The organism is Paenibacillus sp. MY03 (assembly GCF_002165585.1).
Lineage (GTDB): Bacteria > Bacillota > Bacilli > Paenibacillales > Paenibacillaceae > Pristimantibacillus > Pristimantibacillus agaridevorans.
Window position 1 is genome coordinate 1 of the sequence record NZ_MXQD01000021.1, and the last position, 115,343, is coordinate 115,343.

Genomic DNA, 115,343 nt, shown 5'->3' on the forward strand with positions numbered 1-115,343 from the left:
CAATCTGTTAACTCTCTTGCTCTTCAACCGCATTAATTGAACACTCCCCTCAAATTTGTGAACCTTGGACAAGCCAATGACGCACCTGCTGCCTCGCTTCCACCCCCCTATGTAACCGCTTACTCGGCTAGTGTACTTGAACAGTCTCCCCCCTTGAAATGACCGGTATTTACGATTGGGTATCTGGATTTAAAATATTAAGAATAGCATATGCATCTTGCCTTGAGCCAAGCGGTTACATAGGCGCTTGATCCCCACTCCTTCTTATGCGCTAGTCCCATTTCAGCTTCACTTCGTTGCCGCTGCGCGAGGATTCATAGATCGCATCCATAATGACATTATTTATCCAGCCTGTTCGAGCCGATGTCAGCGGCTGCTTGCCTTCTGCGATACATTCCAGGAAATGACGGCAGAACCGGATTCGCTCTCCTTCATCGTCCTCGGGCACACGCAGCGGCAACTCGCTCGGCTGATCAAACTTTTCCGTAAGCAGCTTGCCATAATCCTGCCTGTAGCTTGCTCCGCCTTCAGTTCCCATCAGATGGATAAACGGCGTGTTGTCGGTATCCATATGAACCGCCCAGCTCACTTCAAGGGAAAGCGTGCTCCCGTCTTCCATCCGGATCAATGCGGTTGCGAAGTCTTCCACATCGTATATGCCTTTCCAGTTCGGAATTCCCCAGTCGCCAATACCTTTGCGCCTCGGTCCGAATTCCGCATATGTCGCTCCATACACGGATACCGGCTTTGGATTCCCCATCAGGTATAAGGCGAGATCCAGCATATGTACGCCGATGTCGATTAGCGGCCCGCCTCCGGATAGCTCGCTGCGGGTAAACCACGTTCCCCAGCCCGGAATCCCTTTGCGCCTGAACAGCCCTGTCTTGGCTGAATAAATACGGCCCAGTTCACCGCGGTCGATCTGCTCCTTAATCTGCATGGCAATAGACTCCCACCGCCTCTGATGACCGATCATCACGATGCGATCATACGCTTCGCTTGCTTTCAAGATTTGGCGCGCCGCTTCGCCATTAATGCCCATCGGCTTCTCCATTACGATATGTTTGCCCGCCTCCATGGCTTGAAGCGCAAGCGGCGCGTGGAATTGATTTGGAACGCAGATTACGATTGCATCCACATCGTCGCGAGCGATGAGCTCTTCTGTCGTCGCTATCGCATGTTTGATCCCATACTGCCTGGCCCTCTCCTGCGCAAGGGACAGCTTCGTATCTGTAATCGCTGTAATCTCGCATTGCTCCGGAAATTGCAAGAAACCTTTAATATGCTCGTTAGCTATATTGCCTGCGCCGATAATGCCGATATTCACCTTTCGAGACAACATTGCGCTCCCCTCCCTCGACTCGCTTCAGAAGCGAGTTGTTGTACACTCTTCTAAACCGCATTCCACATCTTTCGAGCGTTCTCCAATCCAATCGAAGTCCCATTCAAACAATCTTCGGCCCCTTCAAACTCAACAGAAAGGAAGCCGTCATAATCCGATTGCTTAATAATGCGCAGCACTTCCCGCATTTCGATATCCCCATTCCCGAGAATAGCCCCCCTGAGATAATCGCCGGTACGAGTCTTGAACCAGCCTTGACCCTGATCGCGATGGGAAGGGCGCCAATAAAAGTCTTTCAGATGAATCATCGAAGCATAAGGAACTGCGCGTCTAACAGCCGCAACCGAATTTTCGTCCGCGCACATAAAATTTCCAATATCCATGGTCAGTCGAAAGTTGGGACGGTCCACCTCATGAATAAGCCGCAGCACACGTTCGCTCGACTGTACATGGAAGCCATGATTCTCAATACTGGTCGTTATGCCTAACGGTGCTGCATAATCGGCAATGCGTCTGCATGCTTCCGCAATTCGGTCGATATCCGCTTCGAAATGAGCGGGGGTCGTCTCTTCCCGGACTCTCCAGGCAGCGTCATGACGCATACGCGATACGCCCAACCGAAAAGCGATGTCCACCTCGCGGAATGCCTGCTCGATCTGGCGCTCCAGATTCTCCTTATCCCCTTCGATGAAATTGCCGCCGACAGCATAATTGGACACAACCAGCCCTAATTGTGCCGCGTGGTCGCGAATACGTTCCGGAAGTCCGGGTTCCTCCATATCGATGTAATCCCCTGGCGCAATTTCAACGTGTACGCCCCCTTGAGCGGCAATCCAATCCATTACCTGGAAGATATTCATTTGATTCGCTCGCAATAGTCTGGCCATGCTGTATGAGGTGACTCCCAGTTTCATCTATTTCCTTCCTCTCTGTTTGTTCAGTGCAAGACAAGATACGGGGGAACGCGATTCTCATCGTCCGTTCCCCCGTATCAAAGAATCCATTACAACAAGACAATCGGCTGACCGCTAAGCGCCGATTCATTCGCGGCTAACGTGACATCTACGGTTTTTAACGCATCGTCATACGTAGAGAGGATCAAGCTGCGGTCGCCGGTGCGAATGGCTTCGATGAAGGCGTCGTCCTGCGTTTTGTGGGCGCTCCCGGACACGCTCCCATAAGTGGTCGTCTCCTCGCCTTCCAGAATCGTCAGCTTGCGGCCCGCTAAAGTCAGCTTGAAATCCCGTCCCAATACTTCGATAGCACTGCTCCAATCCGACTGAATGCAAGAAGTGTCGATATGGCCCACCGCTCCAGATTCAAAGTCCAGACAGACCGTAGCTACCGATGGAATGGTTGTGCCGGGTTTATGCTCAAGCAACCCGAATTTCATGCGGGCGTATACAGACTTCACATCTCCGGCCAAATAACGAGTTATATCCACCGTATGGGTCGCTTGTTCTACCAATTGGCCGCCCGACTTCGCCATGTCGCGCCACCAAGGCGTTTCCACGAACCCGCTCAAGTAATGAGCGCGAACCATTCCGATCTCCTTGTTGCTCAAATAATGTCTGGCTTGCTGAGCTACATCTAGATAACGCAGGCAATACCCTGTTGCGACCAATACTCCTGCTTGACGAATCGTGTCCGCTTTGGAGCGAATGACCTCTCTATCCAGGCCCAGCGGTTTCTCCACCAGCAAGTGGATACCTCTGCCAGCGGCCTTCTCCTCAAGGTCGGCATGAGCGAACGGCGGTACGCAGATGAACAATGCATCCGGCTTCTCCCGATCGAGCATAAGATCAACATCGCTATATGCCTTCAGCCCATACGTCTCTGCGGCTCTCTCCGCACGTTCCGGCACGACATCGCAAGCCGCCACGACTTCGGCATGCTCATTGTCGCTCAGCGCCTTCAGATGTGTCTCCGCAATCCCGCCTACACCCACAAATGCTACACGCACTGCCATTTTTTTCTCCCCCTGCGCTATACTTTTGTCCAATGTTTTATCAGCGAGGCTCTCCGTGGATCAACACATCCAGATGGCGCGCCGTATCGTACACCGCTTGCAGCGGATAAGCCGAATAAGCTCCGATCTCTGCGGTGATTGTATCTGTATATCCAATATCCCTTAGCGCATTCATTACAAGCGGCCACTTCACATCCCCGGCCAGCAACGGCACAAAACCTTGCCCCGTTCCGACGGATCTTCGGAAGTCCTTGGCATGGACCTTTCTTATGCGCGACCCGAGTATCCGAATCCACTGCTCCGGATGACCGTACAACATGACATTGCCAATATCAAAATAAGCACCAATGGCATTCGATCCGAATCCATCAATGAACGCAGCCATCTCGGTAGGCGTCAATAGAAACTTGCTCCATACATTCTCAACAGCGATCGCAACGCCTAGTCGCTCCGCATGCGGCAATAAATAACCGAACGTCTCCACGCTCCGCTGTTCCAACAGCTCGTACGATGAAGCATCATCCGTACAATAACCGGCTACGGTGAGAATCGTATCCATCTCCAGCGCATGCGCTGTCTCCAGTTGCTTCAAGACAATATCTTGTCCTCTTCGGCGAGCCTCAGGCTGCGGAGCCGACAACGAATGATCCCACATGAGGCCGCAGGAGAGACTGCGCAATCGGATTCCGCTGGCATCAGCCAGTCGCCTTATCGTTGCCAGATCCGCCGGCGTCGAAGCCAGGTGCGGGCCAATCGCGCCATCAGGACCCAGGTTCAATTCAATCGCGTCATACCCGGCAAGACGAGCATGCTCGAATACGGACTCCATCTGCATATCTTTGGGGAAAGCCCAATGATTTATTGATTTCAACATCGCTTCTACTCCTTCAATGATCCAATCATTACGCCTTTAACAAAATACTTCTGAAGGAACGGATAGAGGATCAATATCGGCACCGTCGCAACCATGATCGTCGCGTATTTTATCGTTTGCGCCACCTGATGTCTGGAATCAGAAGGTACGCCGGTCAGCCATTCTTCCATATTGGTCGTCAGCAACACTTCCCGGAGCACAAGCTGCAGCGGGAATTTGCTTGCATCAGTCAAATAAATTAAAGCGCCGAAGTATGAATTCCAATGACCCACCGCGTAAAACAATGTCATTACGGCCAATACCGGCAACGAGAGCGGAATAATGACGCGGAACAAAATCGTGAAGTCGTTCGCCCCGTCGATTCGAGCCGATTCCTCCAGACTATAAGGTACGCCCTGGAAGGATGTCCGCATGACGATCAGGTTCCAGGTACTGATCGCTCCGGGAATAATAAGCGCCGCTCGAGTGTTATAGAGACCCAGATCATTAATTAATAGGTAGGTGGGTATTAGACCGCCGCCGAAAAACATCGTTATTACAATCATGATCATAATCTGCTTCTTAAGCATGACATTCCGTCTCGACAGGACGTACGCCCCCAAGCTTGTCATAAGCAGATTAAACGCCGAACCTACAACTACATAAAAAATCGTATTTCGATATCCGCTGATAATGCTGTCGTTCGATAACACAGTCTTATAGGCTTCAAGCGAAAACCCCTGCGGCATCCACATGATTCCGCGATGCCGCATCAGTTCCACCGCATCGCTGAGCGAAGCGAACAATACATATGCGAACGGATACAAGGTAGTGGCGATCAGCGCCAGCATGATTGCCGTATTCAATACATCGAAGGATAGTTCTCCCGCGCTGCGCTTTTTTCTCATTGAAATCTCCTCTTCACCACAGACTCGTCTCGGATACTCGCCTGCTGATATTGTTCGCCAGGATCAACAGCGCAAAGTTGATAACGGAGTTGAACAAAGATACCGCTGTGCTGAAACTGTAGTTGGCCTCCAGAATTCCCTTGCGGAATACATAAGTCGAGATTACGTCTGCCGTCTCGTAGGTGATCGGGTTGTATAACAGAATGATCTTCTCATGCCCCACGCTCATCATATAACCCATCTGCAAGATCAACATAATAATTACGATCGGCACGATACCTGGAATTGTAATATGCAGCGCTTGTCGGAAGCGCCCTGCGCCATCTACCGTCGCGGCTTCATATAATGTAGGGTCGATATTCGAGATCGCTGCAAGATATATAATCGTCGACCAGCCCAGTCCCTGCCAGATGCCGGAGCCGACATAAATCGTTCGGAACCATTCCGCCTTCTGCAAGAACGGAATCGCGTCTCCGCCGAGCAGCGTAATAAATTGATTGATTAGGCCGTCGCGCGCAACAAAGTCGGTTATCATGCCCGCAATAATGACTACTGAAATAAAATGTGGCAAATACGAAATCGTTTGAACTGTCCGTTTGAACCAGGATCTACGAATTTCATTCAGCAGCAATGCGAATAGAATCGGCATCGGGAAGCCGAATATCAATTCGTAGAAATTGATCATGACCGTATTTTTAATCAATCTCCAGAAGTAATAACTGTCAAAAAAATTCAGGAAATGCTTCAGCCCTACGAATGGGCTGTTAAGAAAACCAGCGCTTGGACTATAATCGCGGAATGCAATTTGTATTCCGTATATAGGAAAGTATTGAAAAATAATATAATAGGCAACGACGGGCAGCGCCATCAGATAAATATATTTGTTGCGCCGCAAATCGCGATGCAGTTGTCTCCAGTAAGGAGGCTGGGCGGCAATGCCGCCCGTCCCTCCTGAAGTTTCGATATTGTTCCGTTTGGATAGTTGCATAGTCTGTCTCCAATTCGAAGTGATATTAACGTTTCAGATAACGGTCATATGCTGCTTGTTGAATCGCGATCGCACGTTCTATTCCCATATCCTTCATCGTGGCGACAAATGCATCGAATTTGTCCAATGGTTCTATGCCCATAATGAATTTGTCAACCTTTTCGTTTACGAAAGTATTGATGTCATTCATGACGGAAGCATACTCGCTGCTTTCATCCGGAGTAAGCGTCAGTCTCGGCATGTGTTTCTTGTTCTCCGGCTTCATCCATGTTTCCAAGGAATGCAGACCATTGATGTTGGACGCCGATTTTTGTTCCATAATGCGCTTGTCCTGGACGAATGGACCGTAAGCTCCGGACAAGGTTGCTCTTCCCATAAGTTGCGCATCGGTCAATACGGCTTCGTTAAACGTTGGTACACCGTTAACCATTTCATAGGTCATGCCTTCAATCCCGAAGTTGAACAGCGTGCTGCCTTCCGGACCGTAGTTGAAGTCAAGCCATTGCACAATGGCAGGAACATTCTTGGCGGATGTCGTAATCGCCGCGCCATTGCCTGTGTAATACGGATCTTGATGACCGATGATCGGCCGTGTTCCTTTGGTAACTACAGGATAAGGAGCCGCTTTTATCTCGAACGTAGGATGCGAATCCTTCATTAGCGCATTGTACTTGCCTACCGTATACTGGACGAAGGTTCCGAGCTGGTCGCCTGTCAGCTTGGCGTCGCGCAGCTTGTTGTCGGTTGTCAGATAGTCCTGATCGATAAGTCCCTCGGAATACCACTTGTTCAACAACGTAATATAGTCCTTGAATTGCGGCGTGTACCAGCTGTGTTTCACGACTCCGTCTTCCTGAATAAACCCATTTGTAATGCCATAAGCCGACTGGAAACCTAATTGGCTCCATTTGTAGAAGAGCGGAATCTCATCCGGTTTCCCGTTCTGGTTCGGATCGTCGTTCTTGAATGCCGTCAATACGGTATGCCATTCATCCAGCGTCTCCGGCATCTCCAGCTTCAGATTGTTCAGCCAGTCCTGACGAAGCGTAATGCCCATGAACGTCAGCAAGTACGGATCTCCCCGATAAAACGGGAAGGCATAGATCGTACCGTCGTCCGTGCTAATATTTTTGCGCATCTCCGGGTTATCCGCCAGCAGCTTCGACAAGTTCGGAGCGTAGTCCTCAATATATTCGTTCAAACGAATAATTTTTCCATCCTCAATAACCTTGTCCGGTCCGCCAGTCAACGCTATCCAGCCCGTCTCTATAACATCCGGCAAGTCGTTCGAGGCCATCATAAGTCTGAAGGACTCGTCGGCCTGCGGATGAATAAACTCCACCTTCACCCCGGTCAGCTCTTCTTTCTTTTTGTAAGCCTCATGTTCGCCCAGGTTTTTGATCGATGCCGCCGCTTGACTGTTCAGATAAACCCAATAGGACAGCTTATCCAGCTTCTCTACTGGTGGAGTTGCGGTTTGAACCGGCTCCGATGGTTTGGCCGACGAGCTGGCACTCGGCGATGCGGTTGACGAGCCCCCTCCGTTTGTACTGCTGCAGCCTATTAGGGCTGCGGTTAATAGAAGTGCTACCCCTGTGCGCATGCTGTATTTCATGCTGACCTTCCCTTTCATGTTTCGTCCTCCTTCATCCTTCAGCATATTGTAGGGAGCCGATTGTGCTGCGCTTCCCTCGACATCATCATGCCTTATCGCTTGTCAGTTGAATATGCTCCATCCTTCCGATTCATAGGTCGGATTTCACTTGAGGATGTTCTACATTTAAGCCCCAATCCTAATCCTTCATATATTCACGATATTTCCCCGGAGTGACGCCCATATATTTCTTGAAGATGCGGATTAGTCCAGCATCCTTGGCATAACCGACCAATTCGGCTATCCGGTTCAGACTGAGCGATGGATCCTGCAGCAAGCGCTTCGCTTGCTCCACTCGAATCCGTGCCATGTAGTCGGCCAGGTTAATGCCCTTGTGTTTCTTGAAGAAGCTGGACAGGTACTGCGGACTTAAGTTGAATCGTTCGGCAATCATATTCAGGCTCAGGGAATTATCCGAGTAATGTTCATCGATGAATGCCGAGATTTGATCGACCAGCACGGCGCCTGGATCACGTTGACCTGCTATTACGCTGTCGCAGATTTCCTGATAGATAACCCGGATCTGCTCTTGCATCTCGACAAGCGTCGAACAATCGGTCAGCCTGCGCAGCGGATCGAAGTCATCCACTAGAAAATGCTGCACACGCTCTGAAGTATCATTCCAAATCTTGATCATCGTGCTCATCATATCGAAGTAAAGCAGCTTGCCCATCTCCAGAGAGATGTGCTTGGATTGGAAATTCATCTGCTCGATATGTTTCATTAATCGATCTGCTTGTTCAAAGTCCCCTGAACGAATCGCATTCGCCAGTTGCATCTCTATCTCCATCGGATAATAATACCTTGCTTGATCGCGCATTTGATCAATTTCCTGATAATAAGTCACGCTGCTCTTGCCTTTGACGATTCGGTATTCAAGCGCTTCCAACGCTTCCGCATAACAGGAGGCTATCTCCCGATAATGCTGCCGAATTCCGCTGATGCCGATACTTAATACAATGTTGAATCTGCTCTCAATGACATTCTTTAATTCATCAATAACGGTCTCCATGTATTTCAATCCTTCTTGCTCTTCCTCCACATGCAGATTAACGAGCAGAACAAGTCTGCTGAGCTCCGTCTCTACGGCATGAGCCACGCCTCTGCGACCCAATAATTCCTGACTGATGTTGGATATAATGAACCTAATCATAGCCCATTGCTGCTCGGCATTAGCAAGCTTGATCTGTCGGAAGTCATCTACATTAATAATGACGACGGAAAACCACTCCGATTCGAACCGGAATCCCATGAAACGAAGCGATTCCTCGTTCAACGTTCCCGTATCGACGATGCCATTGAGCAATCGATTCAGAAAGTTGGATTGAATTAACGGAACCTGCTGATCCACAACGACCTTCAGCGCTTCCTCCGACCTCCATGATTGGGACAATGTTTCTTCAATCAGGGAAAATTCCGGTTTAATCTTGTTGCGATCATCGCTGTCCCGCTTCAGAATCGAAGAGACCAAATTATGAATCGGACTGTACAATCGCTTGGCCAGTAGATAAGCCCCTAACAATCCGAATAATATGCATATACCCAGCAACGTTAAAGCCCAGATCTCGGCGCGATTGACCTTGGCCATCATCACGGAATGAGGAACTAACGATATATATTGCCACCCCGTCTCCTTCGAAACGTATTTCGTCGCCATTAAACGCTCGCCGCCCACGCTGTCCGGATATTCCATAAATTTACCTTCAACTAACTTGTCCAGATCCAAATCAGCTTCATTGATGTGTTCGTCCTCACCGGAGCGTACCAGCAGCCGTCCTTCTTTGTCGGCGACAAAAATTCTGGCTTTATTCGCGCTTTCCAGATTGGACAACATCATTCGAATCTGTTCGGCGTCGATCAGAATAACAACCGCCCCTTCAGATGGTCTCTGGGTTCCGATCGGAATCGAATGGCGATAGGTAATTAACCGCCCGTTTCCTCCAGTCGATTTTCCCGCGACGTTCATTGCCGGCAGAAACTCGGCTTGATCGCTGCTGCTTCTAAGAAACGTCAGCCAGTCCTCCTCGCTTAACTCTTCATATTTATAATAGAATTGATAGAAGTCGCTGGCATCGCTTCTCACGTACGGCGTAACGACAGTATCTTGTTTATTGAAATATACATATCGATCCTGAATGAAGCCATTGGTTATGAAATGAAAAGACAATGTGTCCATGATCTCCTTGTACTGGAATACAGAGAGCGCTCCTGACGTCTCATTGCGCGAGAACATATGAATGATCTTCGGATGGAAGGAGATTTGAATAGCCAACTGTTCAACCTCATGCAGCCGACTGTCGATCATGAGACTTATTTGCCTCAACATCGCATTGCTCGAATTCTGCACATCCTCTTTGATTACCGCGTTCATGTTGTGATACAACACGGTCGTCAGCGCTGTCGGAAACATCAACATTAGAAGAAAAGCCAAAAACATCGTTAAAAAAAAATTCGTTTTTCTACTCATGCTTATCCCCCTCTTACATTTGCATCCTGTATCTCAATCATACTTCCGACAATCGCAGAGTCGGAATGTTGAATATTTAAGATGGGTGCTCTAATATTAATTTGGCGCGGCCGGAATGAAAAAAAGCCCGCCTCTGGTAGAGACAAGCTTAAAGTTTAATGCCGCTTGCCGCCCCCAGCCTGTGACCGGCGAGCAAGTAACGTTTTGCGCTCCGTTGCAGTTCAGTCGACTCCGGGTACGCCGAATAATCGGAGAGCGTCTCCTGAAATATACGTTCCTCGGCTTGACGCGAATCAGGATTATGCTTATAAATCGAGAACTGGCGCTGAAACTGCAACAGGTTGGAATCGCTCTTCAAAATATCTTGAAGCCTCGGCTCCAATATCCAGCTATGGCATACAAACACGGGTTCCATTCCTCGGAAGAAACGACGGGCAAGCTCGAACGACGCTTCAACCTTATCAGCGGCAAGCGGCTCGCCTGCGGGGATGTGAACATTCAACACGATCTGATTCTCGTATATTTTCTTCCCTTCAACAACAACATCTGACTTCATCGCATAGGGGTGAAATTGCAGCCTTCCCAGTCGGAAGAGTCTCAGACGCAAGTGCTCCTTAAACCATCGATATTCCTGCAAGCCATATTCTCCGTATTGCCTCTTGCACTCCATGCACCAAATGCGTAGATCCGAGAAGGTATCATAATAAATGGTATCGTCGATCTCTCTTCTCTTATACTCTTCATACAGATCAACCGCAAAGCGGATGAACAGATAGAGAAAGCGGGCCCTGAAACCCGGACGGTTCTCCTCTTCTTCAAAAAAAGACATATAGTCGCTGCCAAAATGCCGCTTGGCGTTCTCATAGAGGGTCGCATCCATCTCGTATTCAAGCACCTGCCGCACAACGTGGGAGGGAAGCTGAATGCCATTGCATAATCGTTCGATATTCATTGAAAGGCTCTCCTTGTACCGACTTCTCGCTTTTTGTTGGATTATACCACTGTAGCAGACCTAATGAATATGCCCTATAGTTAAGAAGTGTGATCCGAAATCAACAATTGGATTGATGCGCCTTCTGGCTTTAAAAGCTAAAGTTGTCTATAATTAAGCACGACAATGTATGAGTGATCATGTATTGGAGGTCGATATATGCGCATCAAAAAGAAGCTGTTTTTGACCTTGTTTATGTCCTTCACTCTGGTGCTGTTGTTTCCCATTCTGGCCGAGACGGCGTTGTATCACGGCATGCAGTCGATGATCAGAGAAGATGCCGATCGTTCCAATCAGGCGATGCTGCATCAGATTCAATTAATGGTCGACGGAAAGCTGCGCGAGGCCGAGCAGCTAGCCACACAACTATCATTGCATCCAAGAGTCCAGCTTATGGTCAAGCGTATGCATGATCAGGCGGCGCCTACTGTCTATGAATACAAACAATTGCTGGATACGCTCAACCTCTATAAACCGTCCACCGATTTCATATTGGATTACTATATCTACCTCCGCGAGCAGGATACCGTGGTATCGCCGTACACCAAAGCTGATTCGGCGACATTCTACGCCAACTATTACAAATACGAAACCGCAACGGAACAAGATTGGCTGAACAACTTGCAGAAGGGCGGCTCCGATCATTATTATATGCCCGCTCTGCCGGTTATTCAGAAACCAACGTTAGCCTCCGAACAGTTAATTACGTATATTCGCCCTCTCCCAGTCGGCGAAAGCGGCGAGGCGAGCGGCGCGTTGGTCCTGTTGATCAAGGAACAACGTATCAAGGAGATGTTGGAGGATCCCGATGATGTGCAGCAAACGAGTTTTCTAATCACTGATCATAGCGGCCAGATCATCGCCTCGACAGTTGCCGGATCGCTGGTTGACGAAACATTGCGCAAGCTCGATACGATTGACAGCAAGAAGAAACTCTCCTTTAAGATTCAGGAAGACACGATGCGGGTCGCAGCGATCCAGTCGGAGCAATCCGGCTGGCGTTATATCTCTTTGTCGCCCGAATCGGTATTCATGCAACGGGTGACCACCGTACAAACCTGGGCATTGTGGTTGCTCTTGTTTTGTCTTGTGTTTGGACTGATAGGTTCATTCCTGTTCGCTAAGCATTATTACTCCCCGTTGAAGAGATTGCTCCTGTCAATTTCTTCGAATCGGAGTATAGAGCCAAGATCCGCTGACGGCGAGTATCGATTTATTGAAGACACGCTGCAGCAATCCTGGCATTCGGAGAAACAGATAAAAGATATCCTTGTTAAACAAAAGCCTGCCATTCAATCCAACTTTCTTCATCAATTTATTAAAGGGCTGACAGCCGCGGACGCGATCCATCAGGATTCGCTGGCAAGTATGGGTATACATTTCGAATCAGATGTCTTTACAGTCATCCTGATAGAGGTGGATGATCCCGGCAAGTTCTCGCATGTCGAGGGAGAACGTCAGCGTTCTGCTGTTCGTTTCGTCGTCGCCAATGTAAACCGGGAGCTCATTGCGCGACATCATCTTATGTATGACGTGGAGCTCGACAGAAACAGGCTGGCGCTCTTGGTCAACGTACATCCGAATCGACTGTTGCATGCGTTCTCCGATATTAAAGCGGCCGTTGAGCAATCAAAAAGCTTTATCGAAGAATCATACGGGATATGCACCAGCATCGGCATCGGAGATATTCATTCCGGCGATGTTGGAGCCAGTTATGCGGAAGCGCTGCTGGCTCTCGATTTCCGCCTTGTCAAGGGGAGACGACGCATCACTCACTTTAGAGAAATCCCTTACAATGAGCAGCAATATTATTATCCTATAGAGATTGAGCTGCAGATCATGAACGCTGTCAAGACCGGGAATTTTAGTAGTGTCTCTCAACTGCTGGATCACATTTATGATATGAACTTCGAATCAAAGCCTCTATCGCTTCAGATGGGCAAGTTTCTAGCCTTTAATATGATGAGCACGTTAATGAAAATTTGGAATGCTTCGCCCGAACGTTTCGAGAACGTATTCGGGAACCAGTTCAATCCGCTCGGAAGTCTTGTGAATTGCGGTTCGCTTATGGAGTTGCATGAACAGGTCAAAGACATATACCAAACGATCTGCGAAGCCGTGCTGGCGGATAAACAAGATCCCGGTGTTATCCTGGTGGACAAAATTATAGAGTACATCGAGCTCCATTATTCCAATAATTCATTAGGACTGAATACGATTGCAGACTACTTTAAGCTGACTCCCCCCTACCTGTCGGGATTGTTCAAGAAACACCAGGGACACAACGTGTCCGACTTTATTATGCGCCTGCGCGTGGACAAGGCCAGGGAACTTCTGCTCGGCGATCAACTGATGCTTCATGAGGTGGCGCATCGTGTCGGCTATGCCAACGCCGCGGGTTTCATTCGGGTGTTCAAAAAATACATGGGCGTTACGCCGGGCAAATATCGGGAGCATATGACACAAACAGCACAACAGAATGCTGCGGTTGAATCTTAGAAACGAGGAGACATGTGTATGGCTTTGAGTCGCGGTCTGACAAAGATAGCAGGTTTGGCAACCCTGATTGCGCTAGCTGTAACGCTCGCTTCATGCAGAAGCGGTGAATACGACTATCAAAATTATGGTATCGACGCGTTTGAAACCGCTCCCCTGAAATCGTTAACCTACTACACTTTCCTCAATTCAAAAACGGCAGCCTCATTGAAAAACTTGGGAGATCACGAAGCGTACAAAAAGAAACAAGAACTTACCGGAGTCGATGTACAATTCATTCATCCGGAGCATGATTATTCCTTTCAGTTATTATTAACATCCCATGATCTGCCGGATATCATCGAAGCCGGATGGATATCCCTTCCAGGCGGCCCCGAGAAATATCTGTCCGACGGCAAGATCATTCGGCTGAATGAATATATTAATCAGTACGCGCCCAACTTCAGCAAGCTGCTGAATGATCATCCCGAATACAGAAAGCTGATATCGACGGATGACGGCAGCATCTATGCTTTCCCCTTCCTGCGCGGCGACCCTTTCCTGCAGACTTTCAGAGGTTTGGCCATCCGCAAGGATTGGCTTGACAACTTAAGCATGAACATACCCGAGACTATTGATGAATGGCATGCTGTGCTGACGGCCTTCAAGGAACAGGATCCGAACCGTAACGGCAAGGCCGATGAAATTCCATTGTCAATCAGATGGGAAGATCTCGGTTTTTTATCCGCATGGGGAATTAAACGAGATTTTTATCAAGTGGATGGAGGAGTCAAATACGGATTAATTGAACCGGAATTCAGGCAATATATCGCCACATTAAAGCTATGGTATGACGAAGGTCTTATTGATCCCGAATTTATGGTAACGGACAACAGGCTTAGAGCCGTGAAGTTGACGGCCGATACTCTTGGCTCTCAATACTCTTATACGATCGGGAGAGAAAATGAATCAATGAAAGGGATTCATCCCACCTTCGAGATGATTGCCGCGCCAAATCCTGTATTGAACAAAGGCGATAAGCCGTTGATCGGACAACAGGACCCGATGTATACAGGCTACGGCGCGGCAATTACAACCTCGGCAGACGATATTCCCGGACTTGTGCGGTGGATGGATTTCAATTACGGGGAGGAGGGCGGACTACTGTTCAACTTCGGCGTCGAAGGCGAAAGCTACACAATGATGGACGGCTACCCGACGTTCAAGCAGACCATCTGGGAGGATGCCGCAGAACTTGATCGTTATATATTATCCTCCTCCTACGGACCGTTTGTTCAAGACAAACGCTGGATGGAACAGAAAGCAGACCGATTGAAGAATGGAAGAAACTCTCTGGAAACCTGGATGAACGCGGACAACAACCGCCATCTGCCTCCATTGTCGCCAAACGAGAAGGAGCGTTCGGAATTGGATACGATTATGAGCGACATCAACCTGTATGCTGCGGAGGCGCTCAATAAATTTATTCTGGGCGTGGAGCCATTGGAACATTACGACCAATTCTTGATCACGCTGAAACAGATGGGGATTGAGCGAGCAATTGCCATTCAACAAGCTGCATTAGATCGGTTTCACAACAGGTAGCGAGCTTGCTGCACGTTACCTCTCTTCCCGTTCCCGGCTTCGGTGATGCTTCCGATACTGCGACGGCGTACAACCAATCCAACGTTTGAACTGCTCGGCGAAATGGGAAGCGATCGGCCAGCCAACCCTAGCACCCACCTCGGCTATTGACAACCGGTTGTCTAGAAGCAAGCGGCATGCCTCCTTGCTCCGCAGCGCCATCACATACTCCGTTACCGTCCGTCCCGTCTCCGATTTGAATAGACGAGAGATATAATATTTCGATAGATGCAGTTCCTCCGACAGTCGCTCCAGCTCAAAGGCGTCCGTGTAATGCTCCTCGATCCACTGCAGAATCGTCTCGGCATGCGATAATTTCATCGGCGCGGCCGTATCGATTGAGATCGCGCGTTGCCCGATTTCCATTTGCAAATATTGCAGAAGCTGAGCGACAAGGCTCGCGTAACGTTCAGCTTTCGTACGCAAGTCGCTGCTCAGATGCTCGTTGTAGAATCGGACATTCGCTTCAATCGGATAACGGGCGATCATATCCGGGAACGCCTGCTCCTGCAGATCGCCTTTCCATATATACGTCAGCGTCTGCGCCAGATGCTTGTAAGGTTTCAGATAAGGGAGCAGCGCGGACGGATCAAATTCCAGCAAGGATCGGACATAGGGCTGATTCTCCGAAGGAAGCGCACGCACATGATGCAATTGATGGGGTTGAAAGATAAACACGGAGCCGGGCCGAATCGGATACACATGCTTGGGCAGAATCACGGAGCCCTGCCCTTCGTGAATGATTAAAATTTCGATACCGGAGTGACTATGGAAGAAGCCTCGGTAATCCGGCTCTGCCTCCGCCAGAAAACGCCCATGGAACGGATTGGATTGAAAGTCGATCGTCGCCAGCCGATTCATCGTTTCACCTCACTTCGTGTGCGAGTTCAAACGCCTAGAAGGCAATATACCTGTATTTTCGAACAATTGGACTGTACTCCGCCGCACTTTGCTTTGGTACGCTAACAAGGAAGAAATCAACTACATCAAGCAAAGAGGTGCGCTATGTGGAACCTTGCAATGGAAGACGCCGTTGCGAAAACTCGCAGCAATATTGGGCGGTTTGGCCCCTTATTCCCCCATGTAAGCAATAATGATGTGTATGCCCTCAATGATAACCGCGCATGGACTGCCGGCTTCTGGCCCGGCATGTTGTGGCTGTGTTACGAGTATACGAAGGATGAGACGTTCCTGACTGCCGCTCGCAATACGACGGAAAGCTTCCGCGATCGGCTCGCGCAAAGAAAGGCGCTTAATACCCATGATATTGGGTTCCTGTACACCTTATCCGCGAAGGCGCATTGGATCGTCCTGGAGGACGAATTCGCGAAACAGATGACGATTGACGCAGCCGATCTCCTGCTCGCGCGTTTTCGTCCGCAGACAGGGATCATCCAGGCCTGGGGATCCGAAGGGGACGAAGAGTACGGCGGCAGAATGATTATCGATTGTATGATGAATCTTCCTTTGCTCTATTGGGCCAGCGAGATCACCGGAGATCGCCGATACAGCGATGCGGCCGTCCAGCACGCCGACAAGAGCCGCCGCTTCCTCATTCGCGGCGACGATTCCTCCTATCACACCTTCTACTTCAATCGGGAAACCGGGGACGCCATCCGGGGCGGCACTCACCAGGGATATGCAGACGGCTCCACCTGGACTCGCGGACAAGCATGGGGCATATACGGCTTCGCCCTGTCTTATCGTTACACCCGGAATCCGCTCTATCTCGAAACCTCGCTGAGAATGGCCCGTTATTTCCTCGAACGTCTGCCTGAGGACTTTGTCGCCTACTGGGACTTCGACGCTCCCGTTAACGCCGATACAAAACGCGACAGCTCGGCGTCGGCCATTACAGTCTGCGGCATATTGGAGCTGCTTGGGCATCTTCCGATCGATCACGCCGAGCGCGATTTCCTTGAGGATGGCGTACATTGCTCAATGACGGGACTGATTCGGCATTATTCAACCATCGGTAAGCCTGACGCGCAAGGCTTGCTGGAGCGGGGCTCCTACAGTGTAAGAGGCGGAGCTTCGCCGGATGATTATATGATCTGGGGCGACTATTATTATATGGAAGCCCTCATGCGTCTGGAGCAAGGACATCCGGCTTATTGGTAATTGCCGCGCCCAGCAATTAGGAGACTATATCATTCTCAAACAGCGTTCCTGCAAAAATCGAGTAAGCTGCTGTAATGGGCATATTGGTGCAAAGAACCGTTCCTCCCGGGAGACGGTTCTTTGTGCGTGCGGCTGCCTGGAGGTCTTCTCCGACTCAGCCCTTATAGCGGGACACTCCTTGAGAAATCGTTTCTCTCACACGAAACCAGTTCGATTCCTCGGAATCGTAGAGAATAAAGTCCGCCGGCGCTCCCGGCGTCAGAGAACCTGCGCCATCCTGCGCCAATCCGAGCAAGTCGGCCGCATGCGTGGAAGCCATCTCGATCGCCTCGCCGATGGAGCCGATCCCGAATCTTGCAATATTGGCCACGCCTTCGTTCAACGCAAGCGCGGACCCGGCGAATATATCGGGCGTTGCCGCCAGAAACAGCCTTCCGTTCTCATCCTTAATAACTTCGTTGACGCCATATTGATAAATGCCCGGAGAGGCTCCCTCCAGCATATTGGTATCGCTGACGAGAATCGCCTTCTCCCCTTTTGCCCGAATCATCGATTTGAGCGTGGACGGCGGCAAGTGGAAGCCATCCGCAATCAACCCCGCCCATAATCGGTCCTCCGCCATCTGCGCCCATATATAGTTCGGGTGCCTCTTCAACACGGGATGGGCTCCGTTCCCGAGATGGGTCGACATCGTAGCTCCCGCCTCAACAGCCATTCCAATCTGTTCTTCCGTCGCGGCCGTGTGGCCGATTGCAGCAATGATGCCGCGCTCCGTCAACTTGCGAATAAACTCGATCGCGCCTTTGCGCTCCGGCGCCACCGTCACCTTGCGCAGACGGCCTTTGGCAGCGGCCTCCCACGCCAGGAATTCGTTCCAATCCGGATCTCTCATTACTTTGGCGGCATGCATCCCCCTTGGTCCGTCCTCAGTGGACAGATACGGACCTTCCATATGAATGCCGACTATCGCATAGTCGGTCATCGCATCCGCTTCGCAAGCCTGCACCAATCTGGCAACACGAGACAAGGCCTCTTCCTGCGAGCAAGACGTAACGGTCGGGAGAAACCTGGCCACTCCGCATGTATGCAAATAACGCACGCTCTCCATAATCGCCTCGACCGTTGTAATGGATCCATTGTAATTGACGCCATGAATGCCGTTCACTTGCAAATCCATTAGCGCCGGCGCTATCCATACGTCAGCATGCTCCCCTGCCGTCTCTTCGACGGCAAGAATGCGTCCAGATTCCACGCGAAGCTCAACCGCCTTGCCTGTTTTCCAATGTTTCCCGATCCAGCTTTGCATCGAGCCCTCTCCTTCCGTTCCTTGAAGCCATCCCTCTAGCTCCGTTCAATCTCGGACGATGATTCCTTATCCAGGAACAAGGACCAGCTCTCGTGTTTCTTCAGAATGGAGGCCGGAATGTCCGGCGTCACGGCAGGCTCAAGCGCTAACCGGATAGCGCCGGCTTTCACCCGATGCGGTACGCAGGAAATAATATGCTTGGCCTTCAAAATTTGACGCACCGACATGGAGATCGCTTGATTCGGAACATCGTCGAGGGAGGCAAACCAGCCTTCTCCAACCTGCTGTCGCTTGCAATTGTCATCCAGATTGACGATCAAATACGGATCCGTCGTCTCAAAATCGGCTGGCGGATCGTTAAAGGCGATGTGCGCATTTTCACCGATGCCGATCAGCGCCAGATCAATGCTCTCCTTCGTTATCTCTTCCGACAGCTGCCGAATATGCGCTTCCGGTTCCAATTCGCCGCTCACGTAATGCACCTTGCCAAGAGCCGAGCCGACACGTTCAACGAATCGTTCCTGCAAATACTTTCTGAAGCTTGCCGCGTGAGAAATAGGCAGCCCGATATATTCATCCAGATGAAACATCTCCACCTTGGACCAATCGATAGACTGCCGCACAAAGGATTCAAAAAACTGGAATTGGGATGCGCCTGTCGATAATACGATTCTGACCTTTCCTTTCTCTTTTATTTTCTCATTCATAATGTTGGCAGCTTCTATAGCAGCCGCCTCGCCTAGCTCATCTGCGGAATTAAAGATTCGAATATTCAAATTGTCACATTCCTCTCTTGTTTTCATTAACGTTCGTGCGGTCATCGTTATTGAAGCCTGCTCCACCTTCTCAGATCGGGAAGGTCAAAGTATCGCAGCATACCCGGCAATACAATGCTCAGAATATCCCTGGAGTCATAATGCGGGTTCTCCACCCACGAGGAGATGCTGTCCATCGAGCCCTCCCATTCCCAAGCGGGGAAATCCGATCTTATTGCGGAAGCCAATTGAACATATAAGCCATGTCTTCCCGATGCGTAAAGCTGAATGTGCTGGCCGTCGATTCCCGGCAGCGTCCCTACAGCTTCCAGCGCCCGAAGTACGTCATACGTACGCAAGGCGGCAAGACTGTCTCCAAGCCAGAAGGAGTCGATAGACAGCTTATGCATAATTTCGTAGAAATCCAACGGATCTTTATTATCGATCAAATGCGGCTCCAACGGTCCCGATCCCGTCGTATCCAGTACAATGACGTTCCTGCCGGATCGGCATGTTCTCGCGATCCAATCCCAATGCCGCTGAAGCTGATGCGTGCCTCCATCCCATACGGCAATCGTAGCAGGTACTCTCTCTTCCCCCCGTCCTTGCTTCTTAAAAACAAACCCGTGGTTGAATATTCCCTCTTGCGACCACCAGAGAGCATTATAAAACTCCAGTTCTTCAACCGAATCGCGATGCATAAAACATCTGGGTCGGAACGGCACGGGTCTCCTGTTGGCGCAAACCTTCCCTTCCAGCCATCGCAAGCCGATTTCCCTCATAGATACGGCAGACTCTCTCTTCTTGCGAATCGCTTTCGACCTGTCGGCAATTTCGTCATGCACGCTTCTTGCCGGCGCTTCGAAGCGAGACTCGTTCATCACTTGTCCCGAGTCCGTACATAACAGCTTCGAGGCGTCCACGCTCGCATTCAAAGGAGGATCTGCGGCTGCCAGTCGTCTTCCGCCAAGATGATGCAGAAAAAAATTCGCGGCTGCTTCCCCCAAGGCCGGCGTATACGCATGAACAGAGTCGTCCACGTACAGCTGCATTTGGTCCAGCTTGCCGTACTTCTCCCAGAACCGCTTCACCCTATCAAATGTGCGGAGCGTTCCCTCAATAGGGAAAAAATCGTAAGAAACGGCCAATACAAGCAACGGCTTGGGAGCAATCGCCAGCAATATATCCTCGTGATCGAACCCCATGGCCGTGAAGCCCGGCCAGATTTGCTCCGCATCCTGACATCTTCCCGCATACATAAACGATTGGCGGCTCATAATGAATGTGGCTGGAGCCGCGGCCGCGATGCGCGAATCCGCCATCATCACCATGGCCGTCTGCGTTCCGCCGCCCGAATTGCCGGTGACTCCGATACGCCCCGCATCCACATCGGATCTCGTGATCAGATAATCAATAGCCCGCATCGCATCGTGGACAAAATATCGCGCCAGGCTGTCCCCCAGCGGAAGGCATTGGCTGCCCAAATAATCATGTTCCCTTACGCCGATTCCGATTAAGGAACCTCCCTTGCCGTCGGCATGCTGCACGCGTTCGCCTTGTCCGACAGGATCCATGGCGAGAACAACAAGTCCTGCATGAACCAGTTGCCGGCATACAGACTGATATTCCTCCGCATGTTTCGCTTCTTCGTGATGCCCGCATAGAAATAATACTGCCGGTCCCGGCTCGACGCGCCCGTCCGGGACATACACATTGCATGTAACCCATATGCCGGGACGCGACTGAAAAACAACCTTTTCAATCCGAAATCCTTGTTGCTGCAGAATGCCGCATTCCTTGGGCAATAGTGGTGAATCGGATGACGGCAGTCCACCGATGCATTGCAGAAACCCGGCGCGTATGGCAGCTTGCCTGGCTATTAATTGCTCCTCCGTCTCAACGAGATCCCTTTGATCCTCCCCGGCACGGAAAGCATGCTCCGATCGTTCATACACATGGCGTTTCCACTGTTCCTTGACCTGGTATATCCTCAGTCGATACGATTCCAGCTCGGAGATCAACACGGTCCGTCCACCACCAGAAGCTCGCCGATTCGAACGTGACGATTGTTCGAGATGGACAGGTTCGCCGCAACTCCCACAGCTAACGACATTGCTCCTGCCCGGGAATCCGCCTGTTGCCCCAAGGGATCGGGCTGGTCCGGCACGAACATCATACGCTGAAGCTTGACGTCGCTGCCGCCATGTCCGCCCTCCAGCTTCTTGATTCGGTGAATCTCGACATTGCCTCTATGGTCGTAGACATGAAGCTGCTGGAACGGCTTGCCCGCGCGTTCGCCGCTTGTATACACCTCGGCCTCCATTCGCCCCTTCGTCCCGTGAATCACCGCGCGCCAACCTTCGTACGGGCTGTAGGCAATCAACGAATAATTTAAGGTGACGGCGTCCTCGTACCTCACATTCAACGACATCGAATCGTAGATCGTGATGTCATCCCCGAACACGCATTGGTCACGGACATAACCGTCCTCCTGCTCCGCCCCCAAATAATAGGAGTTGGCAAATTGGTCGCTTTCCATATCGTAATAAAACTCGCAGGTAGATTGGTAAGCGCAAGTCAAGCAACGTTCGCCCCGCTCCTCTCTCGTCGCTCCATAGAACGCCCTGCGGCCGTAAGCGAATACCTCCTCCGGCTCCTTGCCAAGCCACCAGTTAATCAAGTCGAAGTGATGCGTTGATTTATGAACCAGCAGCCCCCCGCTGTTCTCCATCCTTCTATGCCATCTGCGGAAATAATCGGCCCCATGGCTATGATCCAGATTCCACTCGAAGTGGATATGCGTAACGTCTCCGATAGCGCCTTTGTTCAGCAACTCCTTTATTCGGGCGGTGTAAGGATTGAAACGCGCGTTAAAGGTGACGCGAACCTTCTTCCCCGTTCTGCGTTCAGCCTCCAGAATGGCGCGGCACTTCTCCGCATCGATCGTCATCGGTTTCTCGGTAATGCAGTCGAAGCCAGATTCGAGCGCACGAATAATATATTCATGATGACTGCTGTCGACGGTAGCGACAATGACGACATCCGGTCTGGAGCCTGACAGCATCGCGTCGAACGAATCATATACAGGTATCCCTCCGCATTCCTGACTCAACAAATTCGCTCTGGCGGGGTTGATATCGTAAATCCCGACCAACCTTGCCGTCGCATGCCACTGGAAAGCAATCGGCTTGGCAAACATATAACGGGCTCTTGCCCCGGCGCCTACGATCGCATAACTTTTCATAGCTGTCCTCCCTCTTTCCGTTTTCACTCTTTAAGCGAACCGATCATGACTCCTTGCACGAAGTACTTCTGCAGAAAGGGATAGACACTCACAATCGGCAGTACGGTAACAATAATCATTGCGTATTTAATCTGAATGGAATGCAACGTCCGGTCATAGGAATCAATCATGCCTTCCACCATCACTTCTTGACCCTGGACCAATATCTTCATCAGATACAACGATAAAGGCTGCAGTGACGGATTGGGCAAATACATAAGCGCAGGGAAAAAGCTGTTCCAATGATTGACTGCATAAAACAACGTTAGCACGGCCAGTATCGGTTTGGATAAAGGCAACACGATTGTGGTCAAAATCGTAATATCGTTAGCTCCATCCAATTTCGCAGATTCATGCAAGCTCTCCGGTATCGTTTGAAAAAATGTGCGCGCAATAATGATCAAGAACGCGCTTGCTGCTGTCGGAAGCAGAATCGCCCATCTTGTATTGTAGATACCGAGATCCTGCATCAAGATGAACATCGGAATAATCCCGCCGCCGAAAAACATCGTGACAACAATAAACATCATCATATATTTTCTCAGAAAAAAACCTTTTCTCGACAGCGGGTAAGCTGCCAGCGACGTCATGATCACATTAAGCATCATCCCTGCAACCGTGTAGAAAAAGGTATTCGAATACGATGTCCAAACTTCCGGACTATCGAATATACGGTCATACGCCGAGAACGACAACCCTTTCGGGAATAACCAGACCGACTGCTCCACGACGTGAATCGGCTTGCTGATCGACATACTCAGTACATACAGAAACGGATACAACGTGATGCAAATAATAAACAACATGACTGCATACACGAGAACGTCCGCCGCCCGTTCACTGGCTGATTGACGAATTTTCACCGCTCGCGTTCCTCCTACCATAACGATGTCTCCGAAACTTTGCGGCTGATCCTGTTGACACTGACCAACAAAATAATATTAATGACGTTATTAAACAAGTTGACCGCCGCTGCGAAGCTGAAATCGGAATTCAGAATGCCCCGTCGATAAACAAAAGTCCCAATGACGTCCGCCGTTTCGTAAGTCGCTGGATTATAGAGCAGAAGCACCTTCTCGAAACCTACATCCATCAGATTGCCTACATTAAGAATTAACAAAATAATGATGGTCGGAATAATACTTGGCAACGTAATATGCATCACTTTTTTCCACCGGTTGGCTCCGTCAATCTCCGCCGCCTCATATAGTTGGGGATTTATGCCCGCTATAGCGGCCAAATAAATAATGGAGCCCCATCCGAAGGTTTGCCAAATGCCGGATGAAACGAAGATTGTCCTGAACCAATCCGGGTCATTAAGAAACCCGATAGGGGCGAAACCCAGCTTGACTAGCGCGAGATTGATTATGCCGTCCAACGGATTCGTAAACGTAACAATCATGCCCGCGATCACAACAATCGAAATAAAATGGGGCAAATAGCTGATTGTTTGTACCATCCGTTTGAAATAGCGGTTCTTCAACTCGTTCAGCAGCAGAGCGAATATAATAGGAGCCGGAAAGCCCCAGAATAAAGAATATATGCTGATCAGCAGCGTATTTTTCAACAATCTCCAGAAATAGATAGAATCAAAAAACAATTGAAAGTTCTGAACGCCAGCCCAACTGCTGCCCAGAATGCCGTCCAATGGCCGGAATTGCTTGAAAGCAATAATGATCCCGTACATCGGCACATAGTGGAAGATAACAAAATAGATCAGTACCGGCATAGTCAGCACAAGCAAAAACTTGTCACGGTTCAAAGCCTTAATCGCTTGATAAAACATCGGCGCACACCTCTTTACAGAGTTATGAAGCAATGGAAAGGCCGGTTCTCAGACAGAGAGTGGAATGTCGCATTATCCCGGGAACCGGCCGACATGGAATTATTGATTTAAGTAACGTTCGTATTTCTGTTGTTTAATTTCCAATATACGATCCATGCCCAACGCTTTCGTTGTGCTCACGAACTTCTCCCAATCGATCGGCGTTTGTCCCGTTACAAATTTTAGCAGCGTCTCAGATACATACGTTTCGACTTCGGAATTTAACCGAGCCAGTTCCTCAGCCTCCTCAGGCGTATCCAGAATAACGGGATTGGAAGGTACAAGATACTCCTTCACCTTGCTCACTTGCGCAGATAAAGCTGGATCCTTATCCAGAATCGCTTGCGGTTGCAGCGAGAACGGACCGTCCATCATTCGCAGCCATGGCATGTTCGGCATCGCACCGAGCGATCTTAACGCCTCGTTAAAGGACAACCCGTCGGGATGCTTGGAGGTCCAATCGGTAAATTGCGGTTTTCCGTCCTTCATTTCATAGCTGACGCCTTCGATTCCGAATGTCACAAGTCGATTGCCGGCTTCGCTGGCATAAATATAATCCAGCCATTTCATCGCCAGTACCGGATCCTTCGCATCCTTCGATATCGCCCATCCGGAGCCCAGAGGAGCTCCAAGCTCATAGAAGGGCTCGTGACCGGGACCGCTTGGCGGGTTCGTAATGACCCAATCGGCTGCTACTCCAGCGTCCTTCTGCATTCCATTAAATCGGTTAACATTGTTGACGAAATGTACGGTAGTGCCGATTAAATCTCTCGAAATGCCGGAATCGATCTGTTCATAGCTGTTATTCATGAAATTCGGATCGATCAGACCTTCGCTGTAAAGCTTGTTCAGCCACTCGATAAATGTTTTTGCTTCATCCTTGATCCAATGATATTCAATCACTTCCGACTTATTAGGATAATAACCGTCGCTGTATACGAATAAATGGAGTCCCATCGCGCTGCCGAATAATCCTAGCCCCTTCAGCGAATATTCCGGGGAGATCGGTATTTCATCAGGCTTGCCGTTTTTATTCGGATCTCCCGTTTTGAACGCCTTCAATACCTCGTACCATTGGTCCAGCGTTTCCGGTTCTTTCAGCCCAAGCTCGTCAAGCCAGTCCTTGCGGATCAATATGCCGAAGGGATCCGCCATATAGGCTCCAGCCGAATTGGAATGAATCGAATAAATATTGCCGTCAGGGGCGGTCATCATTCGCTCCATATCGGGATTGTCCTTGAACAGTTGCTGAATATTAGGAGCATGTTCGGCAATTAAATCGTTAAGCGGCATAATAAGTCCGTCACTGGCCGTCTTGACGGGGCTGTCGACCAAGCGGAATATGTCTGGCAAATTTCTAGCCGCAGCCAATCGCACGCCCATGGACTCCACATATTGAGAATTCGGAAACACTTCCCATTCAATCTTGACGCCGGTCAGCTTCTCGAATTCATCCCAAACGGCCGTGCCTTGCGCGTAACTATTCGGCGCATACAGATTATCGCCGCTTGCCACTCTCAAAGTCGCAGTCCCTGGTTCCACGAATGGCAGCTTATAAGGCTCCGATTGACTTCCTTCCGTTACCTTGCTTGGCTCCTTCGTTGCGACCGCGTCACTTGAGCCTGCTTTGTTGCTGCATGCCAGCAGCATGCTGAACGCTGTACAAACGACAATACCGGATACCCATTTTCTGTTTAACAACATGACTCTACCTCCCTTTGATGGTGGACCTGCATTGGTGAATCGTTGCAAAGAGGATACTCTGTATTAAATCCGGTAAAACTCGGCATCACCTCCCGAAAAGAAATAAACAGAAAACGTTTTCTGTCACTTGAAAAAAAGAAGCGATAGATTCTATCGCAATGAAATGGATTGTGTAGATTGGCGAAGAACAAGCTTGGGCTGAAGCATAATTTCCTGAATGTTGCCGGCATCGCCCTCCAGCACCTGGAAAAGCATATTGCAAGCAAACTTTCCCATCTCAGCCTTGGGATGTTCAATGGTAGTCAGAGGAGGGGCCGTCATAATGGACAGATCCACATTATCGAATCCCATGACCGACATATCGTCCGGAACGCGTACGCCTTGCTCGCGAAGTTCATACATGACGCCCATCGCAGTGGAATCATTGCAGGCCAAGATCGCGGTCGGACGTTTATCCGGCGATAGCTCCAACAATTGTTTTGCCAGTTTTTTGCCGTTATTAAATTCATATTTGCCATCATAATAGCGGCCCTCTTGTTTATCCGCTACGCGCACCAACTCTTCTGAAACATTAGCCTCGTATTCTCTCATGGCATCCTGATATCCCTTATAAATCCCGAGACGGCTGGGACGATCAAGCGGAGCGGTCACGTATGCGATTCGGCGATGGCCCAGTTCAAGCAAGTGTTGAACAGCCATATAGCCGCCTCTTCTGTAGTCATAGTTAACTTGAAACACGGTTGGGTTTTCTTGCGCCTGATCGATGGAAATAACGCAGCCGCCTTTTTCGCTATACTCGGTCAGCACGCCGGTCTCTTGGGAAATCGATGATATAATAACCCCTCTCACCTGATTTTCCAGCAGGGTTTTAAAATAGTTTTTCTCCAGCTCGATATCCTGATGCGAGTTGCATAACAGGACGTGGTAACCCTTCTGTCGAGCTATCTCCTCCATTCCCAGAACGACTTCGGAATAAAAGGGATTGCTTATCGAAGGAACGATTATGCCGATTGTCATGGAGGTATTTGTTTTCAACTGGCGTCCTACCAGATTAGGCGTATAATTCAGCTGCTTGGCAGCTTTCTTGATCTTCTCTCGCATCGCTTCGCTGACGGGGTAGTCGCTTCCGCTAAGAACACGCGAGACTGTTGCCGGCGAAGCCTCGACCAATTTGGCAACGTCGAGAATTGTGACCGTTTTCAATAACCTTCCCCTCGCATTCAGCGACATCGAATCATAGATCGTATACTTTCCCCTTTGTACGCTCTTGTATCTTTAGTATGCTAGTTTCACAAGTAGATTTAACATGCTCCATTCTTACGAAGTATCACCTGGATTTAAGAATCGCATAGTCTATATTTAAACAGGATGTGATGTAAGGGATAGTGTATAGGAAGTAGGTAAAAGCGAAGGCTTAATGAGGTGGCGCAACGGGTAGGTTTGCTACGATAAGGAGGAGTTCACTCTGGCTATGAAACGCGATCTGACAAGGGGATTGTTAATTCAAGATCCGGTGGATACCGGTTACGACGCGACGATCAAGCAATACGATCTATAATTACCCTGCCACCAGTTCGGCGGCTCCCCTTATTTCCCACTCGATCGGCTCAAGCACGCGGAACGCTCTGGGGTAAACAACTTTGACGATCAGGACGACGCCGGGCTTACGCAGGACGGCTTCGAATTGATGTTCATCATTGCGGTAGACATACGGAAACGTTTGGTCTCCGTTAACAATATCGAATACGAGCACTTCAATCGGCTCACGCAGTATGGAAGTGTTCAAGGGCACGCCCTCGCCGTCCACCAGCAGGTTGCCGCCTAAATAATTCATGGCCGTCTCGGCGGCAGTCTGCGGATCGATGCGAAGCTCGCCATTGCCGAGCGCTTCCTTGTCAAGCTGCTGAGCAGCGGCATGCGCTGCCCGATTGATCGCCCGTTTGCTTTGGGACAATGTTTTCATCGCTAATTCCTCTTCAACCCCCATGAGATGAACCGCCATCCAGACGGCCATCATCATCATGATCAGCAGCAGCTTGTACAAGGCGGCTTCCTCCTTTCATTCACTGGTAGAGCCAAATACAATAGTATTGCCAAATTCACTGACAGCGCCAATTAAAGCACTTGCCGGGTTACGGCACGTACTCGCTCATTTTCATCCCGAAAGCCCGCATCCGCGTTTCCGGCGCTATGGGGGACAGGCCGATCAGCGCATCGATCATAAACAAGTTCTCGAACGGATAGCTGATCGCGAGCGTTATGCCCGTCCCCCTTGGCACGGGCGAGCCTGGGTTGGCGGCGGACACGCCGCTGGTCGTCTCAGCGGTGTATTCGATCGCGTCGCGTTCCAGTCCCAGGCGTTCCAGCCGGTCGGCCGACTGCTGCAGCATCGCGGCGCTAATATAGCCGTATGTACCGCTCGCGCCAACCTCCAGCAAATAATCGAGCTCTTGCTGCAGCACCGCTTGCCGAACAATGACGACATGCTTGTAGATTGGCGAGAACATCATCCAGCACAGCATCGCCGCGAACAGCACGAAGAGCAGCAATTGCTTCACGGACTCATCCCCCTTATATAATCGCTGATGGATGCGCCCGCTTCATTTGTCTGCGACCTCATGCCGTCCTCTCCTTCGGCAACCGCCGAATAGACCAGCAATACGGTCACAAGCAATAACATGGATAATAACAATGCGCGCATGGATTGCACCTCCCAAGGTGAAACGGCTGTCGCCATCCACTGGCGTCGCGGCATGTTTCATTCCGGGAATGAACAAACAGAGACGGCTTCTTTATGCGGAACCGCCTCCTTCTCAAACCCGGCCAGACCCGATAGTCATTTAAGGAAGCAACTGGCTGATTCTTGTATTCGCGGCGTTGCCTTGCGATTGCACTTGGCTTCTCGTGCCCGTCGTATCTTGAGCGATGATCGAGTTGAACAATACGATTACGACTACGAGCATCATGACCGTCATCAGAATATTGCGCATTCATTCTCACCTCCTTCATTATTTGCCGTTCTCCGCTCTAGCCAAGAGATTCGAACAGCTTCTGTCCTTCCTTGACCCATGGAAATATAAAAACCTGGAACGTATAAAGAATCGGAATGCCTGCCAGCAGAAACAACACGTACGAGGTGGATTCCTTGCGTCCTTCCTTGGCAAGCTCCAGCTTGTCCTTGTAATCCTCGATCCTTACGCGGAGCAGCTCGTAATATTCGCGGCTCTCATGCAGCCGCAGCGCATCCAGCGTCTCCACGAAGCTCATCCCGTCATCCGTTCCGAGCCTGGTCTTAAATCGCTGAAGAGCCGAAGCCGGATCATGATACCACTCCGCCAGCAGCCGCTCCATATCGCCGCGCATCGTCTTTGTGAAAGGAATGCAGCGAGTCAGCTTGGCATGGATATGAAGCGACGAATCGGCCAAATACAGAAGCTGATTGCTTATCGTGTAGATCTCCTTCGTCATCTGAAGCGAACGCAGCTTGCCGATCGTTCTAAGCCACATTCGGTCCAACGCGAGCAAACCGACAAGCAATGCCGGAATTCCGACAGCCAGTTGGACTGCAGGCGACATCACATTTACGCCCAGCATGGCTGCTGACGCGAGCGTCGCCACGATCAAGATCCCGCTGCCGGCGAAGCGCGCAAGCATATACCAAGCGGGATCGACCGTCACGCCGCATGAGGCAAGCAGCAGCTCCCGCTCTCTAAATGCGTGGGAGTCCCTGCTGATCAGCAACAATCTCAGCCAGCCGGCCGGTGGCGGGGCTGCTCTCCAGGACAGAAACGCCAGCCTGCTCCAGCGAGGAGCCTTTCTCGGCAGCAATGACAACAGCGCGTATATGGCAACGGCCGCGAATAACAGCTGTCCCGTTATCAGGGCCAGCCGAATTCCCTGCTCCGCTTGCTCGAACATGGGGAGCCCTCCTTCCCTCTTACATCTTTTTGCGAGATAACCATAGTCCCATCAGGAACGACGCGAAGATCAGCAGCAGCGCGTTCAGCAGCATATCCTTCCCCTGCGGATCGAACAAATAGTAATAATAGGCGTTCTCCGGGTTGTACTTGATGTTGATGCCGACGAACAAAGCCAGGAACAACACCGGCGTGAAGTTGGCGATTCTAATCTCCAGCAGCCGATGACGCTCCTGCTCGTTGGAACGCCGCGCCTTGCGCATGTCGCCCAGCAGCTCGCGCAAACCGTCCGTCACCGTCACGCCTTCCGTCAAAGCGACCCGCATAATGTTTGCGAAGTAATCCGCCCACACATGTCCCAGCGATCCCGCCAAAAGCCGCAGCGACCTCTCGTCGTCTCCCCGCACGGACAGATTCCGGTACAGCTGCTCGAACACCGCCTGCATGGGACCGAGCAGCCGCTTCTCTTCGATCGCGCGCTGCAGCGCCGTCCGGACATGACGTTCTCCCGTGACAAGATAACATTGATAGAACAGCTCCACGGCTGGCAGGAAGTCCAGCTGCGCCTGCATCCGGCGGTGGATAAGCAGTCCCCGGAGCAAGGCGTAAGGCGCGACGCCGACAAGAACCCCGAAGAGCAGCGTGCCCTTCAAACTTTGGAAAAACATGCCTCCAAGCGAGACCCCCATCAGCAGCAGAATAAACGAAGCCCCCAGAAACAGATCAGCCGTCATCTTTAGCCGCAGCGTCTCCAGCAACAGGGCACAATGCTCCCGCAGCCGCACATATAGGGTAAACTCCCGCATGAGCAGCCGGCGCAGGCTTCGGGGCGATTCGTAAGTCAGACGATTTCGCAATCTACGCCTGTCATGAACGATATCGAGCAGATTGCCTATGATATAAGAAAACAGCAAGAACAGAGCGGCAGCGGCTGCCGTCATTGTCAGATGGTTCATAACGTGGACATCACCTCCCTTCTCAACCCTTACATGTCCCATTGCTCGTAAGCAAGTGTCATGTGCAATACCCCGCCGCCGCCAGTTTCGCTGCCTTCCTCTCGGACGGCTCCGCTTCGAATCGCCAATCATCCTGCAGCTCGTCGTACACCGCCCAGTCCTGGACGAAGGCTTCTCCGCCCCGCCAGCCCAGCTCTCCAATGCGCGCAACAATTCGGCGGCCTGCCACGATCTTCATCTGGATCCCTACCTCCGTCACATATTCGGCTATCCGCTTCGAAAGCCGCTCCGCGTTCATCGCCCTGCCATCCAGCATGCACATATCGGTAATCGCCTCCGGCACGTCTTCCAGCTCGTTCGCATGAACCGTCGTCATGCTGCCGCTATGCCCTCTCGTGCATGCGCGAACGTAGATGTTGGCGTCCTCGTCGCGGATTTCGGCATGAACGATCCGCTGCGGCGATTGCCTTAGCGCCAGCTTAAATGCCTGTGCGGAAGAGTGGCCGCCATCCTCTTCTGACGATTCGTATTCGACGATATTTTTGTCCGGGAAGTCGCGCCCGAGCATCATCTCGAATCGGCCTTCAATCGTAATGATTCGCTCTTCGTCGGGAAGCTCCGCAATGAGCGCCTTCAGCAAATTCGTCTTGCCGGAGTTTGTTGCGCCGATGACGACGATATTGAATCTCGCATGAAGGATGGCCCTGAGCAGCCCCGCCACCCTTGCATTCATCGTTCTGTAAGGATAGTCCGCCAGCGCTGTCAGACTGAACGTGCGCATCGTATAGAACCGAATGGTCAGCGTAGGACTTGCCGTAAAACCAAAGCCCGTCATGGTGACGCGCGAGCCGTCGCGCAGCATCACTTCCGCCCAGCGCTTGCGCGGCGTTATCCGGTCGTTGTTGAACAACACCAAATTTTGCTGGATGCGTTCCACATCTCTCAGCTCTTCGAATGCGAACCTAGACAGCGTCCCGAATCCGCTCCTTACTTCGTAGATTCGCGTTCCTACGACCTGAATTTCCTCCAGTCCTTCCCGATCCGCAAGCACCAGCTCCAGCACATGGAGTCCCACCACCTCTGCAAACAGCGCTTCCGCCAATGTCGCGTAAGGATGCCGCCAACCTTCCACCCGCTGGATGCGCAAACGGATGAGACGCTCCTCGATAATCGCGAGCACTTGCTCCCGCTCCTGCGGGAAACCCAGCACGGCACGATTAAGCGTTTCGCCATAAGCTCTGCGCTCTTCCTCCGTGAGCCCTCTCGGCGCGCTTAAGTAGGAGCGTATGTCATCCACCAGTTGGCTCTGCTCCTCTGCCGGCGATTGGCTCTCCTCCAGCTTCCCTAATGCTTCCGAGGTCTCTGGCACGGATTGCTTGTCGGGATTCCGTCCTCCCGTCCTGGCCGCGAATTCCGCGGGAGAGAACTTTGCCCGATCCCGACTCATGCCGACCCCGTCCTTTCTCTCGCGCCCATTCGCTTGAACGGCCATGCGAGAAGCTTGGCGCGAGTCACGGGCATCCCCAGCCCGTAACGGGAAACGATCCTTCCCGCTTGTCCCGACATCGCCGCCCTTCCCGCCTTATCTTCCTTCAGCCACAGGTGAAACGCACCTTGATCCAGGCTGGCGAACAACGTCTGCGACAAACGGAGCTCGCTGATTCCTGCTGAGCCAAGCTCTCTTCCGATCTGCGCGGCACTGTATGCGTCACGTCCCCAAGGCGCACGAATGACAAGGCATTCGTATTGCTCCGGGCGCACCTTGAACAGCGGGGATACGTCGCCAATCCATCGTTTGCCGTCCTCCTGGAAGTGAGACAGAGCTCCTGTCGTCACTACGACCCGCACGTTAGCACGCTGAATCGCGCATACCGTCGCCGCGTTATCCCAGTACGCCCCGACGTCTAGCACGACGCAGGCGAACGTCCGCTCCGCCACATCGAGCAAATGCTGAATTTCCCTATCGGTAAAATATTCCGACTGCTCCCTGTTCAAACTTCCGAACAACACCCGGAGATTACGCTGCCCCGGCAGCTCGAACATCGCGCGTTGCAGCATGGCCGGCGTCAATGCCGCCGACCGAAGCTCGGGCTGCAGCTTGTCAAGCGTCGTTTCGGGTTCGTCCACGCCGAGGAACCGGTGCAGCTTGGCGCTCTTGAGATGCAGGCACAAATAGCCGACCGGCTTGTCTGTCGCTTCCGCAAGCCTCATCGCCGAAGCGAATGCAGCCGTTGTCGTACCTATATTCGGCGTCGTGCCGACAAAAACGATCATCGTCCCTTGCTTTCCGCTCATGGCTGTTCCTCCTCCTCTTCCTTGGTCTCTTGATCCTGCTGCAGTATGCCGGACATAGAGGACTCCCCGTCGACCGTATTGCCAATCCGTTCGAAAGATGCCGGGCTGTAGGCGATCACAAGCTTGACTTCTCCGCCCTTGCACAGCTCGTCGATGGTCAGCCATTGCGTCTCGGTCAGATTCAGATTGATGGCGTCGATGCTGCCGTTGGCGTCCCTGCGGGCCGCGTACATCTCTTCCTTATTGCCCTCGGCGAGCGACAACAGATGCGGACGCTCCATATTGTCTATCTCTACGTTGCCTGCCGTCTTAACGGAAGCTACCACGACCGGTTCGTCGAACACACGCGTCGAAGCCCCTTCCGGTCCCGATGCAAACAACGTTACAAGATCTCCGGCACGTATGCCGCTGGAGATGGAACGTATATAGTCCTTGGGCAGTTGAAAGGTCGCTTCCGAACCTCTCGGCTGAAGGCCGTATTCGTTCAGCTTCCATGCCAGTACGGGCTCCCCTCTTCCCATCGGCACGACGGCTTCCTTGCCGGCCACGGCGTCGACTCCCTCAACCATCTCTTTCTGATAAGCTTCGGCAGGCAGCCGGAGCAGCATCAAATCTTCCGCTTGAATTCGTTCTCCCGCTGCAATAAACCGAACAGGAGCCACGACCGGCATGGTCGCCTGGCGCTCCACCTGCAGCCGCTGCAGATCGTACAGCCCATAGACAAGACCTGCCGATAATACCGCCGCAACCAGACTGAGCCACATATTTCGCCCCTTGCCCATCTCTTCTCCACTCCCTTCCCGACAACGACAAAAAAAGAACGCACGCGTAAGCCGGTCTCGGCTCATCGCATGCGTTCTTCGCATTCGTAGTCACATATCATTTAACTTTAGTGTTCAATTGCGTATATAATATCAATAATTGTCATGATTTGTCTATAACAAATTTTAAAAATCGATCAAACCGACGCTAATCAACAGTGCGTCGTCGACCTTTCGCATCGTTTCGTCGTCCAAATGCGTAATTTTGTCCGTCAGACGCTGCTTGTCGATCGTACGGATCTGCTCCAGCAGCACGACGGAGTCGCGGTCGAAGCCATGCGTCGCCGCATCCATCTCTACATGCGTCGGCAACTTTGCTTTCTGAATTTGAGCGGTGATGGCAGCTACGATGACGGTAGGGCTGAAGCGGTTACCGATGTCATTCTGTATTACGAGAACGGGACGGACCCCTCCCTGTTCAGATCCTACGACTGGGGACAAATCGGCAAAAAAAACATCTCCGCGTTTGACGATCAAGCTCTACACCCCGCTCACTAGACGCCCTAACGTGTGATCCGCTTCTTCCTCTGCTTGAAACGCTTCCGAGGCCATGTTCAGATTGATTCTCGCCATCTCCATATAGCCGCGCTGCATGGACTCGCGGATTTGACGTTTCTTGCGCTCTACCAGATACAGCTTCATGGCTTGCCGAATAAACTCGCTGCGATTGGAGTTTTCCTTGGCGACGATTCCGTCGACTTCCTCCAGCAGCTGATCGGGCAGGCTGATCATGATCCTTTTCGTATTATGGATATTGGCCACCGAACTGACACCCCCAAAACTTTTCCAAAGCCACTGTGCACGTGCATGATAAAATCTACAGCCCCACGTTTATACTCCCTTATAGTCTGGCAAAATATAGCCTCCGCTATACTTCAACATATCTATGTTAGTCATATATCAATTATGCTATATCGCGGCATGCATGAGACGTGCAGAATAACCTCTACAGTACATTCGATATTCGTTCCCCAAATTCCTCCGTCGCTGCCGGAATTTCCTTCATGAAAAAAATCCCACTAGATACGGACGCGGCTATGCAAGCTCGTTGCGAACCGAGACGACTGCCCCGCCAGACGTATAGACGCGAGGCACGCGGGACGCGATCATGCATGCTATCTCGTAGTTGATCGTGCCAAGCTGATCCGCGAGCTCTTCCATCGTAATGACTTCGTCGCCCTGTCGTCCGATCAGCACAACCTCCTCGCCCTGCCGGACCTCTCCGGCTTCGGAGGCCGTCAGCCTCTCGTCGTCCAGCGTAATCATGCATTGGTCCATGCAGATCGTGCCCCGTATCGGCAGCTTGACGCCGCGCACAAGTCCATGCGCTTTGCCCGAGAGCATCCGGCTGTACCCATCGGCATATCCGATCGGCAGCGTGCCGATTCTCTCTCCGCCTTTTGCGAAATAACGGGTACCGTAGCTAATTCCCCAGCCCTCGGGCGCCTGCTTGACGAAGGAAACCTCCGTCTTGAGCGACATAACCGGAGCAAGCGCGATCTTTTCCCGATTTACTTCGGCAGACGGGTACAAACCGTACATCGCGATTCCAAGCCGCACCATGCCGCCCGCCCACTCCGGAGTCTCCATCCCCGCGGCGCTGTTGGCCGCATGAATGATCGGTAGCCGGATACCGCGCTCCTCAAGCGCCTTGGCAACGGCAGAGAATCGCTCATGCTGCGATCTCGTATATCCTTTGTCCAGCTCATCCGCGCGCGCATAATGCGTAAACATGCCCTCAACCTCAAGCTGCGGAGTAGCCAGGCAATGTTCGACGAACGATACCGCCTCTTCCAGACCCAGCACGCCAAGACGGCCCATGCCGGAGTCCACTTTCACATGAATCTTGAGCTTGCGGCCATCCGGAGCCTCCGGAAGGTTTTCCGCTGCCTCGCGAACATCTTCCCTGAACATGCTGATTGTAATATCATGCTCTCGAGCAAGACCAAGCGCATCACCAGGCACGTAACCCAATACAAGAATAGGCGCGCGAACGCCACTTCTTCGAAGTCCCAGCGCCTCATCCAGGAACGCGACGCCCAAATAATCAATGCCGAAGCTCTCGGCGGCCTTTGCAATCTCCACGGCTCCATGACCATAGGCGTTCGCCTTAACGGAAGCCATCAGCTTGCAGCCGCCGGGAAGCGCGGCGCGTATAACGGTTAGATTGTGCCGCAGGGCATCGAGCGAAATTTCTGCCCTCGTAGGGCGATAATACGAATCCAAGTCTTTCACCTTCTCCTCTTGCTTTCAATGCAAGTTCAAAAAGTCCGGTTTTCAGCACCGAGAAGATTGAAAGAAGGTAGAAACTGAGGAGCGGAGCGTAGTGGAAGCTACGTGAGCACCGGAAGTTTCGCCTGAATTCAAGATTCGATGTCGAGTAGGCTTCTAGGCTTACTTCGTGATCAAAAGCGGACTTTTTGAACAACCTCTTAAATGCAGGAACAATCCGGGCAGTCAACATCAATAAAATCAATGTTAAACGAGGCTGCCGGGACTGTCAATGCAATGCATGCCAGAATCGGCTGGCACGTATTGGAAATCCCATGCCAGCCGAGTATGAAGCAGGTTATTATTTATTTCGCCATCTCGCCTTGGACCGATTGCGCAACCTTCAACATCTCGCTCTCCGGCAGATTATCGCTCGTAAGGCGGAATTGCTGACCCTCGTACGTCCAGGTAAGCGTCTGCAGCTTGTCATCGCCCGTGATTTGGCCAATGTTGTCGAATCCGACATCCACCATACGCCCGGGAACAAGCGTGGTTGCCACATCCTTCGGCATCGTCTGAATGAGCGTGTAGCTGTATACTCCCTCATAACGTGTAATCATGCCGGGATTGCCGCCGAATACAATGTCCTTGGCATCCTTCATCGATACGCCTCTCGGGAGGTAGGATGGTCCCATAGCCACGAAGTCGGCCGGCTCTTCGCCTTCCACGCCAGTCGATGCATCCTCTTCTTCTGCACCTGCTTCTTCGTCGCCGGGTTCTTCCTCGTTATTGCCGCTTCCTTCAACCTTGCCGTCCGTATCCTCGTCTTCGACGGCATCGTCGCCAGGCGCCGTGGTATCGTCGCTGTTCTCCGGCGTTGCTATGGTCGGTTCGTCGTTGCCGGCCGATGGGGAAGCTTCCGCTTGCATATTCGCTTCCGTCTGGAATACGCTCGGCTCGAACTTCGTTCCGAACTCGAAGTCGTCGAACTTCACGTCTACGACGACGGAAGCGTTCGTATCGCTGACTTCCACCTGTACCGGGCTGAGATCCGCTTTGTCCAGCCAGATCTTCTGACGGGCTAACGAGCCGTTGTTATAGCTCGCCATAACGTCGAACACGTAGGCGTCCTCGTCTACGGCGAATACTCTGGAGTTGTCTACAATGATGCTTTGCGCAAGCGTCTGGTACAGATAAACCTGGCCTTGATTTTGCGGCCAGTCGCTTTGAAACCGGAATACTTTGTTCAGCTTGGGTGTCAATACGAATACGCCATCGTCGTTGCGAAGCACGATCTGCGTAATGTCCTTCTCCTCGTTCGTCAGCTTGATGCGGTAGTAATGCGGCGTCTGGTACGACACCTCCACCTGATACGTCAGCGGCTGCTGGCCGGTATGAAGCGTCATCGTGCCGTTGCCCTGGTAACTCTCCATGTCGTTCACGTACTTCTCGAGATCCTTCACCACGGACTCGGCGTCCTTTGTACCACCACAAGCAGATAGAACAAGCGCGAATACCATAATAATTGCCGCCGTCCATGCCATGCGACGCATGTAATCATCCCCTCTGACCATCGAATTTTTACTGGATGATAACATGTCTATGTGGGGACTTGGACAATTATGCGGACAGGGTTGACGAGCTGGCGGGATATTTTTAAGGATGAGGTCAAACCCTGATATTTTCACCGATTAATTCAATCGCTTGTCGTACTGTTTAATACGAAAATACATCATGCGGCGTCAACCCTTTTAATCTAAGCATCATTCCGTTCTCGCCTGTTTCAAGCTAAATCCACACGGCCTTGTTGACGATATTCGGATGGCGTAAGCCCCGTTTGCTGCTTAAAATTATTCGAAAAGTAATGAATACTGTTATAGCCAAGACGTTCTGCGATGCTCTCTATCCTTTCGCCGCTTAGCAGTAATTGTTTTGCCCGTTTTACTCGCTCCGTCATCAAATAATCCTTCGGACTGGTTCCCATTTCCATCTTAAACAATCTCGAATAATGGACAGGATGATAACCGCATAACGCCGCTAACTCGGCGACAGTCCAGTGACGTTCAGGCTCTGCGCGGATGGCGTCCAAAGTAGCGGCCAGGAAAGGAGATACAACTCGCTTGATTTCCCCCAATTGGCAACGCAGCATATGAGTGATCATCTCCAGCATAATCCCGCGCAAGCTCCAATCAAACCAACCATGCCCGCCTCGATATTCCTTTACCAAACGCAATAAGAAAGGCTCCATCCCCGGATATGCGAACTTGTGAGGGAAAAGCTCGCCACGACGGTCCCCAAGCGAGACCTCATATCGAGCCGCTTCTTGTGCGAGCTGCTCCGGCTCGCAGCCCAAAATCGCATATGCGGGATGAACCGGCGCCGGAGAAACATGATCGAAGTGGAAATGAACGCTATAGTAGTCGGTCTCTTCAAGCGTTTCCAGGCGATGAGGACTCTCGCTTCCAAAAAACACACCTTGCCCCGAAGCGATCGCGATCTGTTCGTTGCCCAGTTGCAACACGGCACTTCCTCTGATTACATAAAAGATTTGACAATCCGGAATAATCCGCGGTCCCCACACCGTGCAAGGTTCGGCCTGATCACGGCTTGCAAAGTTGACTGTCGGTTTCAAATCGACAATAGAATATATTCTCACCTCAACCTGCGCTCCCTTATTCCATTCTCCGAAAAATGTTGAATAATTATAAAGATATCTAGCACTATTGCAAATACATCTGAAAACCCTTCCACTATGCTTATAGTATCAAATATTACCTGATAAAGGTATGAGAGGGGATTATCAACACATGTTAACAAAAGCGCAAATCGAACAATTTCATCGGGATGGCTTCTTAAAAGGCGGGATCGTACTAAGTGAAGCCGAGGTCGATCTGCTGCGCGCAGAGCTTGATCTTGTCATGGAAGGGAAGTCCGTGCGAAAACCAGTAAGGAATGTAAATTTGCTGGAGGGCGCTGGAAATATGGGCATGGACATGACAGTAAATGAAAAGGTCGTGCAAATCGTCAACATTTGGATGGCGAGCGAAGCCTTCTATCGGCATGCGCAGAATGCAACGATTTGCGAAGAGATCGCTCAACTAACAAATACAGATACGGTAAGAGTTTGGCATGATCAGATCCAATACAAGCCGCCTTATTCCGGCGGACCAACCGGCTGGCATCAGGACCATCCCCTCTGGCCCATCATCCAACCCGCTGATCTCGTAAGCGCTTGGGTCGCTTTGGATGATGCCGTCATTGAGAATGGCTGCATGTGGATGGTGCCCGGCAGTCATCTTTGGGGCAACCACCAGCGCTACTTGGCAAGCGACGATCATTTCAAACCGTTTCATCGTCAACCGGAACTGTTGCCTACAGATGCAATCGTCGAATCTGTGCCATTCGAGATCAAAAAAGGTCAAGTAGGTTATCACCACTGCTTAACGTGGCACGGCAGCCCCCACAATCGTTCTTCATTAAAGCGACGCGCGATTGCCGTCCACTACATGCCTGGTCATACACGCTATGAACCTGCAGGCGGACATCCGATGGAAAGTCACGTAAAAGTACAGCCTGGTGAAATCCTGTCGGGGGATGACTTCCCTGTCGTCTGGACACGCGCTACTCCGCAGCAATGATCACCGAAAGATGCCGAAGGGGATCGCAGTGATGGCCGGTTCGATGGATCCGCTGCGAAGGGATTGGTGTTACAATACGGGTAGACTGTACATTTTCCCATAAGCGAGGAACCCTGCATGCCCTTCAAGGAAGAACCCGCCATCCTGCTGCTCGATCGAATGAACGATTTCCGCCATAGCGATCCCTTGTACGCCTTTGCCCTGGATGAGCTCCTCTGCCGAAGCGCCGGCAAAGGCGGACCGGCGATCTGTCATCTATGGCGCCATCCCCATGCATTCGTGCTGGGCCAGAAAGATAGCCGTATGCCGCGAGCCAAGGAAGCCAGGCAGTGGCTGGAGGAGGGGGGCTGGATGACGGTTGTACGCAATTCTGGCGGAGCGGCCGTTCCTCTGGATGCCGGGGTCGTTAATGTCTCCCTCATTCTTCCCAAGAAAAATGCCTTGGATCTTCGATTCCATAACGACTTCGAACGGATGTATGATTTAATAGCGGAAGCCTTGCAGAGCACCGGTCGATTGGTGGAGAAAGGGGAGATCGCAGGCGCCTATTGCCCCGGCGACTTCGATCTGAGCATCGAAGGCTACAAATTTTGCGGCATCGCCCAGCGGCGGCAGACACATGCATCGATCGTACAGGCTTTCGTTGTGGCAGAAGGCTCCGGCCGCACTCGCGCCGAGCTCGTCCGCGCCTTCTATGATGTCGCCTCTTGCGGCGACGACTCTCTCGGCCATCCCATCGTGGTCGGCGACAGCACCGCCAGTCTGGAGGAGATTGCCGGCCTTGGCCCGCAAGGCGCGCATGTCTTCGCCGCTGCCATCAAGTCTGCCATTCAGAGCAGGCAGACGCCAGCCGGTGTCGAGGAAGCCGCTGCTCGACTAATAATGCCCACGGAGGAAGAATTGGATACGATGGTGAGCTCACTTAAAAGTCGATACGCAGCGGATTGTTAGATCCTTTGCTTGCTCTCGTCACCGTCAGCTCTACCAACAGCTCGATCCATTTTCATGCTGGAGTTGCGGCCGAGAGACCTTGTTTGTTTTCATACTCACACGGTCCGTCACTGCCTCATTTGGCGGATTGTGTATGATTTTTCATACTCGCATGTCCTATCGAGCGCCCGCTCGGCGGATTGTGTATGATTTTTCATACTCGTATGCCCTATCATGGGCCAATTCGACGGATTGTGTATGAATTTTCATTCTCGCATGGCCTAACATGCGCCTATTCGACGGTTTGAATATGATTTTTCATACTCGCATGCCCTATCGCACGCCCACTTGGCAGATTGTGTATGATTTTTCATACTCGCATGACCATCCGCGCGACCGCTCGGCGAATAGTTAAATTAGGCTGCTCAGGAGCCCCCTTTGGGTTCCCGAGCAGCCTTTTTCCGAACGTCCTACCTCACCACAATCCCCTCTCCCGGTCGTGCGTCCGAGTCCTGCCCCGCCTAAAGGCCAGTTCCAACAATAGACTGCGGACTGTTACGAAGCATTCGCCCGAGCTATACAATAAGGACATAGATGAGCAACACGAAAGGATGAATGCGAGATGAAAAAATTGTTTCGTTCCACTTCGGACAGTAAATTAACCGGATTATGCGGAGGACTTGGCCAATGGCTGGGGATCGACTCGAACATCGTCAGAATGCTGGTCGTTATTGCAGGTTTCTTCAGCTTCGGCAGCGTGCTACTCATTTACTTGATCGCTTCGCTGTTCATTCCGAAGGCGCCGTATAATGATTTCCGTTTCGTCGACCACTACTAATCCGGCAACAACCAAAGCAACAACAACCACATCCAAACTAAACATATAGGGAGAGAAATTACATGGGAATTCTACAACGCGTATTGAATATGACGAAGGCTGCCGCTAACGAGATGCTGGACAAAATGGAAAATCCGGTTATGATGCTTAACCACTATTTGCGAGACTTGGATGAGGTGATCGAACGCACGGAACGTTCGATGTCGCAACAACTCGTCCAGGAACGCGTAATGGGCTCTAAGCTGGGAGAACTGCATGGGCAGGCTCAATATTACGAGGGCAAAGCGGAGCAAGCCGCGTTGGAAGGCCGTGAGCAAGAAGCACGCATGGCGCTGGAAGCCAAGCTGCTATATCTGGAGCAAGCGGAGGAAACCGCAAAGCTGCGCGACCTCGCCAAACAATCGGCAGACGACCTGCGTTTGCGCGTGGAAGGTCTGAAGGAAGAGAAAACTCGTCTGCAGAGCAAACGCGAAGAGCTAATGACACGCGTAAGGCAAATGTCGGCAACGAGCGAAGCCGGCAACGGCAATGGCGTATACGGCGGACCGACCCACCTGCATAGCAGTTCGGCGAGCAAGGGCTTCGAGAGAATCGAGCAGAAGGTTATGGAATGGGAAGCCTCCCGCGAGCTTGCAAGAACGGCACCAACATGCGGGGCAGGCGGCGGATACGCCCCTGTCGATATCAAGGGAGAACAGCGTTCCGCCCAGGTGGAAGAACAATTGCAACGGCTGATGAGCAAATCCGGCAACTAGCCTTTATATACAGCTCTTGCTTTTGGGGCTGGCCTCAGAAGGAGCAAAGCGGATGAGCCGGTCCCGCCTGTTGAACGAAAAAGCCTTCAAACCATTGTCTTAATGGGTTGAAGGCTTTTCGCGGTATAGGAAATCATATGATTTCCTGATTTCACCATAGTCTCTCTCTATTTCTCGGCAAGGTTAAGAGCCGCGCCGCCAAAGGACGGCAGCCGTTTCACCTTGCTTTTGCGCATGTTATTCCTCAGGCGCCCCTTACTCCGCGTAAATCATTTTGCGAGTCATGCCGCCGTCCACCGTTATATGGGTACCCGTCACAAAATCGTTCTGCGGATTCGTCAGATACAAACATGCTTTAGCGATATCCTCCGGCTTGCCTACTCGTCCCGCAGGATGCTGGGCATGATCATCCGTTCGCAGCGCGCCGTAATCGCCCGTCTCGATCCAACCTGGACATATCGCATTGACCGTAATTCCGTCGGGACCGAGCGATGCAGCGAGCGCGTGCGTCAGCGACAGGATCCCGCCCTTCGATGCTGCATAGGCTTCCGAGTAGGGCTCCGACATGTGCGCTCGCGTCGATGAAATATTGACGATGGAGCCGCCGATTCCATCCTTTCTCATCAGCTTGGCTCCCTCGCGCGAGCAGAGAAACGTGCCTCTCAGATTCGTATGAACGACATGATCCCATTCTTCGATTTTCAGCTCGTACGGCGACTTCCAAATACCGAAGCCCGCATTGTTGACAACGATATCCAATCGCCCGAACATAACCTCGATATCCGCGAACAAGCGGCTTACTTCTTCAGGCTTGCTGATATCGACCACAAAAGATGCGGAATCCAGCTCTTCGCGTTCCAATAGCGCAGCCGTTTCTTCCAGACCGGCTTCGTTCCGGTCCGCAATGAGCGACAATGCCCCTTCCCGCCCATAAGCCAGCGCCAGCTCGCGCCCGATTCCTGCTCCCGCTCCCGTAATAAGCACGATTTTCCCGTCATGCGTTCCTTGTTCGGTCATTATTGCATCCCCGCCTTTCTAGTGGTTGGTTTGATGGTTTGTCCTATTTTAACATAAGAAATCCCAATACCTAGTTTGTGAATTTGTTCACAATTCTGACATTGTCATGCTGACCTGTTTGGCGTATGATATGAGCAAGACAACGTTGTGAAATAAATCACATTATGGATTGTGAATTAATTCACTATATACATTAGGAGGCGCTTTAAATGACAACCCCTACTCGCATTGCCGTGATTGGATGTACACACGCCGGAACCGCCGCGATTCTGAATATGGTTAAACTTTATCCCGAGGCCGAGATCCATGTCTTCGAGAAAAACGACAATATCTCGTTCCTCTCGTGCGGTATTGCTCTTCATGTAGGCGGCGTCGTAAAGAAAGCGGAAGATCTGTTCTACGCTTCGCCGGAGCAGCTTGCCAAGCTGGGCGTGATGACGCATATGCGCCATGAAGTATTGAATGTCGACACCGACGCGAAGCAACTGGATGTGAAAAACAGCGTGACCGGTGAAACCTTCGCGCACAGCTTCGACAAACTCGTCGTAACGACCGGCTCGTGGCCGATTATTCCGAAGCTGGACGGCATCGGACTTGATAACATTCTGCTCTGCAAAAATTACGGGCATGCCCAGACGATTATCGAGAAAGCCAAAGAAGCCCGCAGGATTGCGGTCATCGGCGCCGGCTACATCGGCATTGAGCTCGTGGAAGCATTCGAGGTATTGGGCAAAGAAGTGACGCTGATTGATAATATGGACCGGATTCTATACAAATATTTGGATCGCGAATTTACGGACATTACGGAACGGGAATTGACGGACAAAGGCGTACAGCTCGCACTAGGAAAAACGGCGCAATCGTTCAAAGGAGATCCAAGCGGCAAGGTAGCCGCGGTCGTGACGAATGACGGAGAGTTCGAAGCCGATATGGTCGTTCTCTGCATCGGCTTCCGCCCGAACACGGATCTCCTCCGCGGACAAGTCGACATGCTGCCGAACGGCGCCATTATCGTCGACGAATATATGCGGACCAGCAAGCCGGACGTGTTCGCCGCAGGCGACAGCTGCGCGGTTCGCTACAACCCGACCGGGGCGCATGCCTACATCCCGCTTGCGACCAATGCCGTCCGGATGGGTACGCTGGTTGCCCGCAACCTGATGAAGCCAACCGTACAGTACATGGGTACACAAGGAACGTCGGGCATCAAAATTTACGATTACAATATCGCGTCGACGGGTTTGACAGAGACGGCCGCGACGGCAGCCGGCCTAAACGTCAAGCAAGTAACGCTGCAAGACCATGACCGTCTGGAATTTATGCCGACCTACGAAGACGTTACGCTGAAGGTCGTCTACGATGCCGACACCGGCCGTATCCTCGGCGCGCAGGTCATCTCGAAGGTCGACTTGACTCAATCGATCAACACCTTGTCGGTCTGCATTCAGAACGGCATGACGATGGATGGTCTCGGCTTTGTGGACTTCTTCTTCCAGCCGCATTACAACAAACCTTGGAACTTGCTTAACCAAGTCGGCTTGCAGGCGGTATAACCCTCGAACGCCCCATATACAAAGAGCCAGTCGCGTTTGCATCGCGGCTGGCTCTTTGGCAATCAAACCGCAGCCTCGCTCTCAAGATGCTGTCCCTTCGCGAGCTTGACGTACAGCTCATGGGAGCGAAGCAGCTCCATATGCGTGCCTTGCCCCGTCACTTCGCCTTTCTCTAATACAATGATCCGGTCCGCATTGCTGACCGTCGACAAGCGATGTGCGATCACGAGCGTCGTGCGTCCCTGCATGAGCTTCTGCAACGCATCCTGCACGAGCCGCTCCGACTCGCTGTCCAGATGCGCCGTTGCCTCGTCCAGCAGTAGAAATTCAGGGTCGCGAAGCATCGCTCTCGCAATAGCGAGACGTTGCCGCTGGCCCCCCGACAGCTTCACGCCGCGTTCGCCAACCTCCGTTTCGAGCCCATCGGGAAGTGATGCGATCAGCTCCGTCAGATTCGCTCCCTCCAACGCTTCGGCAATTCGTTCCTCGCTAACATCCGAGCTCAAGCCATATGTGAGATTATGCCGGATAGAGCCGGCCATCATAGGGCTTTCCTGCGATACGTAAGCCAGCCGGTCCCGCCACTGCTGTAACGACATCGCAGACACGTCGTCTGCACCGTAACGAATCGTACCTCCCGTAGGTGAGTAGAAGCGCTCCACAAGCGAAAAAATCGTCGTTTTGCCCGCGCCGCTGGCGCCTACGAAAGCGGTCATGCCGCCGGCGACGGCCTCGAACGACACCCCATTCAAAATGGGACGATCCGGGGAATAGGCGAAGCTGACTTTCTCAAAAGAAATCGTTTCAGAAGCAGTTATTCGTCTCCCGCGTTGTTGATTCGCTGGACGATCGTCGATGCCCCGCTCCGTCTCCGCCGGCTCTTCTATCAGCTCGATAATTCGCTGCGATGCGCCAAGCGCCTTCTGGAACTGTGTAAAGAACGATGCCATCTGCGTAAACGGCATGACGATCTGGAACATGTAGAGAATGATGGCGACAAGTTCGCCCGTCGTGATCGTTCCTTGCGCGACTCTGACGCCCCCGTATCCGATAAGCAGCACGAGAATGAGCAGCATGATGGACATCATTAGCGGCGTAACAATGGACATGATTTTCGCTTCCTTCATGCCGAAACGGAACAAGCTGCCAATGCGGCCGCGTCCTTGTCTCAGTTCGGCCGGCTCGGCCAGCGAAGATTTGACCAGCCGAATTTCCGTCAGCACTCGCCCCAGATCGCCCTGAAACATCGCGGTTTCATCCTGCATCGACTTGGAGATCGCGAACATCTTGCTGCCGAGCGGCCACAGGATAAGCAGCGACGCCGGAACGGCGATCAGCATAAGCAAGGTCATTCGCCAATCGAGGTACAGGAGAATGCCTACGCCTCCAACGATGGAGACAATGCCTCCCAGGAAAGATATGACATGCCCAACGATAAAATCCTTGATGACGTTCGAATCGTTGGTTATCCGACTCATCGTCTCGCCTGACGTATTGCGGTCGAAGAACGAAACGGGCAGGCGGAGCACCCGCTCCCAAACCTCCCGGCGCAAACCGGCCACCATATACTGCCCGACATAGGACATGGTATAGACGCCGAAGCCCGACATTGCGGTCTGTAGCGCGAATACAGCACCTAACATAATGACCGTAGCGCTTTGCAACGCGGATGCGGAGGCTTCCTCGACGACATCCCGCGTGAGCAGCGGAATGAAGAGCGACAAGGCTGTTTCTCCCAGCCCCAATATTATGGCCGCGGCAATAATCCAGCCCTTCGGCCGGTGTTTGCCGACAAGCGCCAGAAACGGTTTAACGTTCATCTTGACTCACTCCTTTCAGCCAATCCTCTTCCATAACGCCGACCTTTTCCATGACAGCCGCGAGGAATAACTCTTCCTCCTTCGAAAATCCGCTGTAAAAAAGCGCGGGATCAAGCTCCGCTTCCGGATTGCCAATCTCGGACATCGCTCGCTCCATCTCGTTCTTTTGCTCTTCGCTCAGATGCTCCATCGCTTGTCCGATGACCTCGCTCAGAAGCTTTACTAACTGCTGCCCCGAGCGCAGTACTTCCTCATCGTCTGTACTGCGACCTTCGCGGCAATAGCCCGTCAGTTCAACCAGCACAGCCGTCATTCTTCTCTCAAGCTCCAGCCGTTCCGCCTCCGGCATGCCCTCCATAAAAATCGCGCCGACAACAGGAGCCGGCAGCCGTTCCGCCAGGTAACGCTTCTGCGCTTCCTCGTTCTGAATGTTGTGTATGAAGAAAAGCAGCAGCGAGCTGTCTATTTCTCCGGCTCCTTCAAGGAGCATCCGCATGCGGTCCAGCGTGCCAATCGCCTTATCCAGTTGATCCCGTTTCTGGCTTAGCAGCTCGCGCTGGAGATTAAGCGTAGCGGTCATATCACGGTTCCGATCGCCCAGATGCTCCGCGATTTCGTCCAGCGAGAAGTCCAAATATTTCATCGTCAGTATTTGCTGCAACCGGAGCAGATCCCCTTCTTGATAGAAGCGATGCCCTTGCGCATTGCGCCCCGATGGCTTCAGCAGACCTTTGCGATCATAGAAACGCAACGTACGCTCCGTCGTTCCCGTCATGCGGGCGAACGCCCCGATCGTATACGTGCGCCGATCATCGGCCATTTCGTTACCGATTTTTCCGTTCGCATTTTCGTGTTGGTCGCTCATCACAGTCCCTCCCCTCCCCTTCCTGCCAAGGTGACTCGGCCGTGCCGTCCTTTGGCAGCGCAGCCCGTTTCAATTCGAGATACATAGAGAAAGTATGGCGAAGATATACTTTCCTTACTTCAAAGCATAGCACTTGACGTTACGTCAAGCGCAACCCCTTTGTTTCGGTTTTTTTTGAGCCGATTTGACGCCTCGCTTCCCCGCTTCTCTTATCCTGGTAGGTTCGTCATCCCGTAAATTGATTTCTGGCGTTCTCCCCCCCCCTTCCATCCCTCTCTATCCCTCTCTATCCCCCTCTCTCTAGCCCCTTCCCTTCCCTTCCCTTCCCTTCCCTTCCCTTCCCTTCCCGCCCAAACCTTTGAACTAGCAGCATTTCCTGTTCTTACGGACATGTGAGACGTTATTCGGCTGAAAATGGGCATGATGAAATTCTAACGGACAAGACAAGCTGCTACTAAGAGGAAACCCTTCACCTGTCCCCCTTCATATTCGTTACTTCGGAGAGTTACTTCGGAGATACTTCGGAGAGTTAGTGGGAAATGTTCCGTCTATTTACCCTCGCATACGCTATTCTAGAGATTTAGAGGGAAATGTGCCGTTTATTCGATCCTCTATAGGCACTTTGGGCAGGTTTGTGGCCATTTAAACGGAGGATTTCCCTTTATAACCGCTGATCTTCTTGCGAACGTGAAATTAATAGGAGCTTTTCCCGTTCGTTCCTCCTAATGTAACCTTTATGGAGCGGTAGAGGGCGAAATTAGCCTGATTTCGCACATCGTCCATCAGCCCACCAGAATCACGAACCCTCGAAAGTGGGGAGTTTGGTGCTTGGCGCTTGCTGCTTGCTGCTTGCTGCTTGCTGCTTGCTTCTTGGTGCTTGGTGCTTGGTGCTTGCCGCTTGGTGCATGGTGATTGCTGCTTGGACGCAACATAAAAAGAGCGAATCGCCCCAGGCGACCCGCTCCTCTCTTACCGCTAACTTACCTACTATTCGCTTTTCTTGAAATGGTACACCCTGCTCGCAAAATCGCCATGGAATTGCGGCTTCGCAAGACCGGCAAACATCAGCTCGTCGCCGCCGTAGCTGTCTCCCTGGCCTTGCAGCACATAGTCGGCAGCAGGGTCCAGTCCTTGCAGGCGGAAACGGTCCAGCGGCGGGTTCGCCTCCTGCAGTACGGACACGAATACGACTGCCGCTTCGCTCTTGTCCTTGGTCACGTACATCCAAGCCGTATCATTGCCCTCGAACGGGCTCAACAAACGGTAGAAGTCGCCGAATTGCACTAAGTGGCGGATCTCCTTGTATTTGGCCACCTGCTCCTTCACGAGTTCCTTCTCATCGTCCGTGAATTGCGTCAGGTCGAGCTCGTAGCCGAAGTTGCCGGACAACGCGACGTTGCCGCGCGTGTCGAGCGACGTAATCCGGCCCACTTGGTGGTTGGGCACCGCGGATACGTGGGAGCCCATGGAGCTGATCGGATACACGATGCTTGTGCCGTATTGAATCTTGAGGCGCGAGACGGCGTCCGTGTTGTCGCTCGTCCACGTCTGCGGCATGTAATACAGCATGCCCGGGTCAAAGCGTCCGCCGCCGCCGGAGCAGCTTTCGAACAGCACGTGCGGGAAGCTCGTCGTGATCTTCTCAAGCACGGCGTACAAGCCCAGCATGTAGCGGTGAGCTGTTTCCCGCTGACGGTCCGCAGGCAGCAGTGCAGAACCGATCTCCGTCATGTTGCGGTTCATATCCCACTTCACATATGTGATCGGAGCGCTGGAGAGCGTCGCGGAGATCACTTCGACGATGTAGTCTTGCACGTCCTGTCTCGACATGTCGAGAATGAGCTGCTGGCGGGCTTGCGTCCGTCTGCGGCCTTCCACGTGCAGGCACCAGTCCGGATGCTTGCGGTAGAGCTCGCTGTCAGGGGATACCATCTCCGGCTCGAACCACAGACCGAATTCCATGCCGAGCGAAGTAACTCGGCCTACCAGATCCTCAAGACCGTTCGGCAGCTTGTTCCGATCCACGAACCAGTCGCCTAGCGAGGAGTTGTCGCTGTCCCGCTTGCCGAACCAGCCGTCGTCCAGCACGAACAGCTCGATGCCGAGTTCTTGGCCGGCACGCGCGATCGCTTCGATTTTGTCCGCATTGAAATTGAAGTACGTCGCTTCCCAGTTGTTGATCAAAATCGGACGGGCCTTGTCGCGGAACGCGCCTCGGCTAAGTCGCGTACGATACAGCTCGTGATAGCTGCGGGACATGCCGCCCAAGCCTTCGGCCGAAAACACCAGAATCGCCTCGGGCGCTTGGAACGTCTCGCCCGGCTCCAGCAGCCAGCTGAAGTCGAAGCTGTTCAATCCCGCGAATACGCGCGAAGTATGGAACTGGTCAACCTCTACTCCTGCCGCGAAGCTGCCGCTGTAGACAAGGCTGACACCGTACACGTCGCCATGCGTTTCCGTCGATCCCTCCGAGAGCAAAGCGATAAAAGGATTCTGCATATGGCTGCTGGATCCCCGGCGGCTCTCCACCGACTGAAGTCCCGGTACCAGCTTGCGAGTATGAACGTAACGTTCCCGCGACCAAGCTCCGGATAGTTGCAGCAGCTCGAAGCGGTCATGAGGCAGATCGAAGCTGGCGCTGAACGCGCGAAGCAGCTTGACAGCAGCTCCGCTTTCGTTGACTACGCTTGCCGAACGCGCAATCGCGCTGTGGTCCGCGAATGCCGTGTAGGATAGCGTAACGCGAAGACCGGAATTCGCATCGACCAGATCGACGAGAAGCGTTTCGGCTTCGTCGTCGCTCTCGACGTAGACCGCCGGAAGACCCGGCAGCGATGGCTTGCCCTTTACGATCCGATGGGAATCGTACAAAAACTCCGTCACGGTCGTCCCGTCGGCGAGCTGCGCCTGGAACGCCGGCATGCGGAAGTCGGAGCTGCCGTATGTCGGATATTCCTGTGGAAGCGAATCGAGCGACAGCTCCTTTTGCTCCAGATCCGTGCTAGGCGAGAACGATGCGCGTTCTTTCAGCTCAAGCAGCTGGCGCAGACCGGTTCCGCGAACTTTGCGGCCCCAATAGTAGTGAGCCAGGTAACCTTGCTTCGTAACGCCGAGCACATAGCTGGCATCTCCCGATTGCAAATGGAAAATACGGTTGTTTTCATCATAACGAATGGACATTAATGTTCCTCCTCGGTTCTAATCTCTTGTTTTCGGGTAAGTTATGAGAAAACCTCTATCGAGGCTTTTTCGAAGATGTGTGCGACCTCCAGCTTTGCAAAGCAAAGCCGCTTCGGAAGCATGATGTGGATTTGAGCTACGCTTACATGCCGGGCGGTCCGCAGCTCTCCCTGACGATAAAAGACGTGTTTACCGTGGCGTGGATGGCCGCCTCGCGGCCCTGGATTCGCTCTAGCAACAATTGGACCGACGTCCGGCCCATCAGCTCCGTATAGGCGCGGACCGTCGTAAGCGGAGGGCTAAGGTAAGCGGAAATCTCGATGTCGTCAAATCCGATAAGCGACATGTCGTTAGGAACCTCGAGCCCCGCTTCGTGGAGTGCCCGAAGCCCACCCACGGCCATGGGATCGCTTCCCATCAAACAAGCGGTAGGACGCTCATCAAGATCGAGCAGCTTTCTCATACCGGAATAACCGCCGCCCGAGGACCATTCCGTTACGAGGTCGTACTCGCTGCGGTAAAGCCCCCGCTCTGACATAAAAGCCCTGTACCGGTTTCTTCGGGAATCGGTTACCGTCTCGTTCTCTGTCGAAACCGTCAAGCGGTGAACCGTTTCTTCTCCGCCTGCATACGCGATCCGAATATGGCCCAGCGCCTGCAAGTAAGACAGCGCCTCCTCCATCGCGGCTTCGAAGTTGAGCTTGACGGAGTCGCTGGAGGGCGGACCTTCGGCGTGATTGACGAATACGATGCGTTCGGGATTGCTGTATAGGGCGAGCACATCCTCCACGTGAAGAGAACCGACGACGATGAGACCATCTAGTCCATGGCAAGGAGCAAGCTCTGTACCGCCTCTGCCTCTCATCACCTTCGCGATGGTAATGCCGAGCTCCTCGCAGCGCAGCTCGATGCCTCGGCGAATGGAGGAAAAGTATGGATCGTCCCGCTCATCCTCCAGCGTCGACCACATCAACAATCCGATCTGCTGCCGGGAAAGATGTTCTTCCTGCTTCAGCTTTCGCAGCCTGGATGGTTTGTAGCCCAGCTCTTCGGCGATTCGGAAGATACGGCCTCTCGTGTCCTCGCTTACGGAAAGCGATAGGTCATTGTTCAGCACTCTGGATACCGTTGCAGCCGATACGCCGGCTTTCGCAGCAATTTGTTTGATCGTTGCCATCCCACTCGCTCCCGCGTATATCCGATTTTGATACAAAATTGATGTTTAGTTAATAATTTTACTTAATAAATACATCCTAACAAACAACGCGACTTCTGACAAGAGGTCAATTATTTCCGCCGAGCCGCCAAGTCATGCAACCTTTCCGCCAACAGCCCTCGTCTGTAAGTTGTAGTGCAACCTTGTTAATATGATCCAGAAAGCAGGTGCTATAACATGAAAAAAACATGGATTACTTTATGTACGGCCGCCATCCTCGCGATTGGCGTGACGGGCTGCGCGTCCGGGAACGGGTCTTCGCAGACTCCGCATCCAACGGAACAATCAGGCTCGCCATCTCCGACCGCAAGCCCGCAGGCGACAACTCCTGCCGACGGAGGGACAAGCGGCCAAGAGAAACAAAGTCCGTTGTTCGCGACGCCGCAGGACGCAGCAGCAGCTATTATTTTGGCGCTTAAGGATGCCGACATGGAGACTCTGCAGGGTTTCGTCCATCCGCAGAACGGTCTCCTGTTCTCGCCTTATGCCCACATTGACAAGGAGAAAGCGCAGACGTTTCCCGCCTCGGAGCTTCCAACGACGAATGATGACAAAAAATATGTATGGGGTTCCTTCGACGGCTCCGGCGAACCGATCGAGCTCACCTTCGGCGACTATTACAAAAAGTTCGTTTATGATGAAGACTTCGTCAATGCCGAGAAGATCGGCTGGGACGAAATTCTGAGCAGCGGCAACACAGAGCCTAACATGAAAGAAACGTTCCCCGGCAGCTACATTGTGGACTATCACTTCAGCGGGTTTGACGAGCAATACGAGGGCATGGATTGGAAAAGCCTGATTCTCGTGCTCGAACAGCATGAGGGAGGCTGGTACTTGAGCGGAATCGTCCATTCCCAGTGGACGATCTAAGTTGGCGCTATATTGTCGATTTTCGGCATTTTCGGATTAAAAAAGTCGATACTCGCGCCAGTTAACACACCTTGCGAACGGGGAGCAACGGACTTTTATAGCGGAATTATCCGCTTTATTGGGCAGGGACGGGGGCAGAACAGGCGAGTAACGTGGACGAATGAAGTTTTATGCTTCATTGGCTCCTCGAGCCACCCATACGGCAAATGAAGCATAGTTCTATGACGAGTGATTCGATCGCTCATTTGTGCGAGGTCGGTTGTCCTTCTTTCTCTAAACGATGAGAAAATCTCTATCGAGGCCTTTCGAAGATGTGCGACCTCCAGCTTTGCAAAGCAAAGCCGCTTCGGAAGCATGAGGTGGGTTTTATCGCCAATAAGAATTTCAGATCCAAGGCAAGCTTGGAAACTTGTAGATTCTTAAGTGGTGAAAAAGGCATGAAGTCCGGCTCTACCCGGCTTCATGCCTTTTTCTGATGAATAGATTTTATTTGCTCTTTTGGGAATCCTGCAAGCCTTCGACCTTTCCTTTGCCCGCTTCCCCCTGTTTCTCGATACCCTTGCCCTCAGATTCTCCATCTTTTTTGTCGGGCTTGGGCATGGCCGTAGGAGCGGCGGTCGGCGCTGTTGTCGGTGCCGGATTCGGCGCCGGAGCGACTGTTGCGGAAGGCATGGGCTCTTTGCGCGTATCCTTGGAGCGGCCCGGCCACTTGCCGCCGTGCGCATTTTTCAGCTCCTTGTGGAGTTGCTCAGCCGTCTTGCCTTCCGTCGCAATGCCTTGCTTCTTGGCAATCTCCCGCAGGCGCTCCAATCGCTTCGCATTATGCTCCGCCTTGAACGCCTCCCATTTCTCGGGATTGATTTTGCGCGCTTCCTTAAGCTCTTGCTTTAGCTGATCCGCGGACTTGCCGTCGGTCTTCAAGCCGAAGTAAGCCGCCATTTCGCGAAGCTTCTCCAGCCGGTAAGCCTCGAATTCCTTGCGCGACATCTCGCCGTGACGATGACCCTCTTCGCCTTCCGCGTGCTGAGCGAGCAGCGGTCCTTCGACGGCTGCTTCGGAAGTCATGCCATATGCGGAGGACAACAGCAGTGCCGTCGCCAGCGCAACCGATATTTTGCTGAACATCATAATCGTCTCTCACCCTTCTATACCGTATGGATTGGCAGGGACAATCATGCCGTCCCATCTCCGATTATTGTATCCAACCATTACCGGGTATAGACATGATGCGACAAATTATGACTTATCTTCCACTTCTTCCAACGCGCGCAGCTTGCCCAGCAGCTCCTCTCTGGAGAAGTGTTCGCCGATGAACACGGCGACATCCAGCACTTCTCCCTGCGGCTCGATCCGGATAAAGTCCGATTCCTTATACGCATATTGGAACAAGAACCGACTGCCGCGCGAGGTGTCCGAGAACGATACGATGCCTTTCGCCCGATAGATGTTATCGGGCAATTCGCTCAGCAGCCGCTCGAACGCCTCGCTGTCGACGGGACCTCGCCAATAATGCGTCAACGCCATTACATGCTGGTGGCTATGTTCATGAACATGAGATCCCCCGGTACCCTCAGGAACACGCGAAGCAGCATCCTGCGAGGTGCCAAACAACAAGTCCCAAGCTTCTGTATCACAGCGGACCGTAGGCAAAATCGGCGCATGGGCGTTCATGCCGCGCATCAACTGCTGCGCTTCGACAAGCTCCTCGGGAGCCAGCTTGTCGGCTTTGTTAAGCAGGAGCGCCGTGCCGCAGCGAATCCCGTCGCGCATCAGCTTGAACGTGCGGCCTTTGCCGTCGCGCCCGCGAGCTAATAGCTGCGGACCGTCCACTACCGCGATAACGGACTTCAGCTCCACCTTCCGGTACATCGCCGCTTCCGTCACACCGTCGAGCAGCTCCATGGGATTGGCGGCGCCCGTTGCTTCGATCACGATGGCATCCGGTCCATGCAGTCCGATCAGACCATCGATCGTAAGCCCCAGATCGCCTCGCATGCTGCAGCAGATACACCCGCTCAGCATCTCCGCCATCGGCACGTCCCTCTCCACCAGTTGGCCGTCCAGATTAATATCGCCTAATTCGTTCATGATGACAGCCGGACGTTTCCCCTCCGACTTCAACCGTTCCAGCAGCCGCGTCAACAGAGTAGTCTTGCCGCTGCCGAGGAATCCCGTCAGCACATAGACCGGTATCGCGCGCATCGCGATTGATTCGCCAGCCTCACTCAGGTTCTCCATAAGCTCCTCCTTCTCCTTCTCTCTATGGTTACTCGCTCCGGGCTGGCTCCGCGGATCTGACATGAGCCTCTTGCAAGCTCGCCGCTACCTCCTCCGGCTCGGCCGTTCCCGCGAGCAGCTTTTTAAGCCCTTCATTCAGGACCTCCGCCGTCTCGCTGGACAAATAAACGTCATAAACAGGCGTGAAATCAACGCTGGTCACCAGCTCGTACACCTCCGCGAAGATGGACGACACCTTGTTTCTGTCCAAATCGATTTTGTAGCTTACCAATTGATTGCTCTCAAGCGTCTTACGCTGCGCTTCGGGACCGCTCATCGCGTATATAAGCGCAAGCGCCGCTTCCTTCCGCTCATCCTGTGCCTTGCTGCCGAGTCCCATGCCGATGCCCGTGACACCGGACACGGACCGGCTGTTCCCCAATCCTTCAGGCATTGATGGCAATACGGTTGCGCCGATCCGACGCAGCTCTTCATTCGTCGCATTCGCCGCCATATTCGTCAGCGCCCAGCCTCCGTCGATCATCATCGCCGCTTCTCCGCGCGCGAACAGCAGCTCCATCTCCAGATTATCCATGTTGGCGTAACCTTTTTGGAACGCGCCAGCCTCGGCAAGCTCCTGCATATAGGTTAAGGCATCAACAAATACACGGTCCGTGTAAGCTGCTCCTTCTTGAGCTATAGCCTTCATAAACCAATCGGTGCCCGTAACCCGATCCGCAAGCGAGCTAAAGATGCTTGATTGCGCAACCCAACCCGCCTTGTTGCCTAATGCGATTGGCGCGATGCCTTTGTCGTTAAGCTTGCGGATGACATCCAGCAATTGTTCCCATGTTTGAGGCACGGTCAGCTTCTGCTCCAAAAAGATCGACTTGTTGTAATACAATATCGACGTCGGAGTAAGTCCCATTGGCGCGCTGTATGTATTTCCTCCTTCGGTAAACGCCTCCAGCGAACCCGGCATAAATCCGTCTCTCCATTCCGGATATTCGCCCAGCAATTCATTGATGGGCTGGATCAGCCCTGCTTGGGCAAAATCGCTGGTCATGGAGCCGCTCCACATCACGAACACATCCGGAAGATTGTCCGCTTTCGCAGCCTCCATAACCTTCGCCCGGTATCCGTCGGATACAAACTTCTCCACCTTTAGCTCGATTTGCGGATTATTTATTTGGAAAGTCTCTATAAGACTCCGCATCGCCAACGAGCGAAGATCGTTCCCATTAAAGTTATGCCATAACGTAATCTGTGTTTTCTCCTCTGCGCCCGCTTCCTTTCCCTCATCATTATTGGTACCGCAAGCAGCTAAAACAGCTAGAAGGATGACCCCTATGCCTACGCTCACGATTGGTTTTCTCAAAATAACTCGTCCCCCCTTATGAGGTAGTCCAAAAACTCCGCTTTTGATCACGAAGTATACCAGGAAGCCTACTCGACATCGAATCTTTGAACACGCACTGTATGTCTATTATCCATTATAAAGATATTGTGTCGAAATGTGGAGTCTTTCTCCGTTTTTCGTCGAATCGCACGGAACGATCTCCGCAACATGTAAAACCCTCAAGCGAAGGCCGCCTGAGGGTTTTGCACGCTATTTCAGCTTGTGTTCGACAGAGATTAGTAGCAGCAGAGTGTTTTTACGATGATGACCAGAAGGATAAAGAGAACCAGGATGGCTCCGACGTTGTTGAATGCGCCGCCTACATTACCGCAACCTGCACCTGCGACAGGGTAGTGATGGTTAGCTCCGCCAGAAACGTTTGCTGCATAATTCATGAAGTTTTCAGCTCCTTTAATGTTAAGGTACAGTATCCTATGTATATTTCACCCGATTGTATAGGCGTTTGATAAAATTGTGCGTTTGCACATTTTGCTCCGAAGCCCTCACCTCTCGCGACTCGTCACGGCCTTTGTCCGAGCTAAACCCCACCCTTGTCCCGCAATGCGGGCGTATGCCCAAGTTATATGCCATGGGAACAAATACCCAATCAACGCATGCCTCGGGAGCATAACCTACAGAGTACTCAAAACGTAAGGAGGTGCATGTAACAATGTCCGGTTGCGTTGGTGGTGCTTATAATAACGTCGGAGCCATCCTGGTTCTCTTCATTCTGCTGGTGATTATCGCTTGCAGCTTTGGTTTCAAATGGTACTAATACCCTCCCATGTCTGAATCGTATCCTCCATGCATGAGGACATGAATCGCAGCAGCCATCCTGGCGAGAGACCCGCCCCCCGCGTCGCGGGTCTTTCCTGTTCGTCAGACGGGACAAGCCCTCAGGCGCTAATAGGGCAAGACTCCTGCCGCATATCTTCTATAAGAGGCTGTGCACACGCACTATAGGAAATGTCGTTCACCAGGGGGCAGTCTGACAGAGCAGTTGCCTCGAAGCGTTGGACGTCATAAGGGGGAGTCAAAGGTGGCTATCGGCGCGGATTGGTATCGAAGATGTCTCCTGAGTATCGCGGGCAACAAAACGGTCAAAGCAATGACGATCAAATACGGCAAGCGGCTGTCCTCCAGATTTATCGCCGGCCGCCATTTGCATGACGCTCTCGAACAAGTGCGGGCGCTAAACAACATGGGCATTATGGCAACGCTGGATCATCTCGGCGAAGGAGTGACGCTTGCTTCCGAAGCCGCAGGCTATCGCGACGCTTATATCAAGCTGCTGGACGGCATCGCGGAGCAAGGAGTGTACGCCAACGTTTCCCTTAAGCCCACCCAGATGGGGTTGGCGCTGGACGCCGAGGCGTCTCTCGCCAATATTCGTGCAGTTGCGAGGCATGCGGCAGATCTCGGCAACTTCGTTCGGCTCGACATGGAGGATTCGGCTTTTACGGAAGCAACCTACTCTATCGTACGCCGACTTCGCGAGGAAGGGCTGAACAATGTCGGCACGGTCCTTCAGGCCTATCTGCACCGTTCGGCGTTAGACGCGAAGCGCTGCGTAGAGGATAGCATTCCTCTCAGACTTGTTAAGGGCGCCTATAAGGAACCGCCTTCCATTGCCTACCAGCGCCACACCGAGATTGCCGAGCAGTTCAAGCGGCTTATTCGGCACCATTTTGACCACGGCGCCTATGTTGCAATCGCCACCCATGATGATGCCATTATCGGTTATGTCAAGAAATACGCTTCTGAGCGGGGGATTCCGACATCGCGGTTTGAATTCCAGATGTTATACGGTTTAAGAATGAAGGAGCAGGCCAAGCTGGCCCGCGAAGGGTATAGGGTACGTTGTTATGTTCCTTACGGCGAAATGTGGTATCCGTATTACACGAGGCGCCTGGCAGAAAAACCCGCCAATCTATGGTTAGTCCTGCGCAATCTCGTAAGGTAACAGGATTGTCAAAACTCCGGACCTTCCACTTATAGCCATTAAACGCTATTTGTTGTAAAATAGTGAGAAAACCTCTATCGACCTAGCAATCTATCACGAAGGAGACGAATGTCTATGAATATATGCGAGTGCCGCAATCAAATTGAACAGCTTCGCAAAATCATGGAACTAACGTTCGACAACCACGGATCCTTCACTGCCCCTCCTGTCCTGGAAGCCAGTCAACGTCTTGACGATGCCCTGGTTCACTATCGATTATGTCCTTTTTTCGATTCCTGCAATGAGAGTGGATGCAGGGTAAGTTGGAAGGATGTAGATCAACTGCAACTTGGCAACCAAGCCAAAAATAAAATTGCGGGATAAATGTTAAAAACGGCAGTCGACGCTCAAAGGCGATGACTGCCGTTTCAAATTTGGCCTATCGTTTATTTAACGATTGTAGTATCCGGACGAGCATAACCGTTGCTTCTCCTCGCGTTGAAGTATCGTTCGGCATAAACCTGTTGCCGCTTCGCCCGTTTACGATCCCGCTTCTCGCTGCAGCCGCAACGTAACCCTTTGCCCAATCAGCAACGTCCGCATCATCCGCAAACGAAGTTGCTCCGTCGGCTATAATGGGCAGTTGCAGGGCGCGGACGATCATCACCGTCATTTCTGCCCGTCTGATCTTCTCTTTCGGACGGAAGCTTCCGTCCTCATATCCTCTAATAATGCCGGTCTGCACAGCAGCGGCTACCGCTTGCCGCGCCCAGCTGCCGATTTGTTCCCCGTCAGAGAAAGACTGCGCAGATTCATCGATATCCGTCTGTTCTCCTATCGCCCTCATCAGCAAAACGGCAAACTCTTGGCGGCTGACATCGGCATCAGGGCGGAAGCTGTTGTCCGGATAACCGCTGACGATTCCTTTCGCCACTGCCTCGTTAATTTGTTGCTCAGCCCAATGTCCCTGCGTATCGCGAAATGGCACGACTGGCTGTTCATTCGTTTCGGAGACGGGCTCCTCCGACTCCTCGCTCTCATTCGGAAGCGCCGGAGAAACAACGATATTCGTTGGCGGAGGCGACGAGGGAGGATTTGTCGGTTCAACCTCAGGCTCCTCCAATCCATCCACGGAGAACAAATAAGGAGTTAGCGGCGCCAACGTTAAAACAGTCTCATCCACAATTTCCCCGGTGATCAGATTAGTCATATGCGTGACGGCCCGCTCGCCAACTACCGCCTTGGCCGATACGGCTTCCGATCCGTAATTCACAACGTTTAACAACATCTTGCCTTCGTATGTTGCGTTGCGCCATTCTACGTTGTAAGGCATTTCTCCGGTAGAAGGCTGAATCAGCTTCACATGCTGCGGGTTCATATTATCCAGAATAGGCTCCATAAACGCTCGAATTTGCGAAGCCGTCCAATCTGCGGCCGTAATCTTATCCGCGTGGTCAAAAATATATTGCCGATCCGCAGCCGCTTGCTCCTCTCCATGAGGCGTAAGCCTGAGCGCATGCGTGCCAATCAGCAGCACTCGTCCCCCTTGCTCGATAAAACTTTTGATTCCGTCCAGAGTAGCCGGATCAACCCGTGTCACATAAGGCACGACCAGCAGTTTGTAATCGGCAAGCGCTCCTTCTGCGATCTGTTTCTCGGAGATATATCCTGTTTTATGTCCGCTATACGATAACGCTTCATACGCCCGCATCGTAACCGTAGAGTAATCGCCAGAAAAAATGCCGGCGGGAACCGTGTACAGAAGAGCCGCTTCCGGTTTCGCATGCTGGAATGCCGTAATTTCCCATGCCAAACGATTTAGATCCAGATTGGTGCGCCCCGCTTCGGCCACAACATCCGGACGGTGGAGGACGCTCCCCTCTCGACTGGATGATTCGTCATAGGTTCTCTCCCAAATCCAAATCGTAGAAGCGCTGCGTCCATGTATGGCGCTTTGCCAAAGAACGCTGCGAAAATGTTTGGCTTGCTCCGGAGTGTATAACTTATCGCCGTCGGCAATGATATGATGCTCGGAATTAAATACGGGCGCCTGTTTGAAGGAGGTTTGCATATCATAGAAGCTTAGTTCCTCCATAAAACCTTTCGGCCCCTCATTGATGTAATTCCAATTGTCATTGCCATTAATTTGACTGAACGCAGAGAAACGTTCTATGTCGACTCCCCATGACAGACTGCCCTGCGGATCGCCCATAATTTTGGCATGCAATGGCAGATCCGGCGCCAACTCATGGATCACATCGACCATCCATTCGTGCCAGCTGGCAAAATAATCCTGGTTAAAAACGACATAATCATAGGACCAGGGACTGGCGGTCACATTAGCGGGCATCGGCACTTCGTCAAAGGAGGCATAGCTGCTCTGATAGATTCTGTTAAGCTCCGCTATATCTTCGTCATACAACTCCTCCAGATACCCATGCCACAACGGTAAAGCGTAAGCATCCTTATTCGTCTGATAAACCGATTCGTTGCTCAGCGTAATACTATGCAAGGATTCGTAGCCCGCCACTGCCGGGATCAACGCCCGCAGATAATCCTCTATGATGTCCTTGGCCCTTGGATGAAATAAGGAGAATTTAATAAAACCGTTGTTTAATACGTTCAATTCAGGCCACTTGGTTAACGCCCAAGCTGGAAAATAATGAGGCGAAATAAGCAAATTAACGGCTATATCATGGTCCTCTGCCCGCTGCAGCGCCTGCTGAATGTCCGATTCGAGCTTGCGAGTGGAGATGACGTAATCTTTATCCTCCGAATATCCTCCCAAATCTTCGAATCCGGCATTTTTGACGATGTTTTCGCTGCTGCCCGCTTTGGTTACGCTAAGATCGTCCACCCAGATCGTACCCGCATTTTCTGACACGATCATTAATTTATAGCTGGTTTCTTGAGCGCCGGTCGTGTATTCGTACACCACCTCCCGCCAATCAAAGGTGCCGCTCGGGAAAGACTTGCGCTGTTTCATCGCCGCCCCTCCGGGAAACCACGTGTTTTTGGCATTTTCCCCTTTTACCCAAACCCGAAATTCATAGGTCGTATTGGGCTCGACCGGGATCGTCTGGGCTACATTTACATATACGTTGGGCTGAATGGGCGACGCATTTGCAATTTGCAATGAAACGTCTCCCGAATGACTCACGCCTTCCACCGCAGCTGCAGTTGCGTTTACATTGCCCGAACGGCCTACCGTATATTGATTTACAAAATCCTTTTTGTCCAAAATGACATCTCTTGGTCCTATCTCGATCTGGATAATATTGTTGCCCAAATCCTGGAATATAGGGATATCCTCCCGCACTTTGCCAAAATGGCCGTATCCGGTAAAGAAGATGGGCCGCTCTTCGACGGCGCCGGTGCTTCTTACCGCTGTGTCGCCCATAAAGGAGTAACCGGAAATATCCGGCCTTCCGCTCACGTAACGCGGGACATCCTGCGGAAGGACCGTGCCGTCCAAATAACTCTGAAGTCGGGACTCCGCTTCGCCGTACAATCGCTCAAGCTCCACGGCGACATAATAAGCCCGGCCGAGTCTGTTCCCGACGATGTCCTCTTTTCCGTATTTTACGAATTCTTTGATGACCGTATAGTTTATTCGCTCATAATCCGTAGACAAACCTTGCGCTTCCGCAGCGAGCAGCAGTTGCTCAAGCATAGGCAGCTTGTTCATAACCGCATCCAACATGCCTTCTAACTCTGTCGAAGTCATGATAGCGGTTACATCGATAATCTCGGTGAGCGTTCTATTGCCTCCTGGTTCGGCTAGCGTAAAATCGAGCGCATAGTCGTCGGCACGCGTTGGCGCAAATTCCGTCTTTATCTCTGCTACAGACCGGGCAGGTATGACCAGCTCCCGGTCCATGTTCGTCATCGTAGAAGATAACAGCAGGCTGATCTCCTCATTGCCCCAATTTACCGCAGAAACGTTATATTCGCCTGCGGATCCGCTGCCAAGCTCCTTCGGGCCTTCCACCCAGAAGCTCCAAGGCGTGTCTGCGGAAACCAGCTGCACTTTGCCATGGGAGCCGGGACTCTTGGCTTTGCCTATACCCGGCGTCCATTCGATCCATCCGCGACGCCCCGCTCCGTCATTATCGTTAAAGAGCAAGGTAAACGGAAGTACGCCATCCGGTTTTCCTGTATAGATTGTATTCCACGGCATCTTTACCTCATACAAAATGGTACTGCCAAGCTGCGTCGCCGCAGCTGCAATTTGATCCGCTCCCGCTACGGCCTTTCCTTCGCTGAACTGCCAAACATGAGCCTGGCCATCCATAAAGTTGATGCCATATTCCGGTCCATAAGCGCCATCCGGGCTAAAGGCAAATTGAATGCTGTCCCCTCTCCACATCGTACTGCCGGCAACGGGGGTATGGTTATTGTCGATCACTTGAGCCGCCCAGTAGAAATAGTCGTCATCATAGGCCATATAGACATGAGCGGACAAGTCCTCTGCGTTAGCCCAACCCGACATCTCTACTTGGGCATCGCTTGCCGGCAACTGAAGCTGTGCAAACGATTCCCACTTCGCTATTGTCCCATCCAGTTCCATGCCATCCGTCTGCAGGGCAACCGCATGCTGGCTGGAGCCAAAACCGGCTTTAAACTCGTCCCACGGCGTTATCTGGACGGGTCGCAGTAAGCCCGCATCGACATCGACCGAGTCGACATTCTCAGCCCCCTCTCCTGTGAGCGCTTCCAATTCTTGACCGTAAACAGCAGCCGCGAAACACTGGGCTGTCAGCAACCCTGCAAGCAGCACGCTGAGCCCCCGTTTAGCCGGCTTAGCCAGCGCAGCTGCAAATTTGCGGAATGGCAACGGTTGTTTCATCATTTTCCTATTCCCTCCCGTTTTATAATCGGAATGTAACCGGGCGGAGAGAAAAGTTTGCCATGTTCCCCCTCCAGCCCCTTCTATCATTCCGCCTAAACTAACTTGATGACGCAGTCGGCAGCGATACCCGCTCCACCGAACCTTCCACAAATTGACCCCTCATTTGAAGAATAAACCGGATATGGGCAGGCTTGACCTGCCTTACATCCGTCAGCCCTTGAAATGCGCACAGGGCCGCTGCCGTTCCGGCAGCTTCGCCAATGGCGCTGACCGAGGCCATAATCCGGTAAGAACTGTGCGCTTCATGCGTCCCGCTGATGCATCTGGAGCTTAGCAGCAGATTGCCAGCCCCTTTCGGAATCAAGGAACGGTACGGGATATGATAATATCCCGGCTCCGGAATACGCTCAAGCCGCGTCGTACCGCCTTCAGGATCATGAATATCAAGAGAATAAGCGCAGGCCGCAACCATATCTTCGAAGTGCCGGGTGCCGAGACAATCCTCCGCTGTAAGCTCATACTCGCCAACAATGCGCCGCCCCTCCCGAATGCCGAGCTTGGGAGCGATATAGTCCAGCCTCGCATGTTGAAATGCCGGATGCTGGCGAATAGCCGCAAACAGCTCCTCCGCTTGTTTGCTTCCTTCCTTTATGCCGCGCTCGACGGTCTCCGGCTTGGTAGGGTCCACCTCCAATACCGAGGTAGAGTTGAACAAGAGCGCCTCTCCATCCGGGTAAGGGAAACAAGTTACGCCGGTTCGCGGATTGTTGGTGCCCCCGGCCTCCTTCAACTTCTGATAATAAGGCAGAAGCTCCCGTCTTAACGAATGGATCGCGGACCATAACCGAATATCGGGCTGCTGGAGCAGCGACCGATCGAAGCCGCTCACCTTGAACGTCGCCGTAGCCGACTGGAGCTTGCCGTCGCTCTCCCGGCCCAGATGGTAGGATAAGCCCGCAAGAGCCGACAAATTGCCGTCTGCGGTAGCATCAAGATAGACCGGGGCGGATACGATGCCCGAATGTTTGCCGCTGATATGCAGCTGAGCAATCCGGTTATCCCGCATGTCGGCTTGGACAACCGCGCTCCCCGTCCATATCGTCAGAAGGGGCTCTGCGCCAAGCAGCTTGTTATAGTTTGCCTTTAACTGCTGCTCGTCATAGGTTGGCACGACTTGTTCGCTGTAATGGGTGTAGGCGGCGGGAAATAGTTCCCGGTGAATGCCGCTGTTAATCGGACGGCCGCCGCGATCGCGAAACTCGCAAATAAGCGAAACGCTGGAGAAGACGCCGGTGCCTCCGACTTCATCCGCCTGCTCGATTAGCAGCACTCGCTGCTGCAGCCTTGCCGCGGCAAGAGCGGCGCTTATGCCGCCAACGCCCGCGCCGGCTATGATAATATCAAACTTGCAAATTTCTTTATTCATTAGCCGCTCCCCTATCTTCCAAGCCGCTTGCCAATACACGGCGAGGCGTTCCCTCATAGATCACAATGCCATTGCGGGAAATTCGGCAGTAGCCGGGACGCATGACAATATCAAAGTTATCATTGCGGAAGATGAAGCCGCTGACTTGCACATCCCCGTCCTCGGGCGGTCTTGGATAAATCCACAGACTGCCGTCAAGCTGCGGTTCGATCCCCGCCATGCCGAACAGGAGCGCCTCCGCCCCGGACAATCCGGCGACCACATTGGCCCGCTTGTGGGCAGGAATGGCCGGCCGATCGCAATAATGCTCTTGCGGATAATAAGGCAAATGCCGGCCCATCCAGAAATGCCGCTTCAACACATCCCACGCCGCTTTATCCTTGCCTTGTTCCCAAAGCGTAAGCGCCAACATGGGACCGTCTCCCGTATAGGAGCCGCCGCCCGACCAATCCGGATCATTTTGCTCGTAATGAAGCTCATCCTCTGCGGAAACGCTGCTTACCCCATAGGCGCCAAGAAACGCTCCCTCCCTTACCTGCTCAAACATACGATCCGCCATAACCTCCGTACATGCCCCGAAGCGCAGCGCATCGAAATATTGGATGGAATAGATAAACTCCTCATGCCCATCAGGGTATACGGCCTTGAACCACCCTTTCTCCTCATCCCAAAGATGGCGACGAATGGACCGACGAATCGTCTCCGCCTTGGCTCGCCACTGCTCCGTCGTTTCCCGCTCCTCCCCCAGCTGCTCCGCGAGCTGGGCCAGTCTGTCATAGCTCCATGCGCGCTCGGCATTGGGACTGGCAACAATGTGTTCGTAGCCGGCGCCCCGCATTTCCAGAAGATTATGCTGAAAGCCGTAATCCAGCAAATCGTTTGTCTGGGGAAGTCTTTGATCGTCTTGCAGCATTAATTGACGCATGACGGGGAACAACTTCCGGCCTCCCTCGCCATATAGAAGAAGGGCGCTCCATGCAAAATGAATAAAGGACCAAAGACTGTAGGAGTAAGCGACATTGGCTCCCTTGCCGCTAGGCGCAAAACGGGAATGGCGGTCAACGCCGCTGTCGGCCATCAACCCGGCCAGCTCCAGGCTTTTTTCCTCGCCCAATAACAGTCCCATTGTTTTGGCCGCGTATCCCCCCACATCCCATGGATAACAGCAAATGCCGGCTCCCTCGATTCCGGACACGACCGGGAAAGGCTGCATGGCAAATTCCGGGTTGTCCCAAAGACAGATCAGACCGCTCATGATGGAACGCCGGTAATATTCCTCGAGCCCGGGGATGTCGGATTGCAAGACCGGCAGCCGACGACCGGCCTCGGACAACCGGTTCTCCCATACTCGCCGGGTCTGATCCTCCAGCGTTGCCAGCGCGGCTCCCGGAAGGAAAGGGATTCCGGCTGCGGTCATGGCGACGCAGAAGCGTATCGTCCACGACTCCCCCTCCGCCAGCACCGTCTCTAATTGACCTTCGCTCGTTAGGGTGACCCTTACCTGACCGTTCTCCCAAGTATGAGCCGGATGATCGCGCTTGGTTGCCTGCTCCGCTGCCGCTTCGGGCCAGCCATAGTCCCATTCATCGTAGTTGGCATAGATCGGCCGACCTGGCGATACCTCCGGCGCAATGCCAAGCGTTAGGGTTCTTCCGCTGCGGTTGCGAACCGTCACCTTTAGTACAAAACCATGGCTGCCTGCAAGCGGCACCAGTTCGCTGTCCACTCCCAGAGAAAGCAGCTTGTCCGCGACAAAGTGATGATAAGTGCCCCGTCGGAAAATACGGTCCGGCTGCCAAATCTCCTCCGCATACAACAGGCCGCAGTCCCCCTTGCCCAAATGGCCATTGTCCGCAATATCATGCCCATCCGCTCTCAGCCCTACGGACAGTTGAAGGTCCTTCGCCGCATAGGGCGGCGCGTAACATCCGCGCACGCCCATTACCGTTCTCCGCTCGGGGGCTGTCGTACTGTAGCCGCTGCCTACCCAGATATGTTCCTTGGGGGCCAGGCTTTTGCGTATATCAAAAGCAAATTGCTGTAAAGTGTCCATTGCCATCGCGCTAAACTCCCTCAACGTTATTTCTTGGCCTGATTGGCGTAAAGCTCCGTGTAGTCCGCAATAATTTGATCGCCGCCCTGAGCTCTCCACTTCTCTACTTCTTTGTTGAAGCCGTCCTCATCCAATGTGCCGATAATGAACTTAATGCGAGCATCCGTAATAATTTTGTTCAACTCTGTTCCTTTTTCCACGGCAGTCTGGGAAATGAGCGGCTCCACCGGATTCGACACGATGATGGATTCATTATCCTGCATCATCTGGCGGAACTTGTTATCCGCCTCGCCTTTGCCCTTCCAGATCATCAACGCTCCGTCATAAGACGGCAGTTGCTTTAAAGGCGATACTTCGTTGGAATAGGCCGTCTGGTCGGTGATGGACGGCTCTCCGGAAGAGTCCTTCGCGTGATGGCTTCCTTCGATCCCCCAAGTCCACGTGTACATCATTTCTTCATCCACGATTTTGTCAAAGAATCCAAGAAGCTTCTTCAGCTCTTCCTCTGTTTTGACCGTTGCTTTGGGAAACACGAACATGCCGTTATAACCCGTTGTAGCAAATACCCGCTCGCCCTCCGGCCCCTCGATCCGGCTGATAATATCCAGCTTGGCATCCGGATTCGCCTTCTTAAGCTCATTGCCGCCAGTGATCAGGAAATCAAGCGTTGTAAAGATAACGCCAGCTTTGCCTTGGAAAAATTGCTCCTGCTGCTTGCTTGTTTTCGTAGCCGGGAAATCCTGATTAATCAGCTTTTCATCATACAATCTCTTGTAAAATTTCATAGCTTCCATATTTTCGGGCGTCATAAACTGCGGTACAGCCTTGCCGTCTTGGATTTCCCACTGATTTGGCGCTCCAAAGAAAGCCGCGATCGTCTGGAAGCCGGTTAACCCGACTGCCGATGCGCCGTTGCTGGAATCTTCCGCTTCCACAAGACCGAAAGTATCCTTATTTCCCGTCTTTGCCGGATCGTTAAGCGTAAACGCCTTAATTACGTTATATAAGTCGTCGATCGTTTTGGGCTGTTCAAGCCCGAGATTTTCCAGCCAGTCCTGGCGAATGACAACGCCTTGACGCGCCAGCGCTCTTGCACGGTACAAACCGTAAACTTTGCCGTCCACGGAAATATTGTTTAATACCGTTTCGTTTCCGTTATATTTGCTCAGATTCGGGTAGTCCTTTAGATAAGGTCCGATTTCCCAAAACATGCCGGAACGTTGGGCGTTAATAATCGACGACGATTTCGTATCCTGAATCATGAGTACTTGAGGCAGATCATTAGAAGCGATGGATACATTCACCTTGTCGTTGTAAGCAGAGGCAGGTATCCAGGTTGCGTCTATCTTGGTATTGGTATATTCCTCGATTTTTTTAATAATCGGATTATTTTCGCCCGGCGGCTCCGGCGAGGTGTATTGGTTCATCATTGTAAAAGTGAACCTGCCGTCGCTTCCTTCCTCCTTCTTGCCTTGTCCGCATGCTGCCAAGCTTGTTGCCACGATTGCAGCCAGCCCGACAAAAGCCAGCTTGCGCGGTAATCCCAACATGTCTTCGTCCCCCTTGATTAGATGAGTTCATTGTATCAAAAGACGGGCAAGCCCATCCTTTAACCCGTAGAGGTGCTTATCCTTTTACCGAGCCAAGCAACACCCCCTTGGCAAAATGTTTTTGCAGGAAAGGATAGAAGGCCAAAATCGGAACAGTCGAGAATACAATGACGGCCATATTAATAATTTTGGAAGGCGGAGGCGGCGCCTCGCTCATATCCGATAATCCTTTTTCCGTCAAAATGACAATCTGCCTCAGCAGCACCTGGATGGGCCACTTGCGGGAATCGTTAATATACAAAATGGCGTTAAGAAAAGTATTCCAATGGTTGACGGCGTAAAACAACGCGAAAGTGGCAATGGCCGGCATCGACAACGGAAGCACGATACGCAGCAGAATGCCGAGATCATTGCAGCCGTCAATCTTGGCCGATTCCTCCAGACCGTCCGGAAGCTGCTGAAAAAAGTTTTTGATAATAATCAGATTAAATGCGCTGATCGCGCTCGGAATAATTAAAGCCCAATACGTATTGGTGAGATGCAGCCCTTTGACAATCAAAAAGGTAGGGACAATTCCGGCGCTAAAAACCATCGTAAAGGTGACCAGCAGCAGGATCAGCCGACGACCGTACAACTCCTTCCGCGCCAGCGGATAGGCCATAAGCACAGTCATGAGCAAATTTACCAGCGTGCCAACAACGGTAACACCGATAGTGACCCACAAGCTGTGGAGCAGGATTGGCGTCGACAATATATAACGATAGCCCGCCAGCGAGAACTTCGTTGGGAATAACATAAAACTTTTGGCCAGCACTTCCTGCTCTGTCGCAAATGAAATCAACACGATATAGATAAAGGGAATAACCATAACCGCCGCCACCAGGATCAACACGGTGCCGTTGGCAATGCCGAACAGGCGATTCCCCAAACTGCGTTCATGCATGACTAGTACACTCCTTCCTCGCCGAATTTTTTAACCACCCAGTTGGCGGTAATGATCAGCACGAATCCGACAATCGATTTAAACAAGCCGACGGCCGTGCTAAAGCTGAACTGTCCTTGCGTAATCCCGGCGGTATAGACATAAGTGTCAAATACTTCTCCGACTTCCCGATTGATCGAGTTAAGCATCAGGAAGATTTGCTCAAAGCCTGTGTCCAGGAACGTTCCTAGTCGTAAAATAAATAGGATGGTAATCGTCGAGCGGATGGCGGGAAGCGTAATATGCCACAGTTGGCGCATGCGGCCTGCTCCATCTATCCTTGCCGCTTCATACAGCTGAGGGTCTACGCCGGATAGGGCAGCCAGAAAAATAATCGTTCCCCATCCGGTTTCTTTCCATATCACCTCCAGCGTAATCATCGGGCGGAACCACTCCGTACTAATCAAATAGTTGATTTTCTCCCCGCCCAAGGCGGCGATAGCCTCGTTGACCAAACCGCCGTCCAGGGTGAAGAAGGTGTAAGCAATCCCGACTACGACGACCCAGGAAACAAAATGCGGGACGTAAATCAACGTTTGAACCACTCGCTTAAAGGCTTCGCGCCGAACCTCGTTAAGCATAAGAGCCAGAACGATCGGCGCCGGGAAAAAGAATAAAATATTGTAACAGGCCAGTATAAGCGTGTTTCGCAAAAGCATCCAGAACACGGGATCGTGAAACAAGCGGTCAAAGTGCTTCAGTCCTACCCACTCGCTTCCGAAGAACCCCAGGTATGGCTGATAATTTTTAAACGCCAGCAGCAACCCCCACATGGGCGCATACTTAAAGAGGACAAAATAAATGACACCGGGAATAAGCATCAGGTATAACCATTTGTCCCGCAATAACCGGCGGCCGACCCGATGCCGCTTGGGCATAATGGCAGGCGCCGCAAGGGCCGGCTCGCTTTCGATTTGATTCATCTCCTAACTCCACCTTTGCTCGAACGTTTCGTCTTGTGCTGCGTGCTTTAACCTTAAACGGCGAGGAGATGAGCGTCTATAATCGGGGTATAATCATCGGAACGCGTAGTGATAGCGGCGCTTCTAATAATCATTAGAACTTGGATTGTAATCATCTTAATGAACCTAAAAACAAAAAAGACGCAGCTGCACGCGCTGCGTCTGGTTTTTGGGGTCATGGGATTTCAAAATATTTATTGCCCGACATGCTGTTGGCGATATTGTCCCGGGGTCATGTTCTCCATCTTCCGGAAAAATCGGATAAAGTTTTGCGGGTTTGTATACGTAAGCCGTTCGGCAATGTCGCCGATCTTCATATCCGTCTCGATCAACCACTTCTTGGCCATCTGCAGCCGGTATTGCTGCAAGCATTCGCTAAAGCTGATTCCGGTTTCCCTGCTAAATAGCGGGCCCAAATGATTGGGATGGTAGTTCAATTTCGCCGCGCAGGCTTCAAGCGTAAGCTCGGTCTCGAAACCCTGGTCAATCATTTGCAAAACTTGATCGGAAATTTGTTTGGCATGCGATTTGCGCTGTTGCTCGATCTTGTTCATTAAAGGGACGATCACGGTATCATAAAACCAGGTCCGGATGGTCTCCTGCGATTGAAGCTCCAATATCTGGTGAAACAGCCCCTGATCCGACGAAAACACGGACCCATCCGGCGATTCATGCAGCATGGAGTTTGACTGCATCAATTCCATCAGCATCGTGTATAGCCGGATTAATGACATCTGATACTGGCGCCAATCCGCCTGCTCCCCGAATATCAAGGCCATACATTGATCCAGCAGTTCCTTGCTTCTGGTCCAATCTGCCAGCTTTACCGCATCGCAAAGCTCCTTGGCGACCCGATGGGGAAAAACGCCTGCTATGCTATCGCCTGGTCTCACATCATCAATAAACAAGATGGATCCGGGGCCGCTCCGAATTCGGTAACGAAGCGCCTCAAGCGCTTCCTCGCAAGAGGCCGGAGCATCGATCAACCGATGACGAGGCCGACTAATGCCGATACTAATCGGCAAGCTCAAATATTGGCCGACGGCCTTTTGAACGAGCTCTACCCTATCAAACAGCCAAGACTTGTACTCCGTCTCCTCCCGCTTCTCGCTCCCCCCAACCAATGTGATTAAAGACTGTTCCGTAAATACCGGATCCAGCCGTTCATGAGCAGGAATCAACTCCGCTGCAATATTGGCGATAGCGAACAACAGCAAGTCCCGATCTTCTTCCCGGTAGTTCGAATGGTCCAAAGAATCGATCTGGATGGCGAGCACGGCATGCCATTGCCAATCGTCCGGATAGCCATACTCCTTCAGCTTGGCAGGCAGCTGCGAGTTCTTCTCCTCGCCCCTGATGAGCTTAAGCACGAAAAACGGCCTCATCTCTCTGATCTTGCCCGCCACTTGGGCGGACAGCTTGTCTTCCTTCTGCAGCATGGATTGCAGTCGCGCCCCTATTAAAGCGAATTCATCCTTCGTCTCCACAGTCTGAGGGTCGTCCGGCTTCGCCGCAATGGCGGATACGAGCTGGCGAATTGGCTGATAAAACGAACGGGAGCCGAACAGAGCCAGACCGCATGTCGACAAGAGCATTAACAAACAGGCAGCCAGCGTTACCCACCCAATGGATCGCGAGTCTTTGGTCATATCCTTAATGGAGATGGCCGACACGTAAGTCCACCGATTGTAGCTGGATTGCCTTGCAATGATACTGGTTTCGTCTCCATCCAGGGATACGTCGAATTGAGTCGTCGATTCTTTGTTCCGTTTGAGTTCGGGAATCAACGGATCGAGGCTGAGTTGCCCCCTCGCGGCCCCACCTTCTGAAAGCAGCTCATAGCCGTTATCCAGCACCAGCACGGTTCCGCTCTGGTTCCCCTCCTTCAGCAAGCGAGACAGCTCCGACTCCGCAATCGTAACTATTGCAAGTCCGTTAGCCTTAAGCGAATTTAGCGGGATTTTTTTGACCAGGCTGATACTGGGCGAACGATCGTCTTTGTTCGTTACCCATGCAGAAAATGAAGGCAGCTGTTCATACCGAAGCAGTTGATCCAAATTTTTGAGATCATCGAATGTAAAGATATTGTTATTGTCGATTCCCCACTGCCCGTTTAAATTTACAATCGTCATATTGCTGATCGTCAATTCGAAGGTTTGGCTGCGTACCATACTCTGGTACATTTCGTTGTAAATTTGATAATGCTCCGCCGCATAAGGCAATGACATGGCATTAACCACTAAAGGCGAACTAATATATTGGGTAACCGAATGGTCGATCGTCTTCAGTATTTGTTCTACCCTGAGCTGCGTTTGCTGCAGCGCATCCATGCTTCGTTCATTCACCTTGTCCTGCACGATGGAGGAGGACATATAATAAGAAGCGATTCCCACTACAATAACGGGAATGGATCCAATAAGCAGGCAAAATAAGAGTAAACGGATAAAATATTTGCCGGAACGATTTTTCATAGCATCTCCTTTGACAGCCATCTTGCTTTATGTTTATCCATTATAGGAAACGCTGTGGGAGGAGTCCATAATCAAGCTATAATCATTATAAAGGATGATGAGAAAACTAAATATATAATCACCCGTTTCTCCGCAAACATCTCGGCACTCTAACCGCCCCGGTCAATTCGATACGTTAAATAAATAATCCGTCCATCCAGCCCAGCTAGAGGGATCCTGGACTGGCGCCCCACCGACGGTGAACAACATTCCTTGTACGGGAAGCTGATCGTTCGCAACGGGGTGAATCCCTGCCTCGTCGACCTTGAATTTGACAGCATCTTTGATGGCGTATTGGACGGGTCGATCATCCAGCAGCTTCAGCATGACGTATGCATCATCTCCCGACGGTCGCCAATCCAGCATTCGCAGCTTCTCGAACCGCTCGAAGAACAAGGCTGCATACATCCCTTCGTTGTACTGCAGCCAAGTATCCGAGGAGCCTCGCGGAGAATACTTAATCCGTTCCCCCTCTCCGTCGTATGCAACCTCGGAGAAAACAAACTCGTCGTTTACCCGATCTACTAAACGAAATTCCGCCTTCAGCACATCGCCTTCTCTCGTGCGCACGAGCTCAAAGGAAGAAATTTTGGCCTGATCCGTAACAGAAGTTTCCGCAAGCACCGATCTCCAGATGCCTTCCATGCCAAGCGCTTCATAAGGTATCGCCTCCATTCGCACATCGCGCTCTCGCCATCCAACCTCCTCCGAAATCGCAGGCCATAAGAGTCCCGTTGCATAGATGGTTAGTCCCAGCAGCGCCGCGTTCCGCTTTATTCTGGCATTCGGCACAGACTTCCGGAAGAACAGCAGATACACGAGAAAGCCCAGCGGAAGCTTAATAGTGTTGATAGAAAAGGTAAAGCAGCCAAGCAAGGTATAACCGGCCAGATTCCAGCCGAGCCCCCTTTCCTCTTCCTCTCGGCGCCGGTAGAGCAAGAACAGAACGATCAGGACGGCAATTCCCGAGAACGGCAGCCAAGCAGACGCCATCAGCCCGCTGTCATGCTGTCTGTAGCCGTATAAGTTATGGCCGGCATATGAAATCGTTACGCCTTCTTTTAATACGTCTTCATTCGCGATATCGAAGGAAACTCCCGCCATATTGCTTGGACCTTCACTCGAACCATAACCCCCTATCAACAGATCGCGTCCCGAGTTATCCGTCACCTGCCAGCGTTCTACCGCCCCGGAGGTTGTGAATGAACCGTTATCCAGAATCAGCGAAGTCGTCAAGTAGCGACCTGCTCTGAGGCTCATGGAAGGGATAGCGTTCAATTGCACATAAATATCGTTATTTTGCTTCGTTACGGATTCCAGCAAAATCGTCGTATTAAACTTCTTCTCTAGTACGAGGTTCAGCATATTCTCCTCGCCGACGCGCTCCGGAATCCATTCTGGCTTCAGCAGGAAAGTTGTCGATATCCCTTCCTTAATGAGGGTCGTATCATACCCTTGGCGAGACATGACCCGCTCATAGATCGCATCCGATCGATTGCTATACAGCCATAGCGTCGCGATTGCGCCCACCGCCAGCAAAGCTGCGATCAGTAGTCTCCAATTTATCTTTCTATAAACTTCCGCTTGCCCAACCTTAGTCGTCATCCTCTTCACCGCCTTCGGGATCGATGTTCACATCCAACATGCCGTTGCTTTATTCCTCAACACTTCTACGCTTCCATTCCTTAGGAGGTTGCGAATCCCTTTTTATCACATAAAAAAAGAAACCCTTACATCTTTTTAAGATGCAGGGTTTCTTTGGCAATCGGATGGGTTATCCATGCTCACGACTTGAGTATACGGAACCCGCCTAGAATCGGAATCGGCTTGCAGGCTCCTCCGGCCGCGTTTACAATCCCCATAATGGCCAGAATGAACAACGCGAGGTTGCCCAGCGGACCGATCAGCAGCCAACCGACAATCGGGATCAGCGAGCTGACGATATTGACGGCAACCAGGGACAAAAACAAGATAAGCCCTTGATTGGCATGGTACATGGCGAATTTCGACTCTTTGGCGGCCAGCAACGGGACAAAAAAGAGGATGTATGCCAAAATGGCCATCACTTTGTTATTGGATACATCGGATGCGTCAACCTGCTCGGCATTCGTAGAATTTCCGCTCACTTTCATCTTCCTTTCCTTCAATTCGAATAAATGACGACTATCATTGTTCGGTTTCCGGATGATTGGAATACACCAATGCCCCGGTAACCGTCTTGTTGTCCTCCAGATCACGCTGCAACGTAAAGATGAATCGCTCAGTTCCCTTTTGTGACGAATAATGAATGGAATTATCGTCTCCCATTCGACTAACCTCCGAATAGCCGGCTTGTTGCGTATAGTCAACATACAGAGCGACCGCTTCGTCGTACGGCATCTCCGTTTCGATCGTCACCGTGATGGAATCGCTGGCGCTGATCGACGAAGTGACTTCGATTTCATCCGGCAGCGGTACGTCGGAAGGGAAGCCCTCCGGTATGTCCGCTTTACTGGACAGCGTAACATCCTTGCCTTCCCCGGTCGTAATCGTCACTTCTCCCTCCTCCGCTTCCTGGATGGCCTGCTCGATGTTCGAGCATCCCATCGCGAAGACCAAGGCCATCGCCGTCGCTGCCAGCCCTGCCCTTTTCCATGTCGTTGTTGCCAATTTCGATTTCTTCTTCATTGCCTCATTCTCCCTTTGTCATAATCGGAACCCGCCATTACCAGGTCCATTCTTCTTCCTCTTCGTCTTCGTCGCCCCAAGTCCACTCGCCGGGTTCTTCAACCGGCGGTTTGACGACATTAAGCTTTAATTCCAGCTCCATAAAATGTATTTTGCTCGTGATGCTTCTGAAGCCGGCCACAATGGATTCCGCAAAGGGCAAATCCTCGCCCCTCGTTACGATTCTGACGAGCATTTGCTGCGGTTCCTCGCCAGGCGGCGCATAGACGGCGCTGACGCGGTATTGGCCGATCGGCACGTTGTGCACGCCGTAACCATTGTTGTTTCTGCTTCCCTTGCTAACCAATTTGGGTCCGCCGACGGTTCCATCCATCATCGTCCCCACGGGCTCCAGCGTTATCGTCACGTCGTCCCGATCGGGCGGTTCGGCAATGGGGTTGAGCGGATGGATCAAATCCATCATATAGAACAGCACTTCCCCGCTTCCGCCCGTGCCGGTAGAACTGTTAAGTTTGACGGTGAAATTGCGGATCGCGCCCGTATTGCCGGCGAACGGGCTGTTATCGTCCGCCGTCAGCTCGACGCTGTGCTCGACCCCCTCATAGACGGTTTTGAAATCGGCATATGCCATGTAAGTCGTGGCCGCCTTCGGCAACGCAATTCTGTAGCGCCCGTTGTCATCCGTCTTGGCCTGCAGGTTGCTGTCATACAATAGCTGGTTGTCGATCGTAATCCATGCTCCTTTAATGGGAGTGCCCTCAGAATTAACAACCCTTCCCTTTACCATATAGGGCTCGAGGACCGTGTCTTCCTTGGTAATTTCGATGATTGACGTGCCCGACGCATTGTTGTAAGAAACGAAATAGCCGCTGGTCTCCGATACGAACCGTAACGGAATCATCGTGCTCCCGTTAATAATTTGCGCCGGTACGGCGAGCTTGACGCCTTGACCGTTCACCTTTGCCGATTGGCTTCCCATCGTCAGCTCGATTTTTATCCCTGATTTCGTCCCCGATGCCGTTTTCTCTTCTGCGTGCCACTCCACTTTGTAGCCAAGCGTCTCGAACGTCTTGCGGAAAGGCACCAGCGTCGTTCCGTTCCGGATCAGCGGCTGCTGGCCTTCGAACTGCAGAAGCTTGCCTTCGACATAGATCTTTATTTCGCCGGCTTTGGCCGTTGCGGACGTCGCCATGCCGGCCAAGAGCACGAGCAAGCAGGACAGCCAGATCATCACCTTCGTTGTTTTTCTCTCCACTTTACCAACTCCTTTTCGCCTGATCGACTTCATCGTATACCGCCTCATCCCGTCAGACCAGTTACACGTTGTCACAACCATTGTCATGTCTTCGCCATAATGCGGGTCTTCTGCCCCAGTCGTCATCCTTAAAGCCCGGACAACTGACAAAAACGATGACAACATGTAACTAGGGGCAGCATCGCCATTCTTTTACAATTAGTAACAAGAACTCGAATGGAGGAATGGATATGAGCTTTATGGACAAAGTGAAATCCGGATTTACCGAAGCAGGCAGCAAGGCAAAAATCGTTGTGGAAATCAATAAGCTCAAATTGCAGAACAACAATAAGCAGAAGGAGATCGAGCAGCACTACCAGAACATCGGACGCATGTACTATTTGCAAGCGGTCGGCAGACTTGCGGATGACTCGGGCGCGGATCCTGCCGGCATGGTTGAAAACATCGCGCGGCTGGAGGCCGAAATCGAAGAAAATAACAAAGAAATCAAGACGCTGGCAAACGAAAAGGACTGCGTATGCGGTAAGCCCGCACCGCTGGACGCCCGCTTCTGCCCCTCCTGCGGACATACCTTTGAATCATGAAAAGCTGGATCGAAAGCAAAAGAAACAAGACCATCCTGCTTCTGTTGATCGCCTCCCTCGTGACGGTTGGCGCCGCAGCCCTATTTATAAAGAATCAGGCGGGCTCCAAGGAAAGCCCTATAGTCTCGCTGAACTCTCACGTGCCGAGCGGACGAGATAAAGCGGAGCCGGCTGCGCCCACACGAACCCGGTATCCCGTCGGCGACTGGAGCATCGCGATTCCTTATTTAAACCCGTTCGGCTCTCCGTCCAACTATCAATCTACCGAGCATACTCCCAATCAATTTCAGGAGTTGAAGTATATCAATGAGCGGCAGATGGAGACCTTCCGCATGACGGCGGGAGAGCTCTGGCAGCTGAATGTGCAATGGAAGGACGATAGCGGCGATCCTTGGGAGGACTTGCGGCTGTATATTAACGAGCTTGGCGGTCGCGCCTACATGGGATCCGCGGAAGACACTCTCGTGGTTACGGCGGATGATGCCGAAGGGATCACATGGTGGGGCATTGCCTCCAAAGGCGGCGACGGCTACCAATTAAAGGTGTTCAAGGAGCTTCGCCTGAGGCACGGTTTGCCCGCCGAATTCAAGACATCGGATTATCCCGGCGGCGAAATCTATTTCATGACGAATAACGAGAACCACAAGTATCAAAGCTTAAGGGCCGACCTTAACGATGGCGGAGTCCGCCTCCATGCCAGAGGTTTCTACTCGCAAGGGAAGAATCGGCGGGATCTCTCTTACAACCAAGAGCTCAACGCCTTCAAAAGCACGCATTATACGCTTAACGATATTCCGCAGGATCCATCCGCGCCTTTGTTCTGGAAGGTTACCTGGAGCCCGGATTCGGATCCGCGCGAGCTTGTTCTCTCGGTAGACGAGACCGAGGACATCACTCCGTTCCGGGACGGCGAACGGCTGGGATCGCTTAAGATAACAGGGGGAATGACCGGTCATCTAAAGGTAGAGGCGCCTCCGGGGGTCGTCATGAGCCATCCGGAGCTTCATCTCCATGGCGACCGTACGCCGGAAGGCGATACGCTCTTCTGGCTTCCTCCCGGCTACTGGAACGTCACCCTCGAGCAGGAGACCGGACCGCCCGTGCATACAAGGCTTGTGCCTGTCAGCGCGGGCGAGATGACGGTGCTGGATATGAAGCCGCTCATTCGCAACGCCTACCGAAACGACGGTATCGGGAAATCCGATGGCGCGGAAAGCGGATTGCAGATTGAAGAAGCCGTGGAACAAGGCGAGCAAGCCCGCATTACGTTTATGCTGCTCGACTCCGAGCAACCCGGATTTGCGCCGAACCCTTCCGACATCGAAATATTGGAGGGCGGCCGGCCTGGCAAGCTGCTGGAGCTCAGCCGGATGAAGACGCCTCCGAGCGTCGTGCTGGCGCTGGATTCCTCCGGCTCCATGGCAAAGTCGATGAGCCAGGTGCTGGCATCCGCCCGCTCCTTTATCGAAGGGCTGCCGGAGGATGCGCATGTTCAAGTGATTGATTTTGACACGCAGGTTCGGGTAATCCAAGGCACAAGCAAGAAGGAAGCGCTGGCGGGACTGTATTCGGTCAAGGCGCAAGGAAATACCAGGCTGTATGATTCCGTCATTGAGGCGTTAGGCCAGTTGAAGGATAAGACGAGACCGTCCCTGGTCTTGTTTACGGACGGCGTGGATAGCAATGCCGAAAAGGCTGGAACGGGCAGCACCTCTAGCAGAAGCGAGGTTGAGCAGGCTGCGCGCGATGCGGGAGTGCCGGTCTATGCCATCGGCTTCGGTCCGGACCATGACAATGCCACGCTGCTGGAGCTCGCGGCCATGTCTGGAGGCACGTATTACTCCGCGCAGGACGCAACCGCGCTGGACCACGTGTTCGGCGCGGTTAACGAGCGGCTCGGCAACCGCTTCGAAGTCGTCTACGAACGGCCCAAGGAGCAAGCCGCCTCCGACGTTCCCGTTATCGCGATGACCCTTGACGTCAGCGGCTCCATGGATGCCGATCCCGCTTCGGGGAACGGCGCATACCGCATCGATAAAGTGAAGCATCTGTTCCACGACTTTATTGCGGAGCTGCCCGAACGCAGCCTGATGCAGCTGCTCAGCTTCTCGTCCGAGCTGCGGTTCGATCAAGGCTTCACCTCCCGCAAGGCCGAGCTGCTGCAGGCGCTTGGCAATTTAAAGGCCGTTGGCGGTACGGACATCCTGAATTCCGTCTTTGCGACCTATCAGTCGCTTAAAAGCATTCCTTCGGAGAAACGTGTTATCGTCTACGTTACGGACGCCGCACTAGCTGTCGATGAGGAGCAAAAAAGCTTCTTTGAAACAACGCTTGCGGCGATCAAAGAGGAGGGCATCGGGGTGCTGTGGGTAGGGCTGGGCACAGAGGATAGCGAAGATGCCTTTAAATGGGCCGCCGAGAAATCCGGAGGCCAATACGTCATTTCCGAGGACCCGGCAGTATTGACGAAAGCCATCCAAGAGGCGCTTGCGCAAGTGCAGAAGCGGACGCAGGGGCAAATTCCGCTTACCCTCGCGGTTAAAAGCGGGAACACTGACGGCTCCGCACGGCTATATACGGACGACAAGCTGGTGGATTTCCCCATGCTGCGGGATGCCGGCAACAAGGTGGAATTCCAAACCATCGGTCTCGAGACGGGCCTCCCCGTCGCGCAATATGGGCAAGCTGCTGCTTCGCTTGTCTATGGACGCGATTTGCCGGGCGAGGACGTGCAGATCCGCAAGCGGATCTCGCTTAACGCCCAGAGTAAGAATAAGGCTGTGGAGTGGAAGGCCAGCGAGCTCTACTTGCTCAATAAGCTCAAGGGCGTCTCCGCTCCCCAGGGCCGTGCCTTCGCGGCGATCGAGATGGAGCTGACGGGCGTGCATAAAGGCGGAGCCGCCTATCAAATACCGGACTTCGCTTCGCATTTCTTTATGCGGATCAACGACTCGGGTTCCTATCCGGCTTCGACGGCCACCTGGCTGACGGAGCAGCCGCTGTCCCCGCCGGGAGACGGCAGCATAACCGTCAAGGCCGGCGAAGCCGTTAAGGGATTGCTCGTATTCCTCGTACCGGACGAGGAGATGGAACGGGCCTCCCTCCATTATTACGACACCGGCTATGGGCATATTTCGCTCGCCTTGATCGGCGAGCTTCCGAAGGAGGACCCCGAAGCCTGGGACAGCATGCCCAAGAGCGCAATCGGCAAGCTGTCGGATACGTTTCAACTGTCCTTACGATCCGTAGGCGAATCGAGCCGGATCGGCAATGTGGCCATAACGCGAGACACCAGCATGTTTAAGCTCGTCGAAACCGAGCTGCAATCGCTTGTCAATGCCGATCTGAAGCTGGATCCGCGGCAACGCTTTTATTGGCGCGCCGCCACCGCCGACGGTCCCTTCCTTCTGCCGGTCCATACGGCGACGGCTCTTTTGCCCCATGGCTTGCTGCGGCCCGCGACCTTCGCTCCCGGCTCCGCGAACACAGCCGTGCTGGCTTTCCAGACGCCCAATGCGCTGGACACGATGCCATCGGACTTGTATGTCGACCTCTTCGGCGGCGCAACAGTGCTTCCGATTAGCTCGGGAACAACGGAGAACACGCATGCGGAGAGGAAAATCGATGCCGGGGGCAAAGGCGTATCGCTGACCGTCAATGCACTGTCCCGGGTGCAAGGGCTGGAGTCCGGCAACGGCAACTATGTCGTAGCCGACGTGACGCTGACCGATGAAAGCGACGGCTTCGGATCAACCGGCTTCCGCGAGACGTTTAAGCTTGTCCCCGTTCAAATCCCTCGGGATAGCGATGTGCCGGAGCTCGCTCCGGATCCGCTCACCGACGGCCTGCTGCTGGGCATGGATGCCGATTGGTCCGTATTCGACGGGGCTGAGCGGCGCGGACTGCTCCTGTTCTCCCTCCCTCATAACGGGAAGGATTTGAAGTGGAGCCTGCAATCCGATCTGTTCCCCGGCTTGAACATGGAAGTCGGCGACGATGTCTATAAGGAGGAAGGCCTGCTCGTCGTTCGGATCGAGCCGGAGCTCGAAGATACGTTCGATTTGCAGCTATCCGCGGCGCTTGCCGAGGTTCTCAGCCGTCATCGGGCACGGGAGGCGGCAGGTCAAGGGGATGGCAAGGCGCGGACCGTCGACTTTAATGAAAAAGAAGGGCGCAGAGAAGCCGTCCCGGCTCCTATGCCTGCCGTGCACGGCTTGATGGCAATCGAATCCGTGAGGCAATGGGCCGATCTCGAGCAGCTTATGAGCAGTTTGCGATGGCTGCCCTCAAGCGATCCCCATGGCGTCTACCGCCACTCTCCGGAAGCTGTCATCGCTCAAGGTTGGGGGACGAAGGGCGATCTGGCCGGCTTGGCGGGCGGATTGCTTTCGCAGCTTGGCTACAGCCCCTCGCTTGGCATGGTCCAGCTGACGGAACGCGGCAGGGAGGCGCTTCGAGAGCTGGGTTCCGTAGATGCGGCAGCTTTGAAATATTTGCCCGCATGGACGTATCAGGACGAGCAAGGAGCGAACAAAATTTTTGTCGTTCCGTTCATGAAGGAGCTGTCGGAGCTCGGCGGTTTGGCCTTCTTCCCCGGCGGCCAGGAGCAACGGGGGATGACGTCCGCACAAGCAACGATCAGCGTTTACTTCCAGGTGGAGGCGAAAGCCGACTCGGGATTAGGCGCAATTGCCGGAGATATCGGTGGCGCGCTTGGAGGAGGCAGCGGCGACGGGGGACCCGACATCCAGGATTTTCGCGTCCTGCAGAATTCGCTTGATCTGGATGCATTGGGGCAGGAAGCGTTGGATATCCGCGCAGGAGGAGCCTCCGGCAATTATACGGCCGTGCTTGAGAACGGGACGATGCAAATCGTCGGTAATCGCATGATAGACGCAGAGGAAAATAAAATCGTCGGCGTTCGTATCGAAGTTCAACTGCCGCAGAAGAAGCTGATGCATGAAACAAAGCTGCGTGATGGCGAAGAAATTACCGATGTGTTCCATACGGTCGCCGTTAATCTTCCGGATTTGTCCGCCGAAGCGGCCGCTACGCTGCAGAAAGCCGCCGACCGCGCTTATAGCGCGGTCAAGAAGCCGGATGATCATTCTGCCCTTTCCTGGTATACCCGCAACATCCTCTATCGGTTTATCGCGAACCAGACTGCGTTCGAATCCGAACTCGCGGAGATGCTGGACGTAACCGCGGGACGGGTGGGAAAGGAGCGGGTCATCTTCGTTACGGTCAGGAACGATGGACCGGGATCAACCTTAAGAACGAGCGTCGATCTGCAGCAATCCGCCAATCGGATTCACCGGGGATCGGAGGAAGCGTCGCGCGCCTTCCATCTCATGAGCGGCCTGTTCGCGTCTCGGCTCGAAGGCGCCGTCCTGCCTGGCAATGGCGCCGACCTTATGGATATATGGATGGAAAGTCCTGAAGATACGCGACTGCTTCTTAGTCTCGTCAACACAAGAAAAGAAGATCTGAGACGGATGGAAGAGCAAGGTTATCCCGAAACGCTGATCGAGCGGGCCAGAACCTCCACCGCGGCCATGCTGATTCCGAATGCGCCGACGGTTATGAACGGGGAACGACGCTGGGCCTGGCTGGAGATCGATCCCGCGACTTACGAGACGATATCCGTCACGGATACGGGCGAACACGGAAGCTTCGCGGAATTTCTGATCTCGATGGAGCCCGTATCGCCGACTGGCGACGACTACCTCGCCTTTATGGCAGGCTCTTTTATCGGCGTCAGCACCTCCGTCTGGAGCATCGGTTCATTTGCGCTAATGCTGGATGACTACGAAGACATCATTAAAGCGGCCAAAGCCTACACATACGGACTGGGCGAAGTGCTGAGCGGCATGATGGACAACAAGGACTTGCCGAAGCTGGAATACAGTGTCAGCCCGATTAAGCTGAAACTCATAGACAAGGAATTCGATTATTTGGCCAAACGCTTCGAGGAAGTCAAGATAGGCAAGAAAGGCGGACTCGGCGGAGATGTCGTTGGATTCGCCCTCGGCTTCAAGAGCGGCGCCGCCTATTACTTCAAACAAGCCGAAGCGGCGATCAAGAAGCCTGTCGTAAAGAATGGGCCTCCAAGCGGGGGTGGACGCTAGGTGACTCACAAACCAAACGTCCAGCCACTCAGTCACTCACTTTCTAATGGACATAAAGAGGCTATCGATTCATTGTGAGTAACGGAGCTGAAACGTTCTGCTTTCGCTAACGGACCTCAGAACCTCTATTTGCGGCATTTTCGCGATATTAAAAATCTAACGGACTCAGATGACGCTATTTGGTGCATTTCCGCCCATTCTATGCGGTTTTGACGTAAGTTAGGTCATCTGTGTCCGTTACAATTTGAACAGGCCCCATTTTTGCGAAATAGCGACTGTGGTGTCCGTTACGATCAGCCTTTACTTCACTGCGCTGCCGCCCACATTGAATCGATAGCCGCCTGGTGTCTGTTAGATTTTTTAACCTGTTGTTCACAAGCCCGAGCGACAGATCTCCCCTTGGACAATGCAATGCCAAGCGCAACAGGGCCGAGCAAAAGTGAATTCACTTTTGCTCGGCCCTATCAGTAAAGCCATATATAACGATTAACCTAGCGGCGTTGTCGAGGCAACCGGAATAACATAAAACCCGGCCTCGGCATCCTCGCGAATGACAGCCTGAACATCATAGACCCGCAGCATCAATTCACGGGTCATAATTTGCTTCGGCTCGCCTTCAGCCACGATTTGACCTTCCTTCATCACCTTTAACTCGTCGCTGTATCGCACCGCTTGATTGACATCATGAAGCACCATCACGATCGTTAAGTCCAATTGTTCGTTAAGGCTGCGAACCAGCTCCAACAGCTCGATCTGATAATAAACATCCAAATAAGTCGTCGGCTCATCAAGAAACAATAGATTTGTTTTTTGGGCAAGCGCCATTGCAATCCATGCACGCTGCTTTTGTCCGCCGGACAGTTCAATCAGTTTTTTCGACTTTAATGAAGTCAATCCCGTACATGTCATCGCCCATTCGACCGCTTCGGCATCTTCCTTGTTGTCAAACGAGAACATATGGCGATAAGGCAGACGTCCAAACTCCACCAATTTCTCTACCGTCAAATCAAACGGCGCTTCATTCTGTTGATGGACAACCGCTAATTGCCGAGCCAATTCCTTTTGCGAAAACTGCTGCAAATCACGACCGTTTACGATCACTTGACCCGCCGTTGGCGCCAAATTTTTGGCCAGAAGACTAAGCAGCGTCGATTTCCCGCTGCCATTGGGTCCAAGAATCGTCGTTACTTTCCCTGCAGATATCGATGTAGAGAGGCTGCGTATAATCGCTCCGCTATTTTTATAATGAAATTGAAGCTGCTTAATGTCCATGGACGCGATCCCCCTTTAACAGCATAAAAATCAAGAACGGACCGCCGATCATCATCATAATGACCGAAGCAGGAATTTCAATGGGAGCAATAAGAGTGCGTCCCGCCGTATCCGCAAATAAAATAAGCAAGGCCCCTCCAACCGCGCTAAACGGAATTAATAGTTTATGATCGGAGCCTACGAATTGCCTGGCTATATGGGGGACAAGCAAGCCTACGAATACAATCAGCCCGCCAACGGCTGTAGCCGCAGATGCAAGCATGACAGCAACCAAAGAGATGACGATTCGGGCGCGCATAACATTCAAACCTAAATTGCTTGCCGTACGATCCTGAAGAGCAAGCATATTGCACCACGTCGATAAAAAGAAGGATAAAATCAGAGTGATTCCGCCATAAAGCAAGATCATTTCGACGTCCTGCCAGGTTTTCATATGGAAGGTGGAGCTTGTGATCCGACTCGTCGCGCTTGATCCGCCAAACGACCCGAGAACATGGTTAAAGCCGGTAAACGCAGCATTAATGGCTACGCCGACCAAGATAAGCCGCAAAGGCTGCAGTCCTGATTTCCATGAAAATAGATAAACCAAAAAGCAGGCAAGCAAACCTCCCATAACGGCAAACAACGGAATATAAAAAAATAATGCGGGAAAAACCGCCGTTACGAGCAAGCCGGCAAAGCCGGCTCCCGCCGAAATGCCAATGACTCCGGCATCCGCGAGCGGGTTGCGCATGACGGATTGCAGCAGAACACCGGATACGGCCAAGGCTGCCCCGCATAACATCGCAACAAAAACACGAGGCAGCCTAAGGTCGCGGATCACGTCAACCTGCGGATTGTTGCCCCATAATAAACCAGATACAAGCTCGCCTAAACCCACCTTGATACTGCCCGCCATCATCGAATACAGCGCCATAGCAACAAGCAGGCAAAGGGCTGCCAATAAGGATACCCACTTTTTCATGACAGTCTCCTTTAGTTTGGATATAGCATATCCGCCAATGCCTCCAGGGCTTCTTCAACGGCCATGTTGCCAGTCGTTCCGAATAGATCCTCGGGCAAGTCATACACTCGGTCATTTTGTACCGCTTTAAAATGCTTCCAAATATCATTGGTTCGGAATTCTTCATCGAACATTTTAATAACCTCGTCAGGCATCCCATGGGCAGCGCGCAAAATAATATCCGCATTGCCTTGATACAAATATTCGGTGTTGGCGGAGATAAATTCTACATCCGATTGTTCCACCACATTTATGCCTCCCAGCTGCTTCACAAGGTCTCCAATATAGCTATTGGCTGTGCCGACCAAATAAGAGCCGGGTACGCCCATTAAAATCATGACGGTAGGCGGTTCTCCGGTTGCTCTTTGCTTGAGCTCGGCAATTTTGCCATCATAATTCGTAATTAACGTTTCGGCAAGCTCCGTTCGATTAAACTGCTCTCCCAGGCTGCGAATCTCCTCTTTCATGCTTTGCAGATTGGTAAAATCCAGAAAATCGGCTTTCACCTTGGCGGCCTCAAAACCATCCTTTAAATCATCCTCCAGCGTACTAACCGATAAAACATGTGTTGGCAGCAAGGAACGAACGAGCTCCATATCAGGGCTCATTGGATTGCCGATCTCCGTTACGCCTTTGAAACGACCAGGCAATTGTTTATAGGTAGTCGGAATGCCAACGGCATCCAGATCAAGCGCATCCAAAATTTCCGTAATCGCGACAGTTGTGGATACGATTCGATATTCGGCATCGGCTTCTGTCGAAGGCTTGCTTCCGTTTGAAGCTTCATCATCTACGATAGTCTTGTTTCCCTTTGCATCGGAACTTATTTGTGCTTCCGTGCCACAGGCAGCCAGTAATAAAACACAAGCACTAACAAAACTTATTTGCTTTAACGATGTCCCTATCCTTGCCGGCATCTTAACCCTCCTAAAAACAGATAGAAGGACACTCCCTATAACATCGTTATAAGGAGGTCCTCATCATTAGATAAAACCTAATTAGAATCTTAATTAACTTGACTTGACGCTATGCTTATAGAGCTAGAGCGCGAAGGATAATAGCAGCCGCTTGGGCACGAGATGCGTCGGCGCCAGGAGCAAACGTATTGTTGCCGACGCCTTCGATCAGACCCTTTTCTACCGCCACGGCAACATATGGTTTTGCATAGGCAGGAATCGCATCGGAATCCGCGAAAGTCAGCTCCGGAGCATTTTCCGTGCTAAGCTTCAGAGCTTTTACAAGAATAACCGCAGCTTCTGCGCGGCTAACCGTATCTTGCGGAGCAAACGTATGGTCGGCATAACCTGTAATCACTCCTGCAGCTACCGCTCTCTTAACGAAGTCGGAAGCCCAAGCTGCGATCTTATCATTGTCGGCAAAAGCTAACTCCTTTTCCGTAGCAGGAATATTTAAGCTTGTAACGACAAGCTTGGTGAACTCTGCGCGAGTCATCGCTTTGCCTGGGGCAAACTGGCCGTTTTCGTAGCCGTTGACGATGCCTTGAGCGTAAAGTTGAGCGATATCGTTTTGCGCCCAATGTTTCTCCGTGTCGGCAAATACATTGACATTGCCAATTGCTTGCAGAAGCGCATCCGTTGCAGACTCAATATCGGCAGCCGTGTTTAAATAAGTAGCCGCTTGGTTAGCCGCGGTAATTGCAGCTTTAAGCTCATCGGTTTGTTCGACAGCCGCTTCCGCTAAAGCTACAGCCGCTTTCGCTTTGCTCAATTCGGCATCTTTATTCTGATTGACAACGATGGAAATCGTGTGCGATTGCGGCTCTTCGAATACCCCAGGCACAAAGTAGCTTGCACTTGCGGATAAAGTCGCAGCCAGATCCGACACTTCAAAATCAAACGTAAAGAAGGTAACTTCCTCAGAGCCTTGACGACCTTGAACCGTTGTCACATATTCAGCTACCTTGGCGCCTTCCTTTTCTTCTACCAATACTTTGACATCGTATTTTTGCATGACATCTAGTCTCAAATAGCTTTTACCGTCTTTTTGATAAGACTTTGAATTAGCCAAATAAGCAGCCATAGAAGAAAGTTTGCTCGGATCCGAATCATTGACATAATAAACAAAAGCATTTGTCGGGTTTTCTTGCGTTGCCTTGGTCAGATCAGCCAAAGCGGCCTCTAAATCTGCTTTGGGAGTCAGTAAGCTATTCGCTTTTTTAGCCTTGGATAAAGCTGCAGTCAAAGCTTCCGTCTTCGGCTCAGCCGCGTCTGCGGTTGCAATTGCCGCACTTAACCCTTTTACAGCTTCACTGCTATCATTATTGATGACCACATAAAGATCATGCGATTGCGGCTCAGTGAAATAGTCCGGAACCATATAAGTCGTATTAGCAGTAATAACCTCTGTAAAGCTATCAACTACATAATCAAATGTAAAGTATGTAACCTCTTGCGCACCATTGCGACCTTGCACAGTTGTCTTATATTCGCCGACTTTAGCGCCTTCTTTGCCCGCAACGGTTAATTTCACATCGTAGACTTGTTGAACATCAACGCGCAAGTAATTCACGCCATCTTTAGAATAAGTGCTTGGCTTTGCCAGAAAAGAAGCAACCGAGGAGATTTTAGTCGTATCTTCATAATTAACAAAATAGACGACCGACTCTTGAGTCTCCTCTTTAGCGGAAGTTACGACTGCCGAACCGGTTGTAACCGCACTGCTTTCCGCCGCTACTACGGTAGGGATTGTACCTACTAACATTACTGCTGCAATAAATGCTGCCAATCTTTTAACTGCTTTTGAATTCATTTTCCATTCATCCTTTCGACTGCACAACGTTTTATTTTTTATTCCGACGTGTTTTATAAACAATAGCCGCTGCTGCAGCTGCCGCTAATAACACGACTAAAACTACGATGACAATGACTTGATTTCCATTGCGATCCGTTTCCTCTATCTCAATGGGATCTACGGATTCGGCTCCTGTATCAGACTCGGAAAGGACCGCTCCTTCGCTTTGAGTATCGTTTTCCGCTGACGCAGGTTCAGTGACCGGAATTGCGGATGGAGTTGCGTTTGCGCTGCTATCTATTAACTCCTGCTCATCTGCTTCAGACGTCGGAACAGGAGACGATGCCGTTTGATTTGTTGGTACAGCAGATGCCGATGGCTTTATGGAAGAAACAGGCGTTTCTATTGATGCCGCCGGCGGGTTCGTCGGCGCAGTTGTCGATTCTGGCGGCGATGTTGCTGCAGGTTTAGTAGCAGTAGGCTTTGTAGCAGCAGGCGCCGATTCTCCAGCTGCTTTTACAAGCGTTAACGTTTCAGGTTTAAATTTAAAATACATCGTATAGCTGTGATCATAGTCCATCTCATCGATAGTCACGCTCACACTGGACTCTACTAAATCCGTTAAATTAGCAATTTGAAATTCGGTCAATCTTTCATTGGCAGCCTCGTCGGCCGATATCGTCTTTACAGCCGTCATCTTCCCGTTGTAACGAGTAGCAAATTCGGTTACCCAGGCATGTTTATTGATCGTCGTTTGCACCCGCATGCCGCCATCCTTTATCGTCAGCTTTGCCGGCTGATTCCAGTACCCTTCTGCAATTGAAGCATTTTTTTTATCCGCATGCATAATGTTGAATCCAATCGTATATTCCCCATCGGCCTGCTCTGCATAGGCTGCTTCGGGAAGCAACAAAAAGGCAAGCATCAGCATGGCCATTACCGTCCTGACGACAGGTAAACGGTCAACTAACATATTTAACCTCCAAATCCCACAAAATACCGATAATCATTCTCAATATAGTCCAAAATAAAAAAGCTCAATTGAGCTGGCTTTCAAAATGATACCTCATGCGGGTACTGGCGTCAATCAAGTTCATAGAATCGTAAAATATTCGATGCAGGTTATTCGCAAAATCGCCGATACCATTCGTACATCAATAAGTCACTTTTTTATCGAAATATAGATTATAATGCAGTAGATAAGAACTATGGCGAATGGTCAATTATTACTAGATTCAGTCATTAATTCAGTCATTAAAGAGGTGAATGATATGGAATCACGCTTCCGACTAAAACTTATTGTTACAATGATCGCTTTTGCAATGAGCATTTCGGTCATACTAGCTGCGATAGATCATAACAGACTTAAAAGTCAAACGATCCAAAACCAGCAAGTGCTCATGCAAAAAAGCGAAGAAATGGTTATAACCTCAATTGATACGATTGAAAAAGCTTATTACCTATTCGGCGAGCAAATGGCTGCCTCCATGAAGGAGGCAACTTCAGAATTAATGCTTCTCTATGAAAAACAACCAAATTTCGATCAATGGAGCTTTAATGAACTAAAGAAGGAATACGGATATGATGTCTACATTATCAATAAGGATAATGTCATTACGCACAGCAGCATGGAAACCGATATCGGACTTGATTTCAAATCTTGCTGCAAATCGCTTGCCAAAACATTGGATGCCAGAAGAATATCCGGACAGTTCTATCCTGACGGCATGGATATCGAACAAGAGACTGGCGTGGTCAAAAAATATAGTTATCAGGGCACGCCGGACGGGCAATTTATCATTCAGCTTGGCAATAATTTGCAAGAAGGCGCTATTTTTCAACAGTTTAATTTTTTCACTGCCATTGATAACCTTACATTAAGAGACCCATTGATTTCCCATATTTACATATTAAACACGGCCGGAAATGCATTAGGATATTCGACGGATTCGTTTAAATTGCAAGAAGAGCATTACAAAGCTTTTAAGCATACCCTTGACACGAAAGAAACGACAGAACGGCCAGGGGAATGGAATGGCAAAAAGGTTTCTTACCGAAACATTTATTATAAATCCAAATACGATACGGGAACGACAACGGAAAGAAAAGTGATCCAGGTTATTTACAATGATGAAGATCTGCAAAACTTGCTGGCCGACAATCGCAAAGCTTTTGTTTTCCAGCTTGGAACCGTATTATTCGTTACGATCATTTTGTCGTTATTCATTTCAAAAGCAGTGGCCAGGCCTATGCATCTAGCCTTTCATGACAGCCTTACCGGTCTGAAAAATAGAGCTGCTTTCGACGAAGCCATGATTCGGACACTCTCTTCGCAACAAACGACGACAGCGCTCATAATGATGGATGTCGATAACTTCAAAGAAGTGAACGACAAGCTGGGTCATGACACCGGCGACCAGCTGTTGAAATGCGTGGCCGAAGGCATGCATAAAGCGGCACGCAAGGGAGATATATCGGCACGACTGGGCGGCGACGAATTTATTATGATCTTGCCTGAGACAAGCGCTGCGGATGCTATGCATATGGCAGAACGGCTTATCGATTCGATTACAGCCTTGACGACTTCCAACAGGGAGCTCTCGGATCAGCCTGTAACGATCAGCGTAGGCATCGCGGTTTCCCCCATTCATGGACAAGACGCAGAAACCTTGATCAAACATGCGGACAAAGCGCTTTACTCCTCCAAAAAGCGCGGGAAAAATCAATATCAGGTATACAACGCATAATAAGTATTCCATGGAAGCTCAAGTGGAGCTGTCCCAAAAGCAGGCTTTTTCGCTTAATGAGACAGCTCGCTTCGTGAAAGAATCAGCAAAAACATAGAAATGGCGGTGCTTAGAGAGTTATCCCTCCAACCCCCGTAATGGAGCAAACGATACCTGCTTTTTTGATGTATGGCATCTCCGCCAAGCCTACAACGATCCCGGAGGAAGGCGCATGCAGCTTCTCAAGTTCCTCGCCGAATAAGCCATATAAGCTGCCGACATATTCCCCTTCCTCAACAATCTGCAGCAATTCCACTGCCGGAATAAAGAAACCGTCTACGGATGCAAGCAAGGAAGCGTCAAAATTGCCATCGCCTTTCAATCTTCGTTTAATAGCAGGTGCAGGCTGAAGTAACCAGGCCTCAGGCGCAAGCAGCATACCCAAATGATGCATCAAGCGATAAGCGCCGCGCCTATATTGTTCCTGTTCGGCAAGTTTAATTCTGCGGCCTCCGCTCGCCTCTGTATACAGCCACGGTATTCCCCGTTCCGTCGCAGCGCTAACCGTGCGTCCCGGTCCTACCTGTGGATGGGCCCAAATCGTCTCCATACCGAACGCTTCGGCGGCAGCTCGCGAACGGCGTCCTATCTCCTGCTCCTCATTGGCATAATAGCCAACGAGCACCGGAATGGAAAATTCCATGGCGCCGCTATGAAGATCAAGCAAAAAATCTGCTTTTGCCAAAATATACTGATCCAAGTAATAGGCCAGTCTTTCCGTATAGCTGCCTTCCGGCGAGCCCGGAAACTCCCTCGCCAAATTTTTCCCATCAAGGGGCGTAACGCGCGAAATCCCCTCATAAGCCGGCATATTTACAATTGGAACCATGAGCAGCGTTCCGCGAATGTCTTGCGGCTGCAAGGAATGAATAAGCTCAATGACAGTACGAACCCCGTCATATTCATCCCCGTGAACGGCAGCAAGAATGAGCAAGGTTGGTCCCTGCTCCTTCCCTTTTACGATCCGCAGCGGAATTTCTCCGGCTCTATCGCCGCATTCAAAAGTCAACATAACATTCGCGGCTTCCCCCCGCTTTATTGACTCCCAATCGAATAACGCGGCAGGTGTATGTGGAATCGTCATTTTTACTCTCCTTAGATCAGCTTGAGCGACCGCATGCAGCTTTGGACCTGCTCTTCTTGCGCGGCTGTCAGCCGCGGCGCGTAATCAGGCGCAAAATTCCCTTCAAAGCCAAGCGCATTCATGGCATAGCTAAAGCCGCCGAATACGCCCACGCTTACAAATGTGTTGCGAAGCGTTATAATATCATCCAGACTGCTCGACGCCGCTTCCCTATCTTCGCTTGCCAAACTTTCATATAAACGCTTATTAATAGCCGTCGTGCATGAAAACATGCCGTCAAGCTGACTCGTCAATCCATAGCCGTAAGCCGCATCGAATACGTCCAAGCCGCTAAATAAAACCGAGAAGTTCGGAGCATGCTGAATCTTTTCCCGCTGCAAAACTCTGGCCAAAGCCAATTCCCCTGTCTTGATCCCTGCAATATTCGGATGTTTCATAAGCTCTATGGCCGTTGCCGCTTCAATCTTCGTCTTCGTAACGCCAGGCAAATCGTACATATAAACCGGAAAAGGAGACATCGACGCGATCCGCTCAAAAAAAGCCCGCACCTCCGTCTGAGTCAACGCAAAATAAAAAGGCGTAGTCGCTACAACTCCGCTTAGAGCCATTCCTTTCAAGCTGTCTATTCTTTCTGCCACTCGTCCGATAGAGTTGTCCATGACGCCGACCATAACCGGGCAAGCAGACCGGGCCGCCTTTACCGCATCGGACGCGATCTGCGCCGTCCTTGCATATTCCGAGTTTTTAATTTGCGCTTGCATGCCCATCGAGCCCATTACCAACAGCCCCGCCGCATTCCCATTCAACTGATCCTCAACATGCAAACTTAAGCTCGAAGCAATGACGTTCCCCTGCTCATCAAGAGGCGTCCCAAGCGCTGGATAATAACCTGCCGACAACATATTTTTCATTTTTCATCCCCCGCTAATTCTCAAATTTTATCCTTACAGAGCACACACCCGTGCTCAAACCCGTTCTACACAATACTCTCCGGTATTTCCCCCGCCGCAAATTTCCGCACCGCCGCAGCCAACGTTTTCCCATCATCACCACATAACGCCTGCCAATGTCCCGGAAACAAATCCTTTGCCGGCAACCTTTTCAATTTGCGTATACTGCAAACAAGCTCCTCAAGCGAAAAATCTTCTGCTTGCTGCACAGCTATTCTTCCATTCGAAAAGAGTACGTCCCCGCAAAATAATGCTGCAAGCTGTGGAATATAGATACTCATATGATCACGGCTATGGCCGGGCGTCGCAACAAAATGCAGCTCCAAGTCGCCGCAGGACAGTCTTTCTCCATCTTCGATTACGAGAGTAGGTATGCAAGACTCGTAACGGTAATCAGCCGGATAAATCCCTTGCTCCCGCGCTTTGCCAATCCCAAGCGTATCTTCCCCGCCGCTCACCAACTCCGCCGTCAATCTTGAACAAACGACCTTCGCGCCGAATTGCTGCTGCAATAGGGCGGCCCCGCCGGAATGATCCGCATGCGCGTGCGTCAACACAATCCATTCCAGCTGTTCGCCCGAAAATCCATGCCGCGCAAGAAGATCCAGCAATATATGCGTATTTCTTCCGCCTCCGCAATCAATCAGTATCCCTTTATCACCAGCTGCTACATAATAAATGTTGCAGTCATAGTCATCCGACATACGATTGCCCAGCAACCCGCTTCCTACTAAATAAACACGCTCAGTCAGTTGCGCCATCGCGCCGCCTCCCCTTCCTCGTCAGGGCGCTAATCGAACCGGCTGTCCGGTTTGGCTGGACAAAATAATAGCTTCCGCCACCCGAACAGCCTCTTTCGCATCCTCCGGCAACAAAATAGGAGAAGGCGTATTATCGCGCACGCATTGGTAGAAATGCTTCATTTCCTCAAAAATATAGCCTGCATAAGAGTCATATGTTTCATTCCATATATAGGAAGCCTTATGAGTTACGCCGTGGCCGCTCCAAAAGACAAGCGATTGATCAGGATCCTGAAAATGAATGATGCCTTCCTCGCCGACAATCTCCATCCGCACATCCATCTCCGCAGGCGCTTGCTTGGAAATAAGCCAATTATTCTCAATCACGCCGATCGTCCCATCTGAAAAAGCAAGCATTGCCCATATTAAATCCGGTCCGTTCCCGGTGCTGCTGCTTGATCGGGCAAACACTTCGACAACCTCCGCCCCCGTCAACCAACGTTGCAGATCAATATCATGAATGCCGAGAATATACATCAAATTCGTACGCTCATATAACGAAAAATAACGACTCGGATTGTTCCGTCTCGAATAAATCGAGCGAACTTTGCCAAGCTCGCCTTGCTGAACCGCTTGCCTTGCCGCAAGCATTCTAGGATCAAAACGCAGAACATGCCCTACCATAAGCAGCCGATTATTTTGCTTGGCCGTTTCAATCATCCGCTCGGCATCCTGCTCCGTAAGCGCGATTGGTTTCTCGACAAATACATGACAGCCTGCCTGTAAAGCCGCCAAGGTTGGTTCGACATGATGCATTTCGGGAGTAAGCACAATGACCACATCCAACCGCTCGGTGTCGATCATTTCCTGCCAGCTTGCATAGCCGGCGCAGCCCCACTCCTCAGCAGTCTCCAACCTCGTTGTCTCGCTCAACTCTGCTACAGCCACCAACTTTACATTGGCAAGCTGTCGCAAACATTTAAGATGAAATTGCGAAAAGCGTCCTAATCCAATCATCCCTACTCGAATATACGCTGCAGCTTGCCGATGCCCATGATTAACCATTGCACCATCCCCTCGTAAATATATAATATGGTATTACCAATTAATATATCATCAGCTCTTTGATTTAGTCAATTTCATTTCATGTACCCAACCATCCAGATAAACATTGACCATACCACTAGCATACAGTACTATAATTGGTAATACCATAACATTAAAAAAGGGTGCTGTTCAATATGATATCTACAGGTATATGGCATTTCGCGGACTCCTTGCCGGCCGTAGCCCCGCATAACCGCATTACGCTTGGAGAAGGACATACGCCGCTTATTGCCAGCAGCTCCATTGGTGCCGAGCTGGGTTTGTCGCAGCTTTATTTTAAGCTGGAATCACTGAATCCGACCGGTTCCTACAAGGATCGCATCTCGGCTATGGCGCTATCCCTGGCCAAACAATCCGGTAAAACAGCCTGTATCGGCACTACCTCCGGCAATGCGGGCGCGTCTATCGCTGCCTATGCAGCCAAAGCGGGCATTCCTTATCATGTTTATGTCCAGGAAAATATAATTCCCGCCAAGCTGGAGCAAGTGCTTGTTCATCAAGCGCATGTGTATAAGGTCAAAGGACTCGGTTTCGATCCCGCGATCGGCACCAAAGTATTCGAACAGGTACGGGATAAAGCGATTCGCAATAACTGGGAAGCCGTCATTACTGCTTTCGCCTATGCCCCGCTTGCTATGGAAGCCGTGCAAACAATCGCATGGGAAATAGCCGATCAGCTTGGCGTGCCCGATGCCGTCTTCGTCCCCGTTGGAGGAGGCGGACTGTTCTCCGGCATATATAAAGGCTTTCATCGGATTTGCGAGCAGAACAAAGCCAGCAAGCTTCCCCGCATGGGCGCCTGCCAATCAGCAGGCTGCAGCAATTTAGTAAGGGGCTGGCAGCAAGGTTTGGGACAGCCTGCAGCAGGAGCCTCGACTTCTATGATTTCAGGCATTCAAGTGTCCAATCCGCCCGATGCAGACATTGCCTTCGAAGCGCTGGACAGCAGCCAGGGCGTGGGCTCTATCGTTGCCGATGAGGAAACATGGAAGTGGCAGCGCGAACTTGCAAGACGGGAGGGCATCTACTGCGAACCTGCCGGAGCCATTTCGCTTGCCGGTCTCGTTCAGGCTGTGGAAACAGGCCGAATCAACCGCACTGACAAAATTGTGTGCATCGTTAGCGGCGCAGGCTATAAGGATTTGGAGCAGCAGCGACTAATGGTTCAGGAAGCAGCAGCCACTATCCCTCTATACGACGCCGATCAGTTGTAGAGCCTTATTCTACTCTCAATTAATCGACAATCTTAAATTGTTGGCTATAATGATAGTGTAGAGGAGGTTCTGCGAATTGAAACAACCCATTTCAAATGAAATCAAATCATTAAGCTGGATCGTAAGCGACCGCATTAAACAATATATGATTGATCAGCAGTTGAAACCTGGCGACCGCCTGCCTCCGGAGCGCGCGCTGGCTGAAGCTTTGGCCGTAAGTCGTCCTGTTGTCAGAGAAGCGCTCAGCCATTTGGAAACGCTCGGATTAATCGAAAAACATCAAGGACGGGGATTATTTGTCAAAGAGCAAAATTTGTCCCGTCTATTTCAAGAAATGCTGCTTCCCCCCAATCATGACAAGCAAGCCTTTAAACAGGTAGTTGAATTTCGTTTTATGATTGAACAAGCCGCACTCAGCCATCTTATGAACCATATTCAGACGGAGCAGCTTCAGCCCTTGTACAAGATCATAGAGCAATCCGAAGGCAATATAAGCGATTCGGAGTTTGTAAGACTGGATCATGAATTGCATCGCCAGCTTATCCGGCTTTCATCCAATCCGTATTTAATTGAATTGACCACTGTCATTGACAATTTTTTTGCGCTCATCGAACAACCGGTTCGTGACAAGACACTTTCTATGGAAGAACGCAAGCAATCCATTAGACAACATCGTCAACTGCTTGATTTCATAGAGCAAGGACAAAAAGGCAGGGCGATAGAGCTGCTTGAAGAGCATCTGTTGCCCATCTACTCTGACTTCTAACATTGGAACTGGAGAAGTATTAACCATTTTATGCTGAATAGGAGTAGGCGTAGTTATGTCACTTGAACCTATAGTACGCACAAGTCTAAAAGAACAAGCGATTGCCAAAATCCGCGAATTTATTACGGATGGCGGCTTTCGTGCCGGACATCGCTTCTACAGCGAGAAAGAACTGATAGAACGACTGGAAATGAGCCGAACGGTTATACGAGAAGCGCTTAAGTCGCTGGAAACAATCGGACTTCTCCAAATTAAGCCAGGCGACGGCATTTATGTATCGGAAGCTTCGATTAGCCATATTGTTGATCAAGTGTCCTTCGGCTGGACACAAAATCCGGAGCGTATGCGAGAGCTGCTCGAAACGAGAGTCATGCTGGAGAAAGCCGCGCTAGAATTGATTCTTTCACGGTCGCAGCCAATCGCATTAGACGCGTTAGACCGCATTAACGCACAGATGGCCGCCGCAATCGAAAATGGCGAATCGATCATCGAACTGGATATCGCTTTCCACCGTTCGCTCTTTCAGTTGACCGGCAACGCCACCTTTCAGGAATTAAGCGAGGTTATAAGCGCGTTTTTTCACGATTGGCGCGATCAGCTTCTGGATAAAGAGTCCGGCTATATTACACTTCGCGACCATGAGGAAATTACGAAAGCTATTGCAAAAAAAAATATGGCTGCAGCAAAAACTTGGCTAGAACATCATTTATCCGTCTGGGAACGTCTGTTTGAACAATAAAAGCTGTCCCTGAAAAGTTATATTTACCTTTCAGAGACAGCTTGTACTTATGGCTGCATGATAAAAATCGGATTTTCCTGCAATTGCGAATAATAATCAAAATAGTGCCACTTGCGTACCTTCACTTTATCTCCCAGTAATCCGAATATTCCTTTGCCGTTCCACCAGTCGTTGAAGATATACACGCCGTCGGCACCTGCTTCATACACTTCGTAAGTCCGCTTTTGGTATTGGGTTTGACTAAGCGTTCTCTTCGTATTCACATGTGTGCCGCCGTTTCGGATCATTGCTTCCTGCTCCTTGGTTAGGTCTGTTCCCGACAGATCGGAGACAATTCCTGCATAAATCTTAACATTCGATCCTGCTGCCATACTGACAAAGGGCGAAATGTCGAAGAAATCCTCGTAGGAGAGATTCGTTGGGATCAGCGTATCGATCAAGTCCTGATCGATCCAGGCTTGCGGATCCAATCCGTAGCCTTCGTAATTCCAATAAGGGATTCGCACACTGATCGTTTTCCCGGGCAATGCCGTTCTGATTTCACTCAGCATTTGCGTAATGATCGCTTTCCGGCTGGCCACATCGGTTAATTCGTAGGCGAATAGATACGGATACCTGCCAAAGTCGAGATTCACCCCATCCACATGGGGGAACGCGGCTGCTTCCATTAAGATATTCTTGATATAACTTCTAAAATCCGCGTTATTATAACTTAATCGGAAAGTCGGATTGCCATTGGCATCCAACTGTCTCGCATCATAGGGTGTCCCTATATAATCGTTATAAAGTTGACCGTTAAGCGCAGGGAACGAAGTTAAGGTATAAAAGGCATTCATCCTTAGCGATACGCTAAAATCGATTCCGATGTCATTAGCGCGTTCCGCCAACACTTCCGGGGCCCACTTGCCGCTCTCATCATAAATGTTAAGAATGTTGGCTTTTCCATAAAGATCGATTTCCCTAAGCGTCGGGTCATCTTCGGTAAACGAGTCAAATGGAGCACCCGCATATTGACTGTCATAATTCAATTGCATCGTCGTCCCCAGCGCCCAATCGACACCTCCCGCATCTTGTCCATCGAATATATTAATGGCCATGTTCTCAATGGATTCAACATTATGATATTTCAGAGACGTAAAATGGGTATACCCATCGTTGTTGTAGATTGCCCGCTTGCCCAGACTCCCTTCATCAGCCATCGTATACTCTGCAATATCAGCAGTCGTTAGCCCGCGTAACTTCACATAAGCAATTCTTGCCTTCTTGCTGGCTGACGGGATGATGCTGAATGTTCTTCCATTAAAGTTGGCTGCCGTAACAAACTCTTCTCTGATCGTCTGTTCGCTATATAATGGGGCTGCTCCGCCAGGGCTTAACTCTATCGTATGCGTGATGTTCCCATCCGTAACGTCAAATTGTTCCGTACCTGCAACATAGCCGATATATACGCCGAACCAGCCGTATAGATCTACGGGCAGTCTCAAGGCTTGTGCGCTTGCCGTACTTTCGATCAGGCTGTACACATTGCCTGCGACACTTTCATCGGCTCCCTTGTACTTGTAATCAGCCGCCTGCCATCCGGCAGCTGTCGCAATTTGATTGCCGCCGTTTATCATTTGATCGACCTCCGTATATAAGGCAACCGCACCTGGAGAGGAAGTGACCGAATCATTAGGATTGACTGCCGTGACAGCAGGGAATAACTGTATCTCTTTAATCACCTTATCGACTGATATATTGTTATTCGATAGCTCGACAACGAGCTGCCGTACGCCTGTACCTCCTCCGCCGTTTACGTCTAAGCTTACAGTAGCGGCATCCAAAGCATGAGTACTGCTAGAGAGCAGCTGAGTCCCGCTATAAATACTTGCTTTAACCTGTATGTCGGGATTCGTAAACCAAGTCGGATCTGCACCGCTTATATTTACAAGAATAGGAACGGAGCTTGAACTGGCCTCCGGCTTAACCGTGACCCCTGACAGGTTGGGATAGTAATTAATCCACTCCGGTACTTTATTCTTCGTAAACTTGATTTGATCGAAATATACCTCGTTGGTTCCTGTCGTATAGATATCATTGGCCAAATTAATAATGGATATATTGTCGCCGGTCGTCGCTGCTATTCCGGCATTATTCGACTGGGCAAGAAGGTTATCGTCGAGACCAAGATATAGTCCACCATCACCATCATAGACGATTTCCCACTTGTGGAATGCATTGTCAGTCGGAATGTATACTTCCCTCTCCTGGAACGCATTTGATCCATTGGTAATCAAGAATACTCGGATCGTTCCTTTGACGGGATCGTAATTGTTCATAGAAACGATGTATCTTTTGTTATTGGCGTAAATATTAAAGGAGAGTCCCTTCCATAAATAGTAGTTCGTCGCCTTGGCGAGATCGATAATCCTGGCATCGAACTGCAGAGTCCATGCGCCAGGTCCGATCGATAAGTTGCGCTTCATACTGCTATAATAACCGCTGGTTGAAGTGCCGTCGGCATATGCCAAATATTGTCCGGCCGGAACGGGCTTTAGCGAAACTCCATTCGGATTGCCCAATGAGTTCGGGTCGTCATCAATCATGTAAACGCCCGTTCTTGGCGACGTGTTCGAAACCCAGCCTGCAGCGCTGAGACTGGAAGCATTGTCATCGAGAAGTGTATTTAACGTCGGGCTCGAATCATGCAGCTTAGGCTTGAAATTGCGCAGCAGCCGGATCCTGTCGACATACACCTCGGTCGTGCCTGACAGCAAGTTGTTCGTATCGGCAAACAATTTCATGCTATCGGCACCGGCTACAGTCAGTTCTGTATAGGTGAATCGAGCGACAACCGTGCCATCAAGATCGACAGTGATGGCATTCGTCCCATCGAAGGCGATCCCCCATTGATGGAATCCTCCACTGGAGGGTAGAGCAACCTGCTTCATTTCGTAAGTATTCCCAGGCTTCAACAAGTAAATGTTCATATTCCCATTCGAATCTATACTGTTGAAAGAGAGTCTGTAACGCTTGGAATTAGCAGCGATGTCTACCGAGAACCCTCTCCAAGCCTGATAGGCGGATGGGGTTGGCAAATCGGCAAACCGCGCTTCCAATTGCGCATACCAGGCTCCTGACCCGATATGGATATTGTTGTTAATCGCGCTATACTGACTATCCTGTGCGCTGTAGAATAAATATTTACCCGAGGAAACAGGCAGCATCTGGACCTGGTTAGGATTGCCCAATGAGTTCGGATGATCGGTAATATAACTATCGTTTACAGGGTCGATAGGTCTTGTCCAGCTCGATTGACTGAGATTGTCGCCATCGTCATCAATAGCAGCGTAAACCCAGTCCGGCACATTCGTTATGTCCAGCTTGACCAGATCAAGGTAAACCTTGTTCGTGCCTGACTGTAGATTACCGGCATTGTTATGCAATACGATCCGATCTGTTACAGAATCCGGTACATGGACGCCAGACACCCGCATGACTACGGTGCCGTCAAGATTTACTGTCAAGGTGGTGCCTCCATCATATCCGATGCCCCATTTATGAACTTTGCCGTCTGGCGGCAAGGTTAACTGCTTCTCTTCAACCGTCCCGCTGTTGTCCTTTAGCACGACGATCTTCAAATCGCCGTTCGCATCCATACTATTGAAAGTCACCTTGTACTTCTTCATATTAGCGATTACATCGACAGATATTCCATTGGAAATGGAATCCGCCGAGGGTGTAATCAAATCAACGATGTTCGCATCCAGCTCCAAGAACCATGGTCCTGTGCCAATCGTCAGCGGACTCTTGGTCAGCGAGCTTGCTGTTCCCGTTGATGATGCATAGAACAAGTATTGACTTTGCGGGACAGCCAGCAGGGATGCTTGGTTCGGGTTCCCTAATGAATTGGAGAAATCCGAGATATAATTCCCGTCCACAGGATCGGCTGACCTCACCCAACCGTTATCCAGCAACCGCTCTGTAAAGTCGGTCAGCACATTCTCCGAATTTTCTGCCAAATAAGCATCCGACTTTACCTTCACCCACTCCGGGATCGAGTTTATCGTCAACATAATGGAATCCATGTACACTTCAGTCGTGCCGGATAAACGATTCTGTGCGGCGTTGGTTAGCGTAATTCCATCGCTTTGCGTCGTACTGATGCCCATCCCGCCAAACTCCGCCACCTTTACGCCATCGAGATCGACATATATATTTTCACCACCGTCGTAAGAGATGCTCCAGGAGTGAAATTGATCGTCCGTAGGCATGTCCACCCGTGCTTGACTGTAAGAACCGCTGCTGCTGTCTTTGATTGCCGTAATGATGTCACGATTATTAAAAATCAGCTTATACAATTTCTGATTGGCCACAACTTCGACGAGCAATCCTGTGTCTGCGCCATTCGTTGTCGCTTGCATTAAATCAGCAATTCTCGCTCTCAGTTGCAAAGTCCATGAACCGCTGCCAATGGCTGAATTCAAGCTCATTGAAACGGGAGTAGAGGAAGCTGCTGTTTGATCACTATAAAACAGATACTGTCCTTTGGACACCGACTTTAACGCCACTGCATTCGGATTGCCTTGAGAATGGGCGTTATCAATAATGTATTGCCCTTGCAGCGGAACAGACGCTGTCCACCCTGCTGAAGTGAAGCTAGCCGCATTGTCATGGACAACCTCTTCACTGGAATGCAGATTCCCGCCTTTCACAAATTTATAATTGTATAGATATACCTCATTCGTCCCGGATTGAATACCTGTCGTGCTATTGTATAACATCACTTTATCATCAAATCCGCTCGTTACATTCACACTCGATGATCTTGCGACCACTTTGCCGTCCAGACTGACCGTCAATGTTGTTCCGCCATCATAGGAAATCCCCCACTTATGAATGTCGGCGAAATCACCAAGCTTAATTTCAGTCTCATCATAGGCGCTGAAGCTGTTCTTCATAATCAACACTTTGAAAGTGGAATCGATTTCACCAGTTTTGCTGTTAAACGTGACTCGGTATCTTTTGTGGTTGGCAATCGTATCGATTGCAAATCCATTCCAAGCGGGATTCTCCGACGGTGTAATCAAATCCGCGATCCGCGCTTCGAATTCAATAGTCCAGCTACCCGCACCGATCGGAATCTCCTTCGTAATCGTGTCAGACGCAAGATTCTCTGAGCTATAGAACAAATATTGTCCACGCATAACTTGCTTCATCGGAATTTGGGAGGGATTTCCTAATGAATTCGGTGAATCCGTAATATAAGTGCCGGCTCTAGGTGCATTCTGCCTAACCCAGCCCGCCTCGGATAAGCTGTGTGCATCGTCATCGATAAGAACGCTTTCCTTGGCATATGCCAAGGAACCCGACAGCAGCATGAAAAGCAAGGTCGCGGTAAATACAGTTGCAACCATCAGCCCTTTACTTGCAACTTTCATACAATATCATCCTTTCTCTTGCAAAGGTACGATACAATATCCTATATACCTGCTCGGCATCTCCGAAGATTCTAAGCTTCATAATGGACGGTTACTTCCGTCACGCGCGGACTATTCCCACCATTTATTGCTCCAAGCGCCAGGCGATATTGAATCCATTGACCAACCTGCAGGGCATCCGTCGCTTTCTGACCATTATCGAACCAGCTATCTTCCATTCCATTCGGACCCTGCCAATTAGCCTGTACCAGCCCGCCTCTACTTGACGCAGTCCGGATTTGAGCCTTCACCCAAGTCTTCGGCTGCAGCTCGGCTATCCAGGAAATTCGCGACACTTTATCTCCGTGAGGGAGTTCGAATTCACTGGATATATAAAATTCTTCCGGACGACGATCCATGATATTACCCGGATCTACGGACATCATGCCATGCGGCCCCATTGTAGGGAGCTTAGTCATCCGTTCTTGAGAGAATCCATCAGGACCATTCCACATGACATAGGAATATCCGCAGTGATTCCCATTCGTCTTGTGGTTAGCGATAGCCAAGTCGACCCAACCGTCTTCATTGAAATCAATCGCCATCGATCCGCAAGATGAATGGGTAAATATCGTCGAACGGTAATCCGCGGAATAGACACCTCCCGGTTGTCCCCAGTAGATATAGGCATCAATGTCCCGTTCACGTCCAGAATTATAGGATGTAACGAAGATATCCAGAATGCCGTCACGATTGAAATCGGCTATCGTTATCGAATTTGCCGTATGCGCCGGGAGCTGCGTTCGTCTATCCTCGCGGAATCCTTCCGGACCGCCCCAGTAAATATAAACATAGGATTCATTCGCAACCTTTTTACCCATCGATAGATATCCGCCGACAATCAGATCAAGCCAACCATTCCCGTTTAAATCCGCTGCTTGGGCGCATATACCGCCATCACAATTCAATACGGTCGAACGGTTCATCGAGAATCCTTCCGGACCGCCCCATAGTATATAACTCGGTCCAAAAACCTGCGATACATATAAATCCAACCAACCGTCATTGTCGAAGTCCGCAGTAAACAACCAGCGCGGCTCCCGATAAGCACGACCTGCCAGCATCTCGTACGAATACAATTTCTTCTCCGGATTGAATATCTTCATATCGGGATCCATCATGATTTTCTGCGGATGATCCACGTCGAATCCTTCGGGTCCGCCCTTGAAGATCAACAGCTCCGGATTACTCGCTCCCGCAACCACGATGTCCAAGTATCCGCTGTGGCGGAAGTCGCCGACGGCACAGCCATGCGCTCTAACCGTAGGCAGCACCAACTTGTTATCGGGATCGAATCCATTCACGCCATTCCAATAGAGATAGGATCCCGGATCAAGGTGGGGAGCGTTCTCCGAACAATTGGCAAGAAACACATCGCCCCAACCATTGTCATTGAAATCGCAGCAGATGGAATCAACCGCCGCCCATCCCGGGAACTCGATCCGCCTATCTTCATTAAAGCCATCGGCCCCCCCTAAATAGGCGTATGCGGGCACGTCTCCTCTGACTCGCCCAGAGACATGATTAATAAAAATCACTTGAGGAGAAGGCGAATCCATCGTTGTACCGATCAATGCTGTCGTGGCATCATGCGTTACAAAACGAATGAGCTCCGCTGAAGCGTCAGGATGCGCAAATTTAACAATGATCGACTCGGTTGTATTCATAACATCTGTTCTTCCTTGACAGATCACAATTTCCAATTGTCCATCTCCATCAAGATCATGCATGACCACGTCACGCGCGCTTTGGGTTGGAATCTCCAGTCTTTCCCTGTTGGAGTACCCCGAAGGATGACCCCAATAAATCCATGAGGACTCGCTTCGATCCCGATCCTTACAAACGACGAGAACAATGTCCTCATAACCGTTCCCGTTTACATCGCCGACTGCGGCAGAGATAACCGATTCGCAATTCAAGATAAGAGGTTCGGCTGCTTTTCGACTTGTTGATAGAGGATAGAAATAGGCTGCATCATTTTCTTGACGGAAAAGATGGATATGACCTCCAATTTCAAGGATTTTCGGCGCCCAACCTTCAACAAATACAAGCCACCCTGCTGTCGTACCCGCTAAATCCTGGGCAGCCTCATCGCTCCCGCCAATTTGCATGCAGCCCTCTTGCTGCAATCCTTCAGGACTTCCCCACAGCACCAGGGGATTCCCGCCTTTGACGCGTACGAATAAATCGCAATAGCCATCCTGATCAATGTCCCCGGCAGCCATATGCGTTACTTCAAGCTCTAGCGTTACACGATTCGAAGGCCGGAAACCCGCTGCGGTTTGGTAATAGACGACTAACTTGCCATTGCTGCTGAATGCGATATCCCGATAACCATCGCCATTGAAATCGCCAATCGCCACGGCTCTGCAATTCGGAACAGGAAGTTCAATCTTGTAACGCTCCGACAAACCGCCGGGTGAACCGTAGTAAATATAGGCCGTCAGATCCGAGTGGGTTCCGTTGTTCTGGTTAACAATGACTAAATCATCATATCCATCGCCATTCAAATCACCGATTGCGCCATAATAAGCCCCTGCTGAGGGTAGTTCGATTCGTCTGGCAGAATGTAAGGGATCTACGTAGACATCAATAGCTGGACGTTCGCCCATATCATGACTATTGACATACATAATATCGGTATAGCCATCTTGATTGAGGTCGAAGCGGAAAATCCGTTGCAGAACCCCATTCCGAGAAACATATAGATTTTGTCCGCCGTTACCGAAAGTTCCGTCTGCGAAGGCAGCATAGCCGCTTTCACGCCAAGCTTTACTCAAGTCAACCCCTCCATAATCCTGCTTAATGACTACCCTTTGACCGCACCGACAGTCAGCCCTTGGACAAAATATTTCTGGAAGGAAATAAAGATAATGACAACGGGCAGCGACGTTACAACCGACCCTGCCATGATGAGCCCCCAATCAACTGCTTCCGCATCAATTAAGGTGGCAACGCCTAACGGCAGCGTCATCATTTCTGAATTCTTGATGATCAAAAGCTGCCAGATATAATCATTCCAGCTCTGCACGAAAGTAAAGATAGCAATTGCAGCGAGTCCAGGCGTCGATAAGGGCAGCATAATACGATAATAAATGCCCATCTCGCTGCACCCGTCCATTTTTGCCGACTCCAGAACTTCCTGAGGGACGGTTTTCATAAACTGCCTTAATAAAAAGATCATGTAAGGCGCTGCGATCGCAGGGACAATCAATCCAAGATACGTGTTTATTAAATTCAGTTCGATTGCAATCTTAAATTGCGGGATCAGGAGCGCCGCCCCTGGAATCGTCATCGAGCCGACAAATATTGAAAATATAAACTTGCCTGCGCGAAAGTTAATCTTCGCCAAAGAATAAGCAGCCATAGAAGTAATAAAAACGACTGCAAGGGTGGTACTCGCGCTTACAAATACACTGTTTAAAAACCATTTTGCCGCATTCGTATCCAAAAGCTTAATATAGTTATTTAATGTCGGATGATGGGGATAAAATTGTGGCGGAATCTGAAAAGCAATCGACATTTCCTTAAATGAAGATGAAATCATCCAATAAAACGGGAACAAAAACAAAACAGCAGCAATAACGAGCAACAGCTTCAACATAACGACGATCAGGTTGGACTTGTTCATACGATTGCCCCTTAATACTCAATATCCGTTCGCAAAAATTTGAACTGCAGCCATGCAATAATGACAATGATTATGCTCAGTATGACAGCCATCGCATTAGCCCGGCCGTAATCCCCATTTACAAAAGCCTCCTGATACAAGAGCAATAAAATGGTTGTAGTCGCATAATTCGGACCGCCCGCCGTAAACAACAATATAATCGCAAAAAGCTGAAAGGCGCCAATCGTGCTCGTAACTGCAACGAAAAGAATGGTTGGCTTCATCATCGGGAGTGTAATACGAATATGTTTGCGCCAGAACGATGCCCCGTCCAATTCGGCAGCCTCATAATAACTGACGGGAATTCCGCCTAATGCCGCAGATAGGATTACAATAGGTCCGCCGAGTGAAATGGTGAGAACGACTACTGTCGTTGTCACGATCGCCCTGTCATAGCTAAGAAAATTCACCTTGTCTATGTCGAATAGACCAAGGAGAAAATTCAGCAATCCAAAATCATAATTCAGCAGATACTGCCACATAAATGTAATGCTGACAATGGACGTGACCGCAGGAATGTAAAATACGGCTTTAAAAACACTTTGCAGCCTCGTCCTGAACAGACTGATAAAAATCGACAGAATGAAACTAATGATGAGAGTTGCCGGCACAAACATGATAACAATAAGCAGTGTATTCTTGACGGACCTGAGAAAAACATCATCTTGCAGCAGAGATTGGTAATTACCAATCCCTGCCCAACCCGAAGAATAATAGGTGTATTTGTAGAAGCTCACTTTAATAGCATCCAAGATCGGATATAAATAAAATAGTGCGAAAAATAACAAGGCAGGCGCTACAAATAGAAAGCCAAATCTTTCTTTATACAATAAGTTGAATTCTCTTTTCAGCATCGCATGCTCCACTCCAATTCGTGCACTCCATCATTTTTTGGAAGCAATTGCGTCCTTAATGATTTTATTGGCCTTCTCATCATAATCCTGCATCGCTTGCAGCGGCTCCTTGGCACCGATAAATACGGCTTGCATTTCCGGGAAGAACACCGCTCTGGTTTGTGAATATCCTTCAATATCATAAGAGCCGTCAATCGCAATGATATGCTCTGTATCGGTCACCAATTTGGACAACCACAGCTTCTCGGGATCTGGATTGGCTCCTAACGTGTCTCTTCCATAAACATCGAAGGCGTTCATCGCTTTAATAAAATCAGGATCCTCCGTCTGTGCAAACTGGATGAATTTTTTTGCATATTTAATCTTATTCTCATCCCCATTGTCGAAAATAACGAATTGACCGCCTCCGCCGATAACTACGCCTTGATCCTCCTTAACACTTGGGAATGGCGCCAAGATCGCTTCAAACTCTCCCTTGATCGCCCCTTCGTCTTTCGCCTTCTGGACGGCATTCAAGAGTGAAAACCCGCCAAACGCGACAGCGGTCTTTTCTTGAACGAAATAATCGTTGCTCATTCCAGCAGCTCTTGTTTCCGGATTTGGATATACAAGCTGTTTATCTATTAGCGATTTGAACCACTCCACCGCTTGCACATTTTCCGTGGAGCTAAATGTACTTTGCGTACGGTCATCCGAATAACGTTTTCCGCCAAAACCAGCCATAAAGCTGTGATACAGAGCATCCCCCTGCTCATTCAAGCCGAACATTAGAAACGGATAATGATCCGGCGTTTCCTTCTTCTGATATTCCCTTACAGCCACGAGGAGTTTTTCAAATTGTTCGATCGTCCACGTCCGTAATTCTCCCGAGGGCAATAAGTCCGCCGCTCCCGCTCTTTCCACTAACGATTTATTGATGACCATGAGTGTCGCACCCAATCCCTGAGGGTAGCTGAAGATCGTTCCGTCTTGTAAAGTTACTTTCTCAAGAACATTTTGCGGGATTTTTTTTAGCTGCTCCTCCGTCAATAAATCATTTAGAGGTACCGTATATCCCCTCTTCGCATAGCTGGTCGTACGTCCAGGAGAATCATTAAGAATATCCGGTGCCGTTTTGGATGCAAGAGCTACATTCACCTTCTGATCTCCGCCATCATAGGGAATGATTTCAAGCTTCACTTTCACGTTGGGATATTTCTTTTCAAACTTTTCAATCAGTGTCTGGGCATATTCACCTGGCTTTTGATCTGGCAAATTCCAAACCGGATAGTTCCAGAACACAAGCTCGACCGGCTTCTCATCTTCCGGATTAGTAGTTGCTTCCTGGCTCGGAGTCACGGATGATGATGAGCTGTCCGGCTCAACCGTTGTCCCCTCGTTATTCCCGCTCCCGCATCCGCCCAATATGGTTACAACCAACAGCATCACGAGCAAGCAAGCTAAACCGTGCTTTCTTCTTCTCATTTTCTACCCCTCCAGAATTTTGTTAGAAAGCAACCAAAATTAAACCGCTTTCATAAATTAAATGTTAGCGGACATATGGCTCAGGCGACCATATAATATTCTGGGTTTTCCCTTGAAAAAACCATTGTGCCGTCTATAAAATTAGGCTGAACAGCGTTTTACTGGTGCTGTTCTCGATACTTTACCGGCGAAACTCCAAAAATCCCCTTAAAGCTGAGACTGAAATAATTGGCATCCTTGTAGCCCACTTTTGCGGCTACTTCACTGATCTTTAAATCCGTTAGCGTAAGTAAATTTTCGGCTTCTTTCATACGCACAGCCGTGACATATTGAGAGAAATTTTTGCCTGTCTCTTGTTTGAACAGCTTGGAAAAATAATTTTCGCTTATATATAATTCCTTACTAATGGTGCTAACGGAAAAATCGCCATCGATGTATCGCTCATTAATGATCGTGATTGCTTTGGCAATCGTTTCATGCATCCGTGTTTCGCGTTTATTCCCGATTAATTGTGCGGATGTTTCTAAGAAAACGGAGAACTCTTGTTTCAGTTCATGTGTATGGCGAAACAAGTTAAAGCTTTCAAGCGATGGCAACCGGGGGATAGTCGGGTCGGCATTAAAAAGATCGATTCCCAGATTGCTCATTAATTTAAGAATTTTCAAATGGGTATGGCCTAACGATCGATTCATCGTTTCCCTGGTCACAAATTGTTCTTTGAAGGTATTAAAAAGCAGTTCCGTGCTCTCGGTCAATTGTTCTCCTCGTCCAAACTTTACTGCTTGTACAATCTCATCCTCTATTCGTTCCAATTGTTCATAGTTGTTATCCTTCTCTTGAATATCATTAATATAGATAATTTCATTCGCTTCGAATAAGTGCTTATAGTGAAGCGCATCAAGTGCTTCATTATAAGATTCGTGGATTTTATCATAGCTGAACGAGGAACGGCTTACTCCGAAAGTTGTCGGCACTCCCTTCTCCCTATTCAAAGACTCATGCAAGTATGGAATGAGATCCATTTCCGCTTCTTGTAAAATAACGATCAGACGGCGATTGTCAAGAATATGCAACAAAGCAGCCGAATGAACGGATACTAATCTGGATTGAAGAAACCGTTCTATATCGTCTATCGGAATAAATTCCTTATCGCTCATGGGAGTGTCATGAATTTCGATTACAACAACAACAATATTAACTCCGACGGTAGCAGCTACTCCAAGTTCTGCTCCTTGAGAAGAGAATTCATCGATTGTGATCCTGCCTAATAACAGCTTGCTGATTAATCTTTCCTTTCTTAGGGGAACGCTATTTTTTAGCGTATCAACCATTTGGTTGAAGTTATTGGCGAGGATGCCTATTTCATTAGAAGGAATCTTGACCATTCTTACATTTAAATTCCCATGACTGACGCGATTCATTAACGTTACCAACTCTTTGATCGGCTTGACGAGAAATGTGGAGAGGAAAAAAGAAATCATAACAACTCCGCATAGTACGAATAGGATAAGGTATACGATTATTTTTTTTATATAATCCACATCTTTGTAGAGCTCATCTACAAGGACACGGCTCATCAACGTATAGTGATACTTGTCATTTTTAAAAATAGATACGAAAAAGTCTTCTCCATTCATATTGGTTTGAAAGGAGGGCTCTTTTTGCAATTGGGCGGTTTTATTCAATTCGCTAACCGTTCCCTGAAGTTCTTTATGCGCATCAATCGCGACTATTCCTTGAGAATCGACTAATGTTGTCAGCTGTAATTCTGTATTCCGGAATAGAATCGAGGAGAGCGCCCCCTTCTTGATATTTATCATCATCATGCCAATCGGTTTCGTGCCTCGCGGTTTATTGAGTGCATTAATCTGGCTAATAAGGGTTATACTATTGTGATCCTTCGAGTTTCCTCCAGAGAAATCGATGAATATTTCTCCCCGCAGCTCAGCCACCTGATCTTGCAATTCTGGAGTAAAGTAGTTATTCACCCATGCTTCCGTATTAAAGTTTTGGTTCATGGTATAGTACTGCTTGCCATTAGTGTCTATAAAAACAATTGCATTAATATCCGTTTGCGTCACATTAACTTCGTACATTCTGGAGTAGAACTCATTGACGAATTCAATTTTGCTTTGGTTGGATAGCCCTTCCAGCCCCTGTAACAATTTCTGCGTTGGCGCCTCGTAGGCTAACGAAATCATCAAATCGGAATATTGGGCTAATTTAATATTAATCCGATCATCAATATTAGTTAACGAACTTATTACTGCGCGGTTTTCCTTTTCTTTAATGACTTTCTCAGCCACATAACTCGTAATTCCGGAGAAGACGATAATAATTAGAACGGAAAGGAATATATAAGTGGATATTAAAATAACTTTCAACGATAAAAAGGTTCTCTTTGACGTTCGAATCACCTCTCTATTCCCCATGCTGCCACCCTTTCCCTAGCTTCGATTTTATATCCCCCACGGATACAGCGCTTTCATTTTTCTAAACCGCTTCTACAACTCATTCATTGATATTTTCTCAGAGTAGCATAATTATAACTGTAATGCCCATATAGATATCTGGGTTTTTTCTCAAAAAAAAGGATATTTGCGCTGCTGGAGACGACCGCCAAAACGATTATCGCTTTGTAGATGCGCCAACGAAAACAAAAGAGGGAAACCATTCGGTTCCCCCCTCTTGTGGTTGATTAAACCTTTACCTTAATCACAATTTTTTTAACCGGCTGCGGAGTGTGAATCGCCATACCTGGCATATGAACATCTTGCGGCGCTGCCAATATAAAATGACCTTCCTTCAATAGGAAGAAATCGCCTGTCGCATCGAATATCGCATAGTCGGAATCGGAATCATACGGTCGTGTTACAACCGCTTGCCCGATAGGCGCGTAACCAAAGTTCTCCTCGCCTTCAGCCACAAATTGAATGTCCATGTACCGCTCATGCGCTTCCCAGAATCCTTGCTCTCGCGGTTTGGTTTCATAATGCTGAACGATTGCGAAAATATTGTCTCCGTCAATCTCATATTTTCCAGGCTCAAGAGTTTTCCAATTCTCGTTAGCTATAAATTGTGCTGCTTGCTCTAACCGCGGATGGAATCCTGTATACTGCTTGAAATTTTGCAAAGCGTCTCTAATCATGGGGCGACCTCTCCAATTCTTCTGCGCTAGGCATGATATTCAGATAATGATAGATTTGCCCTGCTATGAATGCATGTCCCTGGGCACCGGGATGAATGCTGTCATGCATGAGCATCAAGTGGCTGTTAGTCGATCCTTGTACATATTCACGCCAATGACTATAAATATCACATAAAGGAGTATCCGTTGCGGCCGCCACTTCCTGCACGGCTGCGGCATACTCCGGATAGGCCGTTCTAGCTAGGACCGCCTGTTCATGAATATTATAATCGAGCGCATTCTGGGTTAAAAGCAGCACCTCTGATCCGGATGCCATAACTCTAGTGATAATCTGTTCCAAGTTCCGTTTAAATGGGGCAATACCTGCTTCTCCTTGCACAGAATCATTTATGCCGATCATCACTGTAATCAGATCCGCTCCGAATCGCAAGGCGTCTTCATCCAGTCGATCCAGTATCCCTTGCGAAGTATCTCCGCTTTTCCCAACGTTGAACACATACGACTTGCGATTGTACCGTTCCATTAACCGTTCTGCAAGCAGACCCACATAATTAAGCTTGCCCTTAAGATGATAATTCTGTTCTGTAATGGAATCGCCTATGCAAACGATAAAAGCCCGTTCACCACGCTGCAATTGATCTAACACCCTGAGCTTCAACATTACCCTCCTATTCTGGGAGATATCTATAAATCGCTCGGCTATACAACCTGACGTTAGCGTGCCCTGCTCCACATCCCCGGTGTAAGGAGCCGCTCAGGCAGATTCCGGAATCGCTCTCTTATTTCATTACAAATTGACTCCGGTACGGCAGGCCCTTCTATTAACCGCAAATTTCCCTCCAGTTGCTCAACTGTCTGCACGCCGATAACCAGACTATCTACTCCCGGCATATCGCGAATATAGGAAACAGCCAGCTCGGCAGGAGTTAAGCCACAGCTATGCGCAAGCTCGCGAAGCTGGCGGATCGGTTCAACAGCCTCGGGCAATTGAGAGGGCAGCTCTGCTTCATTCGCATAGAAAAGGCCTTGCAGGAACACGCTGCGGACAAACACGGTTTTGCCTGCGGATCGCAACATCTCCAGACACCCGTTATTCAGAGGTCGATGATCGAACACATTTAACGGAAGCTGTACAGCGCCGAAAACGGAGTCTTCCAAATACGGACGCAGCATTGCAAACTCCTCTTCCGTATTGGACGAAAATGAAATACCCGCCTTTTCCACTAAACCATCCCGTACAAGCTCGGCGAATACTTGCGCAATGATGTCCCCATGAGCTCGCATCGCATCGACGTTATGCAGCATCATAGCAGACACTTGCTCGACACCGAGTTTCTCAAGCGACGCTCTCGTCTGGCGGTAGATCTCATCTTTTATTCGTCCAGGACTCCAGCTTTGCTCCGGCTGCACATAAATTTTGGTAATGATTGTCGGAGCTTCTCCAGATTGCAACTTGCCAAAAAAACGGCCCAGTATTTGCTCAGATTCCCCGTACGTCGCAGCCGTATCGTAGGCCGTCACTCCACCTTGCCATGCTGCTTGCAAAATACCATAACTTGCTCGAACATCAGGCATTTGATTAGTGCCGATAAGCCCATAATTCATGCCAAGTTGTACTGTGCCAAGCGTCATTTTGGATACTGTAAGTTTATTCACGGACATTTTACCCTTTCTTTTACCAAATTGTCCATCCTCCATCAAGCAATAGATTATGACCCGTGATGTAACGCGAAGCTTCGGAGGCGAGGAAAACGATCGGCCCCTTGATATCATCGTCTTCGGCCAATCTGCCAAGCGGAGTCATAGACTTGTAATTGTTCACGAATGCATTCGAATGCTCCTCATGCTGATTCTCTCCTTCGTAATAACCACCAGGACTAATCGCATTGACGCGAATGTTATAGGGTCCATAATAGCTCGCCATCCATTTCGTCATTCCGATCATCCCCCACTTCGCGAACGTATACTCGACACCGCTGGTCATACCCGTATCTCCATATACAGGGAAGTGAGGCGCCTGCGCTCCTTGAATGGAGGCTATGTTAATAATATTTCCTTTGCCCGCGGCACGCATCAGTTTAACAGCTTCCCTCGAGATAAGCATCAACCCCGTTCCGTTCACCTGCTGTGCCATGTTCCATCCTTCGGCAGTCGTCTCTTCAACATTGTTTAAACCATAACGGGAAACAGAGTTATTGACGAGAATATCAATTCGCCCATACCTGTCGGACACTTCTGCGATAAATGCGATAATGCTTTGTTCATCGCTCAGATCCAGCTTCATGCCTGATGCTTTGTATCCGCGTTCATTAAAGCGATCTGCGAGAGCCTGACACTTCTCCTCGTTGCGGGAAGCGATAATGACATGCGCTCCTGCCTCGCAAAGAGCGGTGGAAATATGTTCGCCGTACAAACCCGAGCCTCCTGTAACAATTGCAACCTGATCATTTAATTGGAACAAATCCATCATCGACATTACAAACCCACTTTCTATTTAAATTCATGTAATGCGCTTTATATATATAATATGGTATTACCAATTAATATAGCATCTGCTCTTTGTTTTAGTCAATTTATTTCATTTCATTCCATGCATGTAGAAAGGGAGTACACGAACCGTATACTCCCTATCTCTTATTGAA

90 protein-coding genes (1 of these 90 running past the window's edge) are annotated in these 115,343 nt (G+C 50.9%); 18 read left to right on the forward strand and 72 right to left on the reverse strand.

Going from position 1 to position 115,343, the window contains the following annotated elements:
* Positions 1-271: 271 nt before the first annotated feature.
* The 9 genes from B1748_RS19035 to B1748_RS19075 all read right to left on the reverse strand — a co-directional run bounded on the left by B1748_RS19035 (position 272) and on the right by B1748_RS19075 (position 11,133).
* The gene (locus B1748_RS19035) at positions 272-1,342 is read right to left on the reverse strand and encodes a Gfo/Idh/MocA family protein (protein ID WP_087569526.1); all 1,071 of its coding nucleotides are present in this window, start codon (positions 1,340-1,342) and stop codon (positions 272-274) included.
* Between the two features lie 50 nt (positions 1,343-1,392).
* Entirely contained in the window at positions 1,393-2,256 is an 864-nt protein-coding gene (locus tag B1748_RS19040; protein WP_087569527.1) for a sugar phosphate isomerase/epimerase family protein, read from the reverse strand.
* Between the two features lie 89 nt (positions 2,257-2,345).
* Positions 2,346-3,311 (reverse strand): Gfo/Idh/MocA family protein, encoded by a 966-nt coding sequence (locus B1748_RS19045; protein ID WP_087569528.1) that lies wholly within the window; start codon positions 3,309-3,311, stop codon positions 2,346-2,348.
* Between the two features lie 40 nt (positions 3,312-3,351).
* Positions 3,352-4,185 carry a sugar phosphate isomerase/epimerase family protein gene (locus B1748_RS19050; protein ID WP_087569529.1) on the reverse strand — a complete coding sequence of 278 codons (834 nt, stop codon included), beginning with the start codon at positions 4,183-4,185 and terminating at the stop codon, positions 3,352-3,354.
* Positions 4,186-4,190: 5 nt separating this feature from the next.
* Positions 4,191-5,072, reverse strand: coding sequence for a carbohydrate ABC transporter permease (locus B1748_RS19055; protein ID WP_087569530.1), 882 nt, complete (start codon positions 5,070-5,072; stop codon positions 4,191-4,193).
* A gap of 13 nt (positions 5,073-5,085) precedes the next feature.
* A complete protein-coding gene (locus B1748_RS19060) occupies positions 5,086-6,060 on the reverse strand; it encodes an ABC transporter permease (protein ID WP_087569531.1) in 975 nt (324 codons plus the stop codon).
* A gap of 25 nt (positions 6,061-6,085) precedes the next feature.
* Positions 6,086-7,693, reverse strand: a complete 1,608-nt coding sequence (locus tag B1748_RS19065; RefSeq protein WP_256975770.1) for an extracellular solute-binding protein — start codon at positions 7,691-7,693, stop codon at positions 6,086-6,088.
* Positions 7,694-7,853: 160 nt separating this feature from the next.
* On the reverse strand, positions 7,854-10,181 hold the full coding sequence (locus tag B1748_RS19070) for a helix-turn-helix domain-containing protein (RefSeq protein WP_087569532.1): 2,328 nt from the start codon (positions 10,179-10,181) through the stop codon (positions 7,854-7,856).
* 148 nt (positions 10,182-10,329) lie between these two features.
* Positions 10,330-11,133 carry an acyltransferase domain-containing protein gene (locus B1748_RS19075; RefSeq protein ID WP_087569533.1) on the reverse strand — a complete coding sequence of 268 codons (804 nt, stop codon included), beginning with the start codon at positions 11,131-11,133 and terminating at the stop codon, positions 10,330-10,332.
* Between the two features lie 198 nt (positions 11,134-11,331).
* Here B1748_RS19075 and B1748_RS19080 point away from each other — a divergent pair, with 198 nt between their 5' ends.
* On the forward strand, positions 11,332-13,671 hold the full coding sequence (locus tag B1748_RS19080) for a helix-turn-helix domain-containing protein (RefSeq protein WP_087569534.1): 2,340 nt from the start codon (positions 11,332-11,334) through the stop codon (positions 13,669-13,671).
* Positions 13,672-13,689: 18 nt separating this feature from the next.
* On the forward strand, positions 13,690-15,252 hold the full coding sequence (locus B1748_RS19085; RefSeq protein ID WP_087569535.1) for a type 2 periplasmic-binding domain-containing protein: 1,563 nt from the start codon (positions 13,690-13,692) through the stop codon (positions 15,250-15,252).
* Positions 15,253-15,267: 15 nt separating this feature from the next.
* Here B1748_RS19085 and B1748_RS19090 read toward each other — a convergent pair whose 3' ends face one another.
* Entirely contained in the window at positions 15,268-16,152 is an 885-nt protein-coding gene (locus tag B1748_RS19090; protein WP_087569536.1) for an AraC family transcriptional regulator, read from the reverse strand.
* Positions 16,153-16,296: 144 nt separating this feature from the next.
* Between B1748_RS19090 and B1748_RS19095 the strand changes: the two genes are divergently transcribed.
* The gene (locus B1748_RS19095) at positions 16,297-17,412 is read left to right on the forward strand and encodes a glycoside hydrolase family 88 protein (protein WP_087569537.1); all 1,116 of its coding nucleotides are present in this window, start codon (positions 16,297-16,299) and stop codon (positions 17,410-17,412) included.
* Between the two features lie 154 nt (positions 17,413-17,566).
* On the opposite strand, the gene B1748_RS19100 is transcribed toward B1748_RS19095, so the two are convergent.
* The 22 genes from B1748_RS19100 to B1748_RS19195 form a co-directional block, all read right to left on the reverse strand.
* Positions 17,567-18,718: an N-acetylglucosamine-6-phosphate deacetylase gene (locus tag B1748_RS19100; RefSeq protein ID WP_087569538.1), complete on the reverse strand. Its 1,152-nt coding sequence runs from the start codon at positions 18,716-18,718 to the stop codon at positions 17,567-17,569.
* A gap of 35 nt (positions 18,719-18,753) precedes the next feature.
* On the reverse strand, positions 18,754-19,494 hold the full coding sequence (locus tag B1748_RS19105) for a 6-phosphogluconolactonase (RefSeq protein WP_256975771.1): 741 nt from the start codon (positions 19,492-19,494) through the stop codon (positions 18,754-18,756).
* Positions 19,495-19,541: 47 nt separating this feature from the next.
* Positions 19,542-21,497: an alpha/beta hydrolase family protein gene (locus B1748_RS19110; protein ID WP_087569539.1), complete on the reverse strand. Its 1,956-nt coding sequence runs from the start codon at positions 21,495-21,497 to the stop codon at positions 19,542-19,544.
* A complete protein-coding gene (locus B1748_RS19115; protein ID WP_087569540.1) occupies positions 21,491-22,717 on the reverse strand; it encodes a Gfo/Idh/MocA family protein in 1,227 nt (408 codons plus the stop codon). The genes B1748_RS19110 and B1748_RS19115 overlap by 7 nt, the downstream gene beginning before the upstream one ends.
* Before the next feature lie 23 nt (positions 22,718-22,740).
* The gene (locus tag B1748_RS19120) at positions 22,741-23,619 is read right to left on the reverse strand and encodes a carbohydrate ABC transporter permease (RefSeq protein WP_256975772.1); all 879 of its coding nucleotides are present in this window, start codon (positions 23,617-23,619) and stop codon (positions 22,741-22,743) included.
* A 14-nt stretch (positions 23,620-23,633) separates the two neighbouring features.
* Positions 23,634-24,542: an ABC transporter permease gene (locus B1748_RS19125; RefSeq protein ID WP_087569541.1), complete on the reverse strand. Its 909-nt coding sequence runs from the start codon at positions 24,540-24,542 to the stop codon at positions 23,634-23,636.
* Between the two features lie 99 nt (positions 24,543-24,641).
* On the reverse strand, positions 24,642-26,285 hold the full coding sequence (locus tag B1748_RS19130) for an extracellular solute-binding protein (protein WP_087569542.1): 1,644 nt from the start codon (positions 26,283-26,285) through the stop codon (positions 24,642-24,644).
* Between the two features lie 150 nt (positions 26,286-26,435).
* The gene (locus B1748_RS19135) at positions 26,436-27,488 is read right to left on the reverse strand and encodes a LacI family DNA-binding transcriptional regulator (protein ID WP_256975773.1); all 1,053 of its coding nucleotides are present in this window, start codon (positions 27,486-27,488) and stop codon (positions 26,436-26,438) included.
* A 355-nt stretch (positions 27,489-27,843) separates the two neighbouring features.
* On the reverse strand, positions 27,844-28,329 hold the full coding sequence (locus tag B1748_RS19140; RefSeq protein ID WP_087569544.1) for a hypothetical protein: 486 nt from the start codon (positions 28,327-28,329) through the stop codon (positions 27,844-27,846).
* A gap of 88 nt (positions 28,330-28,417) precedes the next feature.
* Positions 28,418-28,843 (reverse strand): hypothetical protein, encoded by a 426-nt coding sequence (locus B1748_RS19145; RefSeq protein ID WP_087569545.1) that lies wholly within the window; start codon positions 28,841-28,843, stop codon positions 28,418-28,420.
* On the reverse strand, positions 28,840-28,986 hold the full coding sequence (locus B1748_RS36885; RefSeq protein ID WP_179215672.1) for a hypothetical protein: 147 nt from the start codon (positions 28,984-28,986) through the stop codon (positions 28,840-28,842). Before B1748_RS36885 ends, B1748_RS19145 begins: the two co-directional genes overlap by 4 nt.
* 139 nt (positions 28,987-29,125) lie before the next feature.
* Positions 29,126-29,275: a hypothetical protein gene (locus tag B1748_RS36890; RefSeq protein ID WP_179215673.1), complete on the reverse strand. Its 150-nt coding sequence runs from the start codon at positions 29,273-29,275 to the stop codon at positions 29,126-29,128.
* A gap of 37 nt (positions 29,276-29,312) precedes the next feature.
* A complete protein-coding gene (locus B1748_RS19150) occupies positions 29,313-30,203 on the reverse strand; it encodes a hypothetical protein (RefSeq protein WP_087569546.1) in 891 nt (296 codons plus the stop codon).
* A 19-nt stretch (positions 30,204-30,222) separates the two neighbouring features.
* On the reverse strand, positions 30,223-31,158 hold the full coding sequence (locus B1748_RS19155) for a type II secretion system F family protein (RefSeq protein WP_087569547.1): 936 nt from the start codon (positions 31,156-31,158) through the stop codon (positions 30,223-30,225).
* Between the two features lie 58 nt (positions 31,159-31,216).
* The gene (locus B1748_RS19160; protein ID WP_087569548.1) at positions 31,217-32,605 is read right to left on the reverse strand and encodes a CpaF/VirB11 family protein; all 1,389 of its coding nucleotides are present in this window, start codon (positions 32,603-32,605) and stop codon (positions 31,217-31,219) included.
* Positions 32,602-33,453: a CpaE/TadZ family protein gene (locus B1748_RS19165; RefSeq protein ID WP_087569549.1), complete on the reverse strand. Its 852-nt coding sequence runs from the start codon at positions 33,451-33,453 to the stop codon at positions 32,602-32,604. The genes B1748_RS19160 and B1748_RS19165 overlap by 4 nt, the downstream gene beginning before the upstream one ends.
* Positions 33,450-34,235 carry an SAF domain-containing protein gene (locus B1748_RS19170; protein WP_087569550.1) on the reverse strand — a complete coding sequence of 262 codons (786 nt, stop codon included), beginning with the start codon at positions 34,233-34,235 and terminating at the stop codon, positions 33,450-33,452. Before B1748_RS19170 ends, B1748_RS19165 begins: the two co-directional genes overlap by 4 nt.
* Before the next feature lie 165 nt (positions 34,236-34,400).
* Positions 34,401-34,751 carry a type II toxin-antitoxin system PemK/MazF family toxin gene (locus B1748_RS19175; protein ID WP_087569551.1) on the reverse strand — a complete coding sequence of 117 codons (351 nt, stop codon included), beginning with the start codon at positions 34,749-34,751 and terminating at the stop codon, positions 34,401-34,403.
* A 3-nt stretch (positions 34,752-34,754) separates the two neighbouring features.
* Positions 34,755-35,036, reverse strand: a complete 282-nt coding sequence (locus B1748_RS19180) for a CopG family ribbon-helix-helix protein (protein ID WP_087569552.1) — start codon at positions 35,034-35,036, stop codon at positions 34,755-34,757.
* A gap of 273 nt (positions 35,037-35,309) precedes the next feature.
* On the reverse strand, positions 35,310-36,500 hold the full coding sequence (alr, locus tag B1748_RS19185; RefSeq protein ID WP_087569553.1) for an alanine racemase: 1,191 nt from the start codon (positions 36,498-36,500) through the stop codon (positions 35,310-35,312).
* A gap of 350 nt (positions 36,501-36,850) precedes the next feature.
* Positions 36,851-38,038 (reverse strand): LolA family protein, encoded by a 1,188-nt coding sequence (locus B1748_RS19190; protein WP_087569554.1) that lies wholly within the window; start codon positions 38,036-38,038, stop codon positions 36,851-36,853.
* A 230-nt stretch (positions 38,039-38,268) separates the two neighbouring features.
* Positions 38,269-39,141: an AraC family transcriptional regulator gene (locus B1748_RS19195; RefSeq protein WP_087569555.1), complete on the reverse strand. Its 873-nt coding sequence runs from the start codon at positions 39,139-39,141 to the stop codon at positions 38,269-38,271.
* A 151-nt stretch (positions 39,142-39,292) separates the two neighbouring features.
* Between B1748_RS19195 and B1748_RS19200 the strand changes: the two genes are divergently transcribed.
* From B1748_RS19200 to B1748_RS19215, 4 genes are all read left to right on the forward strand, one after another.
* Complete coding sequence (locus B1748_RS19200) at positions 39,293-40,123, forward strand: phytanoyl-CoA dioxygenase family protein (RefSeq protein ID WP_087569556.1); 831 nt, start codon at positions 39,293-39,295, stop codon at positions 40,121-40,123.
* A 117-nt stretch (positions 40,124-40,240) separates the two neighbouring features.
* Positions 40,241-41,074, forward strand: a complete 834-nt coding sequence (locus B1748_RS19205; RefSeq protein ID WP_087569557.1) for a lipoyl protein ligase domain-containing protein — start codon at positions 40,241-40,243, stop codon at positions 41,072-41,074.
* Between the two features lie 601 nt (positions 41,075-41,675).
* On the forward strand, positions 41,676-41,891 hold the full coding sequence (locus B1748_RS19210; protein WP_087569558.1) for a PspC domain-containing protein: 216 nt from the start codon (positions 41,676-41,678) through the stop codon (positions 41,889-41,891).
* A gap of 62 nt (positions 41,892-41,953) precedes the next feature.
* The gene (locus tag B1748_RS19215) at positions 41,954-42,646 is read left to right on the forward strand and encodes a PspA/IM30 family protein (RefSeq protein WP_087569559.1); all 693 of its coding nucleotides are present in this window, start codon (positions 41,954-41,956) and stop codon (positions 42,644-42,646) included.
* 255 nt (positions 42,647-42,901) lie between these two features.
* Here B1748_RS19215 and B1748_RS19220 read toward each other — a convergent pair whose 3' ends face one another.
* Entirely contained in the window at positions 42,902-43,663 is a 762-nt protein-coding gene (locus B1748_RS19220) for an SDR family NAD(P)-dependent oxidoreductase (protein ID WP_087569560.1), read from the reverse strand.
* Positions 43,664-43,872: 209 nt separating this feature from the next.
* Between B1748_RS19220 and B1748_RS19225 the strand changes: the two genes are divergently transcribed.
* On the forward strand, positions 43,873-45,216 hold the full coding sequence (locus B1748_RS19225) for an FAD-dependent oxidoreductase (RefSeq protein ID WP_087569561.1): 1,344 nt from the start codon (positions 43,873-43,875) through the stop codon (positions 45,214-45,216).
* Between the two features lie 62 nt (positions 45,217-45,278).
* On the opposite strand, the gene B1748_RS19230 is transcribed toward B1748_RS19225, so the two are convergent.
* The 4 genes from B1748_RS19230 to B1748_RS19250 form a co-directional block, all read right to left on the reverse strand.
* Positions 45,279-47,036, reverse strand: a complete 1,758-nt coding sequence (locus tag B1748_RS19230; protein WP_087569562.1) for an ABC transporter ATP-binding protein — start codon at positions 47,034-47,036, stop codon at positions 45,279-45,281.
* Positions 47,026-47,901 carry a MerR family transcriptional regulator gene (locus B1748_RS19235; protein ID WP_087569563.1) on the reverse strand — a complete coding sequence of 292 codons (876 nt, stop codon included), beginning with the start codon at positions 47,899-47,901 and terminating at the stop codon, positions 47,026-47,028. The genes B1748_RS19230 and B1748_RS19235 overlap by 11 nt, the downstream gene beginning before the upstream one ends.
* A 987-nt stretch (positions 47,902-48,888) precedes the next feature.
* The gene (locus tag B1748_RS19245; RefSeq protein ID WP_087569565.1) at positions 48,889-51,081 is read right to left on the reverse strand and encodes an alpha-galactosidase; all 2,193 of its coding nucleotides are present in this window, start codon (positions 51,079-51,081) and stop codon (positions 48,889-48,891) included.
* A 142-nt stretch (positions 51,082-51,223) separates the two neighbouring features.
* A complete protein-coding gene (locus B1748_RS19250) occupies positions 51,224-52,258 on the reverse strand; it encodes a LacI family DNA-binding transcriptional regulator (protein WP_087569566.1) in 1,035 nt (344 codons plus the stop codon).
* Between the two features lie 216 nt (positions 52,259-52,474).
* Here B1748_RS19250 and B1748_RS19255 point away from each other — a divergent pair, with 216 nt between their 5' ends.
* Positions 52,475-53,167, forward strand: a complete 693-nt coding sequence (locus B1748_RS19255) for a hypothetical protein (RefSeq protein ID WP_087569567.1) — start codon at positions 52,475-52,477, stop codon at positions 53,165-53,167.
* Positions 53,168-53,653: 486 nt separating this feature from the next.
* On the opposite strand, the gene B1748_RS19260 is transcribed toward B1748_RS19255, so the two are convergent.
* The 4 genes from B1748_RS19260 to B1748_RS36895 form a co-directional block, all read right to left on the reverse strand.
* On the reverse strand, positions 53,654-54,295 hold the full coding sequence (locus tag B1748_RS19260; protein ID WP_087569568.1) for a hypothetical protein: 642 nt from the start codon (positions 54,293-54,295) through the stop codon (positions 53,654-53,656).
* Positions 54,296-54,403: 108 nt separating this feature from the next.
* On the reverse strand, positions 54,404-55,405 hold the full coding sequence (locus B1748_RS19265) for a CobW family GTP-binding protein (RefSeq protein WP_256975774.1): 1,002 nt from the start codon (positions 55,403-55,405) through the stop codon (positions 54,404-54,406).
* Positions 55,406-55,433: 28 nt separating this feature from the next.
* A complete protein-coding gene (locus tag B1748_RS19270; protein ID WP_087569569.1) occupies positions 55,434-56,762 on the reverse strand; it encodes an extracellular solute-binding protein in 1,329 nt (442 codons plus the stop codon).
* A gap of 257 nt (positions 56,763-57,019) precedes the next feature.
* The gene (locus B1748_RS36895; protein WP_179215674.1) at positions 57,020-57,178 is read right to left on the reverse strand and encodes a hypothetical protein; all 159 of its coding nucleotides are present in this window, start codon (positions 57,176-57,178) and stop codon (positions 57,020-57,022) included.
* 275 nt (positions 57,179-57,453) lie between these two features.
* Here B1748_RS36895 and B1748_RS37235 point away from each other — a divergent pair, with 275 nt between their 5' ends.
* The 3 genes from B1748_RS37235 (at position 57,454) to B1748_RS38070 (ending at position 59,109) form a co-directional block, all read left to right on the forward strand.
* Complete coding sequence (locus B1748_RS37235; RefSeq protein ID WP_087569570.1) at positions 57,454-57,558, forward strand: sporulation protein YjcZ; 105 nt, start codon at positions 57,454-57,456, stop codon at positions 57,556-57,558.
* Positions 57,559-57,822: 264 nt separating this feature from the next.
* Positions 57,823-58,746, forward strand: coding sequence for a proline dehydrogenase family protein (locus B1748_RS19280; RefSeq protein WP_256975776.1), 924 nt, complete (start codon positions 57,823-57,825; stop codon positions 58,744-58,746).
* Between the two features lie 114 nt (positions 58,747-58,860).
* The gene (locus tag B1748_RS38070; RefSeq protein ID WP_179215675.1) at positions 58,861-59,109 is read left to right on the forward strand and encodes a Spo0E family sporulation regulatory protein-aspartic acid phosphatase; all 249 of its coding nucleotides are present in this window, start codon (positions 58,861-58,863) and stop codon (positions 59,107-59,109) included.
* Between the two features lie 55 nt (positions 59,110-59,164).
* Here the strand turns inward: B1748_RS38070 and B1748_RS19290 are convergent, their stop codons facing one another.
* The 11 genes from B1748_RS19290 to B1748_RS19340 form a co-directional block, all read right to left on the reverse strand.
* On the reverse strand, positions 59,165-63,577 hold the full coding sequence (locus B1748_RS19290) for an S-layer homology domain-containing protein (protein ID WP_179215676.1): 4,413 nt from the start codon (positions 63,575-63,577) through the stop codon (positions 59,165-59,167).
* A 97-nt stretch (positions 63,578-63,674) separates the two neighbouring features.
* The gene (locus tag B1748_RS19295) at positions 63,675-65,003 is read right to left on the reverse strand and encodes an FAD-dependent oxidoreductase (RefSeq protein WP_179215677.1); all 1,329 of its coding nucleotides are present in this window, start codon (positions 65,001-65,003) and stop codon (positions 63,675-63,677) included.
* The gene (locus B1748_RS19300; RefSeq protein ID WP_087569574.1) at positions 64,996-67,062 is read right to left on the reverse strand and encodes an MGH1-like glycoside hydrolase domain-containing protein; all 2,067 of its coding nucleotides are present in this window, start codon (positions 67,060-67,062) and stop codon (positions 64,996-64,998) included. Before B1748_RS19300 ends, B1748_RS19295 begins: the two co-directional genes overlap by 8 nt.
* Positions 67,063-67,082: 20 nt before the next feature.
* Complete coding sequence (locus B1748_RS19305) at positions 67,083-68,606, reverse strand: extracellular solute-binding protein (protein ID WP_087569575.1); 1,524 nt, start codon at positions 68,604-68,606, stop codon at positions 67,083-67,085.
* 76 nt (positions 68,607-68,682) lie between these two features.
* Positions 68,683-69,549: a carbohydrate ABC transporter permease gene (locus tag B1748_RS19310; protein ID WP_087569576.1), complete on the reverse strand. Its 867-nt coding sequence runs from the start codon at positions 69,547-69,549 to the stop codon at positions 68,683-68,685.
* A 2-nt stretch (positions 69,550-69,551) separates the two neighbouring features.
* Positions 69,552-70,511 carry an ABC transporter permease gene (locus B1748_RS19315; protein WP_087569577.1) on the reverse strand — a complete coding sequence of 320 codons (960 nt, stop codon included), beginning with the start codon at positions 70,509-70,511 and terminating at the stop codon, positions 69,552-69,554.
* Positions 70,512-70,744: 233 nt separating this feature from the next.
* Positions 70,745-73,021, reverse strand: a complete 2,277-nt coding sequence (locus B1748_RS19320) for a helix-turn-helix domain-containing protein (protein ID WP_179215678.1) — start codon at positions 73,019-73,021, stop codon at positions 70,745-70,747.
* 162 nt (positions 73,022-73,183) lie between these two features.
* Complete coding sequence (locus tag B1748_RS19325; RefSeq protein ID WP_087569579.1) at positions 73,184-74,665, reverse strand: hypothetical protein; 1,482 nt, start codon at positions 74,663-74,665, stop codon at positions 73,184-73,186.
* 179 nt (positions 74,666-74,844) lie between these two features.
* Positions 74,845-75,192: a DUF4870 domain-containing protein gene (locus tag B1748_RS19330; protein ID WP_087569580.1), complete on the reverse strand. Its 348-nt coding sequence runs from the start codon at positions 75,190-75,192 to the stop codon at positions 74,845-74,847.
* 34 nt (positions 75,193-75,226) lie between these two features.
* Complete coding sequence (locus tag B1748_RS19335; protein WP_087569581.1) at positions 75,227-75,727, reverse strand: hypothetical protein; 501 nt, start codon at positions 75,725-75,727, stop codon at positions 75,227-75,229.
* Positions 75,728-75,764: 37 nt separating this feature from the next.
* The gene (locus B1748_RS19340; RefSeq protein WP_179215679.1) at positions 75,765-76,982 is read right to left on the reverse strand and encodes a stalk domain-containing protein; all 1,218 of its coding nucleotides are present in this window, start codon (positions 76,980-76,982) and stop codon (positions 75,765-75,767) included.
* 230 nt (positions 76,983-77,212) lie between these two features.
* On the opposite strand from B1748_RS19340, the gene B1748_RS19345 reads away from it, so the two are divergent.
* Together B1748_RS19345 and B1748_RS19350 are read left to right on the forward strand one after the other, a co-directional pair.
* A complete protein-coding gene (locus B1748_RS19345; protein WP_087569583.1) occupies positions 77,213-77,566 on the forward strand; it encodes a zinc ribbon domain-containing protein in 354 nt (117 codons plus the stop codon).
* On the forward strand, positions 77,563-83,694 hold the full coding sequence (locus B1748_RS19350) for a vWA domain-containing protein (protein ID WP_087569584.1): 6,132 nt from the start codon (positions 77,563-77,565) through the stop codon (positions 83,692-83,694). The genes B1748_RS19345 and B1748_RS19350 overlap by 4 nt, the downstream gene beginning before the upstream one ends.
* 486 nt (positions 83,695-84,180) lie before the next feature.
* On the opposite strand, the gene B1748_RS19355 is transcribed toward B1748_RS19350, so the two are convergent.
* The 5 genes from B1748_RS19355 to B1748_RS19375 all read right to left on the reverse strand — a co-directional run bounded on the left by B1748_RS19355 (position 84,181) and on the right by B1748_RS19375 (position 89,693).
* Positions 84,181-84,966: an ABC transporter ATP-binding protein gene (locus tag B1748_RS19355; RefSeq protein WP_087569585.1), complete on the reverse strand. Its 786-nt coding sequence runs from the start codon at positions 84,964-84,966 to the stop codon at positions 84,181-84,183.
* On the reverse strand, positions 84,956-85,930 hold the full coding sequence (locus B1748_RS19360; protein ID WP_087569586.1) for a FecCD family ABC transporter permease: 975 nt from the start codon (positions 85,928-85,930) through the stop codon (positions 84,956-84,958). Before B1748_RS19360 ends, B1748_RS19355 begins: the two co-directional genes overlap by 11 nt.
* Before the next feature lie 11 nt (positions 85,931-85,941).
* Positions 85,942-86,886, reverse strand: coding sequence for a heme ABC transporter substrate-binding protein IsdE (gene isdE / locus B1748_RS19365; RefSeq protein WP_087569587.1), 945 nt, complete (start codon positions 86,884-86,886; stop codon positions 85,942-85,944).
* A gap of 115 nt (positions 86,887-87,001) precedes the next feature.
* A complete protein-coding gene (locus B1748_RS19370; protein WP_087569588.1) occupies positions 87,002-88,738 on the reverse strand; it encodes an S-layer homology domain-containing protein in 1,737 nt (578 codons plus the stop codon).
* A gap of 31 nt (positions 88,739-88,769) precedes the next feature.
* Positions 88,770-89,693, reverse strand: a complete 924-nt coding sequence (locus B1748_RS19375; protein ID WP_087569589.1) for an NEAT domain-containing protein — start codon at positions 89,691-89,693, stop codon at positions 88,770-88,772.
* A 235-nt stretch (positions 89,694-89,928) separates the two neighbouring features.
* On the opposite strand from B1748_RS19375, the gene B1748_RS19380 reads away from it, so the two are divergent.
* The gene (locus tag B1748_RS19380) at positions 89,929-91,467 is read left to right on the forward strand and encodes a GGDEF domain-containing protein (protein ID WP_087569590.1); all 1,539 of its coding nucleotides are present in this window, start codon (positions 89,929-89,931) and stop codon (positions 91,465-91,467) included.
* Positions 91,468-91,576: 109 nt separating this feature from the next.
* Here B1748_RS19380 and B1748_RS19385 read toward each other — a convergent pair whose 3' ends face one another.
* From B1748_RS19385 to B1748_RS19400, 4 genes are all read right to left on the reverse strand, one after another.
* Positions 91,577-92,590: a succinylglutamate desuccinylase/aspartoacylase family protein gene (locus tag B1748_RS19385; protein WP_087569591.1), complete on the reverse strand. Its 1,014-nt coding sequence runs from the start codon at positions 92,588-92,590 to the stop codon at positions 91,577-91,579.
* An 11-nt stretch (positions 92,591-92,601) separates the two neighbouring features.
* Positions 92,602-93,501, reverse strand: a complete 900-nt coding sequence (locus B1748_RS19390; RefSeq protein WP_087569592.1) for a dihydrodipicolinate synthase family protein — start codon at positions 93,499-93,501, stop codon at positions 92,602-92,604.
* Positions 93,502-93,566: 65 nt separating this feature from the next.
* A complete protein-coding gene (locus tag B1748_RS19395; protein ID WP_087569593.1) occupies positions 93,567-94,301 on the reverse strand; it encodes an MBL fold metallo-hydrolase in 735 nt (244 codons plus the stop codon).
* Positions 94,302-94,322: 21 nt separating this feature from the next.
* Entirely contained in the window at positions 94,323-95,345 is a 1,023-nt protein-coding gene (locus tag B1748_RS19400) for a Gfo/Idh/MocA family protein (RefSeq protein ID WP_087569594.1), read from the reverse strand.
* A gap of 176 nt (positions 95,346-95,521) precedes the next feature.
* On the opposite strand from B1748_RS19400, the gene B1748_RS19405 reads away from it, so the two are divergent.
* The 3 genes from B1748_RS19405 (at position 95,522) to B1748_RS19415 (ending at position 98,106) form a co-directional block, all read left to right on the forward strand.
* Entirely contained in the window at positions 95,522-96,601 is a 1,080-nt protein-coding gene (locus B1748_RS19405) for a pyridoxal-phosphate dependent enzyme (RefSeq protein WP_087569595.1), read from the forward strand.
* Positions 96,602-96,677: 76 nt separating this feature from the next.
* The gene (locus B1748_RS19410; protein ID WP_087569596.1) at positions 96,678-97,367 is read left to right on the forward strand and encodes a FadR/GntR family transcriptional regulator; all 690 of its coding nucleotides are present in this window, start codon (positions 96,678-96,680) and stop codon (positions 97,365-97,367) included.
* A gap of 55 nt (positions 97,368-97,422) precedes the next feature.
* On the forward strand, positions 97,423-98,106 hold the full coding sequence (locus tag B1748_RS19415) for a FadR/GntR family transcriptional regulator (protein ID WP_087569597.1): 684 nt from the start codon (positions 97,423-97,425) through the stop codon (positions 98,104-98,106).
* 47 nt (positions 98,107-98,153) lie between these two features.
* Here B1748_RS19415 and B1748_RS19420 read toward each other — a convergent pair whose 3' ends face one another.
* From B1748_RS19420 to B1748_RS19470, 11 genes are all read right to left on the reverse strand, one after another.
* Positions 98,154-103,526: a glycoside hydrolase family protein gene (locus B1748_RS19420; RefSeq protein ID WP_087569598.1), complete on the reverse strand. Its 5,373-nt coding sequence runs from the start codon at positions 103,524-103,526 to the stop codon at positions 98,154-98,156.
* Positions 103,527-103,597: 71 nt separating this feature from the next.
* On the reverse strand, positions 103,598-106,345 hold the full coding sequence (locus B1748_RS19425; RefSeq protein WP_087569599.1) for an FG-GAP repeat domain-containing protein: 2,748 nt from the start codon (positions 106,343-106,345) through the stop codon (positions 103,598-103,600).
* Between the two features lie 29 nt (positions 106,346-106,374).
* Positions 106,375-107,196, reverse strand: coding sequence for a carbohydrate ABC transporter permease (locus tag B1748_RS19430; RefSeq protein WP_087569600.1), 822 nt, complete (start codon positions 107,194-107,196; stop codon positions 106,375-106,377).
* 11 nt (positions 107,197-107,207) lie between these two features.
* On the reverse strand, positions 107,208-108,089 hold the full coding sequence (locus B1748_RS19435; RefSeq protein ID WP_143810338.1) for a carbohydrate ABC transporter permease: 882 nt from the start codon (positions 108,087-108,089) through the stop codon (positions 107,208-107,210).
* Between the two features lie 30 nt (positions 108,090-108,119).
* On the reverse strand, positions 108,120-109,370 hold the full coding sequence (locus tag B1748_RS19440) for an extracellular solute-binding protein (RefSeq protein WP_179215680.1): 1,251 nt from the start codon (positions 109,368-109,370) through the stop codon (positions 108,120-108,122).
* Positions 109,371-109,711: 341 nt separating this feature from the next.
* Entirely contained in the window at positions 109,712-111,985 is a 2,274-nt protein-coding gene (locus tag B1748_RS19445) for a helix-turn-helix domain-containing protein (protein ID WP_087569603.1), read from the reverse strand.
* Between the two features lie 266 nt (positions 111,986-112,251).
* A complete protein-coding gene (locus B1748_RS19450) occupies positions 112,252-112,701 on the reverse strand; it encodes a NanQ anomerase/TabA/YiaL family protein (protein ID WP_087569604.1) in 450 nt (149 codons plus the stop codon).
* A complete protein-coding gene (locus tag B1748_RS19455; RefSeq protein ID WP_179215681.1) occupies positions 112,694-113,359 on the reverse strand; it encodes an SGNH/GDSL hydrolase family protein in 666 nt (221 codons plus the stop codon). Before B1748_RS19455 ends, B1748_RS19450 begins: the two co-directional genes overlap by 8 nt.
* 56 nt (positions 113,360-113,415) lie before the next feature.
* Positions 113,416-114,357, reverse strand: a complete 942-nt coding sequence (locus B1748_RS19460; RefSeq protein ID WP_179215682.1) for an aldo/keto reductase — start codon at positions 114,355-114,357, stop codon at positions 113,416-113,418.
* Between the two features lie 19 nt (positions 114,358-114,376).
* Entirely contained in the window at positions 114,377-115,177 is an 801-nt protein-coding gene (locus tag B1748_RS19465; protein ID WP_218781643.1) for an SDR family NAD(P)-dependent oxidoreductase, read from the reverse strand.
* A gap of 158 nt (positions 115,178-115,335) precedes the next feature.
* On the reverse strand, positions 115,336-115,343 hold the 3' portion of the coding sequence (locus tag B1748_RS19470) for a DUF2341 domain-containing protein (RefSeq protein ID WP_087569607.1). It continues 4,384 nt past the right edge of the window; only the last 8 of its 4,392 coding nucleotides appear in the window; its start codon lies beyond the right edge, outside the window; its stop codon occupies positions 115,336-115,338.

Coding starts and splice junctions, on each gene's coding strand:
- B1748_RS19215 (WP_087569559.1), top strand. CDS start 41,954: ATGGGAATTCTACAACGCGTATTGAATATGACGAAGGCTGCCGCTAAC.
- B1748_RS19160 (WP_087569548.1), bottom strand. CDS start 32,605: ATGAGTCGGGATCGGGCAAAGTTCTCTCCCGCGGAATTCGCGGCCAGG.
- B1748_RS19210 (WP_087569558.1), top strand. CDS start 41,676: ATGAAAAAATTGTTTCGTTCCACTTCGGACAGTAAATTAACCGGATTA.
- B1748_RS19295 (WP_179215677.1), bottom strand. CDS start 65,003: ATGAATAAAGAAATTTGCAAGTTTGATATTATCATAGCCGGCGCGGGC.
- B1748_RS36885 (WP_179215672.1), bottom strand. CDS start 28,986: ATGCGCGCATTGTTATTATCCATGTTATTGCTTGTGACCGTATTGCTG.
- B1748_RS19090 (WP_087569536.1), bottom strand. CDS start 16,152: ATGAATCGGCTGGCGACGATCGACTTTCAATCCAATCCGTTCCATGGG.
- B1748_RS19445 (WP_087569603.1), bottom strand. CDS start 111,985: ATGGGGAATAGAGAGGTGATTCGAACGTCAAAGAGAACCTTTTTATCG.
- B1748_RS37235 (WP_087569570.1), top strand. CDS start 57,454: ATGTCCGGTTGCGTTGGTGGTGCTTATAATAACGTCGGAGCCATCCTG.
- B1748_RS19310 (WP_087569576.1), bottom strand. CDS start 69,549: ATGCATGAACGCAGTTTGGGGAATCGCCTGTTCGGCATTGCCAACGGC.
- B1748_RS19085 (WP_087569535.1), top strand. CDS start 13,690: ATGGCTTTGAGTCGCGGTCTGACAAAGATAGCAGGTTTGGCAACCCTG.
- B1748_RS19250 (WP_087569566.1), bottom strand. CDS start 52,258: ATGGCAACGATCAAACAAATTGCTGCGAAAGCCGGCGTATCGGCTGCA.
- B1748_RS36895 (WP_179215674.1), bottom strand. CDS start 57,178: ATGAATTATGCAGCAAACGTTTCTGGCGGAGCTAACCATCACTACCCT.
- B1748_RS19350 (WP_087569584.1), top strand. CDS start 77,563: ATGAAAAGCTGGATCGAAAGCAAAAGAAACAAGACCATCCTGCTTCTG.
- B1748_RS19235 (WP_087569563.1), bottom strand. CDS start 47,901: ATGAGCGACCAACACGAAAATGCGAACGGAAAAATCGGTAACGAAATG.
- B1748_RS19430 (WP_087569600.1), bottom strand. CDS start 107,196: ATGAACAAGTCCAACCTGATCGTCGTTATGTTGAAGCTGTTGCTCGTT.
- B1748_RS19435 (WP_143810338.1), bottom strand. CDS start 108,089: ATGCTGAAAAGAGAATTCAACTTATTGTATAAAGAAAGATTTGGCTTT.
- isdE (WP_087569587.1), bottom strand. CDS start 86,886: ATGCCGGCAAGGATAGGGACATCGTTAAAGCAAATAAGTTTTGTTAGT.
- B1748_RS19205 (WP_087569557.1), top strand. CDS start 40,241: ATGCCCTTCAAGGAAGAACCCGCCATCCTGCTGCTCGATCGAATGAAC.
- B1748_RS36890 (WP_179215673.1), bottom strand. CDS start 29,275: ATGCGCAATATTCTGATGACGGTCATGATGCTCGTAGTCGTAATCGTA.
- B1748_RS19055 (WP_087569530.1), bottom strand. CDS start 5,072: ATGAGAAAAAAGCGCAGCGCGGGAGAACTATCCTTCGATGTATTGAAT.
- B1748_RS19045 (WP_087569528.1), bottom strand. CDS start 3,311: ATGGCAGTGCGTGTAGCATTTGTGGGTGTAGGCGGGATTGCGGAGACA.
- B1748_RS19330 (WP_087569580.1), bottom strand. CDS start 75,192: ATGAAAGTGAGCGGAAATTCTACGAATGCCGAGCAGGTTGACGCATCC.
- B1748_RS19305 (WP_087569575.1), bottom strand. CDS start 68,606: ATGTTGGGATTACCGCGCAAGCTGGCTTTTGTCGGGCTGGCTGCAATC.
- B1748_RS38070 (WP_179215675.1), top strand. CDS start 58,861: ATGAATATATGCGAGTGCCGCAATCAAATTGAACAGCTTCGCAAAATC.
- B1748_RS19325 (WP_087569579.1), bottom strand. CDS start 74,665: ATGACGACTAAGGTTGGGCAAGCGGAAGTTTATAGAAAGATAAATTGG.
- B1748_RS19255 (WP_087569567.1), top strand. CDS start 52,475: ATGAAAAAAACATGGATTACTTTATGTACGGCCGCCATCCTCGCGATT.
- B1748_RS19405 (WP_087569595.1), top strand. CDS start 95,522: ATGATATCTACAGGTATATGGCATTTCGCGGACTCCTTGCCGGCCGTA.
- B1748_RS19260 (WP_087569568.1), bottom strand. CDS start 54,295: ATGATGTTCAGCAAAATATCGGTTGCGCTGGCGACGGCACTGCTGTTG.
- B1748_RS19150 (WP_087569546.1), bottom strand. CDS start 30,203: ATGTTCGAGCAAGCGGAGCAGGGAATTCGGCTGGCCCTGATAACGGGA.
- B1748_RS19190 (WP_087569554.1), bottom strand. CDS start 38,038: ATGCGTCGCATGGCATGGACGGCGGCAATTATTATGGTATTCGCGCTT.
- B1748_RS19315 (WP_087569577.1), bottom strand. CDS start 70,511: ATGAATCAAATCGAAAGCGAGCCGGCCCTTGCGGCGCCTGCCATTATG.
- B1748_RS19115 (WP_087569540.1), bottom strand. CDS start 22,717: ATGAAAAGTTATGCGATCGTAGGCGCCGGGGCAAGAGCCCGTTATATG.
- B1748_RS19065 (WP_256975770.1), bottom strand. CDS start 7,693: ATGAAAGGGAAGGTCAGCATGAAATACAGCATGCGCACAGGGGTAGCA.
- B1748_RS19050 (WP_087569529.1), bottom strand. CDS start 4,185: ATGTTGAAATCAATAAATCATTGGGCTTTCCCCAAAGATATGCAGATG.
- B1748_RS19400 (WP_087569594.1), bottom strand. CDS start 95,345: ATGGTTAATCATGGGCATCGGCAAGCTGCAGCGTATATTCGAGTAGGG.
- B1748_RS19415 (WP_087569597.1), top strand. CDS start 97,423: ATGTCACTTGAACCTATAGTACGCACAAGTCTAAAAGAACAAGCGATT.
- B1748_RS19390 (WP_087569592.1), bottom strand. CDS start 93,501: ATGAAAAATATGTTGTCGGCAGGTTATTATCCAGCGCTTGGGACGCCT.
- B1748_RS19170 (WP_087569550.1), bottom strand. CDS start 34,235: ATGGGCAAGGGGCGAAATATGTGGCTCAGTCTGGTTGCGGCGGTATTA.
- B1748_RS19450 (WP_087569604.1), bottom strand. CDS start 112,701: ATGATTAGAGACGCTTTGCAAAATTTCAAGCAGTATACAGGATTCCAT.
- B1748_RS19380 (WP_087569590.1), top strand. CDS start 89,929: ATGGCGAATGGTCAATTATTACTAGATTCAGTCATTAATTCAGTCATT.
- B1748_RS19060 (WP_087569531.1), bottom strand. CDS start 6,060: ATGCAACTATCCAAACGGAACAATATCGAAACTTCAGGAGGGACGGGC.
- B1748_RS19465 (WP_218781643.1), bottom strand. CDS start 115,177: ATGTCGATGATGGATTTGTTCCAATTAAATGATCAGGTTGCAATTGTT.
- B1748_RS19230 (WP_087569562.1), bottom strand. CDS start 47,036: ATGAACGTTAAACCGTTTCTGGCGCTTGTCGGCAAACACCGGCCGAAG.
- B1748_RS19375 (WP_087569589.1), bottom strand. CDS start 89,693: ATGTTAGTTGACCGTTTACCTGTCGTCAGGACGGTAATGGCCATGCTG.
- B1748_RS19385 (WP_087569591.1), bottom strand. CDS start 92,590: ATGACGATTCCACATACACCTGCCGCGTTATTCGATTGGGAGTCAATA.
- B1748_RS19100 (WP_087569538.1), bottom strand. CDS start 18,718: ATGCAAAGCTGGATCGGGAAACATTGGAAAACAGGCAAGGCGGTTGAG.
- B1748_RS19245 (WP_087569565.1), bottom strand. CDS start 51,081: ATGTCCATTCGTTATGATGAAAACAACCGTATTTTCCATTTGCAATCG.
- B1748_RS19345 (WP_087569583.1), top strand. CDS start 77,213: ATGAGCTTTATGGACAAAGTGAAATCCGGATTTACCGAAGCAGGCAGC.
- B1748_RS19300 (WP_087569574.1), bottom strand. CDS start 67,062: ATGGCAATGGACACTTTACAGCAATTTGCTTTTGATATACGCAAAAGC.
- B1748_RS19360 (WP_087569586.1), bottom strand. CDS start 85,930: ATGAAAAAGTGGGTATCCTTATTGGCAGCCCTTTGCCTGCTTGTTGCT.
- B1748_RS19370 (WP_087569588.1), bottom strand. CDS start 88,738: ATGAATTCAAAAGCAGTTAAAAGATTGGCAGCATTTATTGCAGCAGTA.
- B1748_RS19070 (WP_087569532.1), bottom strand. CDS start 10,181: ATGAGTAGAAAAACGAATTTTTTTTTAACGATGTTTTTGGCTTTTCTT.
- B1748_RS19165 (WP_087569549.1), bottom strand. CDS start 33,453: ATGAGCGGAAAGCAAGGGACGATGATCGTTTTTGTCGGCACGACGCCG.
- B1748_RS19075 (WP_087569533.1), bottom strand. CDS start 11,133: ATGAATATCGAACGATTATGCAATGGCATTCAGCTTCCCTCCCACGTT.
- B1748_RS19155 (WP_087569547.1), bottom strand. CDS start 31,158: ATGAACCATCTGACAATGACGGCAGCCGCTGCCGCTCTGTTCTTGCTG.
- B1748_RS19395 (WP_087569593.1), bottom strand. CDS start 94,301: ATGGCGCAACTGACTGAGCGTGTTTATTTAGTAGGAAGCGGGTTGCTG.
- B1748_RS19130 (WP_087569542.1), bottom strand. CDS start 26,285: ATGTTGTTAAACAGAAAATGGGTATCCGGTATTGTCGTTTGTACAGCG.
- B1748_RS19035 (WP_087569526.1), bottom strand. CDS start 1,342: ATGTTGTCTCGAAAGGTGAATATCGGCATTATCGGCGCAGGCAATATA.
- B1748_RS19080 (WP_087569534.1), top strand. CDS start 11,332: ATGCGCATCAAAAAGAAGCTGTTTTTGACCTTGTTTATGTCCTTCACT.
- B1748_RS19225 (WP_087569561.1), top strand. CDS start 43,873: ATGACAACCCCTACTCGCATTGCCGTGATTGGATGTACACACGCCGGA.
- B1748_RS19355 (WP_087569585.1), bottom strand. CDS start 84,966: ATGGACATTAAGCAGCTTCAATTTCATTATAAAAATAGCGGAGCGATT.
- B1748_RS19125 (WP_087569541.1), bottom strand. CDS start 24,542: ATGTTTTATCAAGCGATTAAGGCTTTGAACCGTGACAAGTTTTTGCTT.
- B1748_RS19200 (WP_087569556.1), top strand. CDS start 39,293: ATGTTAACAAAAGCGCAAATCGAACAATTTCATCGGGATGGCTTCTTA.
- B1748_RS19420 (WP_087569598.1), bottom strand. CDS start 103,526: ATGAAAGTTGCAAGTAAAGGGCTGATGGTTGCAACTGTATTTACCGCG.
- B1748_RS19095 (WP_087569537.1), top strand. CDS start 16,297: ATGTGGAACCTTGCAATGGAAGACGCCGTTGCGAAAACTCGCAGCAAT.
- B1748_RS19265 (WP_256975774.1), bottom strand. CDS start 55,405: ATGGAGAACCTGAGTGAGGCTGGCGAATCAATCGCGATGCGCGCGATA.
- B1748_RS19335 (WP_087569581.1), bottom strand. CDS start 75,727: ATGAAGAAGAAATCGAAATTGGCAACAACGACATGGAAAAGGGCAGGG.
- B1748_RS19320 (WP_179215678.1), bottom strand. CDS start 73,021: ATGAAAAATCGTTCCGGCAAATATTTTATCCGTTTACTCTTATTTTGC.
- B1748_RS19290 (WP_179215676.1), bottom strand. CDS start 63,577: ATGATGAAACAACCGTTGCCATTCCGCAAATTTGCAGCTGCGCTGGCT.
- B1748_RS19220 (WP_087569560.1), bottom strand. CDS start 43,663: ATGACCGAACAAGGAACGCATGACGGGAAAATCGTGCTTATTACGGGA.
- B1748_RS19040 (WP_087569527.1), bottom strand. CDS start 2,256: ATGAAACTGGGAGTCACCTCATACAGCATGGCCAGACTATTGCGAGCG.